This is a genomic window from Bradyrhizobium elkanii WSM2783 (genome assembly GCF_000472865.1).
Taxonomy (GTDB): domain Bacteria; phylum Pseudomonadota; class Alphaproteobacteria; order Rhizobiales; family Xanthobacteraceae; genus Bradyrhizobium; species Bradyrhizobium elkanii_A.
The window spans coordinates 1-112,948 of sequence record NZ_AXAP01000025.1 but is presented as its reverse complement, the minus strand read 5'-3'; the positions used below and the strand labels follow the sequence as shown (position 1 = coordinate 112,948).

108 protein-coding genes and 1 pseudogene are annotated in these 112,948 nt (G+C 63.4%); 46 read left to right on the top strand and 63 right to left on the bottom strand.

Annotated features, from left to right (window positions below; all coding sequences use genetic code 11):
- A partial coding sequence (locus tag YY7_RS62545; protein WP_210164702.1) for a hypothetical protein occupies positions 1 to 245 on the top strand: 245 nt, incomplete at its 5' end.
- Here the strand turns inward: YY7_RS62545 and YY7_RS0122050 are convergent.
- Positions 242 to 637 (bottom strand): hypothetical protein, encoded by a 396-nt coding sequence (locus YY7_RS0122050; protein ID WP_028165130.1) that lies wholly within the window; start codon positions 635 to 637, stop codon positions 242 to 244. The two genes, YY7_RS62545 and YY7_RS0122050, sit on opposite strands and share 4 nt — an antisense overlap.
- A gap of 197 nt (positions 638 to 834) precedes the next feature.
- On the opposite strand from YY7_RS0122050, the gene YY7_RS0122045 reads away from it, so the two are divergent.
- The gene (locus tag YY7_RS0122045; RefSeq protein WP_028165129.1) at positions 835 to 1,158 is read left to right on the top strand and encodes a hypothetical protein; all 324 of its coding nucleotides are present in this window, start codon (positions 835 to 837) and stop codon (positions 1,156 to 1,158) included.
- An 81-nt stretch (positions 1,159 to 1,239) separates the two neighbouring features.
- Here the strand turns inward: YY7_RS0122045 and YY7_RS52390 are convergent, their stop codons facing one another.
- Positions 1,240 to 1,404 carry a Flp family type IVb pilin gene (locus YY7_RS52390; RefSeq protein WP_063623389.1) on the bottom strand — a complete coding sequence of 55 codons (165 nt, stop codon included), beginning with the start codon at positions 1,402 to 1,404 and terminating at the stop codon, positions 1,240 to 1,242.
- A gap of 264 nt (positions 1,405 to 1,668) precedes the next feature.
- Positions 1,669 to 2,475, bottom strand: a complete 807-nt coding sequence (locus YY7_RS0122035) for a response regulator (protein ID WP_028165128.1) — start codon at positions 2,473 to 2,475, stop codon at positions 1,669 to 1,671.
- Positions 2,476 to 2,749: 274 nt separating this feature from the next.
- Here YY7_RS0122035 and YY7_RS0122030 point away from each other — a divergent pair, with 274 nt between their 5' ends.
- Together YY7_RS0122030 and YY7_RS0122025 are read left to right on the top strand one after the other, a co-directional pair.
- Positions 2,750 to 2,962 carry a NepR family anti-sigma factor gene (locus YY7_RS0122030; RefSeq protein WP_028165127.1) on the top strand — a complete coding sequence of 71 codons (213 nt, stop codon included), beginning with the start codon at positions 2,750 to 2,752 and terminating at the stop codon, positions 2,960 to 2,962.
- Positions 2,962 to 3,510 (top strand): sigma-70 family RNA polymerase sigma factor, encoded by a 549-nt coding sequence (locus YY7_RS0122025; RefSeq protein ID WP_027579243.1) that lies wholly within the window; start codon positions 2,962 to 2,964, stop codon positions 3,508 to 3,510. Before YY7_RS0122030 ends, YY7_RS0122025 begins: the two co-directional genes overlap by 1 nt.
- Positions 3,511 to 3,949: 439 nt before the next feature.
- Here the strand turns inward: YY7_RS0122025 and YY7_RS0122020 are convergent, their stop codons facing one another.
- From YY7_RS0122020 to urtA, 15 genes are all read right to left on the bottom strand, one after another.
- On the bottom strand, positions 3,950 to 5,608 hold the full coding sequence (locus tag YY7_RS0122020; RefSeq protein ID WP_028165126.1) for a CHASE domain-containing protein: 1,659 nt from the start codon (positions 5,606 to 5,608) through the stop codon (positions 3,950 to 3,952).
- A 410-nt stretch (positions 5,609 to 6,018) separates the two neighbouring features.
- Positions 6,019 to 6,672 carry an urease accessory protein UreG gene (gene ureG / locus YY7_RS0122015; RefSeq protein WP_028165125.1) on the bottom strand — a complete coding sequence of 218 codons (654 nt, stop codon included), beginning with the start codon at positions 6,670 to 6,672 and terminating at the stop codon, positions 6,019 to 6,021.
- Between the two features lie 183 nt (positions 6,673 to 6,855).
- Positions 6,856 to 7,587, bottom strand: a complete 732-nt coding sequence (locus YY7_RS0122010; protein WP_028165124.1) for an urease accessory protein UreF — start codon at positions 7,585 to 7,587, stop codon at positions 6,856 to 6,858.
- Positions 7,574 to 8,194 (bottom strand): urease accessory protein UreE, encoded by a 621-nt coding sequence (locus tag YY7_RS0122005; RefSeq protein ID WP_028165123.1) that lies wholly within the window; start codon positions 8,192 to 8,194, stop codon positions 7,574 to 7,576. The genes YY7_RS0122010 and YY7_RS0122005 overlap by 14 nt, the downstream gene beginning before the upstream one ends.
- Positions 8,195 to 8,207: 13 nt before the next feature.
- Positions 8,208 to 8,507 (bottom strand): putative quinol monooxygenase, encoded by a 300-nt coding sequence (locus tag YY7_RS0122000; RefSeq protein ID WP_028165122.1) that lies wholly within the window; start codon positions 8,505 to 8,507, stop codon positions 8,208 to 8,210.
- Between the two features lie 48 nt (positions 8,508 to 8,555).
- Positions 8,556 to 10,268, bottom strand: a complete 1,713-nt coding sequence (gene ureC, locus YY7_RS0121995) for an urease subunit alpha (RefSeq protein ID WP_028165121.1) — start codon at positions 10,266 to 10,268, stop codon at positions 8,556 to 8,558.
- Between the two features lie 25 nt (positions 10,269 to 10,293).
- On the bottom strand, positions 10,294 to 10,833 hold the full coding sequence (locus tag YY7_RS0121990; protein WP_028165120.1) for an HD domain-containing protein: 540 nt from the start codon (positions 10,831 to 10,833) through the stop codon (positions 10,294 to 10,296).
- Positions 10,834 to 10,933: 100 nt separating this feature from the next.
- A complete protein-coding gene (locus tag YY7_RS0121985) occupies positions 10,934 to 11,239 on the bottom strand; it encodes an urease subunit beta (protein ID WP_028165119.1) in 306 nt (101 codons plus the stop codon).
- Positions 11,240 to 11,371: 132 nt separating this feature from the next.
- On the bottom strand, positions 11,372 to 11,674 hold the full coding sequence (locus YY7_RS0121980; protein WP_028165118.1) for an urease subunit gamma: 303 nt from the start codon (positions 11,672 to 11,674) through the stop codon (positions 11,372 to 11,374).
- Between the two features lie 27 nt (positions 11,675 to 11,701).
- A complete protein-coding gene (locus YY7_RS0121975; protein ID WP_028165117.1) occupies positions 11,702 to 12,538 on the bottom strand; it encodes an urease accessory protein UreD in 837 nt (278 codons plus the stop codon).
- Positions 12,539 to 12,566: 28 nt separating this feature from the next.
- A complete protein-coding gene (urtE, locus tag YY7_RS0121970) occupies positions 12,567 to 13,262 on the bottom strand; it encodes an urea ABC transporter ATP-binding subunit UrtE (protein ID WP_028165116.1) in 696 nt (231 codons plus the stop codon).
- 3 nt (positions 13,263 to 13,265) lie between these two features.
- Complete coding sequence (gene urtD / locus YY7_RS0121965) at positions 13,266 to 14,027, bottom strand: urea ABC transporter ATP-binding protein UrtD (RefSeq protein ID WP_028165115.1); 762 nt, start codon at positions 14,025 to 14,027, stop codon at positions 13,266 to 13,268.
- The gene (gene urtC / locus YY7_RS0121960; protein WP_028165114.1) at positions 14,024 to 15,199 is read right to left on the bottom strand and encodes an urea ABC transporter permease subunit UrtC; all 1,176 of its coding nucleotides are present in this window, start codon (positions 15,197 to 15,199) and stop codon (positions 14,024 to 14,026) included. Before urtC ends, urtD begins: the two co-directional genes overlap by 4 nt.
- Entirely contained in the window at positions 15,196 to 16,809 is a 1,614-nt protein-coding gene (gene urtB / locus YY7_RS0121955; RefSeq protein WP_028165113.1) for an urea ABC transporter permease subunit UrtB, read from the bottom strand. Before urtB ends, urtC begins: the two co-directional genes overlap by 4 nt.
- A gap of 91 nt (positions 16,810 to 16,900) precedes the next feature.
- On the bottom strand, positions 16,901 to 18,226 hold the full coding sequence (gene urtA / locus YY7_RS0121950; protein ID WP_028165112.1) for an urea ABC transporter substrate-binding protein: 1,326 nt from the start codon (positions 18,224 to 18,226) through the stop codon (positions 16,901 to 16,903).
- A 571-nt stretch (positions 18,227 to 18,797) separates the two neighbouring features.
- Between urtA and YY7_RS0121945 the strand changes: the two genes are divergently transcribed.
- The 3 genes from YY7_RS0121945 to YY7_RS0121935 all read left to right on the top strand — a co-directional run bounded on the left by YY7_RS0121945 (position 18,798) and on the right by YY7_RS0121935 (position 21,017).
- Complete coding sequence (locus tag YY7_RS0121945; protein ID WP_028165111.1) at positions 18,798 to 20,225, top strand: DEAD/DEAH box helicase; 1,428 nt, start codon at positions 18,798 to 18,800, stop codon at positions 20,223 to 20,225.
- 25 nt (positions 20,226 to 20,250) lie between these two features.
- Positions 20,251 to 20,541, top strand: coding sequence for a translation initiation factor IF-1 (gene infA, locus YY7_RS0121940; RefSeq protein ID WP_027579226.1), 291 nt, complete (start codon positions 20,251 to 20,253; stop codon positions 20,539 to 20,541).
- A 263-nt stretch (positions 20,542 to 20,804) separates the two neighbouring features.
- Positions 20,805 to 21,017 (top strand): cold-shock protein, encoded by a 213-nt coding sequence (locus YY7_RS0121935; protein ID WP_028165110.1) that lies wholly within the window; start codon positions 20,805 to 20,807, stop codon positions 21,015 to 21,017.
- Positions 21,018 to 21,103: 86 nt separating this feature from the next.
- Here YY7_RS0121935 and YY7_RS0121930 read toward each other — a convergent pair whose 3' ends face one another.
- The 3 genes from YY7_RS0121930 to YY7_RS0121920 all read right to left on the bottom strand — a co-directional run bounded on the left by YY7_RS0121930 (position 21,104) and on the right by YY7_RS0121920 (position 23,002).
- The gene (locus YY7_RS0121930) at positions 21,104 to 21,742 is read right to left on the bottom strand and encodes a TadE/TadG family type IV pilus assembly protein (RefSeq protein ID WP_245287349.1); all 639 of its coding nucleotides are present in this window, start codon (positions 21,740 to 21,742) and stop codon (positions 21,104 to 21,106) included.
- Positions 21,743 to 21,750: 8 nt separating this feature from the next.
- Positions 21,751 to 22,332, bottom strand: a complete 582-nt coding sequence (locus YY7_RS0121925; RefSeq protein ID WP_028165108.1) for a TadE/TadG family type IV pilus assembly protein — start codon at positions 22,330 to 22,332, stop codon at positions 21,751 to 21,753.
- 157 nt (positions 22,333 to 22,489) lie between these two features.
- Complete coding sequence (locus tag YY7_RS0121920) at positions 22,490 to 23,002, bottom strand: pilus assembly protein N-terminal domain-containing protein (protein WP_028165107.1); 513 nt, start codon at positions 23,000 to 23,002, stop codon at positions 22,490 to 22,492.
- A 443-nt stretch (positions 23,003 to 23,445) separates the two neighbouring features.
- Here YY7_RS0121920 and YY7_RS57485 point away from each other — a divergent pair, with 443 nt between their 5' ends.
- The 9 genes from YY7_RS57485 (at position 23,446) to YY7_RS0121875 (ending at position 32,335) form a co-directional block, all read left to right on the top strand.
- Positions 23,446 to 23,610: a Flp family type IVb pilin gene (locus tag YY7_RS57485; RefSeq protein WP_063623388.1), complete on the top strand. Its 165-nt coding sequence runs from the start codon at positions 23,446 to 23,448 to the stop codon at positions 23,608 to 23,610.
- Between the two features lie 304 nt (positions 23,611 to 23,914).
- Positions 23,915 to 24,439 carry an A24 family peptidase gene (locus tag YY7_RS0121910; protein ID WP_028165106.1) on the top strand — a complete coding sequence of 175 codons (525 nt, stop codon included), beginning with the start codon at positions 23,915 to 23,917 and terminating at the stop codon, positions 24,437 to 24,439.
- A 128-nt stretch (positions 24,440 to 24,567) separates the two neighbouring features.
- A complete protein-coding gene (cpaB, locus tag YY7_RS0121905) occupies positions 24,568 to 25,365 on the top strand; it encodes a Flp pilus assembly protein CpaB (RefSeq protein WP_028165105.1) in 798 nt (265 codons plus the stop codon).
- 41 nt (positions 25,366 to 25,406) lie between these two features.
- Positions 25,407 to 26,858 (top strand): type II and III secretion system protein family protein, encoded by a 1,452-nt coding sequence (locus tag YY7_RS0121900; protein WP_433994518.1) that lies wholly within the window; start codon positions 25,407 to 25,409, stop codon positions 26,856 to 26,858.
- A 9-nt stretch (positions 26,859 to 26,867) separates the two neighbouring features.
- The gene (locus YY7_RS0121895; protein ID WP_080663800.1) at positions 26,868 to 27,617 is read left to right on the top strand and encodes a CpaD family pilus assembly protein; all 750 of its coding nucleotides are present in this window, start codon (positions 26,868 to 26,870) and stop codon (positions 27,615 to 27,617) included.
- Entirely contained in the window at positions 27,614 to 28,879 is a 1,266-nt protein-coding gene (locus YY7_RS0121890; protein WP_028165102.1) for an AAA family ATPase, read from the top strand. The genes YY7_RS0121895 and YY7_RS0121890 overlap by 4 nt, the downstream gene beginning before the upstream one ends.
- A gap of 18 nt (positions 28,880 to 28,897) precedes the next feature.
- Positions 28,898 to 30,361 (top strand): CpaF family protein, encoded by a 1,464-nt coding sequence (locus YY7_RS0121885; protein ID WP_028165101.1) that lies wholly within the window; start codon positions 28,898 to 28,900, stop codon positions 30,359 to 30,361.
- Positions 30,362 to 30,372: 11 nt separating this feature from the next.
- Positions 30,373 to 31,350 carry a type II secretion system F family protein gene (locus YY7_RS0121880; protein ID WP_028165100.1) on the top strand — a complete coding sequence of 326 codons (978 nt, stop codon included), beginning with the start codon at positions 30,373 to 30,375 and terminating at the stop codon, positions 31,348 to 31,350.
- Positions 31,351 to 31,360: 10 nt separating this feature from the next.
- Positions 31,361 to 32,335, top strand: coding sequence for a type II secretion system F family protein (locus YY7_RS0121875; RefSeq protein WP_028165099.1), 975 nt, complete (start codon positions 31,361 to 31,363; stop codon positions 32,333 to 32,335).
- A gap of 159 nt (positions 32,336 to 32,494) precedes the next feature.
- Here YY7_RS0121875 and YY7_RS0121870 read toward each other — a convergent pair whose 3' ends face one another.
- On the bottom strand, positions 32,495 to 33,304 hold the full coding sequence (locus tag YY7_RS0121870; RefSeq protein ID WP_028165098.1) for a tetratricopeptide repeat protein: 810 nt from the start codon (positions 33,302 to 33,304) through the stop codon (positions 32,495 to 32,497).
- A 129-nt stretch (positions 33,305 to 33,433) separates the two neighbouring features.
- Here YY7_RS0121870 and YY7_RS0121865 point away from each other — a divergent pair, with 129 nt between their 5' ends.
- Together YY7_RS0121865 and YY7_RS0121860 are read left to right on the top strand one after the other, a co-directional pair.
- Positions 33,434 to 34,816, top strand: coding sequence for a leucyl aminopeptidase family protein (locus YY7_RS0121865; RefSeq protein WP_028165097.1), 1,383 nt, complete (start codon positions 33,434 to 33,436; stop codon positions 34,814 to 34,816).
- Complete coding sequence (locus tag YY7_RS0121860) at positions 34,809 to 35,651, top strand: NlpC/P60 family protein (protein WP_028165096.1); 843 nt, start codon at positions 34,809 to 34,811, stop codon at positions 35,649 to 35,651. Before YY7_RS0121865 ends, YY7_RS0121860 begins: the two co-directional genes overlap by 8 nt.
- A 266-nt stretch (positions 35,652 to 35,917) precedes the next feature.
- Here the strand turns inward: YY7_RS0121860 and YY7_RS0121855 are convergent, their stop codons facing one another.
- From YY7_RS0121855 to YY7_RS0121830, 6 genes are all read right to left on the bottom strand, one after another.
- Positions 35,918 to 37,543 (bottom strand): ABC transporter ATP-binding protein, encoded by a 1,626-nt coding sequence (locus tag YY7_RS0121855; protein ID WP_028165095.1) that lies wholly within the window; start codon positions 37,541 to 37,543, stop codon positions 35,918 to 35,920.
- Positions 37,544 to 37,553: 10 nt separating this feature from the next.
- Complete coding sequence (locus tag YY7_RS0121850) at positions 37,554 to 38,732, bottom strand: ABC transporter permease (protein ID WP_028165094.1); 1,179 nt, start codon at positions 38,730 to 38,732, stop codon at positions 37,554 to 37,556.
- Positions 38,732 to 39,841 carry a microcin C ABC transporter permease YejB gene (locus tag YY7_RS0121845; RefSeq protein ID WP_028165093.1) on the bottom strand — a complete coding sequence of 370 codons (1,110 nt, stop codon included), beginning with the start codon at positions 39,839 to 39,841 and terminating at the stop codon, positions 38,732 to 38,734. Before YY7_RS0121845 ends, YY7_RS0121850 begins: the two co-directional genes overlap by 1 nt.
- A gap of 3 nt (positions 39,842 to 39,844) precedes the next feature.
- Positions 39,845 to 41,710, bottom strand: coding sequence for an extracellular solute-binding protein (locus YY7_RS0121840; RefSeq protein WP_028165092.1), 1,866 nt, complete (start codon positions 41,708 to 41,710; stop codon positions 39,845 to 39,847).
- Positions 41,711 to 41,724: 14 nt separating this feature from the next.
- Entirely contained in the window at positions 41,725 to 43,533 is a 1,809-nt protein-coding gene (locus YY7_RS0121835) for an extracellular solute-binding protein (RefSeq protein ID WP_433994519.1), read from the bottom strand.
- A gap of 291 nt (positions 43,534 to 43,824) precedes the next feature.
- Positions 43,825 to 44,370, bottom strand: a complete 546-nt coding sequence (locus YY7_RS0121830; protein ID WP_028165090.1) for a c-type cytochrome — start codon at positions 44,368 to 44,370, stop codon at positions 43,825 to 43,827.
- A 202-nt stretch (positions 44,371 to 44,572) separates the two neighbouring features.
- Between YY7_RS0121830 and YY7_RS0121825 the strand changes: the two genes are divergently transcribed.
- Positions 44,573 to 45,313, top strand: a complete 741-nt coding sequence (locus tag YY7_RS0121825; RefSeq protein WP_028165089.1) for a 3-deoxy-manno-octulosonate cytidylyltransferase — start codon at positions 44,573 to 44,575, stop codon at positions 45,311 to 45,313.
- A gap of 21 nt (positions 45,314 to 45,334) precedes the next feature.
- Entirely contained in the window at positions 45,335 to 46,195 is an 861-nt protein-coding gene (locus YY7_RS0121820; protein ID WP_028165088.1) for a prephenate dehydratase, read from the top strand.
- A gap of 160 nt (positions 46,196 to 46,355) precedes the next feature.
- On the opposite strand, the gene YY7_RS0121815 is transcribed toward YY7_RS0121820, so the two are convergent.
- On the bottom strand, positions 46,356 to 47,375 hold the full coding sequence (locus YY7_RS0121815; RefSeq protein WP_028165087.1) for an LLM class flavin-dependent oxidoreductase: 1,020 nt from the start codon (positions 47,373 to 47,375) through the stop codon (positions 46,356 to 46,358).
- A gap of 383 nt (positions 47,376 to 47,758) precedes the next feature.
- Here YY7_RS0121815 and metF point away from each other — a divergent pair, with 383 nt between their 5' ends.
- Positions 47,759 to 48,655 carry a methylenetetrahydrofolate reductase [NAD(P)H] gene (metF, locus tag YY7_RS0121810; RefSeq protein ID WP_028165086.1) on the top strand — a complete coding sequence of 299 codons (897 nt, stop codon included), beginning with the start codon at positions 47,759 to 47,761 and terminating at the stop codon, positions 48,653 to 48,655.
- A gap of 18 nt (positions 48,656 to 48,673) precedes the next feature.
- Positions 48,674 to 52,528 (top strand): methionine synthase, encoded by a 3,855-nt coding sequence (metH, locus tag YY7_RS0121805; protein WP_028165085.1) that lies wholly within the window; start codon positions 48,674 to 48,676, stop codon positions 52,526 to 52,528.
- A gap of 292 nt (positions 52,529 to 52,820) precedes the next feature.
- On the opposite strand, the gene YY7_RS0121800 is transcribed toward metH, so the two are convergent.
- From YY7_RS0121800 to cysG, 12 genes are all read right to left on the bottom strand, one after another.
- Complete coding sequence (locus YY7_RS0121800; RefSeq protein ID WP_028165084.1) at positions 52,821 to 53,609, bottom strand: 3-hydroxybutyrate dehydrogenase; 789 nt, start codon at positions 53,607 to 53,609, stop codon at positions 52,821 to 52,823.
- Positions 53,610 to 53,616: 7 nt separating this feature from the next.
- Positions 53,617 to 54,789: a DUF3734 domain-containing protein gene (locus YY7_RS0121795; RefSeq protein ID WP_028165083.1), complete on the bottom strand. Its 1,173-nt coding sequence runs from the start codon at positions 54,787 to 54,789 to the stop codon at positions 53,617 to 53,619.
- Positions 54,790 to 54,884: 95 nt separating this feature from the next.
- Complete coding sequence (locus tag YY7_RS0121790) at positions 54,885 to 55,382, bottom strand: CAP domain-containing protein (RefSeq protein ID WP_027579266.1); 498 nt, start codon at positions 55,380 to 55,382, stop codon at positions 54,885 to 54,887.
- A 199-nt stretch (positions 55,383 to 55,581) separates the two neighbouring features.
- The gene (locus YY7_RS0121785; RefSeq protein WP_028165082.1) at positions 55,582 to 56,631 is read right to left on the bottom strand and encodes a sulfate/molybdate ABC transporter ATP-binding protein; all 1,050 of its coding nucleotides are present in this window, start codon (positions 56,629 to 56,631) and stop codon (positions 55,582 to 55,584) included.
- A complete protein-coding gene (gene cysW, locus YY7_RS0121780; RefSeq protein ID WP_080663799.1) occupies positions 56,621 to 57,583 on the bottom strand; it encodes a sulfate ABC transporter permease subunit CysW in 963 nt (320 codons plus the stop codon). Before cysW ends, YY7_RS0121785 begins: the two co-directional genes overlap by 11 nt.
- Before the next feature lie 12 nt (positions 57,584 to 57,595).
- Positions 57,596 to 58,432: a sulfate ABC transporter permease subunit CysT gene (gene cysT / locus YY7_RS0121775; RefSeq protein WP_155255268.1), complete on the bottom strand. Its 837-nt coding sequence runs from the start codon at positions 58,430 to 58,432 to the stop codon at positions 57,596 to 57,598.
- A gap of 38 nt (positions 58,433 to 58,470) precedes the next feature.
- Entirely contained in the window at positions 58,471 to 59,472 is a 1,002-nt protein-coding gene (locus YY7_RS0121770; RefSeq protein WP_155255267.1) for a sulfate ABC transporter substrate-binding protein, read from the bottom strand.
- A gap of 109 nt (positions 59,473 to 59,581) precedes the next feature.
- Positions 59,582 to 60,313, bottom strand: a complete 732-nt coding sequence (locus YY7_RS0121765; protein ID WP_028165078.1) for a phosphoadenylyl-sulfate reductase — start codon at positions 60,311 to 60,313, stop codon at positions 59,582 to 59,584.
- Positions 60,310 to 60,825 carry a DUF934 domain-containing protein gene (locus YY7_RS0121760; protein ID WP_028165077.1) on the bottom strand — a complete coding sequence of 172 codons (516 nt, stop codon included), beginning with the start codon at positions 60,823 to 60,825 and terminating at the stop codon, positions 60,310 to 60,312. Before YY7_RS0121760 ends, YY7_RS0121765 begins: the two co-directional genes overlap by 4 nt.
- Positions 60,812 to 62,467, bottom strand: coding sequence for a nitrite/sulfite reductase (locus YY7_RS0121755; RefSeq protein WP_028165076.1), 1,656 nt, complete (start codon positions 62,465 to 62,467; stop codon positions 60,812 to 60,814). The genes YY7_RS0121760 and YY7_RS0121755 overlap by 14 nt, the downstream gene beginning before the upstream one ends.
- A gap of 11 nt (positions 62,468 to 62,478) precedes the next feature.
- Positions 62,479 to 62,796, bottom strand: coding sequence for a DUF2849 domain-containing protein (locus tag YY7_RS0121750; RefSeq protein WP_028165075.1), 318 nt, complete (start codon positions 62,794 to 62,796; stop codon positions 62,479 to 62,481).
- Positions 62,793 to 64,220, bottom strand: coding sequence for a siroheme synthase CysG (cysG, locus tag YY7_RS0121745; protein ID WP_028165074.1), 1,428 nt, complete (start codon positions 64,218 to 64,220; stop codon positions 62,793 to 62,795). Before cysG ends, YY7_RS0121750 begins: the two co-directional genes overlap by 4 nt.
- A 256-nt stretch (positions 64,221 to 64,476) precedes the next feature.
- Between cysG and cysD the strand changes: the two genes are divergently transcribed.
- The 4 genes from cysD (at position 64,477) to YY7_RS0121725 (ending at position 70,065) form a co-directional block, all read left to right on the top strand.
- Positions 64,477 to 65,271 carry a sulfate adenylyltransferase subunit CysD gene (cysD, locus tag YY7_RS0121740; protein WP_027579256.1) on the top strand — a complete coding sequence of 265 codons (795 nt, stop codon included), beginning with the start codon at positions 64,477 to 64,479 and terminating at the stop codon, positions 65,269 to 65,271.
- 23 nt (positions 65,272 to 65,294) lie between these two features.
- On the top strand, positions 65,295 to 67,211 hold the full coding sequence (gene cysC / locus YY7_RS0121735) for an adenylyl-sulfate kinase (RefSeq protein WP_028165073.1): 1,917 nt from the start codon (positions 65,295 to 65,297) through the stop codon (positions 67,209 to 67,211).
- 383 nt (positions 67,212 to 67,594) lie between these two features.
- Positions 67,595 to 69,757, top strand: coding sequence for a malate synthase G (locus tag YY7_RS0121730; RefSeq protein ID WP_028165072.1), 2,163 nt, complete (start codon positions 67,595 to 67,597; stop codon positions 69,755 to 69,757).
- A gap of 107 nt (positions 69,758 to 69,864) precedes the next feature.
- A complete protein-coding gene (locus YY7_RS0121725; protein WP_027579253.1) occupies positions 69,865 to 70,065 on the top strand; it encodes a CsbD family protein in 201 nt (66 codons plus the stop codon).
- A gap of 152 nt (positions 70,066 to 70,217) precedes the next feature.
- On the opposite strand, the gene YY7_RS60515 is transcribed toward YY7_RS0121725, so the two are convergent.
- Positions 70,218 to 70,373, bottom strand: a complete 156-nt coding sequence (locus YY7_RS60515) for a Thivi_2564 family membrane protein (protein WP_130228911.1) — start codon at positions 70,371 to 70,373, stop codon at positions 70,218 to 70,220.
- Between the two features lie 197 nt (positions 70,374 to 70,570).
- Here YY7_RS60515 and YY7_RS0121715 point away from each other — a divergent pair, with 197 nt between their 5' ends.
- Positions 70,571 to 72,664 carry a methyl-accepting chemotaxis protein gene (locus YY7_RS0121715; protein ID WP_028165071.1) on the top strand — a complete coding sequence of 698 codons (2,094 nt, stop codon included), beginning with the start codon at positions 70,571 to 70,573 and terminating at the stop codon, positions 72,662 to 72,664.
- A 6-nt stretch (positions 72,665 to 72,670) separates the two neighbouring features.
- Here the strand turns inward: YY7_RS0121715 and YY7_RS0121710 are convergent, their stop codons facing one another.
- Positions 72,671 to 73,324, bottom strand: coding sequence for a DUF2865 domain-containing protein (locus tag YY7_RS0121710; protein ID WP_155255266.1), 654 nt, complete (start codon positions 73,322 to 73,324; stop codon positions 72,671 to 72,673).
- 7 nt (positions 73,325 to 73,331) lie between these two features.
- Positions 73,332 to 74,123 (bottom strand): L,D-transpeptidase, encoded by a 792-nt coding sequence (locus tag YY7_RS0121705; RefSeq protein ID WP_028165069.1) that lies wholly within the window; start codon positions 74,121 to 74,123, stop codon positions 73,332 to 73,334.
- Positions 74,124 to 74,321: 198 nt separating this feature from the next.
- Between YY7_RS0121705 and YY7_RS0121700 the strand changes: the two genes are divergently transcribed.
- The 3 genes from YY7_RS0121700 (at position 74,322) to YY7_RS0121690 (ending at position 76,333) form a co-directional block, all read left to right on the top strand.
- The gene (locus tag YY7_RS0121700) at positions 74,322 to 75,434 is read left to right on the top strand and encodes an AI-2E family transporter (RefSeq protein ID WP_028165068.1); all 1,113 of its coding nucleotides are present in this window, start codon (positions 74,322 to 74,324) and stop codon (positions 75,432 to 75,434) included.
- A 76-nt stretch (positions 75,435 to 75,510) separates the two neighbouring features.
- A complete protein-coding gene (locus YY7_RS0121695; RefSeq protein WP_028165067.1) occupies positions 75,511 to 75,879 on the top strand; it encodes a DUF883 family protein in 369 nt (122 codons plus the stop codon).
- 16 nt (positions 75,880 to 75,895) lie between these two features.
- On the top strand, positions 75,896 to 76,333 hold the full coding sequence (locus tag YY7_RS0121690; RefSeq protein WP_028165066.1) for a phage holin family protein: 438 nt from the start codon (positions 75,896 to 75,898) through the stop codon (positions 76,331 to 76,333).
- A 546-nt stretch (positions 76,334 to 76,879) separates the two neighbouring features.
- Here YY7_RS0121690 and YY7_RS58320 read toward each other — a convergent pair.
- Positions 76,880 to 77,819 (bottom strand): IS630 family transposase gene (locus YY7_RS58320; protein ID WP_433994517.1). Its coding sequence is split into 2 segments (ribosomal slippage): positions 76,880 to 77,482 and positions 77,484 to 77,819, totalling 939 coding nucleotides; the frame shifts between segments, so codons are not numbered across the junction.
- Positions 77,820 to 77,925: 106 nt separating this feature from the next.
- Between YY7_RS58320 and YY7_RS0121675 the strand changes: the two genes are divergently transcribed.
- Together YY7_RS0121675 and YY7_RS56690 are read left to right on the top strand one after the other, a co-directional pair.
- Positions 77,926 to 78,984 (top strand): alcohol dehydrogenase, encoded by a 1,059-nt coding sequence (locus YY7_RS0121675; RefSeq protein ID WP_028165064.1) that lies wholly within the window; start codon positions 77,926 to 77,928, stop codon positions 78,982 to 78,984.
- 306 nt (positions 78,985 to 79,290) lie between these two features.
- Positions 79,291 to 80,217, top strand: a complete 927-nt coding sequence (locus YY7_RS56690) for a hypothetical protein (protein ID WP_155255264.1) — start codon at positions 79,291 to 79,293, stop codon at positions 80,215 to 80,217.
- Between the two features lie 5 nt (positions 80,218 to 80,222).
- Here the strand turns inward: YY7_RS56690 and gmk are convergent, their stop codons facing one another.
- From gmk to YY7_RS0121625, 9 genes are all read right to left on the bottom strand, one after another.
- A complete protein-coding gene (gene gmk, locus YY7_RS0121665; RefSeq protein WP_028165062.1) occupies positions 80,223 to 80,888 on the bottom strand; it encodes a guanylate kinase in 666 nt (221 codons plus the stop codon).
- Between the two features lie 5 nt (positions 80,889 to 80,893).
- On the bottom strand, positions 80,894 to 81,781 hold the full coding sequence (locus tag YY7_RS0121660) for a YicC/YloC family endoribonuclease (protein ID WP_028165061.1): 888 nt from the start codon (positions 81,779 to 81,781) through the stop codon (positions 80,894 to 80,896).
- Between the two features lie 97 nt (positions 81,782 to 81,878).
- Positions 81,879 to 83,138 carry an endolytic transglycosylase MltG gene (gene mltG / locus YY7_RS0121655; protein WP_028165060.1) on the bottom strand — a complete coding sequence of 420 codons (1,260 nt, stop codon included), beginning with the start codon at positions 83,136 to 83,138 and terminating at the stop codon, positions 81,879 to 81,881.
- A gap of 270 nt (positions 83,139 to 83,408) precedes the next feature.
- On the bottom strand, positions 83,409 to 84,674 hold the full coding sequence (gene fabF / locus YY7_RS0121650; RefSeq protein ID WP_028165059.1) for a beta-ketoacyl-ACP synthase II: 1,266 nt from the start codon (positions 84,672 to 84,674) through the stop codon (positions 83,409 to 83,411).
- A gap of 96 nt (positions 84,675 to 84,770) precedes the next feature.
- Positions 84,771 to 85,010 carry an acyl carrier protein gene (locus YY7_RS0121645; protein ID WP_011441358.1) on the bottom strand — a complete coding sequence of 80 codons (240 nt, stop codon included), beginning with the start codon at positions 85,008 to 85,010 and terminating at the stop codon, positions 84,771 to 84,773.
- 293 nt (positions 85,011 to 85,303) lie between these two features.
- On the bottom strand, positions 85,304 to 86,041 hold the full coding sequence (fabG, locus tag YY7_RS0121640; protein ID WP_028165058.1) for a 3-oxoacyl-[acyl-carrier-protein] reductase: 738 nt from the start codon (positions 86,039 to 86,041) through the stop codon (positions 85,304 to 85,306).
- 99 nt (positions 86,042 to 86,140) lie between these two features.
- Entirely contained in the window at positions 86,141 to 87,094 is a 954-nt protein-coding gene (gene fabD / locus YY7_RS0121635; RefSeq protein ID WP_028165057.1) for an ACP S-malonyltransferase, read from the bottom strand.
- A 141-nt stretch (positions 87,095 to 87,235) separates the two neighbouring features.
- On the bottom strand, positions 87,236 to 88,261 hold the full coding sequence (locus YY7_RS0121630) for a fatty acid desaturase family protein (RefSeq protein ID WP_028165056.1): 1,026 nt from the start codon (positions 88,259 to 88,261) through the stop codon (positions 87,236 to 87,238).
- Entirely contained in the window at positions 88,258 to 88,974 is a 717-nt protein-coding gene (locus tag YY7_RS0121625; protein WP_028165055.1) for a TetR/AcrR family transcriptional regulator C-terminal domain-containing protein, read from the bottom strand. The genes YY7_RS0121630 and YY7_RS0121625 overlap by 4 nt, the downstream gene beginning before the upstream one ends.
- Before the next feature lie 334 nt (positions 88,975 to 89,308).
- Between YY7_RS0121625 and rpsF the strand changes: the two genes are divergently transcribed.
- The 4 genes from rpsF (at position 89,309) to rplI (ending at position 91,768) form a co-directional block, all read left to right on the top strand.
- Positions 89,309 to 89,779, top strand: a complete 471-nt coding sequence (rpsF, locus tag YY7_RS0121620; RefSeq protein WP_028165054.1) for a 30S ribosomal protein S6 — start codon at positions 89,309 to 89,311, stop codon at positions 89,777 to 89,779.
- A gap of 5 nt (positions 89,780 to 89,784) precedes the next feature.
- On the top strand, positions 89,785 to 90,024 hold the full coding sequence (gene rpsR, locus YY7_RS0121615; RefSeq protein ID WP_027583809.1) for a 30S ribosomal protein S18: 240 nt from the start codon (positions 89,785 to 89,787) through the stop codon (positions 90,022 to 90,024).
- 127 nt (positions 90,025 to 90,151) lie between these two features.
- Positions 90,152 to 91,123, top strand: a complete 972-nt coding sequence (locus YY7_RS0121610) for a DUF2232 domain-containing protein (protein ID WP_028165053.1) — start codon at positions 90,152 to 90,154, stop codon at positions 91,121 to 91,123.
- A gap of 42 nt (positions 91,124 to 91,165) precedes the next feature.
- Positions 91,166 to 91,768, top strand: a complete 603-nt coding sequence (gene rplI, locus YY7_RS0121605; protein WP_028165052.1) for a 50S ribosomal protein L9 — start codon at positions 91,166 to 91,168, stop codon at positions 91,766 to 91,768.
- Between the two features lie 37 nt (positions 91,769 to 91,805).
- On the opposite strand, the pseudogene YY7_RS52370 reads toward rplI, so the two are convergent.
- Positions 91,806 to 92,102 (bottom strand): annotated as a pseudogene (locus YY7_RS52370) (PaaI family thioesterase); the annotation flags it as partial.
- Positions 92,103 to 92,112: 10 nt separating this feature from the next.
- Complete coding sequence (locus tag YY7_RS52365; protein ID WP_035690543.1) at positions 92,113 to 92,949, bottom strand: hypothetical protein; 837 nt, start codon at positions 92,947 to 92,949, stop codon at positions 92,113 to 92,115.
- A 253-nt stretch (positions 92,950 to 93,202) separates the two neighbouring features.
- On the opposite strand from YY7_RS52365, the gene YY7_RS0121590 reads away from it, so the two are divergent.
- Entirely contained in the window at positions 93,203 to 94,453 is a 1,251-nt protein-coding gene (locus tag YY7_RS0121590; protein WP_028165051.1) for an SAM-dependent methyltransferase, read from the top strand.
- Positions 94,454 to 94,455: 2 nt separating this feature from the next.
- Here YY7_RS0121590 and YY7_RS52360 read toward each other — a convergent pair whose 3' ends face one another.
- Entirely contained in the window at positions 94,456 to 94,605 is a 150-nt protein-coding gene (locus YY7_RS52360; RefSeq protein ID WP_155255262.1) for a hypothetical protein, read from the bottom strand.
- 174 nt (positions 94,606 to 94,779) lie between these two features.
- Between YY7_RS52360 and YY7_RS64435 the strand changes: the two genes are divergently transcribed.
- From YY7_RS64435 to YY7_RS0121560, 5 genes are all read left to right on the top strand, one after another.
- Entirely contained in the window at positions 94,780 to 94,902 is a 123-nt protein-coding gene (locus tag YY7_RS64435; protein WP_283807015.1) for a hypothetical protein, read from the top strand.
- A gap of 270 nt (positions 94,903 to 95,172) precedes the next feature.
- Entirely contained in the window at positions 95,173 to 96,675 is a 1,503-nt protein-coding gene (locus tag YY7_RS0121575; protein WP_028165050.1) for a replicative DNA helicase, read from the top strand.
- 42 nt (positions 96,676 to 96,717) lie between these two features.
- Positions 96,718 to 97,950: an alanine racemase gene (alr, locus tag YY7_RS0121570; RefSeq protein WP_028165049.1), complete on the top strand. Its 1,233-nt coding sequence runs from the start codon at positions 96,718 to 96,720 to the stop codon at positions 97,948 to 97,950.
- Between the two features lie 33 nt (positions 97,951 to 97,983).
- A complete protein-coding gene (locus YY7_RS0121565) occupies positions 97,984 to 98,754 on the top strand; it encodes an exodeoxyribonuclease III (protein WP_028165048.1) in 771 nt (256 codons plus the stop codon).
- A gap of 974 nt (positions 98,755 to 99,728) precedes the next feature.
- Positions 99,729 to 100,769, top strand: coding sequence for an alpha/beta fold hydrolase (locus tag YY7_RS0121560; protein WP_028165047.1), 1,041 nt, complete (start codon positions 99,729 to 99,731; stop codon positions 100,767 to 100,769).
- Between the two features lie 75 nt (positions 100,770 to 100,844).
- Here the strand turns inward: YY7_RS0121560 and YY7_RS0121555 are convergent, their stop codons facing one another.
- Positions 100,845 to 101,081: a hypothetical protein gene (locus YY7_RS0121555; protein WP_028165046.1), complete on the bottom strand. Its 237-nt coding sequence runs from the start codon at positions 101,079 to 101,081 to the stop codon at positions 100,845 to 100,847.
- Between the two features lie 281 nt (positions 101,082 to 101,362).
- Between YY7_RS0121555 and YY7_RS0121550 the strand changes: the two genes are divergently transcribed.
- On the top strand, positions 101,363 to 102,115 hold the full coding sequence (locus YY7_RS0121550; RefSeq protein WP_028165045.1) for a DUF5131 family protein: 753 nt from the start codon (positions 101,363 to 101,365) through the stop codon (positions 102,113 to 102,115).
- On the opposite strand, the gene YY7_RS0121545 is transcribed toward YY7_RS0121550, so the two are convergent.
- Together YY7_RS0121545 and YY7_RS0121540 are read right to left on the bottom strand one after the other, a co-directional pair.
- Positions 102,070 to 102,987 carry a three-Cys-motif partner protein TcmP gene (locus YY7_RS0121545; protein WP_028165044.1) on the bottom strand — a complete coding sequence of 306 codons (918 nt, stop codon included), beginning with the start codon at positions 102,985 to 102,987 and terminating at the stop codon, positions 102,070 to 102,072. The two genes, YY7_RS0121550 and YY7_RS0121545, sit on opposite strands and share 46 nt — an antisense overlap.
- 287 nt (positions 102,988 to 103,274) lie before the next feature.
- A complete protein-coding gene (locus tag YY7_RS0121540; protein WP_051396832.1) occupies positions 103,275 to 104,279 on the bottom strand; it encodes an alpha/beta fold hydrolase in 1,005 nt (334 codons plus the stop codon).
- A gap of 178 nt (positions 104,280 to 104,457) precedes the next feature.
- Here YY7_RS0121540 and YY7_RS0121535 point away from each other — a divergent pair, with 178 nt between their 5' ends.
- The 3 genes from YY7_RS0121535 (at position 104,458) to YY7_RS0121525 (ending at position 107,107) form a co-directional block, all read left to right on the top strand.
- Positions 104,458 to 105,357, top strand: coding sequence for a LysR family transcriptional regulator (locus YY7_RS0121535; RefSeq protein ID WP_028165042.1), 900 nt, complete (start codon positions 104,458 to 104,460; stop codon positions 105,355 to 105,357).
- An 804-nt stretch (positions 105,358 to 106,161) separates the two neighbouring features.
- Positions 106,162 to 106,632 (top strand): aminoacyl-tRNA deacylase, encoded by a 471-nt coding sequence (locus YY7_RS0121530; protein WP_028165041.1) that lies wholly within the window; start codon positions 106,162 to 106,164, stop codon positions 106,630 to 106,632.
- Positions 106,633 to 106,684: 52 nt separating this feature from the next.
- Positions 106,685 to 107,107, top strand: coding sequence for a CBS domain-containing protein (locus tag YY7_RS0121525; protein WP_028165040.1), 423 nt, complete (start codon positions 106,685 to 106,687; stop codon positions 107,105 to 107,107).
- Between the two features lie 1,154 nt (positions 107,108 to 108,261).
- Here the strand turns inward: YY7_RS0121525 and YY7_RS0121515 are convergent.
- The 3 genes from YY7_RS0121515 to YY7_RS52345 all read right to left on the bottom strand — a co-directional run.
- Positions 108,262 to 109,155: an NAD(P)/FAD-dependent oxidoreductase gene (locus YY7_RS0121515; RefSeq protein WP_028165038.1), complete on the bottom strand. Its 894-nt coding sequence runs from the start codon at positions 109,153 to 109,155 to the stop codon at positions 108,262 to 108,264.
- Between the two features lie 429 nt (positions 109,156 to 109,584).
- A complete protein-coding gene (locus YY7_RS52355; protein ID WP_063623386.1) occupies positions 109,585 to 110,868 on the bottom strand; it encodes an extracellular catalytic domain type 1 short-chain-length polyhydroxyalkanoate depolymerase in 1,284 nt (427 codons plus the stop codon).
- Between the two features lie 1,381 nt (positions 110,869 to 112,249).
- Positions 112,250 to 112,948, bottom strand: a 699-nt coding sequence (locus YY7_RS52345) for a universal stress protein (protein ID WP_210164701.1), incomplete at its 5' end; no start/stop codon positions are given.

Sequence of the window (112,948 nt, the reverse complement as noted above, 5' to 3'; positions counted from 1 at the left end):
CGTCCACCGCATCTCACCGCAACGTTCGTGACGATCGCGACCCGCCCCTCATCCGCCGTGAGACGCGCGGAGTTAAATCACTGATTTGCCCGACGACGAAAGCGGAATGTTTTTCGCGCGAGGGCTGGACGAGGCAAATCAACTTGGAATCGCTGGTGAATTTTTCTCCGCCGTCATTCCGGGGCGATGCGAAGCATGGAGCCCGGAATGACGGATGGAGAGAGAACGAAGAACGATCAGCTTAGGTGACGCAGCGGCCGGGCTGCAGGCGCTTTGCTACTTCGGTCAGCACGCTCACCACGGGCTCGCAGGCGACCGTCATCCTGCGCTCGCCGGATTTGATCAACGCAGGCGGCTTGGGGTGGCTGCGCGCCTCGTCCCTGACGACGGGAACGCGGATCACGACCGAGGTCTCGGCCAGGCTGTCGAGCTTCAGCGAAATGGTTTCGGTTTTGCCGTTGGCTGCCGGAACTGTCGCCCGGTCGGCCTTCGCCGTACGGTTGACGTCATGTTCCGCCTTGGTGGAGGTGATGAGGCTCTGGCCCCCGATGAGATCATGCCCGGAGGCAAATTGCACGGCGCCGAAGGTCAAAGAAACGGCGAGCGCACCTAAAATTCCCTTCAATATCTGTGACATGGCGATTCATCCCTCGCCCCATGGCGATCACGAACACAACTCGAACGAAACGCCCCCGTTCGTATGTCTGCGGATCACTTAACCGTGTTCAAAATTATTTTCGGAATCTCGGAACGTTTTTTCGCGGTCCGCGTCGTTCTGGCAGCCGGTTATTCCCCCTGCCCCATTGACCGGCGATGTAGGGCGCGACCGTGGTGATGCCGGTCGCGCTCTACTTTTTTGTCGGAGTTTTCGTCGGAGTTTTCGAGGGGCAGGCCGGCTTCCCTACCTTCGGCGGTCAGTGCCCCATGGCCCGCTCCTGGAAGCTCCGGGGCCTATTCGATTGCCAACGCGAAGTGGTGACCGTCTCACCCAAGCTGTTGCGGCCGGTGGTGATGGTGTACGTGCCATGCTTCGAAGTCGAAGTGGTCGTGGTGTATCCCAAGCTGTCCCTGCGCGTGCGGGTAACGATTTCTGTATCAGCGTGGGCGGCTCCGGCGCTAAAGACGACAAGCGCCAGCAAGACCATAATACGCATTTGATGACTCCCTAATAGAAAGCCGACCAAAGCTGCCTTTGGCCGGACCTTCCACGTGCACACCCTCTGAGAAAGAGCCGGCGACTTACTTCAGGCCGTCGTCCACCGCTACCAACTTGGTATTGAGATCGGTGCCGATGGCTCGAAGGGTGCCGATGATCACGACGGCAATAAGAGCGGCAATCAGACCGTACTCGATGGCGGTCGCGCCAGACTCGTCCTTAATGAAACGGGAAACAAGGTTACGCACGGCTGGTCTCCTGGGATGGTTGTGTGGCTGAACGCATGCAACCATATGCGGACCGGCCTAAAGGTCGGTGAATCCAAAGCCGCGAACTCTCTTAAGCAGGGTTAACCTGAAGAGATTGCATTCGAAACAAATACTCGTCACGCGCAACCGGCAAGGCGAACAGCATCGCCCAGCACAAAGGTCACATGAAAGGCGGATGTCTCGGTGCAAAAAATCCGGCGCGCCGTGCGGCACGCCGGATCAGTCGACCTAACCAGAGTCAGTTCACGCCGAGGCGGCGCGCGGCGCACGGTTGCGCGAATTGCGCTGGAAGAACAGCGCCTGGCTCGCAACGGCCGAGACCATTGCGGGCTGGAACGGCTTTGAGATCAGGAACGCCGGCTCCGGGCGCTCGCCGGTCAGGAAGCGTTCGGGATAGGCGGTGATGAACACCACCGGCACCTCGAACACGCGCAATAGCTCATTCACCGCGTCCAGCCCCGACGAACCGTCGGCGAGCTGGATGTCGGCGAGGATCAGGCCGGGCTTCTTGTTCTTGGCGAGCGCCACCGCATCCGAATGGGTGCGGGCGACGCCGATGACATTGTGGCCGAGATTTCGCACGAGGCTTTCCAGATCCATCGCGATGAAGGTCTCGTCCTCGATAATCAGGACGTCGGTCGCGATCTCGGCGGCCATCTCACGGCCGGCGGCATCCGTGAGCTTGCGCGTCTCGCCGATATCGATGTTGAGGATGTAGGCCACCTCCTCTTCCGAGAAGCCCTCCAGCGACAGCAGGAGGAAGGCCTGCCGCGGCAGCGGCGTGATGTTGGAAAGCCGGCGCTCCGGCGGCAGCGCCAACGTTGCTACCTCGGCGTTGTCGTTGATCGAGACCGAATTCCAGATCTGGGTGAACAGCCGGAACAGCCCGGCACGCGGACCGTGCGTTTCATCCAGAAGCGCGGGGTCCTGAAGCAGGGCCTCCAGCATGGCCGCGACATAGGCGTCGCCCGACGCCTGGTTTCCGGTCAGCGCGCGGGCGTAGCGCCGCAACAATGGCAAGTGTTCGGCAACGAGCTGCGATCGGGACATTCCCACTCCATCCTTGTGTTCGAGGCAATTGCCTGAAACGCCTTATATCTCTCGGGCCGGCACATCCGGTGGGGCGACCCGCCTTCCCCTTGAGCGTTACGCCCGGACTACGCTTGAGCGCCGATAAAGTTCCACAAAAAGTTCCGGACATTCGGAACTTTCGGGCGAACTTCGAATTAGCGTACGACCGGCAGCAAACGCGGCCAAGACCGAATTTCGAGGAAACTGCTTGGAACACAGGGACTTAACCTCTCGGGGAAACGTGGATCAGATCATGAAGGAAACCAAGAAGCAGGGCGGTCTCAACGCTGAGATCCAATCGAGAATCGGCCACCAGCTTCGCGCCATGTACGATGATGTGGTGCGACAGGGCGTGCCGGACCGCTTTGCGGAGCTTATCCGCAAGCTCGATGACCCCGCGGAGGCCGCCAAGCATTTGGCAGAGACTGACGAGCAGCAAGCAGCAAAAAATGACGGGAGGGACTGATGCCTCTCACCGACCAACTTCGCGACGATATTTTGGCGTCGGTGCCAAGCCTACGCGCGTTCGCGATTTCGCTCTCCGGCAATGGTGACCGCGCCGACGATCTGGTGCAGGAGACCTTGTTGCGCGCAATCGCCAACATCGACTCGTTCCAACCCGGCTCGAACCTGCCGGCCTGGCTGTTCACCATCCTGCGCAACCTGTTCCGCTCCGACTATCGCAAGCGGCGGCGCGAGGTGGAGGACGCCGAGGGCAACTATGCCAAGACTCTGAAGACCCAGCCTGCGCAGAATGCGCATCTGGAGTTCGAGGAGTTTCGCGCCGCACTCGACAAGCTGCCGCAAGACCAGCGTGAAGCTTTGATCCTGGTCGGTGCGTCCGGCTTCTCATACGAGGACGCGGCTGCGATCTGCGGCTGCGCCGTCGGCACCATCAAGAGCCGCGTCAACCGCGCGCGATCGAAATTGAGCGCATTGCTCTATGTCGAAGGCGCGGAAGATTTCGGCCCCGATGACACCGTGCGCGCCGTGATCGGCGGCAACGGCGGCTGATGCTCGCCAGCTCTTGATCGTCATGCGCGGGCTTGACCCGCACATCCATCTCGGAAAAGAGATTTTTCTGAGGGATGCTGGATTGCCGGGTCAAGCCCGGCAATGACGGCGAGAGCAATGCGTAGGATGGGCAAAGCCAACGGGTCGCGCGAACGCGCGCCCGATGACAGGCTCCGCGCGCCCGCCTTCTCTTGCACCGCCCGTGAATGGTGGGCACGCTGCGCTCCTACACACTTACCTACGGATCTATTCCGACGGCGTGCTCCTACTTATCCCCTCACCCTGAGGAGGTCGCCAACGGGTCCGCGCGAAGCGCGGCCCGATGACAGGCTCCGCGACCGTCTCGAAGAGCGAGGCCACCGGCGGGGCCTCATGGTTCGAGATGGTCGCTACGCGGCTCCTCACCAGGAGGGGAAGCAGGGTCGCCACCGGCCTGCAATCAGCGCGCCGGCCGCACCGGTGCGGAAAACTTCTCCGTGCGGTCGCGCTCGTTCATGTCGATGACGGTTTCCATCGGCGCGGTGAGCTCGTAGACGTAGCTGATGTCGGTGAAGTAGCGTTTCGCCGTCCCGCCGAGCGCTTCGGGGGCGACGCGGTCGAGCAGGATCAGGCCGAAATCGGAATCGGGGCGGCGGGTGGCTTCGCTGGTGTTGAACTCCTCCCAGCGGAAATGAAAGATCGCCTCCGCATCCTTGCCGTTGACTTCCCAGTTAGCGACGATGTGCGGATGCTTGCCGACCAGGGACAGGCCCTCGTCGGAATGCGAGGCGAGCTCGAAGAACAACAGCGACAGCGACTGCGCGGCGCGCGCGCTGACCGCGATATCGGGACCGGAGATCGCGATGCGCTCGGCATGAGGGATCGCGCGGGCCTCGAACAGTCCCTTCAGCTTCACGCCCTGCCACTGGCTCTCGCTGAGCAGCGTGACCACGTTCGACATGGCGTGGATGCGGCCGATCAGGAGATCGCGCGCGGCATCGATGTCCGAGCCATGGCGCAATGTGCGCGTGACGATCGACTGGATCACGGCCAGGATGTTCTTGACCCGGTGGTTGAGCTCGTCGATCACAGCGGTCAGCCGCCGCTCGAACCCGATCCTCACCTCGATCTCGCGGCTGAGCCGAAGATTGTTGTAGGCCACATAGCCGAACAGGCCGCAGACGATGCCGGTCAGCGCGAGGCCGATCGCCGCCACGATCGCTGCGGTCTGGTTCGCCCGCGCGGCGGCGGAGGTCTTGGCGTAATAAGCGAGTGACCAATCGCGGCCGCCGAACGTCACCGTCCGGACCATCGACGGCGCCGGCCCATCCGGCCGCACTGCGCGCGAGGTGATGACGCCCTGGTCGTTGGCGACCAGCTCGTCGTTGGAATCGCGCGGGTCCTTCAGCACCACCGAGAACAGCGACATATCGTCATTCGCCAGCATCAACGGCCCGAGCTCATACGAAAATGTGACGAATCCCGCGGGCTCCGAAGCGCCCTGCTGAAACACCGGCGCGGCGAGCGCGACCCCGATCGGCCCATTCTGGCGCAACAGCGGAATCGGATCCGACGCCACGGGCTTGCCGTCCGCCATCGCCTGCGCCAGCATCGGCCCGATCACGGAATGGTGGTCGAAGCTGCGGCCCGGCAGGATGATGGTCTCCGGCGTCCGCGGCTCCAGGTCCATCATCACGTTGACGGGCTTGTCGAGCGCCTTGATGTCGAGGGGCTGGTCGTCGAAGTCGCGGATGGTCGGATTGGGGAAGCCGGCCTTCTTCAGCTCCTGCTCCGCCGCCGGGAGCTCGTCGGGCCTGAGCCGCGCAATCCAGGCGGCAATCACGAAATCGGTCTTGAAGGCATAGATCGAGGAGCGCAGCGGCTGCAGCATGTCTGCCTTCACCACCGACGGCGCGCGAAACAGGCCCGAGGAGACGCGGGCGAGCAATTCGCGCTCGGTGAGCCGGTCCTGCACCAGGCTGGCGTGGACGTCGATCGCCCGCGCCAGCGCGATGCCGTCGAGCGTCAGCTCCTGCTCGTGCACGCGATAGGCCGCGAGACCGGAGAGCAGCACCCCGATCAGCGCAATGAAGGCGATAATGAAGCCCAGCCGGACCACGCTGTTACTCGGAGACTGTGGGTTGGCGGAGATGAACAGCGGACATCTGGCGTCTGCGGGGGCGACAACGATCGGATACGGGGTGAACGCCAACCGCGGCGGAATATGGAGTGGCGAGCATCGGTACGCAACGGAAGGCGGCAATTAACGTGGACGACGGCCGGCGCCGGCTCCAGCTGGCGAAAGCAGCGTCAGAGTTGGCTAATGGGAGTGGCTGGATTTTGTTCCCATTGCGGCAAGGAATATTTCGTCGCACCCGCCGTTTGCAGCTTGCGTGAAAGTAGTGAGCGTAACCCGGACCGCTCGTGGACGTCGACGCAGATGTCCCGGGTTGCGCGTCGCTTCACCCGGGACTACGAGCTCACCGCGTTAAAAATATTAACAAATCGGATATCATATTAACACACGATTCAACCCGCCCTTGCCTTGCCTTTGGCAGAGGCTTTCGGGCGCAGGCCGCCCTTGGCCTCAATGAAGGCGATGATGCGCTCAAGCCCGTCGCTCTTCTTGAGGTTGGTCATGACGAAGGGACGCTCACCGCGCATCCGCTTCGCATCGGTCTCCATCTTCTCAAGCGACGCGCCGACATGAGGAGCGAGGTCGATCTTGTTGATCACCAGCAGGTCGGAACGGGTGATGCCGGGGCCGCCCTTGGATGGGATCTTGTCGCCGGCGGCGACATCGATGACATAGATCGTGAGGTCGGCAAGCTCCGGCGAAAAGGTTGCGGCCAGGTTGTCGCCACCGGACTCGATCAGCACCAGATCGAGGCCAGGAAATTTCGCGCGCATGTCGGCGACCGCCGCCAGATTCATCGAGGCGTCCTCGCGGATCGCGGTGTGCGGACAGCCGCCGGTCTCGACACCGGCGATGCGGTCCGGCGTGAGCGAGCCCGAGCGCACCAGGAACTCGGCGTCCCATTTGGTGTAGATGTCGTTGGTGATCGCGGCGATGTCGTAACGCTCGCGCATCGATTTGCAGAGCAGGTCCATCAGCGCGGTCTTGCCAGATCCGACCGGACCTCCGACGCCGACGCGAAGCGGGCCGTGAGAAGAAGATGTCATGGGAGCGCCTCTATCGTCGTCCCTGCGAAAGCAGGGACCCATAACCACCGGAGTTGATTGTCGAGAAAGGCTGTGGCCCCGACCCGATATAGCCACGAACATTTGTGGTTATGGGTCCCCGCCTTCGCGGGGACGACGGAGAGAGCGGGGACGACGGAGAGGGTCGGGACAACAAAGAGCGCGTCATGACCGGAACAGCCTCGTATATTGCGTCTCGTGGCGCAGGCTGGCGAGATCGGCGCGGAAGGTGGCGCTGCCGAGATCGTCGAGCGACGCGTCGCGCGCGCGGATTGCGGTCGCGCTGACCACGGGTTCGAGAGCGGCGAGCAGGCGCTGGCTATCGGTCTGGCCGAGCGGGATCAGGCGGGCACCGGCGGAGATCCAGTTCGAGACCACCCCATGGAAGAACGCGTGCAGCACCGGCGCAAGCGGAATGTCGTGCGCGGCGCTGACCAGGCCGACCGCGACGGGATAGACGATCGCGCCGTCGCAGGCGGCGATGAACTCGTCGAAGCCGGGCGAGAACCAGGCGGCGCGCGCCGTGTCGATGAAGGCGCGGCCCTGCGTCGTGGTCTCGAGCTGGCGCTCGCGCGAGGGCACGAAGGCGGCGGCCAGCTCGGCGATCTCGCGCAGCTTTGCAAGGTCGCGCACCATGGTCGCCTGATGCGTCCGGGCGAGGAACACGCCATCGCAGAAGCCGGAGCCGTCGCTCAGCATCGCGGCGAGCCAGCCGCGCAGTGAGGCGGCATCCTTGATGTCGCCGGCCTCGACCGCCCATTCGAGGCCGCTGGAATAGGAGAAGGCCCCGACCGGGAACGACGGCGACAGCCAGGTCATCAAACGGTAGAGCGAGGCGGCCTCGCTCTCCGTCATCCCACCCCACGCCTCGCTGCGCGGCAGCTCATTTGTGGTCATGAGCATGGGAGTGGTCGTGATGGTGGTGATGGTCGTGATCGCAATGCTCGTCGTGGTGATGATGATCGTGATCACCGTGATGGTGGTGGTGATCATCATGATCATGATCGTGGCCATGATCATGCGCATGGTCATGGCCGGTGTGGTGATGCGCGGCCGCGTCGCCTTCATGCGCATGGCCGGCATAGGCGCCGCCTTCGGGATCGAACGGCGCCTCGATCTCGATCACGCGTGCACCCAGCCCCTTCACCATCGCCTCGATGACGTGATCGCGCCGGATGCGCAGGCCCTTCTTCATGATCTGCGTCGGCAGATGGCGGTTGCCGAGATGCCAGGCGACGCGGATCAGATGGTGCGGGTCGGCGCCGCGGATCTCCAGAAGCGGCTCGGGCGCGGCCACCACCTCGACCAGCCGGCCGTCCTCCAGGACCAGTGCGTCGCCGCCGCGCAGCGCGATCGCGTTCTCGAGATCGAGCAGGAATTCCAATCCGCGCGTGCCCGTCATCGCCATCCGACGGCGGTGGCGGTCGTCGAAATCGAGCACCACGGTGTCGGCCGCCGGCTCATTCCAGCGGTGTTGCGGCTTGACGGACGTCGCGCGGATCATCTGGCTTTCTCTTTTACCGAACTTCGACCTTCTCAGGCGTGATCACTTCGATCTTCGGCGGGGCCGAGAAGCACTTCACGGCGACGCGGCCAAAGGTCTTCATGTGATCGGCGGTGCGGTGCGGCACCAGCGCCTCGGCATTCTCCCACTGCTCGACGAACACCATCTTGGTCGGATCGGTGACGCTCTCGTGCAGATCATAGGCGATATTGCCGGGCTCCTTCCGCGTCTCCTTGATGCAGGCGGTGGCGGCCGCAATGAATTCGGCGCGCGTTTCAGGCTTAATGGTCAGTGTAGCGACGACGTAGATCACGGAATTTCCTCCCGGCTTTGGTTTCTGGGCGTATTTGCCGGAGAGGTTTTAGAACATGAAATAGCGCTGCGCCAGCGGCAGCACCTCGGCGGGCGCGCAGGTCAGAAGCTCGCCGTCGGCGCGCACCTCATAGGTCTCCGGATCGACCTCGATCCTGGGCGTGGCGTCATTGTGGATCATGCTCTTCTTGGAGATCTTGCCGCGCGTGTTCTGGACCGCATAGAGCTTCTTGCCGATACCAAGCTTGCGCGCCAGCCCGCCGGCGACCGCCGCCTTGGACGTGAAGACCACCGAGGATGCGGTGAGCGATTTTCCGTACGCCGCAAACATCGGCTGGTAATGCACCGGCTGCGGGGTCGGGATCGAGGCGTTGGGGTCGCCCATCGGCGCCGCCACGATCGAGCCGCCCTTGATGATCAGGTCCGGCTTGGCGCCGAAGAACGCCGGCGACCACAGCACAAGGTCGGCGAGCTTGCCCTTCTCGACCGAGCCGATCAGCTTGGAGACGCCGTGCGCGATCGCGGGGTTGATGGTGTATTTGGCGATGTAGCGCTTGACGCGGAAATTGTCGTTGTTGCCCTTCTCCTGCGGCAGCGATCCGCGCTGCTTCTTCATCTTGTCCGCGGTCTGCCAGGTGCGGATGATGACCTCGCCGAGCCGGCCCATGGCCTGCGAATCCGAGGACATCATCGAGAGCGCGCCGAGATCGTGCAGGATATCTTCCGCTGCGATCGTCTCCTTGCGGATGCGGCTTTCGGCAAAGGCGAGATCTTCGGCGATCGAGGGATCGAGGTGGTGGCACACCATCAGCATGTCCAGATGCTCGTCGATGGTGTTGCGCGTAAACGGGCGCGTCGGGTTGGTCGAGGACGGCAGCACGTTCTTCAGCCCGGCGATCTTGATGATATCAGGGGCGTGGCCGCCGCCGGCACCCTCGGTGTGGAAGGCGTGGATGGTGCGGCCCTTGAACGCCTTCACCGTATCCTCGACGAAGCCGGATTCGTTGAGCGTGTCGGTGTGGATCATCACCTGGATATCGTGATCGTCAGCGACCGCAAGACAGTTGTCGATCGCCGCCGGCGTCGTGCCCCAGTCCTCATGCAGCTTCAGCGCGCAGGCGCCGCCCTTGATCATCTCGACCAGCGCCGCCGGCCGCGATGCGTTGCCCTTGCCGGAGATGCCGAGATTGACCGGGAAGGCGTCGAAGGACTGGATCATCCGCCCCATGTGCCAGGGCCCCGGCGTGCAGGTCGTCGCGAAGGTGCCGTGCGAGGGGCCGGTGCCGCCGCCCAGCATCGAGGTGACGCCGCTCATCAATGCATGCTCGATCTGCTGCGGACAGATGAAATGGATGTGGCTGTCGAATCCCCCTGCGGTGAGGATCTTGCCCTCGCCCGCGATCACATCGGTGCCGGGGCCGATGATGATGTCGACATTGGGCTGGATGTCGGGATTGCCGGCCTTGCCCATCGCGGAGATCATGCCTTCCTTGATCGCGACGTCGGCCTTCACGATGCCCCAATGGTCGACGATCAGCGCGTTGGTGATGACGGTATCCGCCGCCCCTTGCGCGCTCGTGACCTGCGACTGCCCCATGCCGTCGCGGATCACCTTGCCGCCGCCGAACTTCACCTCCTCGCCATAGGTGGTGAAATCCTTCTCCACCTCGATGATGAGATCGGTGTCGGCGAGCCGCACACGATCGCCGGTGGTGGGCCCGAACATGTCGGCATAGACGGAACGTTTGATCTTCACGGACACTGTAAGCCCCCTACTTCACTTGCCTTCAAAACGCGCTTTTCGCGGTTTTGGCGGCTTCATCAAATTTGGCATCGAGCATCGGGTTGACGCCCCGACATCCGGCGACGACTTTTTCGGCCCATATGACATAGGCGGCGAGATCTTCGCGCTCGTCTTCGCTCAGGTTCGGCCCGATACGGGCGCGCGTGTTGCTGATCTTGTCCGCGATCTTGATCATCTTGGCGCCGGGCGATTTGTGCGGGGCGTCCTCAATCTGCTTTTGCCGGCGCTGGGTCTTCGACAACGTCATGTCGTCGGTCACCTCGACCACGAGCGCGGCGACGCGCTCGCTAAATTTTGCCGCCAGTTCCTCGCGCGTGGCGTCGGTGTCCTCGACCGTGTCGTGCAGCCAGCCGGCCGCCACCAGTTCGGCGTCGGCGCCATCGGTCGCTGTTGCGAGCAGGTTCGCGACCTCGGCGAGGTGATTGATATAGGGTTCATTGCCACGACCCTTGCGGGCCATGCCCGTGTGGCGATGCGCGGCGAACTCGGCGGCTTCGGAGATGAGGCGGATTGGCTGCGGCATGGCGAAAAACTCCTTTTTGCCTCAACCGCGCCACCGCGCACTCCGTTCCTGCCTTGCGAACGAGGGGACGGCCGGGCGACAGCGAACATGGCGCCAAGGATCACAGCTTGCCCTTCACCTCGCCGCGGAAGCCGTGGATGACGCGTTTGCCTGCGAGGGCGACGAGCTGGACGTCGCGGGTCTGGCCCGGTTCAAAGCGGACCGCGGTGCCGGCGGCGATGTCGAGGCGCATGCCGCGGGCTTTCTTGCGGTCGAATTTGAGGGCCGGGTTGGTCTCGAAGAAATGGTAGTGCGAGCCGACCTGGATCGGGCGGTCACCGGTGTTGGCGACGGTGAGCGTCACGGTCTTGCGGCCGGCATTGAGCTCGATCTCGCCGTCCTGGATGAAGAGTTCGCCGGGAATCATGTGTGCTACCTCGTATCGCTCTGCTGCGTCATGGCCGGGCTTGACCCGGCCATCCACGTCTCACCACTCAGCCCAAAGGCGTGGATGCCCGGGTCGAGCCCGGGCATGACAACGTTGATGGACTTGCGCTCCTCACCGGATCGGCTCGTGCACGGTGACGAGCTTCGTCCCGTCCGGGAACGTCGCCTCCACCTGGATGTCGTGGATCATCTCGGCAATTCCCTCCATCACCTGCGCCCGGGTCAGGACCTGTGCGCCGGCCTGCATCAGGTCGGCGACGGTGCGGCCGTCGCGCGCCCCTTCGACGATGAAGTCGGTGATCAGGGCGATGGCCTCGGGATGGTTCAGCTTGACGCCGCGCTCGAGCCTGCGGCGCGCCACCATGGCGGCCATCGAGACCAGGAGCTTGTCCTTTTCGCGGGGAGACAAATTCATGCGGGCACTCTGATGGTTTTCGAATGATTAGTTGAGCCACAGCCTCGGCAGCGGGACGGCGGAGGCGCGGCCGAGCACCGTCATCATGTCGGCGCGCAGCCTCATCGCATCTTGGGCACAGAAGCGCGCCATTGCAAACCCATTCCAGCAGGAGACGCCGACTTCACCACGGAAGGAATCCTGCGCCTCGCGTATACGCTCCACGACCGCCTCATCTCCGGGCACGATCAGCGCAGTGCCGATCGCGACGCCGCCATTGGCGACAGCTGATAGGGCGAGCTTTTCACCGATATGGCCGTCGAGCCGGATGGTCTCGGCAAACACCAATCTGCCACCGCGGCGCATCCGCCAGCGGTCGACGAATTCGCCATGGCGCATGGTCTCGCCCATGGCCGAGCGGCCGAACACCACGATTTCACACAGCAGCAGCGACGCGCCCTCCGAGAGGTCGATATCGATCCGCCGCGAAATCCGGGCGCGGTCGAACAGGATGGTCTCCTGCGGCAGCCAGGACAGATGCGAACCGGTTGCGGCTCTCAGCGCGATATTGAGCTGGGCGGCGGGTCCGGCCGCACGATAGACTTTCTCGGCGGCGGCTGTCGTCAGCGTCAGCCGCGCGCCCTCACCAGCAGCGATATCGATGTCAAAGCGATCACCGCCGGCAACCCCGCCAGCGGTATTGACGAACACCGCCGACAGCCCCTCGCCCTCCGGCGACGGAAAACGCACCCGCAGCGAGCCGGATTCGTGCAAGTCGCCGCGGCGGGTAACACCATCCTGCAGATGCACACCGAACCGCACCGCGCCGCGAGCACGGTTGGCCGCAAAGGTCGCTGCATCAGCGCGTGCATTCTCGGTGTGCATCCGTCCCCCCGTTGGCCGGTTGCGTCCCTTATAGCGCCATTTGGCGGGAGATTTCAGCGGGATCGAGATTGGAGCGGTCGCAGGCATATTTCACCGCGCCACGGTCCATCACCGCAAAGGAGTCGCCGAGCTCGCAGGCGAAATCGAGATATTGCTCGACCAGCACGATCGCGATGTTGCCGAGATTGCGCAAATAGGAGATGGCGCGGCCGATGTCCTTGATGATCGAGGGTTGGATGCCCTCGGTCGGCTCGTCCAAAAGCAACAGTTTCGGCCGCATCACCAGCGCGCGGCCGATCGCCAGTTGCTGTTGCTGGCCGCCGGAGAGGTCGCCGCCGCGGCGGCCGAGCATCGATTGCAGCACCGGAAACAGCGAGAACACGTCGTCCGGGATGAAGCGGTTCTCGCGCTTGAGCGGACCGAAGCCGGTCTTGAGATTTTCCTCCACCGTCAGCAGCGGAAAGATCTCGCGGCCCTGCGGCACGAAGCCGATGCCGCGCCGCGCGCGCTCATACGGCCTCAAACCGGTGATGTCGCTGCCGTCGAACTCGATAGAGCCCGACGCGATCGGATATTGGCCGACCATCGCGCGAAGCAGCGAGGTCTTGCCGACGCCGTTGCGCCCGAGCACGCAGGTGACCTTGCCGGGTTCGGCCGACAGCGAGACGCCGCGTAGCGCCTGCGCTGCGCCATAGAAAAGGTTGATGTTCTCGACCTTCAACATCGCTCACCTACCCAGATACACTTCGACAACCCGCTCGTTCGACGACACCTGGTCGATGCTCCCCTCCGCCAGCACCGTGCCTTCATGCAGGCAGGTCACCTTGACGCCGAGCTCGCGCACGAAGGTCATGTCGTGCTCGACCACCATGATGGTATGGTCCTTGTTGATCTCCTTGAGCAGCTCCGCGGTCTGGTGAGTCTCGACATCGGTCATTCCGGCAACGGGCTCGTCGACCAATAGCAGCTTCGGATCCTGCGCCAGCAGCATGCCGATCTCCAGCCACTGTTTCTGGCCGTGCGACAGGCTGCCGGCGAGACGGTTGCGCGCGTCGGTCAGACGGATGGTCTCCAGCACTTTCTGGATGCGCTCGGTCTCGGCCCTGCTCTCGCGCCAGAACAGCGTGCCGCGCACGCTGTGGTCGACATTGAGCGCGAGCAGGAGATTGTCCTGCACGGTCTGGCTTTCGAACACCGTCGGCTTCTGGAATTTGCGGCCGATACCGAGCTCGGCGATGCGGGTCTCGTCCAGCCGGGTCAGGTCGGTGACCCCGTCGAACAGCACGGTGCCTTCATCCGGCTTGGTCTTGCCGGTGATGATGTCCATCATCGTGGTCTTGCCGGCGCCGTTCGGGCCGATGATGGCGCGCATCTCGCCGGGCTCGAGCGCGAGCGAGAGGTTGTTGATGGCGTGGAAGCCGTCGAAGGAAACGTGCACGCCATCGAGATAGAGCATCGCGGACGTGGCACGGGTATCCATCACGTTCATTGCGCCTGCTCCGCCGAATTGGGTTCGCTGATGCCGTCCTCGCGCGCGGCGCTTTCCACGGCCGCGACGCGCTGCGCCCTCCATGGCTCCCACCAGGAATTGAAGGTGCCGACGATGCCCTTCGGCAGCAGCAGCGTCACCAGGATGAACAGCGCGCCCAGCATGAACAGCCAGTACGGCGCGAGTGGCCCTGAGGTGAAGAACGTCTTGGCATAGTTGACGACGACGGCGCCAAGCGCAGCGCCGACCAGCGTGCCGCGGCCGCCGACGGCGACCCAGATCACCGCCTCAATTGAATTGCCCGGCGCGAATTCGCTCGGATTGATGATGCCGACCTGCGGCACATAAAGCGCGCCCGCAACGCCGGCCATGCAGGCCGACAGCGTGAACACGAACAGCTTGTAGGATTCGACGCGATAGCCGAGGAAGCGGGTGCGGCTTTCGGCATCGCGCACTGCGATCAAGACCTTGCCGAGCTTCGAGGTCACGATCGCCCGGCAGATCAAAAAGCCGATGATCAGCGCTAGGCAGCTCAGCGCGAACAAAGCGGCGCGGGTGCCGTCGGCCTGGACGTTGAAGCCCAGGATGTCCTTGAAGTCGGTCAGGCCGTTGTTGCCGCCGAAGCCGAAATCATTGCGGAAGAAGGCAAGCAGCAGCGCATAGGTCATCGCCTGGGTGATGATCGAGAGATAGACCCCGGTGACGCGGGAGCGGAAGGCGAGCCAGCCGAAGCAGAAGGCGAGCAGGCCCGGCACCACCAGCACCATCAAGGCGGCGAAGGGGAACATATCGAAGCCGTACCAGTACCAGGGCAGCTTGTCCCAGTTCAGGAACACCATGAAGTCGGGCAGGATCGGATTGCCGTAGACGCCGCGGCTGCCGATCTGGCGCATCAGATACATGCCCATGGCGTAGCCGCCGAGCGCGAAGAAGGCGCCGTGGCCGAGCGAGAGGATGCCGCAATAGCCCCAGATCAAATCGATGGAGAGCGCGAGGATGGCGTAGCAGACATATTTGCCCCACAGCGCGACCAGATAGGTCGGCACCTGCAGGAACGAGCCCTGCGGCAGCAACAGGTTGGACAACGGGACCAGGATGCCGACGGCCGCGACGATCAGGATGAAGGCGGTCGCGGCGCGGTCCAGCGAGCGGGTGAGGATATGCGCGCTCATGCTTCCACCGCCCGCCCTTTCAGCGCGAACAGGCCGCGCGGCCGCTTCTGGATGAACAGGATGATCAGGACCAGGATGGCGATCTTGCCAAGCACGGCACCGGCGACCGGCTCCAGGAACTTGTTGGCGATCCCCAACGTGAAGGCGCCGACCAGCGTGCCCCAGAGATTGCCGACGCCGCCGAACACGACGACCATGAAACTGTCGATGATGTAGCTCTGGCCGAGATTGGGGCTGACATTGTCGATCTGCGACAGTGCGACACCGGCGATGCCGGCAATCCCCGAACCGAGGCCGAAGGTCAGCGCGTCGACGCGCGAGGTGGCAATGCCCATCGAGGCGGCCATGCGGCGGTTCTGGGTCACCGCGCGCATCTCGAGCCCGAGCGCGGTGTAGCCCAGCATCGCGAGCAGGATCACGAACACCGCCAGCGTGAAGCAGAGAATCCAGAGCCGGTTATAGGTGATGGTGATCTGGCCAAGCTCGAACGCGCCGCTCATCCATGAGGGGTTGCCGACCTCGCGGTTGGTCGGGCCGAACATTGTGCGCACCGCCTGCTGCAGCACCAGCGACAGGCCCCATGTCGCCAGCAGCGTTTCCAGCGGACGGCCGTAGAGGAAGCGGATGATGCTGCGCTCGATCGCAACGCCAATCCCGCCCGCGACCAGGAAGGCCAGCGGCACGGCGATCAGGAGTGAATAGTCGAACAGGCCGGGGTAACGCGTGCGAATCACCTCCTGCACCACGAAGGTGGTGTAGGCGCCTATCATCACCATCTCGCCATGCGCCATGTTGATGACGCCCATCACGCCGAAGGTGATGGCAAGCCCGATTGCGGCCAGCAGCAGCACCGAGCCAAGCGAGAGACCATACCAGGCGTTCTGCACCGCCGACCACATCGCAAGATTGCTCTGGATCGAGGAGATCGCGCCGGTGATGGCCTGCGCCACCAGCGGCGGCTGGTCGGAGCCGGCGCTGGTGAGTAGCGCCAGCGCTTCCTGGTCGCCGCGGGCCTTGATGACCGCGACAGCATCGAGCTTGTCGTTATCGGAGGCGTCAGACTTGAACAGGATGATCGCTGCACGGGCCTCGGTGAACGCCTGCTTGGCCGCCTTGTCGGTCTCCTTCGCGAGCGCGCCCTCCACCACGGGAAGCGCGTTCTCGTCATGGCTCTTGAAGACGGATTGCGCGGCAGCGACGCGCTTCGCCGGGTCGGGCGAGAGCAGCGTCAGGCTGCCAAGCGCGGCCTCGACCGTGCGGCGCAGGCGGTTGTTGAGACGGACGGACGCCGCATTGTCCGGCAGCTTGTCGACCACAGCGCCGGTGGCGGCATCGATGATCTTGCCGTCTGCCTGCGTGATGAAGACTTTCTTGCTCTCAGGATCGGCCGACAGCCGCTCCTCCTGGAGCGCCGAGATGATCGGGAAGGCGAGCGGATTGCCCGAGCTTGCGACCGCCTCGATCGCTTCCGCGGTATCGGAAAATTCGTCATTGGCGAACTTGGCGACCGCATCCTCGAACGGGCCCGCGAAGGCGGGCAGCGCGAAGCAAGCAATCAGCAGGACTGAAAGAACGAGCGCGCGAAAACGCTCAAGAAAATAACCAAACACGTGACGACCCCGGCAGGAGTGGTGAGGAGAAGGCGACGAACACCGCCGCCTTCTCCAGTCTCTTGGAAGGTTGTTGAATGAACGGATCAGATCAGGAGCCCTGACCGCCGCACTTGTTGGTCTTGGTGTTCCAGTTGCCGCACTTCTTGCCGACCCAATCGCCGATCAGGTCCCTGGAGCCTTCGAGCTCCTTCGACCAGGCATCGCCCGCGACGAGGCCGGGAGTCTTCCACACCACGTCGAACTGGCCGTTGCCCTTGATCTCGCCGATGAACACCGGCTTGGTGATGTGGTGGTTCGGCAGCATCTTGGAGACACCGCCGGTCAGGTTCGGCGCTTCGATGCCGGGCAGCGCGTCGATCACCTTGTCCGGATCGGTCGACTTCACCTTCTCGACCGCCTTCACCCACATGTTGAAGCCGATGTAGTACGCTTCCATCGGGTCGTTGGTCACGCGCTTCGGATTCTTGGTGTAGGCCTGCCAGTCCTTGATGAACTTCTCGTTGGCGGGCGTCTTGATCGACTCGAAGTAGTTCCAGGCGGCGAGATGGCCGACCAGCGGCTTGGTGTCAATGCCGGCGAGTTCTTCCTCACCGACCGAGAACGCGACCACCGGGATGTCGGTCGCCTTGATACCCTGGTTGCCGAGCTCCTTGTAGAATGGAACGTTGGCGTCGCCGTTGATGGTGGAGACCACCGCCGTCTTCTTGCCGGCCGAGCCGAACTTCTTGATGTCGGCCACGATCGTCTGCCAGTCGCTATGACCGAACGGCGTGTAATTGATCATGATATCTTCCTGCTTGACGCCCTTCGACTTCAAGTAGGCTTCCAGGATCTTGTTGGTGGTGCGCGGATAGACGTAGTCGGTGCCCGCCAGCACCCAGCGCTTCACCTTCTCGTCCTTCATCAGGTAGTCGACCGCGGGGATCGCCTGCTGGTTCGGAGCGGCGCCGGTGTAGAACACGTTGCGCTCGGACTCTTCGCCCTCATACTGCACGGGGTAGAACAGGATGTTGTTCAGCTCCTTGAACACCGGGAGCACGGATTTGCGCGACACCGAGGTCCAGCAGCCGAACACGACCGCGACCTTGTCCTTGGTGATGAGCTCGCGCGCCTTTTCCGCGAACAGCGGCCAGTTCGATGCGGGATCGACGACGACAGCCTCGAGCTTCTTGCCGAGCACGCCGCCTTTCTTGTTCTGCTCGTCGATCAGGAAGAGAATCGTATCCTTCAGCGTGGTCTCGCTGATGGCCATGGTGCCGGAGAGTGAATGCAGGACGCCGACCTTGATGGTGTCGTCGGCCGCTTTGGCCGGAGAAAATGGCGACGACGCCAAGCCCAAAACCAGGCCTGCGGCGGCAGCGAGCCAGCCGCGGCGGCTCAGCCTTGCTATATCGTGAGTAAGCTGTGTGATCATGAAATGTCATCTCCCTGACGCAGGCGTGAACGCATGCGAACGGCCCCACGGCCGCCTGCGACAAAAGGAATCGCAAGAACCATGCCACGGTCGAGGCACCGCTTAAGGCACTGCTGGCGCAGCGCAATTTGGCGTTTCAGGAAGAATGCAGACAACGGCAGCCCAATTATTGGGCGACAAAAATGTATGCCAAAGCGGCAATCAGTTCATTTTTTGAGCAGTTAGACCGAGCTGGCTAAATTTCCGGCAGCCAATTGTGACGCTGTCGCGACATCGGACTGGCCCCTGCAATAGCAACTTCGCTCCCGAGGCCGACCCAATCCGAGGAGAGTTTACCTTGAAAGTGCCGCGTTCATGTTCCATATGACTGCCATGACCCGCGCGAATCGCCGGGTCGGCGCAAGCTTGCGTGTTCTAGGCCGCCTTGGTTCCAACCAGCCTCGGCGGCTTTTGGCTTGCCTTTGATCAGCCAACAGCACCGATGCCCCAAACACGCGGGTATCACTGATGCCCTCACGCGCCCGGCCGACATGGCCGGCGCGCCTGACGTTTTGATGGAAAGACCTCCCTTTTGACCTCCTTTCAGGATTTCGGCCTTGCCGATCCCATCGCCCGCGCGCTTCGGGAAGAGAACTACGTCACCCCCACTCCGATCCAGGCCCAGACCATTCCGCTCGCGCTCGAAGGCCGCGATGTGATCGGCATAGCGCAAACCGGCACCGGCAAGACCGCTTCCTTTGCGCTGCCGATCCTCAACCGGCTGCTGGAGAACCGCACCAAGGTGCAACCGAAGTCATGCCGCGTGCTGGTGCTCTCGCCGACCCGCGAATTGTCGGGGCAGATCCTCGACAGCTTCAATGCCTATGGCCGCCACATCCGCCTCTCTTCCGCGCTCGCGATCGGCGGCGTGCCGATGGGCCGGCAGGTCCGCTCGGTGATGCAGGGAGTTGAAGTCATGGTGGCCACCCCCGGCCGCCTGCTCGACCTCGTGCAGAGCAACGGCCTGAAGCTCAACCAGGTCGAGTTCCTGGTGCTCGATGAAGCCGACCGCATGCTCGACATGGGCTTCATCAACGACATCAGGAAGATCGTCGCCAAGCTGCCGCAGAAGCGACAGACGCTGTTCTTCTCGGCGACGATGCCGAAGGATATCGCCGAGCTCGCCGAAGCGATGCTGCGTGGTCCGGCCCGCGTGGCGGTAACACCGGTGTCCTCGACCGCCGAGCGCGTCACGCAGCGCATCATCCAGGTCGATTTCACCGCCAAGCCCGCCATACTGGCGCAACTGCTGAAGCAGGAACCGGTCAACCGCGCGCTGGTGTTCACCCGCACCAAGCACGGTGCCGACAAGGTGGTGAAGGGGCTGGAGAAGGCCGGCATCGCGGCTAACGCTATACACGGCAACAAGTCGCAGAATCACCGCGAGCGCACGCTGGCGGCATTTCGTTCCGGCGAAATCCGCACCTTGGTCGCGACCGACATCGCCGCGCGCGGCATCGACGTCGACGGCATCAGCCATGTCGTCAATTACGACCTGCCCAACGTGCCGGAGACCTATGTGCACCGCATCGGCCGCACCGCACGCGCCGGCGCCGACGGCGTTGCAATCTCGCTGATCGCGGGCGCAGAGGAGATGGGATACTTGCGCGACATCGAACGGCTGATCCGGGTGGCGCTGCCGCGCGAAGATCGCCGTACACCGGGCAGTCGCGAGCAGGCGCCTGCTCCCGCCGCCCCACATCGGGCGGCTGGACGATCGGCTCAGCGCCCCCATCAGACCAGAGGAAATGAATCACCTCAGGCAGCAAAAGGCCCTCGCCGCCGCCGCCGTCGAGGTGGTAAGAATGGCGCGCCACAGGCGAACCGGGGCGAGTCGCCACGTCCGCCGCAGATCGGCAAGAGCGAGGGTAAGCAGGGCGGCATTCAAGGCGTCGCCTTCTTGCACCGCGAAAGCCGGGCGAAACCGCAGCCCAACCGCAACAACCAAACGCAGCACTAGCCGTCTATCGATTCTGGAGAACCACATGGCTAAGGAAGAGCTGATCCAGTTCGAGGGGCTGGTGACCGAAATCCTCCCCGACGCACGCTATCGCGTGCAACTCGATACCGGACACGAGATTGTCGCCTATACGGCCGGCAAGATGAAGAAGAACCGCATCAAGACGCTGGCCGGCGACCGGGTTACGATTGAAATGTCGCCCTACGACCTCGAGAAGGGGCGGCTGATTTTCCGTCACAAGGATGAACGCCCGAGTTCGCCCGGCGGCCCGCCACGCGGCCAGCCGCCACGGGGCGGCCAGTTCCGCCGCCGCTGACGTGCCCCGAAGCCGTCCGGAATCGCGCACGACGCCCTGATGTCTTGCGCGATCCCTGCGGTTTCCACGTTCGAACGAAATCCGCGCACGTCAGGATTGTTTTAGGCCCGTTTTTCGCATAATATCGGGTTAATCGATTTTCGGCCGGACGACATTAGCCATCCACCGGTATCCCGGTTCGGCGCTGACGACCCTTCCAAAATTCGATCCACCAGCCTGCCACAAGCGGGCTTTGACTTGTCTATCTGAGAAGGGACTATCCCGTGAGCATGGGAACCGTGAAGTGGTTTAACGCAACCAAGGGCTACGGCTTCATTCAGCCCGATGACGGCGGCAACGACGTGTTCGTGCACATCAGCGCTGTCGAGCGCGCTGGCTTGGGCACGCTGCGCGAAGGCCAGAAGATCTCCTACGAGATCGTGTCCGATCGTCGGTCCGGCAAATCCGCCGCCGACAACCTGCGTTCGGCAGGCTGACCGACGACGGGCCTGCGTCCGCAGCGCCCATACGCATCAAGAACACTGAACAAAGAGAAGCCGCGCCGACCGCGCGGCTTCTCGCTTTAAGAAACCGGCGTGCAGCTACTGCTTGGCTTGATGGGCGGCGGATAGTCGACGCAGGGCGACTGTCTCGGGCGGGTGTAGGCTTGGTCTTGCCATGGAATGTCGGTCTTGAGCACGTAACTAGTTAGCGACTTGTATTTGTAACTGACCTCGCTCCAGATCAGCCAGGTATTCGGTATCAATAACCCCGGTGGAACCGGTACCGTATCATTCGGCTTGTGCGGCGAATTCTGAAGCGCGGCTGTCGGCGAGCCGCTCATTGTGACGGTGGCCGACTGGCTCCACTGGATCTTCGCGATGCCATTCTTGTCGATGAATACTTCCGAGACGGTCGCGGTCAGCGGTGTCAAGGAATAAGGCAACAGGATTGCTCCGCTCAGGGCGAAGACATTCTGCATGTCCGTGGTGGTGACGCTGTTCAGCGATTGCGACGTCAGGTCGGATGCCGCGCGCGCCACCAGCGCCAGCTTGCGCTGGATGGCGACGAAGGAGCTGACCTCGACCGTTCCGAAGACCAGCACCAGCATGATGGGCACGATCAGCGCGAACTCGGTCGCTGCCACGCCGCGGCAATCGTTGACGAGATTGCGGACCTGGCGGCGCACGTGCCAGATCGATGAGAGAAACCTCATTTTCATCGTTTCGCTCATGAGCATGTCGTCCCGCCATTTAGGAAGGGCTCGTTCCTGAAGACCGCGATTGCCGACAACAGGCGTTTGCTGCCATTCAGATTGGAGGGGTCGTAGCCGAGCACGTCTCCAAAGTTGAGCATCTTGGTGACGATGACGGGCCACTGATAGAACAACCTGGCCACGACGAAATTGCCGTCTTGGCCAGGACAGTATTTCATATCATCGATGAAGGCGCCGCCCGAACCGATCTGGTTAGGGATTTTGATCACGTTGACCTGCGGGTAACTACGAACGTCGACATAGATGCCCTTGCAGTCGAACATGAAACTGAGCTTGTGGGCGCAGACCGCATTCTTGAAGTCCTGCGGACTGAGCGAGCCGCTTTGCGCCTGTCCGGTCAGGACCAAGCGCGCGGAATCCTGGGTGATCGTCTCGAGCACCTGGCCGGCGAAGAATATCAGCGCCGTCTCGATGATCGCAAACAACAACACGAAGAACACCGGAGCGACGAGGGCGAATTCGACGGCGGTTACGCCGCGACGATCGCGGCGAAACCGGCGCAACAATTTCCGGAAAGAGCCTGGAGGCTGTGGCATCGGAGGAGTCTCGTAGCGGGGTGGTGCCGCAACGATTATCTGAAACAGATTGTCGAAATGTTTCGTCGGATCGCGACAGCACGACCCGTTCCGTTAGGCCGGCGTTAAGCATGGGCGGACAGCGCAAGGCCGCCGCCGACGGCCTCTGCAGGTTTCGTTAGTTGGGGGATGACGGTTTGGGGGCGGTCCCGCCCTGCCCGCTTGCCTGGGTGCTGAGCGAGCCGGCCTGATCGATCGTGGACTTGAAGTAGTTCTCGCCGTCGCCGAGCGTCACGCGGCGCTGGCAGATCGGCATGCAGCTATAGGATTCCCGCTCGATGCCGCGATAGACGGTGACGAGCTGGTCGCTCGGGCCCTGGACCTGGATCTGGCGGTCGACCAGGATCTCGCCGTTGCGGTCCATCGCGATGAAATTGGTGGCGCCGTAGCCCTTGCCCGTGACGACCACGACGCCGCCGGTCTGCAGCGTCACATCGGCGATCATGGGGTTGCCGACCACGATGGTGGCGATGCCGGTCGGGAGCTTGACGAGCTTGGCCTGGTCGACATTGACCTCGATCCGATCAGGATCGGCCGCGGCAAAGCTTGCGGAAGGCCATGCCGCGGCGGCTGCGAGAAGGCTGAAGGCAAGACCCGCCAACGTGCGGACACGCTCTGACTTGAACGACATACTCTACCCCGGGGCATTGACAAGCCGGCAACCGCGATACGCAGCGGAAGCGACACCCGACAAAGCTAAACTGACAACAATTCATGAACGAAGTGCAAAAAGCGCTTCCGCAATTTCATCCGCATTCATTTCCGGAGACGCCTGCCCGGTGAGGATCAATCGCGAGGCGGCACGGACGCGATCGCTGCATTCTTGGCGTGGCGCTCCACAGAGGAGCACGATCGAGTCTCATCCAACCCAGCATATGTGCATTTTACGGATTGTCTTAAGCCCGCGTTGACTCTGCGTCGGAACTGTCAAATTTGGTACGATCTTTCTGCAATCGAATTAACTGCTGCGCAATTGTCGCACCCCTAGGTTCGCGTGCATGGTCACGGTGCTGAGAACGCCGGGGAGACCAAAACGCTAAGTTCGACCAGCCACGTGCACACCAGGAGCAATCTATGAAGAACCTCGTTTCGCGTTTCATTAAGGACGAATCCGGCGCGACCGCCATCGAATACGGCCTGATCGCCGCCCTCATTGCCGTCGTGATCATTGGCACCCTTCGAGTCATCGGCACCGATCTCAACGCCAAGTTGGTCCAAGTGGACAACGGGCTGAAGTAATCGGCTCTTTTCGGCACAAAGGCCCCGGCGATCCGGGGCCTTTGTCTTATTCGTCGAGTTGAACCGCGAAAATATGCGTAGATCAACCGTTCCACGACTTGCGGCGACAAAGGCCTCCTTTCGCGCCGGTCATCTGAACGACGCATCCGCACAGATCGTCTGCGTCGCCCTGGCACTGGCAGTTGTCACGCTCGCCTGGCGCATTGCGGCAGTCTGGTGACGTGCCGGCCTTCGCCGATTATTCATCTCTCGCGGCTAGATTCGAGGCGCCACTCATCCTGACCGCTCGGGCTCGCGTAATCACATGATCCTCGACATTCTTCGCCTGCTGCTGTTTCCCGCACTGATGGCGTTCGCGGCTGCAAGCGACCTTGTCAGCATGACGATTTCAAACCGTGTGTCGCTGGCGCTCGTGGCGGGCTTCGTCGTGCTCGCGCTTGCGAGCGGCATGGGGCTCTATGAGGTGCTTTCGCATGCCGGTGCCGGCGCCGCCGTGCTCGCGGCTGGATTTGCCTGCTTTGCGTTCGGCTGGATTGGCGGCGGGGACGCCAAGGTTGCAGCCGGCGCTGCGCTCTGGTTCGGCTTCGATCATCTCCTGCCCTATCTGCTCTATGCGTCCGTGTTCGGCGGCGCGCTGACGCTGCTGCTGCTCCAGTTCCGACGATGGCCGCTGCCCTACCCGCTGCTGGGCCAGGCCTGGCTGCTGCGGCTGCACGCCAAGGAGACCGGCATTCCCTACGGCATCGCGCTCGCGCTTGGCGCGCTCGTGATCTATCCCGAGACCGGGTGGATGAAGGCGGTCGACTTCGCGCATTTCGTAATGCGTTGAAAGGGCGGAAGTAACTGCCCGTTAAGGCGATTTAGATACGCCTCATTAACCATGCTTTGACGAATAGCTGGTCAACTGCCGATCACGGCGGCGGAACCGTCGCGTCGTCCTGTGGAAAGTGAAGCGTAATGAACACCGCACGCATTGTGGTCTTGGCTATCGCCGGCGTTGCCGGCCTCGCGGCCCTGTATCTGGCGAGCGGAAGCAATAACCAGCCCGCTCCCAAATCCCAGCCGGCGGCGCAACTGCCAACCATCGACATTCTCGTCGCGAAGTCCGACATCGGTCTAGGCCAGTCGGTCAAGGCCGACGATTTGCAGTGGCAGACCTGGCCAGCCTCGAGCGCGAGCGGCTCGTATATGCGGCGCGACGGCAAGGCCGACGCCATGAAGGACGTCATCGGCTCGATTGCCCGCGCCCCCTTCATCGCCGGCGAGCCGATCCGCGAGCAGAAGCTGGTGAAGGCCGATGGCAGCGGCTTCATGGCCGCGATCCTGCCGTCCGGCATGCGCGCGATTTCGACCGAAATCTCGCCGGAGACCGCTGCCGGCGGCTTCATCCTGCCGAACGACCGGGTCGACGTCATTCTCTCCCGGCGCGAGAAGAACCCGGACGGCCAGGGCGCAGACATCGTCAATTCGGAGATCATCCTGAGCAATGTCCGCGTGCTCGCGATCGACCAGGCGCCGAAGGAGAAGGACGGTACCAGCGCGCTGATCGGCAAGACCGTGACGCTCGAGCTCAAGCCCGAACAGGCGGAAACGCTGGCGCGTGCGCGCCAGAGCGGCACGCTGACGCTGGCGCTGCGCAGCATCGCCGACGTCAATATCGTCGAGGCCAACGCCGACAATCAAACACGCCGGCGCGGCCAAAGCATCAACGTCATCCGGTACGGCATCGCCAGCCCGCAAACGGTACAGAAGTGAGCGAAAGGGCGCAGGGAATGAAGGGCTGGGGGAATCGATCGATGATGCGGGCTTTCGTCGTTCGCGCCCTGTCGTTTTCGGCCGCTGTCGCCTTCACACTGAACCCGGCCCTGACGCCGGTGGTGGCGAGCGATTACCGCGTCGCGGCGCCGCCCGCGGCCGACGGTCAAGCCAGTGCGCGCTTCCTGTCGCTCGGGGTCGGCAAATCGGTCGTGATCGACCTGCCGCGCGACATCAAGGACGTGCTGGTGGCCGATCCCAAGATCGCCAATGCCGTGATCCGCTCCTCGCAGCGCGCCTACATCATCGGCGCCGCGGTCGGCCAGACCAACATCGTGTTCTTCGATTCTGCCGGCGCGCAGATCGCCGCCTATGACATCGCCGTTAAACGCGACCTCAATGGGGTACGCGCGGCGCTCCGCCAGGCGCTGCCGCATGCCGACATCCAGATCGACGGCGTCGGCGACGGCGTGGTGCTGACCGGCACGGCCTCGAGCCCGATCGAGGCGCAGCAGGCCGGCGATCTCGCCGCGCGGCTTGCCGGCGGCGCTGAAAAGGTAGTCAATTCGATCGTGGTCCGCGGCCGCGACCAGGTGATGCTCAAGGTCACCGTCGCCGAGGTCGCGCGCAACATCATCAAGCAGCTCGGCATCGACCTCACCGCCAACCTGAACTACGGCACCGCGGTGGTGAGTTTCAGGAACGACAACCCCTTCACCGCCTTTGGTCGCCCGCTGCTGCCCAACAACACGGCGACAACCGCGTTCGGCGCCAGCCCCTCGGTATCGGCAACGCTGCGCGCGATGGAAAGCGCGGGCGTGGTGCGAACGCTGGCCGAGCCGAACCTGACGGCCATTTCCGGCGAGTCGGCCACCTTCATCGCCGGCGGCGAATTCCCGATCCCCGCAGGCTACTCCTGCGACCCCGTCACCCATGTCTGTATCACGCAGATCCAGTTCAAGAAATTCGGCATCTCCTTGAACTTCACTCCGGTCGTGCTGACCGAAGGCCGCATCAGCCTGCGGGTGATGACCGAAGTGTCCGAACTGTCGAACGACAATTCGATCACGCTCTCGCAATCCGTCACCGCCAATCAAGTGAACACGCTGACCATTCCCTCGATCAAGACCCGCCGCGCGGAAACGACCCTGGAAATCCCCTCTGGCGGCGCGATGGCGATGGCCGGCTTGATCCAGGAGCAGACCAAGCAGGCCATCAACGGCTTTCCGGGTCTTGCCCAACTGCCGATTCTCGGCACGCTGTTCCGCAGCCGCGACTTCGTCAACAACCAGACCGAGTTGATGGTGCTGGTGACCCCCTATGTCGTGCGCGCGGTGGCGCAGAAGGACCTGTCGCGACCGGATGACGGCTTTGCCAACGCCTCGGACCCGCAGGCCGACTTCCTCGGCAGCATCAACCGCATCTATGGCGTGCCGGGCCGTACCGAGCCGGGGCGAAATTACCGCGGCACCTACGGCTTCATTACCGACTGAGGCGGGACGATGACACCCAAGCTGACATCCAAACGTTCCGCCGATCGCAGCCGCGCCCTCGCCCGTCTCGGGGTACTGATCGGCATTGCCGTGGCGCTCGGTGCCTGTCGGCACACGGATGATTCGCCGCTCGCGAGCTATCCCGACGATTATCGCCTGCGCCATCCGATCGCAGTCCAGGAAGCCGACCGCTCCATCGTGGTGTTCGCCGGCAGCGGCCGCGGCGGCCTCACCGCCGAACAGCGCGCCGACGTGATGGGGCTGGCGCAGACCTGGCTGCGCGAAGGCACGGGCACGATCAGCATCGACACACCGGTCGGTACGCCGAATGCGCGCGCCGCCGCTGATTCCCTGCGTGAGATCCAGGCGACCTTCGCCGCCGCCGGCGTGCCGCCGCGCGCGGTTGCCGTGCGCCAGTATCACCCCGAGGATCCGCGCCATTTCGCGGCCATCAGGATCAACTATGCACGGATCTCGGCGGTGGCCGGCCCGTGCGGCACCTGGCCGGAGGACCTTGGACCGTCGATCAACAACAAGAGCTATTTCGACAACAAGCCCTATTACAATTTCGGCTGTGCCTACCAGCGCAACCTCGCCGCCATGGTCGACAATCCGAGTGACCTCGTGCAACCGCGCGCGGAGACGCCGCCATACACCGAGCGGCGTGACATCGCCTTCGCGAAATACCGGAAGGGCACCTCGACGACGACGACCTATCCCGAGGCCGACAAGGCCAAGCTGAGCGATGTGGGCAAATGATCAGCTACGCGCGCCAGAATTCCGACACCCAGCCTGACGTCCCGCCGCCGACGGAGGAACATATCGCGCCGGCGCCGCGGGTGTCCGTGCAGGCATTCTGCGACACGGTGGAGACCGCCGCCGCGGTGCAGTCTGCCGGCGAGGACCGCAGGCTCGCCAAGGCGCATCTGAAGATCCAGATGGGCGGCATGGCCGCTGCCATCGAGGCGTATCGCTCGGCGCCGACGCCGAACGTCATCATCCTGGAAACCGGGGCCAATGGCGACATCCTCGGCGGTCTCGACCAACTTGCCGCGGTCTGCGACGCCGGCACGCGCGTGATCGTGATCGGGCGCCTCAACGATGTCGCGCTCTATCGCGAATTGGTGCGCCGCGGCGTCAGCGACTACATGATCGCGCCTGTTGTCGCCATCGACGTGGTGCGCTCGGTCTGCAACCTGTTCTCGGCGCCCGAGGCCAAGGCGGTCGGGCGCATCCTTGCCGTGGTCGGCGCCAAGGGCGGCGTCGGCGCGTCCACGGTGGCGCATAACGTCGCCTGGGCGATCGCGCGCGACCTGGCGCTGGATTCCGTCGTCGCCGATCTCGATCTCGCCTTCGGCACCGCCGGCCTCGACTACAACCAGGATCCGCCGCAGGGCATCGCCGAGGCCGTGTTCTCGCCCGACCGCGTCGACACCGCCTTCATCGACCGGCTGCTGTCGAAATGCACCGATCACTTGAGCCTGCTGGCGGCGCCGGCCACGCTCGACCGCGTCTACGATTTCGGCGCCGAGGCGTTCGATGCGATCTTCGACACGCTTCGCACCACCATGCCCTGCACCGTGCTCGACGTCCCCCACCAATGGTCGGGCTGGACCAAGCGGGCACTGATCGCCGCCGACGACATCCTGGTGGTCGCAGTCCCCGACCTTGCCAACCTTCGCAACACCAAGAACCTGGTTGACCTCTTGAAGGCCTCGCGGCCGAACGACCGCGCGCCGCTCTACTGCCTCAACCAGGTCGGCGTGCCGAAGCGCCCCGAGATCAACGCCGCCGAATTCGCCAAGGCGATCGAGGCCGAGCCGATCGCGACGATTCCGTTCGATCCGCAGATCTTCGGCTCGGCCGCCAATAACGGCCAGATGATCGCGGAGATCTCCGCCAATCATCGCACCATCGAGATGTTCCTTCAGATCGCGCAGCGGCTGACGGGCCGCGGCGAGACCAAGAAAACCAAAGGGTCGTTCCTGTCGCCCCTGCTGGGGAAGCTGCGGGCGAAATAGCCGCTCTGGAGTAGAGTCGTGTTTGGTAAGCGTAGCGCAAATGACAGTGAAGTGCGGGCACTGAGGCCCGCTGCTCACGCGCCGGAACCTTCGGCCGCAGCCACGCCGGCGCGCGAGATGGCGCCTCCGACCATGCCTTCGCCCCCGATCGCCCCGCCCAAGCCGCCGCCGGCGCCGACCGTCGACACGCGTCGGTCCGACACTTACTACCAGGTCAAGGCCACCATCTTCGGCGCGCTGATCGAGGCGATCGATCTCGCCCAGCTCGCCAAGCTCGACGGCGATTCCGCGCGCGAGGAAATTCGCGACATCGTCAACGAGATCATCGCGATCAAGAACATCGTGATGTCGATCGCCGAGCAGGAGGACCTGCTCGACGACATCTGCAACGACGTGCTCGGCTACGGTCCGCTCGAGCCGCTGTTGTCGCGCGACGACATCGCCGACATCATGGTCAACGGCGCCGGCACGGTTTACATCGAGGTCGGCGGCAAGATCCAGCGCACCGGCATCCGCTTCCGTGACAACCAGCAGCTCCTCAACATCTGCCAGCGCATCGTCAGCCAGGTCGGCCGCCGCGTCGACGAATCCTCGCCGATCTGCGACGCGCGCCTCGCCGACGGTTCGCGCGTCAACGCCATCGTGCCGCCGCTCGCGATCGACGGGCCCGCGCTCACCATTCGTAAGTTCAAGAAGGACAAGCTGACGCTGGAGCAGCTCGTCAAGTTCGGCGCGATCACGCCGGAAGGCGCAAGCATCCTGCAGATCATCGGCCGCGTCCGCTGCAACGTCTTGATTTCCGGCGGCACCGGCTCGGGCAAGACCACCCTGCTGAACTGCCTGACCAACTATATCGAGCACGACGAGCGCATCATCACCTGCGAGGACGCCGCCGAGCTGCAACTGCAGCAGCCGCACGTGGTCCGGCTGGAGACCCGGCCGCCCAACATCGAAGGCGAAGGCCAGGTCACGATGCGCGAACTGGTCCGCAACTGCCTGCGTATGCGCCCCGAGCGCATCATCGTCGGCGAGGTCCGCGGACCGGAGGCGTTCGACCTGTTGCAGGCGATGAACACCGGCCACGACGGCTCGATGGGCACGCTGCACGCCAACAACCCGCGCGAGGCGCTGTCGCGCTGCGAATCCATGATCACGATGGGTGGCTTCGCGCTGCCCTCGCGCACCATCCGCGAGATGATCTGCGCCTCGATCGACGTCATCATCCAGGCGGCGCGCCTGCGCGACGGCTCCCGCCGCATCACCCACATCACCGAGGTGATGGGCATGGAAGGCGACACCATCATCACGCAGGACGTCTTCCTGTATGACATCGTCGGCGAAGACGCCAACGGCAAGATCATCGGCCGGCATCGTTCGACCGGCATCGGCCGGCCGAAATTCTGGGAGCGCGCCCGCTACTACAACGAGGAGAATCGCCTGGCCGCCGCGCTCGACGCCGCCGAAGCGCCGCCGCCGGCATAAGGAAGCCGATGATGAACCTGCAATCGCTTGCCCTCGCCTTCCTCGCGGCAACCGCCGTCGGCGGCCTCGGCTGGGTCTTCCTCTATCCTTTGCTGTCGGGGGAGAAGCAGGCGGAAGCGCGCCGCGCCTCCATTGGCCGCTCCGAACCCGCAACCGTTCGGCAGGCCGAACGAACCCAGCGTTCGCGCCGCGAGCAGGTCGAAGGGACCTTGCGCGAGCTCGACGCGCGACGGCAGAAGGAGGCGAAGCTTCCGCTGAGCAAGCGCCTGACCCAGGCCGGCCTCGACTGGACGCCTCAGAAGTACTGGATCATTTCCGCCGTCCTTGCAGCGATCGGCTTTGCGCTCTCCTACGTGATCGGCGGCGGACTGCTCGGCGCAGTAGGCATTGCCTTCGCCGCCGGCTTCGGACTGCCGCGCTGGCTGCTCGGTTACCTGAAAAAGCGCCGTGAGGCAGCGTTCCTCAAGGCGCTCCCCGACGCCGTCGACGTGATCGTGCGCGGCATCAAGGCCGGCCTGCCGTTGTTTGAATCGCTCAAGGTGGTCGCCAGCGACTCGCCTGAACCGCTCAAGAGCGAGTTCAAGGCGATCATCGAGACACAGACCATCGGCATGCCGCTCGGCGATGCCTGCGCCCGCCTTTACGAGAGCATGCCGCTGCCGGAAGCGAACTTCTTCGGCATCGTGGTCTCGATCCAGCAAAAATCCGGCGGCAATCTCTCGGAAGCGCTTGGCAACCTCTCCCGCGTGCTGCGCGACCGCAAGAAGATGAAAGAGAAGATCAAGGCGATGTCGATGGAAGCCAAGGCTTCCGCAAGCATCATCGGCGCACTGCCCCCGACCGTCATGACGCTCGTCTATATCACAGCACCCGATTACATCTCCCTGCTGTGGACCCATCCGACCGGCCAACTGATGCTGGTCGCCTGCGTGCTCTGGATGAGCATCGGCGTCTTCGTGATGAAGAAGATGATTAATTTCGATTTCTGATGGGTGAAGCATGATTGATCTTCTGGCCAGCAAGCTCCACGACGTCAGGTTCATGACCATGCTGCTTGCGGCGATCGCCGTGAGCGCAACCTGCTACTCGCTGATCATGCCGTTGTTCGCCGGCGAGAACCTGCAGAAGCGGATGAAGGCGGTGGCGAGCGAACGCGAGCGCATCCGCCAGCGCGAACGCGAGCGGATGGCCAAATCGGAGAAAGCGTCGCTGCGGCAGGCGCCGAGGCAATTCGTCTCCAAGGTCGTGGAAGACCTCAACCTAAGCAAATGGGTGGCGCAGGAGAGCGCTCGCGACAAGCTCATTATGGCCGGCTATCGCGGCAACGCACCCTACATCACCTTTCTGTTCTTCCGTGCCCTGACGCCGATCGCCATGCTGGTCGGCGCCGTACTGTATGTTTTCGTGATTGCGAAACTGGAGGGCTCGATGCTGATGAATATCGGCATCTGCCTCGGCGCGGCGTATCTCGGATTGCAGGCGCCCATGCTGTTCCTGAAGAACGCCATCACCAAGCGTCAGCTTTCGATCAGGCGCGCTTTCCCCGATGCTCTCGACCTGCTCTTGATCTGCGTCGAGTCCGGCATGTCGGTCGAGGTCGCTTTCAGGAGAGTCGCAACCGAGATCGTCGGGCAATCGGTCGCGCTGTCCGAAGAGTTCACGCTCACCACGGCGGAGCTCTCCTACCTGCAGGACCGCAAGACGGCCTATGAAAACCTCGCCGCCCGCACCGGGCTCGAGAGCGTGAAGTCGGTCTGCCTGGCGCTGCAGCAGTCCGAGCGCTACGGCACGCCGCTCGGCCAGAGCCTGCGCGTGATGGCGCAGGAAAATCGCGATATGCGCATGTCGGAGGCCGAGAAGAAAGCTGCCGCGCTGCCGCCGAAACTGACGGTACCGATGATCCTGTTCTTCCTGCCCTGCCTCTTCATCGTCATTCTCGGACCGAGCTACATCAGGATCACCGAGTTGCACTGAACCGGTTGCGCGCGTCCCCGCGAGAGCATTTTCGAGCGAAGAAGTGGATACCGGTTCGCGTGAAGAAAACGCGTCAAAAAAAGAATCTAGAGCTTCGGTTCTGATTCAATCAGAACCGAAAATGCTCGAGAGAACTGGAGCTGGAACGCCGGAGACGGATCAGTCGTCGCGCGCGACGATCGGCACCGGTTTCGCCGCTGCGGTTCGCGGATTGTCCCGGCCCTTCAGCATGTCGCGGAGGTAGGCGACATTGGCGGCGGCTTCGTCCGCCGGCAGGTCGGCCTTGACGATATTCTCGGCTTCCGCGAACCGGCCCTGCAAGCCGACCACCAGGGCAAAGTTCTGCCGCACCCGGCTGTCGGCCCGGCTGCTGGCATAGGCACGGCGCAGATTCTCTTCCGCCTTGGGCAGGTCGCGGCTCAGCATGTATGACAGGCCGAGATTGGACAGCACGGACGGCTCGTCCGGCGCGAGGCGCAGCGCGCTCGCATAATAGCGGCGCGCCTCGTCATGCCGGCCAAGCCTGTCGAGCGTGGTTCCCTGCACCGACAGGATGCGCCAATCGGGATTGTCGGGTGAGTGCGCGCGGCTCAGCACGTCGAACGCCGCCTGCGCATTGCCGTTGTCGGCAAGCGCCCGGCCGTAGGCTGCGAGCAGTGGCCGGTTGCCGGGATTGGCGATGGTGGCCTGTTCCAGCATCGCGACCGCCTGCGCCCGCTGTCCGGTCGTACGCAGCGCCTGACTGTAACCGATCGCGGCTTCGACATCCTTCGGATTGGCGCGATAGCGCTCGCCATAGAATTCGACGGCGCGGCGCGGGTCATCCGGCGCGGCTGCGGCAGTCCTCGTCCGTGTGGTCAGGGAGCCCGCGACGTCGGAGAGCGTCTGGCAGCCGCCAAGACTTGCCGCCAGCAGCGCCGAAAGGGCAGCCGACGCGAGCGCGCGGGCAAGACTGGACTGTCGACGCATGGCGCTTTAACTCACAATTTCGCGCGAAAAGAACGAGCCGAATGCACCAGCAATAGACTGTTAACCCTAACGTCTGGTTAATTAGGCAGCGCCCCTGCCGTTTGCGCCCCTGCCATTGATGAGAGTCGCATGCCATCCATCTTCGAAACTGCATCCGTGTCGAACGCCATTCCCATCACCTTCGTCACCAAATCGAACTGGGAGCAGATCCGCGAGACGCTTCCCGCGCATGCGCGGCAGTTCGCGCAGGCCAATGGCTTTGCGGCCAGGCCCGGCAAATATCTCGCGCTTCCGGCGCCCGACGGTTCGCTCGCACAGGTGCTGTTCGGACTTGAGGATGAGGCAAGCCGGTCGCGCGATCCATTCCGGCCGGGCAGCCTGCCCGGATTGCTGCCATCAGGCCTCTACCGCTTCGCCAATGCGCCGCACGATACGCGGCTCGCCGCACTCGCCTTTGCGCTCGGCAGCTACCGTTTCGGCCGCTATCGCAAGGCGGAAGCGCCCGATGTGCAGCTGGTGCCGCCGGATGGCGTCGACGCGGCAGACCTGGCGCGCATGGTGGAGGCCGCATGCCTGGCGCGCGACCTCATCAACACGCCCTCGAACGACATGGGGCCGCAAGAGCTGGCGCAGGCGGCGGAGCAGGTCGCGGCGCGGTTCGGCGCCACTTTCAACTGCATCATCGGCGACGAGCTGGTGCGACAGAATTTTCCGCTGATCCACGCCGTCGGCATGGCGTCGAACCGCGCGCCGCGGCTGATCGATTTCACCTGGGGCAACCCCGATCACCCCAAGGTGACGCTGGTCGGCAAGGGCGTCTGCTTCGACACCGGCGGGCTCGATCTGAAACCATCGAGCGGCATGCTCATCATGAAGAAGGACATGGGCGGCGCCGCCAATGTGCTGGCGCTGGCACAGATGGTGATGGATGCGAAGCTCAAGATACGGCTGCGCGTGCTGATCCCCGCGGTCGAGAATGCGGTCGCGGGCAACGCCTTCCGCCCGCTCGACATCTTCACCTCGCGCAAGGGGCTGACGGTTGAGATCGGCAACACCGACGCCGAGGGACGGCTGGTGCTTGCCGACGCGCTGGCGCTCGCCGATGAGGAGAAGCCGGATCTCCTGATCGATTTGGGTACGCTGACCGGCGCCGCGCGCGTGGCGTTGGGGCCGGACCTGCCGCCATTCTATACGCAGGACGATACGCTGGCCGCGGAGGTGGCGGCGCATGCGAGAGCGGAGCATGATCCATTATGGCGCATGCCGCTATGGCCTGCCTACGATGCCTGGCTGGATTCGAAGACCGCCGACATCACCAACGCGCCGTCGGGCACCTTCGCCGGTTCGATCACGTGCGCGCTGTTCCTGCAGCGCTTCGTCGAGCACGCCAAACGCTGGCTGCATGTCGATATCTACGGCTGGACTCCCAGCGCGAAACCGGCGCGGCCCGAGGGCGGCGAATGCCAGGCGGCGCGCGCGATCTACAAACTGTTGAGCCAGCGCTATGGATGATCCGCGCCTGACACCTTCCCGCGGCGACATCGCAGCCAAATATCTCGAAGGCAAGGTGCGCGCTGAGCGCTTCGTTGCGGGCGAGGAGTTCGAGATCGCGCACGCTCTCGCACCGCTCCGCGACGGCCCCCGCTCCGACGCTACGCTGCTGACGCAGGCTCTGAAGGGCGAGCGCGTCACCATCTATGACCGCAACAGCGAGGGATTCGCCTGGGGCCAGCTTGGCAGCGACGGCTATGTCGGCTGGCTGCCCGACGCCGCACTGGCAAAACCTTCCGCCGCGCCGACCCACAAGGTGACGGCGCTGCGGACTTTTGCGTTCCCCGGTCCCTCGATCAAGCTACCGCCGGTCGAGACGCTGTCGCTCGGCGCCAGGCTGAACGTCGCGCGCGAGGACGGCACGTTCGCGGTGACGCGCGAGGGCTGGTATCTGCCGCGCCGCCATGTCGGCAGCATCGACGGGATCGAGGATGATTTCGTCACCGTGGCCGAACGTTTCGTCGGCACGCCCTATCTCTGGGGCGGCAAGAGCAGCCTCGGTATCGATTGCTCCGGCCTGGTGCAGGTCGCGCTGACCGCCGCCGGCACCGGCTGTCCGCGCGACAGCGACATGCAGCAGCAAGGCCTCGGGCGCGAGCTGAGCGCGGCGGAAGCAAAGAAACTGCAACGCGGCGACCTGATCTTCTGGAAGGGCCATGTCGCCATCGTGCGCGATGCGACCACGATCGTGCATGCCAATGCGCATCACATGGCAACCGTGATCGAGCACACCACGGAAGCCATCGCCCGCATCAAGGCCGCCGGCAGCGACGTGGTCGCGATCAAGCGGCTTTAACTCGTAGCCCGGGTGGAGCGCAGCGCAACCCGGGACAGCTGCTTCAAGGTCCCACCGGCGGACCCCGGGTTATGGACTAACGATGGCGCTCCTTCACCTCTCCCATTGGGAGAGGTCGGCGCGCAGCGCCGGGTGAGGGGCTCCGCTCTCTCGAGGGACCTGCCCCCTCACCCGATTTGCTTGCGCAAATCGACCTCGCCCCGCTGGGGAGAGGTGAACCGAGCCCGCGGCTCCCTCAACGCGACTCGAGACAGGCCAGCATGGAGTTACGTCGCCACGGCACCATTGCCTGCCGTCTCCAGGCGGAAGGCGGCGGCGAAGAGGGCGCGGGTGTAGTTGCTCTTCGGGTTCTTGAACAGTTCGGAGGCCGGGCCCTCCTCCTCGACCTTGCCGGATTTCATCACGATCAGATGGCTGGCGAGCGACGCCACCACGCGCAGATCGTGCGAGATGAACATGTAGGTGAGATCGCGCTTGCGCTGCAATTCGCGCAAGAGGTCGACCATCTGCGCCTGGAACAGCATGTCGAGCGCGCTGGTCGGCTCGTCGAGCACCACGAAATTCGGCTCCAGCACCACCGCGCGCGCGATCGAGATGCGCTGGCGCTGGCCGCCGGAAAATTCATGCGGATAGCGGAAGCGCCATTCCGGCTTGAGGCCGACATCCGTCAGTGCCTTGATCACCCGCGCCTCGCGCTCCTCGGCCGACAACTGGCGCTGATGAACGGTCAACCCTTCGGCCACGATGTCGCCGACCGACATGCGCGGGCTCAGCGCGCCGAACGGATCCTGGAACACGATCTGCATGTCGCGGCGGAACGGCCGCATCTGCTTGAAGCGCAGGCCCTGGATGTTGCTTCCCAAGAATACGATCGGCCCATCCGAGGAGATCAATCGCAGCAGCGCGAGACCGAGTGTGGTCTTGCCCGAGCCGGATTCGCCGACCACGCCGAGCGTCTCGCCCTTGCGCACGGCGATGCTGACGCCGTCGACCGCCTTGATATGACCGACAGTCGAGCGCAGCAATCCGCGCTTGATCGGGAACCAGACCTTCAGATTATCCGCCGACATCACCACCGGCTGGTCCGGGCGCGGCGGCGCCGGATCGGGCTTCGGCTCCGCGGCGAGGAGATCGCGGGTGTAAGGATGCTTCGGCGCGGTGAAGACCTGCTCGACCGGACCGTGCTCGACGATCTTGCCGCCATTCATGACGCAGACGGTGTCGGCGATTCGGCGGACGATGCCGAGATCATGGGTGATGAACAGCATGCTCATGCCGAGCCGGGTGCGGATTTCGGCCAGCAGCGCCAGGATCTGCGCCTGCACCGTGACGTCGAGCGCCGTCGTCGGCTCATCCGCGATCAAAAGGTCCGGCTCGTTGGCGAGCGCCATCGCGATCATCACGCGCTGACGCTGGCCGCCGGAAAGCTGATGCGGATAGCTCTGCAGCCGCGTTTCCGGCTCGGGAATGCCAACTTGCGTCAGGAGCTCGATGGTGCGCGCCCGCGCCGCCGCGCCGCGCACACCGCTGTGCAGCGACAGGATCTCGCCGATCTGCGACTCGATGGTGTGCAGCGGATTGAGCGAGGTCATCGGCTCCTGGAAGATGATCGAGATGTCGTTGCCCCGCACCTCGCGCATCTCGCGCTCCGACGCAGTAAGAAGGTCGCGCCCCTTGAATCGGACGCTGCCGGAAGGATGTGACGCGGCCGGATAGGGTAACAGCCTCAGGACCGACAATGCGCTGACGGATTTGCCCGAGCCGGATTCGCCGACCAGCGCGACGCATTCGCCGCGCTTGATCGAGAACGAAACATGGTCGACCGCGATCGACGGGCCGAAGGCGACCGAAAGGTCGCGGACATCGAGCAGCGGCTGGTTGATGGCGTCCATGATGCGGCCTCTACCTGAACGTCTTGCGCGGGTCGAAGGCGTCACGCGCGGCCTCGCCGATGAAGATCAGCAGCGAGAGCATGATCGCGACCGAGAAGAAGCCGGTGAAGCCGAGCCACGGCGCCTGCACATTGGCCTTGCCCTGCGCCAGCAATTCACCGAGCGAAGGCGAGCCCGGCGGCAAGCCAAACCCTAAGAAGTCCAGCGCGGTCAGCGTCATCACCGAGGACGAGACGATGAAGGGCAGGAAGGTCATGGTCGCCACCATCGCGTTCGGCAACAGGTGGCGGAACATGATCACCGCATTGGAGACGCCGAGCGCGCGCGCCGCCTGGATGTACTCGAAATTGCGCCCGCGCAAAAATTCCGCGCGCACCAGGCCGACCAGCGACACCCAGGAGAACAAGAGGAGGATGCCGAGCAGGATGAAGAAGCCCGGTGGCAGCACCGCCGAGATGATCAGCAGCAGATAGAGCGAGGGGATCGCGGTCCAGACCTCGATCAGGCGCTGGAACGTCAGATCGATCCAGCCGCCGAAATAGCCCTGCACGCCGCCGGCGGCGACGCCGATGATCGAGGACAGGATGGTCAGCGTCAGGCCGAACAGCACCGAAATCCGGAAACCATAGATCAGGCGTGCCACCACGTCGCGGCCCTGGTCGTCGGTGCCAAGCCAGTTGTATTCGAGGTCGCGGCAGCCGCTGAGCTGCTTCCTCTCGACCACCTCCTTGCACTGCGCTTCGGTCAGGAGCCAGGTCGGCTTCGACGGCGCCGGCGTCGGCAAATCGAGATTGTGGGTGTCGTAGGAATAGCGGATTGGCGGCCAGATGATGGTGCCGCCCTTGGCCGCGATCTGCTTCTGCAAATAGGGATCGCGGTAATCCGCCGTGGTCTCGAAATCGCCGCCGAACGTCGTCTCCGCGTAATTGAAGAGCACCGGCCAATAGAGCCGGCCGTCATATTTGACCATCAGCGGGCGATCATTGGCGATGAAATTGGCGAACAGCGAGATCACGAACAGCGCGAGGAAGATCCAGAACGACCAGTAGCCCCGGCGGTTGGCCTTGAAGTTCTGCCAGCGGCGCTTGTTGAGCGGTGACGGCTCGAAGGGATGGCGGCTCGGCGGCACCGCTTCGCCGAGTGGCGATTGCGTGGTGGTCTCGACAGGCTGTGGCGCAAGCATCGTCATCAGACTTCCCTCGCCTCGAAATCGATCCTTGGATCGATCCACATGTAAGCGAGATCGGAGATCAGGTTCACGACCAGACCGACCAGCGAAAAGATGAACAGCGTGCCGAACACGACAGGATAGTCGCGGTTCAGCACGCTCTCGAAGCCGAGCAGGCCGAGCCCGTCGAGCGAGAAGATGGTCTCGATCAAAAGCGAGCCGGAGAAGAAGGCGTGGATGAACGCGCTCGGAAAGCCCGCGATCACGATCAGCATCGCATTACGGAAGATGTGGCCGTACAGCACCTGCCGCTCACTGCAGCCCTTCGCGCGCGCGGTCATGACATACTGCTTGCGGATCTCATCCAGGAACGAGTTCTTGGTCAGCAGCGTCATGGTGGCAAACGCCCCGAGCGCCATCGAGATCAAGGGCAGCGTGATGTGCCAGAAATAGTCGATGATTTTCCAGTACCAGGGGAACTGCGACCAGCCGTCCGAGGTCAGCCCGCGCAGCGGGAACAGGTTGAAGAACGAGCCGCCGGCGAACAGGATGATCAGCAGGATCGCAAACAGGAAGCCGGGAATCGCAAAGCCGATGATGACCACCGCCGAAGTCCAAGTGTCGAACCGCGAGCCGTCATGCACGGCCTTGCGGATGCCAAGCGGAATCGAGATCAGGTAGGTCAGCAGCGTCATCCAGATGCCGAGCGACATCGACACCGGCAGCTTCTCCTTGATCAGCTGGATCACGCTGACGTCGCGAAAATAGCTCTTGCCGAAATCGAAGCGAGCGAAGTTCCACACCATCAGCAGGAAGCGCTCGGGCGCCGGCTTGTCGAAGCCGAACTGCTTTTCGAGATTCTTGATGAAGGCCGGATCGAGGCCCTGCGCGCCGCGGTACTTCGAGTTGACGGTGTCCGCCGAAGCGCCGCCCGGCGCGCGCGCGGCAAAATCGCCGCCGGAAGACCCCGAGACTCGCGAGGAGCCGCCGGTATCGGCGCCGGAGAGCTGGGCCAGCACGCGCTCGACCGGGCCGCCCGGCGCGAACTGCACGACCACAAAGGACACGAAGAGGATGCCGAGCAGCGTCGGCACCATCAGGAGAATGCGGCGGGCGATATAGGCGCTCATGTCTTACTTCGCCTGTTCGGCGTTGCCGGCCTTGGCCGGGTCGGCCCACCAGTTATCCGGCGCTCCCACGCCTTGTGCATAGCGCGCCGGCTTCGGCGGATGGGCGAACAGATCCCAATAGGCCACCTTGTGCGTGTTGGCGTACCACTGCGGCACCCAATAGCGCCCGGCGCGGAAGACGCGATCGAAAGCACGGCATGCGGTGGTCAGTTCCGCTCTGCTGTCAGCGGCGATGATCTTCTCGATCAGCGCATCGATCACCGGGCTCGAAATGCCCGCGAGGTTGTTGGAACCCTTGATGTTTGCGGTCTGTGAGGAGAAGAACGGGCGCATGGTATCGCCCGGCGTCGCCGACATCGAGAAGCGCTGGATGGTCATGTCGAAATCAAAATCCTCCAGCCGCGCGCGGTACTGCACGGCATCGATCAGGCGGAAGGTGGCGTCGATGCCGAGCGTAGCGAGGTTCTTGATGTAGGGCCCGTGATGTGGCTGGATCGAGGCTTCGTCATTGAGGAATTCGATGGTGAAGGGCTCGCCGTTCGGCAGCAACCGCTTGCCGTCCTTGACGACACAGCCGGCGTCGCTCAGCAGCTGCGCCGCCTTGCGCAATAGCGCCCTGTCCTGCCCCGAACCATCAGACACCGGCGGCACGAAGGGCTTGCCGAACACCTCGTCCGGCACCTGGCCGCGGAACGGTTCGAGCAATGCCAGCTCTTCCGGCGACGGTGGGCCGGAGACCATCATGTCCGAATTCTGGAACGGCGAATGGGTGCGCGCATAGGCGCCGTACATGATGGTCTTGTTGGTCCACTCGAAATCGAAGGCGTAGATCAGCGCCTCGCGCACACGCGGGTCTTTGAACTTGTCGCGGCGCAAGTTGATGAACCAGCCCTGCGCGCCCGACGGCGTCTCGTCCGGCAACAACTCGCGCTTGACGCGGCCTTCCTTGATGGCTGGGAAATCATAGCGCGTGGCCCAGATGCGCGCGGTGAACTCTTCCCGGTAGAGATAATTCCTGCCCGTGAAACCCTCGAAGGCGACGTCGCGGTCGCGATAGAATTCGTAGCGGACGGTGTCGAAATTGTAGCTGCCGCGGCAGACCGGAAGATCGGCCGCCCACCAGTCCTTGACGCGATCATATTCGATGAAGCGGTTGACCTCGAACCGGCCGACCTTGTACGGCCCCGACCCGAGCGGCGTATCCAGCGTCGATTCATCGAACGCGCGCTTGGCGTAATAGGCCTTCGAGAAGATCGGCAGGGTTGCAACATAAAGCGGCACGTCGCGCGCGCGCTTCGGCGCGAAGCTGACGACGACGGTGGCATCGTCGAGCGCCTCGGCCTTGATGAAGTCGCGGAGCTGAACCAGGATCAGCGGGTGCCCCTTTTCCTTCAACGTGTTCAGCGAGAACGCGACGTCATGAGCGGTCAGCTTCGAGCCATCGTGAAAGCGCGCCTCGGGGCGCATGGTGAAGGTGTAGGTGAGTTTGTCTGGCGAAATCCGCACCGACTTTGCGGCCAGCCCATATATCGCATCGGGCTCGTCACCGGCGCGCGCCATCAGCGCCGTGAACGTCATGTCCATGCCCTGCGCCCCCTCACCCTTGAGGATGTAGGCGTTGAGCGAATTGAACGTGAAATAGGACTGATTGTAGGCGCGGACCGACGGGATCAGCGAGAACGTGCCGCCCTTGGGGGCATTCACGTTGACATAGTCGAAATGGTGGAAGTCGGCGGGATATTTCAAGTCGCCGAACGCCGACATGCCGTGCATGTCGGCGCCATTATCGGCGGCTGCCGGACGAAGCCGCGTCGCGCATAGCGCACCGATACCGAAGCCGAGCGCGTGCCGACGGGTGAATAGCGCCATGCGCGAAAAATCCCTCAAGACCGTTTGCCGAGCCGGTTCGCCCTCTCCGCGTCGTACCACCACAACGAGGGCAGGCCAGAGCGCGCGTATTTCGGCAGTTCCGCATGGCCGAAGCGATCCCAGAGCGCATAGCGCGCGTAGGGATAGCCGAACTGCGGCACCACGTAGAAATTCCAGAGCAGCACCCGGTCCAGCGCCTTGGTCGCGGCGACGAGGCTGGCGCGGTCCTTGGCGAAGATGACCTTCTCGATCAACGCATCCACTGCCGGGTTCTTGATGCCGATGGTATTCTTGGATCCCTGCTGATCCGCGGCCTGCGACCCCCAGAATTCGCGCTGCTCATTGCCGGGCGAGAGCGACTGGCCCCAGAGGTCGGTGATGATGTCGAAATCGAAACTGCGGATGCGGTTCTCGTACTGCACGTCGTCGACGACGCGGATCGAGGTCGTGACGCCGATGCGTTCCAGCGACGGCTTGAAGAACAGCGCGATCCGCTCCGAGGAAGGATCCTGCACCAGGATCTCCACGCTCACCGGCTTGCCCGACGGATCGACCAGCTTGCGCTCGCGCACCTCGAAGCCGGCTTCCTTCAACAGCCTGGTGGCCTCGCGCAAATTGGCGCGCACCGCTTCGGGATTGCCGCCGACCGGGTTCGTGTACGGCGTCGTGAAGACTTCGGGCGGCACCTTGTCACGCACCGTCTCGAGGAGTTCGAGCTCCTGCCCCTGCGGCAAGCCGGAAGAGGCCAATTCGGTACCCTCGAAATAGCTGTTGATGCGCTTGTACTGACCATAGAAGAGCTGCTTGTTCATCTCCTCGAAATCGAACGCAAAGTTGAAGGCGCGCCGGAGGCGGGCGTCTTTGAATTGATCGCGGCGCAGGTTGAGCACGAAGCCCTGCATGCGGCCGGAATCGTTGATCGGAAACTCCTGCTTGACGACGCGTTTCTCGGTCACGGCCGGGAAGTCATACGCGGTCGCCCACTGCTTCGCCGAATTCTCGGTGATCCAGTCCGCCTGGTCGGCCTTGAAAGCTTCGAGCGCGACGACGTTGTCACGGAAGAATTCGAAACGCAGCTCGTCGAAATTGTTCTGGCCGATCTGGACCGGCAACTTGGCGCCCCAATAGTCCTTCACGCGCTCGAGCCGGACCGAGCGGCCGGCGACGAAATCGGCGATCCGGTAAGCGCCCGAGCCGAGCGGCTTCTCCAGCGTGGTCGCGGAAACGTCGCGCTTGCGGCCCTGGCTGTCGGTGCCTTCCCAGTAATGCTTCGGCAGCACCATCAGCTCGCCGACGATGTGCGGCAATTCGCGATTGCCGGGAGCGTCGAAGGTGAATTTGACGTCGCGCTCGCCGCTCTTTTCGGCCTTTACCACGTGCCGGTAGTAGGACGAATAGAACGGGCTCTGCTTCTTCAATGTCTCGAGCGAGAAGATGACATCCTCCGGCGTCACCGGCTTGCCGTCGTGCCAGCGCGCCTCCTTGCGCAGCCGGTAGATCACCCAGCTGTAGTCGTCGGGGTGGGCCGCGCTTTCGGCGAGCAGGCCGTATTCGGTCGCGATCTCGTCCTGCGAGCGCGACATCAGCGTCTCATAGATCATGATCGCGGCCGGTGCGATCGAACCTTTCACGCCCATCACCGCGACGTTGAAGTTGTCGAATGTGCCGAGCGAGATAATCCGCGCGATGCCGCCTTTCGGTGCATCCGGATTGACGTAGTCGAAACGCTGGAAGCCGGCCGGATATTTGATATCGCCGAACAGCGACAGCGCGTGGCGCCACGCTGGCTCGCTGCCTCCCGGGTCCGCCTGCGCGCTCGACATCGCCGGGATGCCGGCTGCCACGCCCATGATGGGGGTCAGCGCGGCCACCGCGCCGGTCTGCAGAAGGTGTCGTCGGGTAATGGCCAAAGGGAGCTTCCTGTCGTGAACCGGGGTTACGCACTAAGTGCGTAATATAGGGCAAGGTTTCGGCGGATTATGTTGCTTTTTCCTCATCTTGGAAGCCTGGGGGCCATCACGTCTGCGGCGAAACGTCCCGCTGACAAAGATGCGACCCATACGGAAACGGCCAGGCAATGCCTGGCCGTTCCGATTGAATCCATGAGGGAAATGCTATTTCTGCGCGGTCGGCAGCGGCTGGGGATGATCCGACAGCGAGTTCAGGTAGGCGATCACGTCTGCGCGCTCGCTGTCCTTTGGAATACCGGCAAAACCCATCGCGGTGCCCGGGATGAAACCCTTCGGGTTGGTGAGGAACTTGTTGAGGTCGTCGAAGGTCCAGGTGCCGCCCTTGGCCTTCATCGCGGCCGAGAAGTTGAACCCGCGTCCCTCGCCCCTCGGCTCGCCGACGATGCCAAAGAGATTCGGGCCAACCCGGTTCGGGCCGCCCTTCTCGAAGGTGTGGCAGGCCGCGCACTTCTTGGCGGCCGCGGCGCCCTTTTCCACAGAAGCGGTCTGCAGCAGTTTCTCGATCGGCTCGGACGATGCGGCGGCTTCCGCCGGTCCGCCCTTACTCTCCTCTTTCACGGCGATCTCGAAACCGGGCTTCTCCAGCGGCTTGGGCGTGAACACCGCCTGCGCGGCAAAGCTCGTCACCAGGATAATGAGGCAGGTGCCGAGAATCGCACCCAGAATCTTGTTGAGTTCGAAGGAGTCCATTTCGGATCAGGCTCCAGGCCGAAAATGTCGACTTCAGGCGGGCCGAACGGCCGCGGGGGTGAGCCTCGGAATCAGCCCTCGTCGCGCCTCCCCCGAGCAGAGTGGAGATATCGGTTTGCCTGCGCTCTGGCAACCCGTATAAACGCGCCGACTTTCGTCCCGTCCCCACTCTGTTTCCTGCCTCCGGCAGGGTTTTGAATAGATGTCCGACCCGCGGAATTTGGTGCTGATTCCCGCCCGCATGGCGGCCACGAGGCTGCCGGGCAAGCCGCTCCTCGACATTGCCGGCCAGCCGATGATCGTGCACGTACTGCGGCGCGCAATCGAAGCCGATATCGGCCGCGTCGCGGTCGCAACCGACACGCCGGAGATTGCCGCGGCGGTCAGGAGCGCCGGTGGGGAGGTGGTGATGACCCGCGCCGATCACCCCTCCGGCTCCGACCGCATCTTTGAGGCCGCGACCACGCTCGATCCTGCCGGCAACGCCGAGATCGTGGTCAACCTGCAGGGCGATTTCCCGACCATCGCGCCCGACACGATCCGGGCCGTGCTGCCGCCGCTCGACGACGGCGCAGTCGATATCGCCACCCTCGCCTCCGAGATCCACACCGAAGAGGAAAGCCTCAATCCGAACGTGGTGAAGGCGGTCGGCTCGCCGATCACGGCAGGGCGGCTGCGCGCGCTCTATTTCACCCGCGCCACCGCGCCGTACGGCGACGGCCCGCGCTACCATCATATCGGCCTCTACGCCTATCGCCGCGCCGCGCTGGAGCGCTTCGTGCGGCTGCCGCCCTCGCCCCTGGAACAGCAGGAGAAACTCGAGCAGCTCCGCGCGCTGGAGGCCGGGATGCGGATCGACGTCACCATTGTCGACACCGTGCCGCGCGGCGTCGACACCCCGGCCGACCTCGAAACCGCCCGGCGCATACTGGCGAAAACCTGAACCGCTGCTAAAACCCCCGCCATGACCAAGAAGCTGAAAATCGCCTTTCAGGGCGAGCCCGGAGCCAATTCCCACATCGCGATCGTCGAGGCCTATCCCGACGCCGAGCCGATGCCGTGCGCGACCTTCGAGGACGCTCTGTCGGCGATTTCCTCGGGCGAAGCCGATCTCGGCATGATCCCGATCGAGAACTCGGTCGCCGGCCGCGTCGCCGACATCCACCATCTGTTGCCGGCCTCGGGCCTGTTCATCGTCGGCGAATGGTTCCTGCCGGTCCGGCATCAGTTGATGGCGGTGAAGGGGACGAAGCTCGGCGACATCAGGAGCGTGGAGAGCCATGTGCACGCGCTTGGCCAGTGCCGGCGCATCATCCGCAAGCTCGGCGTCAGGCCGATCGTCGCCGGCGATACCGCAGGCAGCGCGCGCGACATCTCCGAACGCGGCGACAAGAGCGTCGCCGCCATCGCCTCGCGCCTTGCCGCCGACATCTATGGCCTTGATATCCTCGCCGAGGACATCGAGGACGAAGCCCACAACACCACCCGCTTCGTGGTGCTGGCACGCGAAGCCAAATGGGCCGAGCAGGATTCAGGCCCCCTGGTCACCACATTTGTTTTCCGGGTGCGCAATTTGCCCGCCGCGCTCTACAAGGCGCTCGGCGGCTTTGCCACCAACGGCGTCAACATGACCAAGCTCGAAAGCTACATGGTCGACGGCAATTTCTTCGCGACGCAATTTTATGCCGACGTCGACGGCCATCCGTATGATCGCGGACTGGCCTTTGCGCTGGAAGAGCTGAAATTCTTCTCCCGCGAATTCCGCATCGTGGGCGTCTATCCCGCCCACCCCTTCCGCGCGACGTTCAGCGAAAAAGCGGATTGATCCCGCGAGTGAGGGGCGCACGCCTTTCTCCCAACGTCGTCCCGGGCTTGACCCGGGACCCATAACCACAGGACTCCGTGGTTAGAAGACGCCGGAACTGCTTGCGCGCGTAACAACCGGCATCGGTGGTTATGGGTCCCGGCTCAAGGCCGGGACGACGCTAAGCCGCCTCCTTCTTCCCACGCCCGAACGCATCCGCCAGCAGGCTGTAAGACTTCTTCCGCGCCTCGTGATCGAACACCGCGGAGATGATCATCAGCTCATCGGCCTCGGTCGCCGCGATCAGCGGCTGCAATTTTGCCATCACCGTCGCGGGGCTGCCGACGAAGAAACGCGCGCGGTTCCGCGTGATGGAAGCGCGCTCGGCGTCCGTATAGGGATAGGCCAGCGCCTCCTCGACGCTGGGCAGCGGCAGATACTGGCCGCGGTCCCGGCGCAGGCGGTTGAGGTCCATCGACAGCGCCAGCTTTTCCGCCTCTTCATCGGTCTCGGCCGCCACCGCCGCCACTGCGAGGATCGCATATGGCGTCTGGCGCCAGGGCGACGGCTTGAAATGGGCGCGGTAGTTGATCATCGCATCGACCGCGTCATGGGTCGCGAAATGATGCGCGAAGCCGAAGCCCATGCCGACTTGCGCGGCGAGCTCGGACGAATAGCCGCTGGAGCCGAGCAGCCAGATCGGCGGCAGCGGCGAATCGTCGGGCATCGCCACCACATTGTTGAAGGGGTGGCCGGGCGGGAAATCCCGCGTCTCCCAGAGCGTCAGTTCATGCAGCCGCTCCAGGAAATCGTCGCCCTCGCGGCGGTCGAGCCGGCTCCGCAGCGCATAGGCGGTGGCGCCGTCGGTGCCGGGCGCCCGCCCGAGGCCCAGATCGATGCGACCGGGGAACAGCGCCTCCAGCATCTTGAAGCGCTCGGCGACCACCAGCGGCGCATGGTTGGGCAACATCACGCCGCCGGAGCCGACGCGGATGTTCCTGGTGACGGCAGCGATCTGCCCAATCATCAGATCCGGCGCGGGGCTCGCGACGGAAGCAAGGTTGTGGTGCTCGGCGAGCCAGTACCTGATATAGCCGAGCCCATCGACGTGGCGCGCCAGATCGATGCTGTTGCGCAGCGCTGCGGCGGGCTTTGTGGCTGTGGTGACGACCGAAAGGTCCAGGACGGAAAGCGGGATCATCGCACCAAGCTAGGGCGACACATTGAAACCACAAAGCCCCTCCGCGTGCAGATCAGCTCCGCGACACTCTGAACCTGAAGCCGATCGAGAGTGGGACAAAATATCGTTAATCCGCAATAATTCACCTTTGCCCACACCGGAGGAGGGAACTGACTTTCCCATGAACTACAGAATATGGCTATAATTTCCGGATTTTCGCGATAAGCCGCGAAACTCATACTCTTGCCCATTACGAATTCAGGTTGCCATCGAGAGCCAGCATATTCATCAAAAGTGGGCAAAATCCCATTATCGATGGGCTGTTTGGGCGACCCGCTTTGCCCTATCTTACCTGCTCTACCGCCCAGCCTGTCGCCGATTGTTCCGTGGAGCTTGTGAGAGCCATGACCGAGGTTGCTGCCCCGCCGTTCAGGACTCCCGCCATTTCCTTCGAGTTCTTCCCGCCGAAGACCGAGGAGATGGAGCGGAACCTGTGGGACACGATCAACCGGCTTGCGCCGCTGTCGCCCACCTTCGTCTCGGTGACCTATGGCGCCGGCGGATCGACCCGCGAGCGCACCCATTCGACCATCGCGCGCATCCTGAATGAAACCAGGCTGTTGCCGGCCGCGCATCTGACCTGCGTCAGCGCCTCCCGCGGCGAGATCGACGAGATTGTCGACCGCTATCACGAGGTCGGCGTCCGCCACATCGTGGCGCTGCGCGGCGACCCGCCGGGCGGCATCGGCACGCCCTATTACACGCATCCGGACGGCTACCAGAGCTCGCCGGAGCTGGTCGCCGGCATCAAGAAGCGTCATCCCGATATCGAGGTGTCGGTCTCGGCCTATCCGGAAAAACATCCGGAGAGCGCGACCTTCGACGCCGATATCGACACGCTGAAGGCCAAGGTCGATGCCGGCGCCACCCGCGCGATCACCCAGGTGTTCTTCGACAACGATCTCTACTTCCGCTACCTCGACCGGGTGCGGGCGCGCGGCATCGAGATCCCGATCGTGCCGGGCATCATGCCGATGCACAATTTCAAGCAGGCCCGCAATTTCGTCACCCGCGCCGGCACCACGGTGCCGGACTGGTTTGCCGCGAAATTCGAAGGCCTCGATGACGATGCCGAGACCCGCAAACTGGTGGCAGCTACGGTTGCCGCCGGCCAGGTGCAGAAGCTCGCAAAACACGGCGTCGACACCTTCCATTTCTACACCATGAACCGCGCCGATCTCGTGTTCGCGATCAGCCATCTGCTCGGCATCCGTCCGAACGGCGCCAAGAAAGCTGCTTGAAGAAAGCTGCCTGATCAAATGACCGTACCCGTCTCTTCCAAGCGTACCGCCCTCATCGCCGCCGCGCGCGAGCGCATCCTCGTGCTTGACGGCGCCATGGGCACCATGATCCAGGGCCTGCAATTCGACGAGGCCGCCTTCCGTGGCGAGCGCTTCAAGGATTTCCATCGCGACATCAGGGGCAACAACGACGTCCTGATCCTGACGCAAGCGCAGGCGATCGAGGACATCCACGCCGCCTATCTGCGCGCCGGCGCCGACATCGTCGCGACCAACACCTTCTCCTCGACCTCGATCGCGCAAGCCGACTACGACATGTCGGACCTCGCCTATGAGCTCAACCGCGAGGGCGCCAGGCTCGCGCGCGCCGCCGCCGAGAAGGTCAGTGCCGAGGACGGCAGGCCGCGCTTCGTCGCAGGCGCCCTGGGGCCCACCAACCGCACCGCCTCCATCTCGCCCGACGTCTCCAATCCCGGCTATCGCGCGGTGACGTTCGACGATCTGCGCAAGGCCTATGGCGAGCAGATCAACGGCCTGCTCGACGGCGGCGCCGATCTTCTCCTGGTCGAAACCATCTTCGACACGCTCAATGCCAAGGCCGCGCTGTATGCGATCTCCGAGATTACGGAAGAGCGCGGCATCGATGTGCCCGTGATGATCTCGGGCACCATCACCGACAAGTCCGGCCGCCTGCTCTCGGGACAGTTGCCGGAAGCGTTCTGGAATTCGGTGCGGCATGCCAAGCCGATCACGATCGGCTTCAACTGCGCGCTCGGCGCGGAGGACCTGCGCAGCCACATCGCAGACATCGGCCGCGTCGCCGATACGCTCGTCTGCGCCTATCCGAACGCCGGCCTGCCCAACGAATTCGGGCAGTACGACGAGACGCCGGACTATATGGCGCGGCTGATCGGCGAGTTCGCAGCAGCAGGCCTCGTCAACATCGTCGGCGGCTGCTGCGGCACCACGCCGGACCATATCGCCGCGATTGCCGCGGCGGTTGCGCCGCACAAGCCGCGCATTGTTCCTGAGATCGCGCCGCGTCTCCGGCTGTCAGGCCTCGAGCCGTTCGCGCTGACCGACGCCATTCCTTTCGTGAACATCGGCGAACGCACCAACGTGACGGGATCGGCGCGCTTCCGCAAGCTGATCACCGCGGGCGACTACACGGCCGCGCTGCAGGTGGCGCGTGACCAGGTCGAGAATGGCGCGCAGATCATCGACGTCAACATGGACGAGGGCCTTCTGGATTCCGAGAAGGCGATGGTGACGTTCCTCAACCTCGTCGCCGCCGAGCCCGATATCGCCCGCGTGCCTGTCATGGTCGACTCCTCGAAATTCGCCGTGATCGAGGCCGGGCTGAAATGCATCCAGGGCAAGCCTGTGGTGAACTCGATTTCGATGAAGGAAGGCGAGGAGAAGTTCATCCACGAGGCCACGATCGCCAAGCGTCATGGCGCAGCCGTCGTGGTGATGGCGTTCGACGAGACGGGACAAGCCGACACGTTCGCCCGCAAGACCGAGATCTGCAAGCGCGCTTACAATGTCCTGGTGAACCGGCTCGATTTCCCGGCCGAGGACATCATCTTCGATCCGAACATCTTCGCGATCGCGACCGGGATCGAGGAGCACAACAATTACGGTGTCGATTTCATCGAGGCCACGCGCTGGATCCGCCAGAACCTGCCCGGCGCGCATATTTCCGGCGGCGTCTCCAATCTCTCGTTCTCGTTCCGCGGCAACGAGCCGGTGCGCGAGGCGATGCATTCGGTGTTCCTGTATCACGCCATCAAGGCCGGCATGGACATGGGCATCGTCAATGCCGGGCAGATGATCGTCTATGACGACATCGATCCCGAACTGCGGCAGGTGTGCGAGGACGTCATCCTCAACCGCGATCCCGGCGCTTCCGAGCGACTGCTGGCGCTCGCCGAAAAATTCCGCGGCAAGGAGAGGCAGAGCAAGGAAGCCGATCTCGCCTGGCGCGAATGGCCGGTCGAGAAGCGGCTCAGCCACGCACTGGTGCACGGCATCACCGAATTCATCGAGCAGGATACCGAGGAGGCCCGACAGGCATCTTCCCGTCCGCTCGACGTCATCGAGGGTCCCTTGATGGCCGGCATGAACGTGGTCGGCGATCTCTTCGGCGACGGCAAGATGTTCCTGCCGCAGGTGGTGAAGTCCGCGCGCGTGATGAAGCAGGCAGTCGCCTATCTGATGCCGTTCATGGAGGAGGAAAAGGCACGCAACCTCGCCAATGGCGTGGCCGGCGACGGCCGCAACGCCGCTGGCAAGATCGTGCTCGCCACTGTGAAGGGCGACGTCCACGACATCGGCAAGAACATCGTCGGCATCGTGCTGCAATGTAACAATTTCGAGGTCATCGACCTCGGCGTGATGGTGCCGGCGGCAAAGATCATCGAGACGGCAAAGGCCGAAGGCGCTGATATCATCGGCCTCTCCGGCCTGATCACGCCCTCGCTCGACGAGATGAGCTTTCTTGCCGGCGAGCTGGAGCGCGAGGGCCTGAACCTGCCGCTCCTGATCGGCGGCGCCACCACCAGCCGCGTCCATACCGCCGTGAAGATCGATCCGAACTATCCGGGCGGACCAGTCGTCCACGTCAATGACGCCAGTCGCGCGGTCGGAGTCGCCTCCTCGCTGCTCTCGCCCGAGAAGCGCGAGGCCTATGCCGCCGATATCCGCGCCGAATACGCAAAGATCTCCGCGGCACATTTCCGAGCGCAGCAGGACAAGAAACGGCTGAAGCTTGCGGATGCCCGCGCCAATGGCGTCAAGATCGATTTCGCCAAGACGCCGCCGAAGCAGCCGGCCTTCTTCGGCATCAAGAGCTTCGATGCCTACGATCTGGCGGAACTGGCAAAATACATCGACTGGACGCCGTTCTTCCAGACCTGGGAATTGACCGGGCGCTTCCCGGCCATCCTCGACGATCCGAAGGTCGGCGAGGTCGCGCGCTCGCTCTATGATGATGCGCAGAAGATGCTTGAGCGCATCATCGCGGAGAAATGGTTCACGGCGCGCGCCACCATCGGCTTCTGGCCCGCCAATGCCGAAGGCGACGACATCGCCGTCTATGCCGACGAGACGCGCAAGAAGAAGATCGCGACCTTCCACACGCTGCGCCAGCAGCTCGAGAAGCGCGAAGGCCGCTTCAACGCCGCGCTGTCGGACTTCATCGCGCCAGTATCGTCGGGCGTACCTGACTATATCGGCGGGTTCGTCGTCACCGCGGGCATCGGCGAGGACGCGGTCGCCGACCGCTTCAAGAACGCCAATGACGATTACTCCTCGATCCTGTGCAAGGCGCTGGCCGATCGCCTCGCCGAAGCTTTCGCCGAGCGCATGCACCAGCGCGTGCGCAAGGAATTCTGGGGCTATGCGCCCGACGAGACGTTCTCGTCGGACGAGTTGATCCTGGAGAAATACCAGGGCATCCGCCCGGCGCCCGGCTATCCCGCGCAGCCCGACCACACCGAGAAGCAGACGCTGTTCGCGCTGCTCGACGCCGAGAACACGGCCGGCGTGAAGCTGACGGAGAGCTTTGCGATGTGGCCGGGCTCCTCGGTCTCCGGCCTCTATTTCAGCCATCCCGAAAGCTTCTATTTCGGCGTCGGCAAGATCGAGCGCGACCAGGTCGAGGACTATGCCGCGCGCAAGGACATGACCGTCACCGAGATCGAGCGCTGGCTCGCGCCCGTGCTGAACTACATCCCTTCGCAGGAAGCGAAGCAGCCAACGCCCGCGCCCGCACCCGTCGCCACGCCCGCCAACGACGTCACCTCACACCCACCCGGTTGCACCTGCGCCGTCCATCTCGCCTGGCGCAAGAAAGCCGTCGGCGCGGGTTAGCGCGTTTTCGAGCGAAGTGGACACCGGTTCGCGTGAAGAAGACGCGTCAAAACTAGAATCTAGAGCTCCGGTTCTGATTCCATCAGGACCGAAAATGCTCTAGCCGGCCAGCTGCTCGCAATGACGCGGGGATGGGTTCTGATTCAAATTTCAAACAGCTCTCCGCTGTCATCGTCCGGGTTGACCTGACGATCCAGTATTCCAGAGGCGGTTGTGCTTGAGCCGAGAGGCCGCCGGATACTGTATGCCCCGTCATCGCGGGGCATACAGGTACGCGCCGAACCAAAGGGCCCTACTCCGCGGTCCAGCCGCCATCGATGGAGTAGTTGGAGCCGGTGATCTGCGCGGCGTCGTCGCTGCAGAGGAACAATGCGAGCGAGCCGACCTGGTCGGCGGTGACGAATTCCTTGGTCGGCTGGGCCTCGAGCAGCACGTCCTTGATGACCTGCTCCTTGGTCATGTTGCGCACCTTCATGGTCTCCGGAATCTGGTGCTCGACCAGCGGCGTCCAGACATAGCCGGGGCTGATGCAGTTGCAGGTGATCTTGAAGGTCGCAAGCTCGAGTGCCACCGTCTTGGTGAGGCCCGCGATGCCGTGCTTGGCCGAGACATAGGCCGACTTGAAGGGCGAGGCGACCAGCGAATGCGCGGAGGCGGTATTGATGATGCGGCCCCAGCCGCGCTTCTTCATCCCTGGCACCGCGGCGCGGATGCCATGAAACGCCGACGACAGGTTGATCGCGATGATCGCATCCCACTTCTCGATCGGAAATTCCTCGATCGGAGAGACGAACTGGATGCCGGCATTGTTGACGAGGATGTCGACCGAGCCGAAGGTCTTTTCGCCGAGCGCGATCATTTCCGCGATCTCGGCGGGCTTGGTCATGTCGGCCGGCGAATAGGCGGCCTTGACCTTGAAATCGGTCTCGATGCCGGAGCGCTCGCGCTCGATATCGGCCGGCACGCCCATGCCGTTGATGACGACATTGGCCCCCGCGCTGGCGAATTTACGCGCAATCGCCAATCCGATGCCGCTGGTCGAGCCGGTCACGACAGCGGTCTTGCCTGTCAACGTAGCCATATCTGCTTCACTCCTTCTTTGCGGGGAACGGATCGACGTCCCCCGTGAGATCGTAGGTCACCATGGTTTCCCCGGACTGCGGCCGTTCTAGCCATTCTTTGTGACGCATCGACAAATGAACGTCGCGGACGCCCGCCTCCCAATGCTCGACCATGGCGACATGGGAGAAGTCGTAATCCTTCGACGACGTCTCGTAGTTCTTGCTGCGGTAGATCAGGTGCACCACCGTGACGGTGTTCTCCTTGGAGGCCTGCCGCAGCAATTCAACGGAGGGATCGTTCTTCAGATAATCCGGCAGCTTGCCGATGAGATCACGCACCGCCATGCGCGCATTGTGGATCTGCCTGTTCTTGTCGGTGTTCATGCGCGTGCGGCTGGAAAAGCGGATGTCCTTTTCACGCTCGGCCGCCTCCAATAGCGAATTCGGCAACGGTCCGCGGGCGCTGAACAGATCGACCTGGAAGATCAGGAGATCGCGGCGGGTCTCCTCATCAAGCACGAAGTCGAGCGGGGTGTTGGAGGCGATACCGCCATCCCAATAATGCTCGCCTTCGATCAGGACCGCCGGAAAGCCCGGCGGCAGCGCGCCGGAGGCCATGATGTGCTCGGGGCCGATCTTCTTGCCGAGCTTCTTGAACTCGTAATTGTCGAAATACCTGAAATTGCCGGAGGTCACGCCGACGGCGCCGACCGAAAGCCGGGTCTTGAGGTCGTTGATGCGGTCGAAATCGACCAGCCGCTCCAGCGTCTTCTTCAGGGGCGCGGTGTCGTAATAGCTTTGCGACTGCGAACTGCCCATGGGCCAGAACGGCGCTGGCGGAATCCGCGGCGCAAAGAAGCCAGGCACGCCGAATGTCGCGATGATGGCGGCGCTGGTCTCGTTGAACAAAGTGCGGGCGCGGTCGCCGGGCGCTATCGGATTCCAGGATACCGGACGCGACACCATCTCCCAGAATTCCTTTAAGCGCGGCACCTGCTTGTCCGGCTCGTTGCCGGCGATGATCGCGGCATTGACGGCGCCGATCGAGATTCCGGCAACCCAGTCAGGCTCGAAGCCGGCGCGACAGAGCGCCTGAAATGCTCCGGCCTGATATGAGCCAAGGGCGCCGCCGCCCTGCAGGACCAATACGCGCTGCGCCTGCGCGGGCGTCGTGGCGGGCGGAGGATCTGAAGTATCCATCGTGACCGTCAATCAGTGGTGTATAATGGCGCCCACCGTGGCCGCAGTTCGCGACCGCGTCAATCGGCCTGATCTGGCGTGACGATCACGCAGAGTTAGGTTGACGCGAGAATGAGCGTCCAGAACACCTTGTACTTGGTGTTCGGCGCATAGCTCGCAGCAATGCCCAATTTTGTGACACCGCCCTTGAGCATATTGGCCTTGTGTGGCGGCGAATCGCGCCAGCCGGAAAACGCTTCCGCCAGCGTATGATAGCCAGCGGACACGTTTTCGACCGCCACCGTCGCCGGATAGCCGGAGCCTTCCAGCCGTTTGCCGAGCGGGGCCTTCACGTCATGGTCCATCTTGTTGCGCGCCGCCATGGCCTGCGACTGCTGCTCGGCGAGCTTGACGAGCGCAGGGTCCACCACCACGGCGCCGAGGCCGTTGTTCTGGCGATATTGCGAGATCATGGTCGCGGCGGCCTGGGTGTCCAGGACGGCACCGGGTGCAGCCATGTTGACATACATGGCCGGCTGTTCCGGAAGTGGAGTGTCTGTCGCGCAGCCGCCCAGCACCAGAAGCCCAAAGAGGGCGACGGTCGTCCGTTTCACTGAAAGGATTCCCCCAAGGTTGGTCCGCCGTTGTTGCATACCAACCGTGGCTGAATGGTGAACGGGGGGCGTTTTTTTTGCCGCGGCGACAGCGGTCCGCGAGATCCTGTAGCCCGGATGGAGCGAAGCGTAATCCGGGGCCTTTTCGCGCGTGGATGCGAATCCCGGGTTGCGCTCCGCTTCACCCGGGCTACGGCAGCTATTCGTGAGCCGCGAAAATACGGTAGCGGCGGGGTTCCAGCGAGATGATTTCGCCGGCCTGCAGTTCCCGGTCGCGCGGCGCATCGATCTCGATCACGGTCTTGCCTTCGCTGTCGGCAAGCGCGACCTCGGCACGCTGGATCGGGCCGAAGGAGCGGACGTGGCGCACCGCCCCTTCCAGCGATCCGCTTCCCGCCGGGCCGATCTGCATGTCATGGCGGCGCACGAACAATTTGGAGGCGCCGGGCGCCGCACCATTGGCGGCGACGTTGAGCGGCCGGCCGCCGAGCCGGACCGCGCCGTCGCTGACATCGACCGGCAGCACGATGGATTCGCCGATGAAGCCGTGAACGAAGGCCGTCGCCGGATTGTCATAAACCTCGCCGGGGGTGCCGATCTGCTCGATGCGGCCTTTGTCCATGACGACCACGCGGTTGGCGACCTCGAGCGCCTCTTCCTGGTCATGGGTGACGAAGATCGAGGTGACGTGGATCTCCTGATGCAGCGAGCGCAGCCATTGCCTGAGCTCCTTGCGCACCTTGGCATCGAGCGCGCCGAAGGGCTCGTCGAGCAACAGGATGCGCGGCTCGATCGCGAGCGCACGGGCGAGCGCGATGCGCTGGCGCTGGCCACCGGATAGCTGGCTCGGATAGCGGTCGGACAGCCAGTCGAGCTGCACCAGATCGAGCAGCTCCTTGACGCGGGCGCGGATCGCCTTCTCGTCCTTGCGGATCGCGCGCGGCTGCACGCGGAGGCCAAAGGCGACGTTCTCGAACACCGTCATGTGACGGAACAGCGCATAGTGCTGGAACACGAAGCCGACATGGCGCTCGCTGGCGCCGCGGCCCAGCGCGTCCTCGCCGTCGATCGTGACTTCGCCCGCCTCGGGCCAGTCGAGGCCGGCAATGATCCGCAGCAGCGTGGTCTTGCCGGAGCCGGACGGCCCCAGCAGCGCCAACAGCTCGCCGTCGCCGACCTTCAGGCTGACAGTGTCCAGCGCTGCGAAATCGCCGAACTTCTTTACGATATTCTTGACTTCAATCGTCACTGACAATCTGCCCTTCGTCCAGACGCCGTTCGAGGATCGTCTTCACGACCAGCGTGATCAACGCCAGCATCGCAAGCAGCGACGCGATCGCGAACGACGCCACGAACTGATATTCATTATAAAGGATTTCGACCAGCAGCGGCATGGTATTGGTCTGGCCCCGGATATGGCCCGAGACCACCGACACCGCGCCGAACTCGCCCATCGCGCGCGCGTTACACAGCAGGACGCCGTAGAGCAGGCCCCATTTGATGTTGGGCAAGGTGACGCGGAAGAAGGTCTGCAATCCTGACGCGCCCAGCGAGATCGCGGCTTCCTCCTCCTGCGTGCCCTGCTCCTGCATCAATGGAATCAGCGCGCGCGCGACGAAGGGGAAGGTCACGAAGATGGTGGCGAGCGCAATGCCGGGCACCGCGAACAGGATGTGGATGTTGTGCGCCTGCAGCCAGGTCCCGAAGAAACCCTGTGCACCGAACAAGAGCACGAAGACCAGACCCGAGATCACGGGACTGACCGAGAACGGCAGGTCGATCAGCGTGATCAGAAAAGTCTTGCCGGCGAAATCGAATTTCGAGATCGCCCAGGCCGCGATCACGCCGAAGATCAGGTTGAGGCTGACGGAGATCGCCGCGATCAGAAGCGTCAACTGGATCGCCGAGAGCGCCTCCGGCTCGCTGAGCGCCGCGAAATAGGCCGAGATGCCGCGCGAAAACGCTGACGCGAACACCACGACCAGCGGCAGCACCACGAATACGGTGAGGAAGAGCAGCGCCAGCGCGACGATCAGGAAGCGGATCGGCCGGGGCTCGGTGCGCAGATCCCGCTTCGAGGCCGCCGTGTGCGGGCGCACCCTCTCCCGCTGCGAGGGCGGCGAGGCGACATTGAGGTCGGTCTTCGGGGCATAGGCTCGCAACTGCGTGGTGGAGGAAGCCAGGTTCGATTGCAGCGACATCGATCCGGCCCTCTAGTGAGTGGGAATGCGGGTCTGCGCCCAGCGCTGCAGGCGATTGACCGCGAAGATGATGATGAATGAAGCCAGCAGCATGACCACCGCGATCGCGGTGGCATCCGCATAACGAAATTCGGAGAGCCGGATCACGATCAACAACGGCGCGATTTCGGAGACATTCGGCAGATTGCCGGCGATGAAGATGACCGAGCCATATTCGCCGACGGCGCGGGCGAAGGCGAGCGCAAAGCCGGTCAAGAGCGCCGGGATCAAGCTCGGCAGGATCACGCGAAAGACCGTGTGCCAGCGGTCGGCGCCGAGGCTTGCCGCGGCCTCCTCGATCTCCGGATCGAGATCGATCAGCACAGGCTGTACCGTCCGCACCACGAAGGGAATGCCAATGAAGACCATGGCAAGGAAAATGCCGATCGGCGTGAACGCGACCTTGATGCCCAGCTCGGCAAGCGGCGCACCTAACCAGCCCTTCTGCGCAAAGAGCTGGGTCAGCGCGACGCCGGCAACCGCGGTCGGCAGCGCGAAGGGGATATCGACGATCGCATCGAACAGCCGCCGTCCCGGAAAGCGGTAGCGCACCAGCGCCCAGACGATGACCGTGCCCATCACCAGATTGACGCAAGCCGCGGCAAACGAAAGCCCAAACGAAATCTTCAGCGCGCTCAGGGTGCGGCGGCTGGTGACGATGCCCCAGAACTGATCGAAGCTCAGCTCAAACGTCTTGAGAAAGAGACCGGCGAGCGGAATCAGGACGATAACGGAGAGCCATGTCAGGGTCAGTCCCATGGTGAGACCGAACCCCGGCAAAGTGCTGCGCCGTGCAACCGCTGTGCTCACCTATCCCCCTGCTTCTGCCCCCACGGGCCCCGGCCAGATCAATTCTTGTAGATCTGGTCGAACATGCCGCCCTCGGCGAAGTGCTCCTTCTGCGCCTTGGTCCAACCACCGAAAACGTCGTCAATGGTGAAAAGTTCAACCTTGGCGAAGGATTTCTCGTATTCCTTGGCAATCTCCGGATCGCGCGGACGGTAAGAATTACGCGCGGCGATTTCCTGGCCTTCCCTGGTATACCAATATTTCAGATAGGCCTCGGCGACCGCCTTGGTGCCCTTCTTGTCTGCGATCGCATCGACGACCGCGAGCGGCGGCTCGGCGAGGATCGACAGTGGCGGCGAGACGATCTCGAACTTGTCCTTGCCGAACTCGCGCTGCGCCAGAAACGCCTCGTTTTCCCAGGCAAGCAGCACGTCGCCGACGCCGCGCTCGACAAAGGTAACGGTCGAGCCACGCGCGCCGGTGTCGAGCACCGGTACGTTCTGGTAGAGATCGGCGACGAACTTCTTGGCCTTGTCGGCCGAGCCGAACTTCTTCTGTGCATAGCCCCAGGCGGCGAGATAATTCCAGCGAGCGCCGCCCGAGGTCTTCGGGTTCGGCGTGATGACGGCAACGCCTGGCTTGATCAGATCGTCCCAATCCTTGATGCCTTTGGGATTGCCCTTGCGCACCAGGAACACGATGGTCGAGGTGTAGGGCGCGGCATTCTGCGGCAGGCGCTTCTGCCAGTCCGGCGCGATCAATCCTTTGGCCGCGACGGCGTCGACGTCGTAAGCGAGCGCGAGCGTGACCACATCGGCCTGCAAGCCGTCGATCACCGCGCGCGCCTGTGATCCGGAACCGCCATGCGACTGCTTGATCTCGACGGTCTTGCCGGTCTCCTTCTGATAGGCGGCGGCAAACGCCTTGTTGAAATCGACATACAGCTCACGCGTCGGATCATAGGACACATTAAGCAGCGAGTAGTCGGCAGCGAGGGCCGAACTCGCCCACAGCAAACCCGCGACGAGCGGCAGGATACGACGGACCATCTCTATCTCCATTCAAATCGGATGAAGCAACACCGGAGCACGTGGAACATAACTCACGGCGAAGAGCGCTTTAGTCAACGGAACCGCATTTCATTGTTTGCGGCGTGGCAGGGTCATTGTCCTAAGAAGTCTTCATCGTATGAATGCCGCATTCTGTCTTGGCACGACCACGCCAGCGGCCGGCGCGCGCATCCTCATCGGGCGCGGTGCGGCTGGTGCAGGGCATGCAGCCGACCGACATGTATCCGGAGGCAATCAGCGGATGCGGCGGCAGCTTGCCGTCGCGGTAGATCGCCTCGATCTCTTCGCGTGTCGCGTTGGCGAAGGGATTGAATTTCAGGCGCACGCCGTCTTCCTCGACCACGGGGATGTCGGCGCGGGCGCCGCCCTGAAAGCGCTTGCGTCCGTTTAGCCAGGCGGCGAATGGCGCCAGCGCGCGCGTCAGCGGCTCGACCTTGCGGATGCGGCAGCAGGCGTCGGGATCGGAGAACCAGAGATCGCGCTCGGGATCGTCGCGGTGAAGCGTCTCCTCGAGCGGCTTGATCGAGCGAACATCGGTCAGACCAAGCGTGTCGATCAGCGTGTCGCGATAGGCAAGCGTTTCCGCGAACAGCCACCCGGTATCGAGAAAGATCACGGGGATGGCCGGATCGACGTCGGCCATCACCTTGAGCAGCGCCGCTGATTCCGTGCCGAAGGACGAGACCAGCGCAAGGCGCTCGCGGCCGACCGTCTTCAGCGCGGACTCGATAACCTCGAACGGCGTCGCCGCGCGCAGCACGCGATTGAGCTCCTGCACCGACGGCAGCGCCGACAGCGCCTCGATCGACATCTCTGGCGCCAGCGCGTTCATGGGCTGGCGCTTTCGGAATGACGCAATTGCGTGCGGCGGCTCAGCGCGGTGGTGCGGCCGTCGCCGGTCGGCTGGTAGAATACGGTGTAGCGTTTCACCGTCTCCGCGAAGGCGTCCGCATCCTTTTCCTTCTTCACGTCGAGCGCATCGAAGCCGGCGCGCAGCATGAACACGAACTGGTCGCGCAGCACCTGGCCGGTGGCGCGCAATTCGCCCTGGAAGCGATAGCGCTCACGAAGCAGCCGCGCCTGGCTATAGGCGCGGCCGTCGCGGAACGACGGAAACACCAGCGCGACCGCGGCGAGCCGGTCGAGATAGGGCACGAGCTCGTCGAGATCGCGGTTGTTCGGCCAGACCACGCCGACCTTGCCGGGCCGGCGCAGCAGCGCCTCGGGATCGTCAAGGAAGCGCGCCGCCTGCACCAGGATTGCGCCATCAGCCGGGATCTCGGCGCCGTCGGCGACATGGGCGTAGATGTCGGTTGCGATTTTTCCGTTCTTAACGAGTGGCATAGACCCGCTCCTTGAAAGGTTCGACGCCGAGCCGCTTGACCGTGTCGATGAAGAGTTCATCGGGGGAATAGCGCAGCGCCAGATAGGCCTCGACGATGTCCTCGACCACGTCGGCGACCTCGCCATAGGGCACCGAAGGGCCGATCAGCGTACCGAGCGCGGCGCCCTCGTCGGCGCGGCCGCCGATCGTGATCTGATAAAATTCCTCGCCGTTCTTCTCGACACCGAGGATGCCGATATGGCCGACATGGTGATGGCCGCAGGCGTTGATGCAGCCGGAGATATTGATGTGCAGCCGGCCGATCAGGCCTGCGGTGTCGTGATTGGCAAAACGCCGCGTCAATTCCTGCGCGATCGGGATCGAGCGCGCATTCGCCAGAGAGCAGTAGTCGAGCCCTGGGCAGGCGATGATGTCGGAGACCAGGTTCACGTTCGGCGTCGCGAGCCCGGCCTTGTCGAGCGCCTTCCACAGCGCCGGCAGATCGCGCTTGGCGACATGCGGCAGCGCCAGGTTCTGCTCATGGCCGACGCGGATCTCGCCGAAGGAATAGCGGTCGGCGAGATCGGCGATCACATCCATCTGCTCGGCGGTGGCATCGCCGGGCGGGCCGCCGACCGGCTTCAGCGACAGCGTCACGATCGAATAGCCCTGCACCTTATGCGGAAACACCGAGTTCTTGCGCCAGCGCTCGAACAGAGGATCATGCGCCGCCTGCTTCAGCTCATCGGGCATGTGCGGCAGCTTCTCGTAGGCCGGATAGGAAAAGCGCGAGCGCACTTCCTCGATCGCGCCGTCATCGAGCGTCAGCGCGCTGTCGCGCAATTGCTGCCACTCTTCCTCGACTTCCTTGCCGAACTTCTCGATGCCGAGCTCGTGCACGAGGATCTTGATGCGCGCCTTGTAGATGTTGTCGCGGCGGCCATACTGATTGTAGACGCGCAGGATCGCCTCGACATAGCTCAGGATGTCGCGGCCGTGCACGAACGGCTTGATGGTCTTGGCGATGAACGGCGTGCGGCCCAGCCCGCCGCCGACCAGCACCTCGAAGCCGGTCTCGCCATCGGCGTTCTTGTGCAGCCGCAGGCCGATATCGTGGATCTTGATCGCGGCGCGATCGTGCTCGGAGGCGGTGATCGCGATCTTGAACTTGCGCGGCAGGAACGAGAATTCCGGATGCAGCGTGGTGTGCTGCCGCAGCAGCTCCGACCAGATACGGGGATCCTCGACCTCGCCGGGCGCAACGCCCGCCCACTGGTCGGAGGTGACGTTGCGCATGTTGTTGCCGGAGGTCTGCATGGCGTGGATGCCGACCTCGGCAAGATCGGCGAGCGCGTCCGGCAGCTCGGCGAGCTTGATCCAGTTGAACTGGATGTTCTGCCGCGTCGTGAAATGTCCGTAGCCGCGGTCGTAACGGCGCGCGACATGGGCAAGCGCGCGCAATTGCTTTGTTGACAGCGTGCCATAGGGGATCGCGACGCGGAACATATAGGCGTGAAGCTGCAGGTACACGCCGTTCTGCAATCGCAGAATCTTGAATTCGTCCTCGGTGAGTTCGCCGGAAAGCCGGCGCTTCACCTGGTCGCGGAATTCTTCGACACGTTCGTGAAGGAGCGTGCGATCGAGTTCGTCATATGCGTACATGAGGGAGAACCTTAAGCCGGAACCGGAAGCTCGATGGTGAGGCCTTCCGACCGGATATGTTCGCGGAGATTGCCGGGCGCAATCTCTCCATTGTCCTTGATTGCGACAGGCGCGATGTAGGCACCGATCGCGCCGACGTCATCGGCAACCGCTTCGGCGAGCAGCGCCCGCGCATCGTCGGATGTGCGGACGATGGCGGCATCCGCAAGGCGCGATGACCAGCCATGCTGCGGGGTGCGATAGATCACCACGCCGTCATGAGTGCGGTTGGCGGTCACTACCGAAGGCCCGGTAATTCTGATTTTCTTCTGTTCAAGCGGAGAGGTCATTCGGCAGCTTCCAAAAGTTCCGAGATCACTTGGTTGAGGTTGGCATGGCGCCAGGGCGCAGAGTGGGAGACGACGTCGCCGATGACGAGGATGGCGGGGCCGCCATCGATCTTCTCGACCAGCGACGGCAGATGTTCGAGCGTTCCGACCGCGGCCTTGGCATCGGGCCGCGTCACCCGCGCGAACACGCCGACCGGCGTTTGTGGCGAGCGGCCAGCGGCCAACAGGCCGGCGCGGATCGTCGGCGCGGCGGTCATGCCCATATAGACCACGACGGTCATCTTGTTGTCTGTTAGCGCCGACCAGTCGACATTCTCGGCGTCACGCGCCTTGTGCGCGGTGAGGAAGGTGATGCGCAGCGCCTCGTGGCGGAAGGTCAGCGGCGCCTCGAATTGCGCGGCGGCACCTAAGCCCGCCGTGATGCCGGGGATCACCGAATAGGCGACGCCTGCCTGGCGCAGCGCTTCGATCTCTTCGCCGCCCCGGCCGAAGATGAAGGGATCGCCGCCCTTCAGCCGCACCGCGCGCTGTCCCGATTTCGCAGCCTCGATCATCAGTCTGTTGATCGCATCCTGACCAATGCCGGGCTTGCCGACGCGGCGGCCGACCGGAATGCGCGAGGCGTCGCGGCGCACGCGATCGAGAATCTCTGATGACACCAGTTCGTCATAGAACACGACGTCGGCGTCCTGCAGCGCGCGCAGTGCCTTGATGGTGAGGAGATCCGGATCGCCAGGTCCGGCACCAACCAGCGTCACATGGCCCTTGGCCTTGCCGAGCGCGGTCGCGCCGGCAAAGGCGGAGGGATCGGAAATCTGCTGCAACGCCTTCTCGGCTTCGTCTCTCCGACCGGCCAACACCAGCGCGCCGATCGGACCGTCGACAATGCGCTCCCAGAAGCGGCGACGCAGCGCGAATTCGCCGATGCGCGCATGTATAGATTTGCGGAATTGGCCGATGAAGGATGCGAGATCGCCGATGCGGGCCGGCAGCACCGCCTCGATCCGCTCGCGCACGCGGCGCGCCACCACCGGCGAGGCGCCGCCGGTGCCGACGGCGACCACGACATCGCCGCGATCGACGATCGCCGGGAAGATGAAGGTGGAATGCTCGAGATCGTCCATCACATTGACGGGCAGGCCGACAGCCCTCGCGCGCGCCGCCAGCGCAACACCGACATCGCCGGCGCCCGCGCAGAGCACCGCGATGACGCCGCTGAGATCAGCGGCGAGTGGATCGCCCGTTGCGAGATCGATGCGCGTCGCATCGATCCCGCTCACATCATGATTGCCGTCAGTCGCAAACCAGCGGACGCGCGCGCCGGCGGCCGCGAGCAGACGCAGCTTCGCGCGCACGAGATCGCCCGCGCCGACCAGCAGCACCACGCCCGTTTGCAGATCCAGGAACACCGGCAAGAACCGCATGCGCCACTCGCTTCCCCAACTTATGGGTTGACTGGAATTTTATTCTATATATGTGTCGGCAAGCGCCCGCAAAGAGAAATTTATTTCTTCTCTATTGCAGCGCAACTATAGAATTTTCGCCTCCAAAGGCCAAGGCACAGAGATGCATCTTCTCAACAATGAATCCGGCAAAGCACGCTTGCGCGCTTCTGAGCCCAAAGAGGGAATAAAGGTGCCGCGGAAAATCCTCGTCGAAGAACCCGCGACAGCGCCTTCCATGGATCATCTCGACGAACTCGAGGCGCAAAGCATCTACATTCTGCGCGAGGCGTTCGCGCGGCTGAAGAAGCTCGCGCTGCTGTGGTCGCTCGGCAAGGACTCCAACGTGATGATCTGGCTCGCGCGCAAGGCCTTCTTCGGCCGCGTGCCCTTTCCTGCCATGCATGTCGATACCGGCAAGAAATTTCCGGAGATGTATGCCTTCCGCGATCGCTACGCGAAGGAATGGGATCTCGACCTCCGCGTCGAACCCTGCCCGCCGATCGATAGTGTCGATCCCACGCTGCCGCCCGCGGCGCGCTCCGCTGCACGCAAGACCGAGGGCCTGAAGCTCGCGCTGGTCAAGCACGGCTTTGACGGATTGATCGCCGGCATCCGCCGCGACGAAGAGGCGACGCGCGCCAAGGAGCGCGTGTTCTCGCCGCGTGGCCTGGAGGGCGAATGGGACGTGCGCGACCAGCCGCCGGAGTTCTGGGATCATTTCAACGCCTCCCCGCCGCAGGGCGCGCATTTGCGCATCCACCCGATCCTGCATTGGACCGAAGCCGACATCTGGGCTTACACAAGACGCGAGAACATCCCGATTATCCCGCTTTATCTGGCGAAGGATGGCAAGCGCTATCGTTCGCTTGGCGATGCCGACATCACCTTCCCCGTCGCGTCGACCGCGTCAAACATCGATGAGATCCTGGCCGAGCTCGAAGACACCAAGGTGCCGGAACGCGCGGGCCGCGCACTCGATCACGAGACCGAGGATGCGTTCGAGCGGCTGCGTGTCGCCGGTTATCTCTGAGAAGCGAGCTTAAGGCGTTTTCGATGAACATGGTTCTTCCCAGCGCGATCTCCGCGACACCGAACGGCACCACGCGTCCGCAAGTCCGTATCGTCATCGTCGGCCATGTCGATCATGGCAAATCCACGCTCGTCGGCCGCCTCTTGCACGAGACCGGCAGCTTGCCCGACGGCAAGCTCGAAATGCTGAAGGCCGTCAGCGCGCGGCGCGGCATGCCGTTCGAATGGTCGTTCCTGTTGGATGCGCTGCAGACCGAGCGCGACCAGGGCATCACCATCGACACCACGCAGATCCGCTTCCGCACCCGCTCGCGCGACGTCGTGCTGATCGACGCGCCCGGCCACGCCGAATTCCTCCGCAACATGATCACCGGCGCCTCGCAGGCCGACGGCGCCGTGCTGATCATCGACGCGCTGGAGGGCGTGCGCGACCAGACGCGGCGGCACGGCTATCTGCTGCATCTGCTCGGCATCAAGCAGGTCGCGGTCGTCGTCAACAAGATGGACCGGGTCGATTTCAGCGCCGAGCGATTCAAGGAGATCAGCGACGAGATATCGGCGCACCTGATCGGTCTTGGCGTGAAGCCATCGGCGGTGATCCCGATCTCCGCGCGCGACGGCGATGGCGTCGCCGAGCACACGGCGCGGATCGCCTGGTACAAGGGGCCGAGTGTCGTCGAGGCGCTGGACGAACTGGAGCCGGCACGGCCGGCGGAAACCTTGCCGCTGCGGCTGCCGGTGCAGGCGATCTACAAATTCGACGACCGCCGCATCGTCGCGGGCCGCATCGAATCCGGCAGCCTGAAGGCCGGAGACGAGATCGTGATCATGCCGGCTGGCAAGATCGCCAGGATCAAGACGGTCGAGAGCTGGCCGGTCACGCCGCTTCAAGGGCCGCAAACGGCCGGCCGCTCGGTCGGCATCACGCTCGACCGCGAGTTGTTCATCGAGCGCGGCGACGTCATCGGCCATGTCGGCGCGAGCCCGCGCGACACCCGCCGCATCCATGCCCGGATCTTCTGGCTGCACGACAAGCCATTGTCGAAGGGCGACCAGATCCTGATCCGGCTCGGCACCCGCGAGACCCGCGCCAGCGTGGTCGCGATCGAGAAGGCGGTCGATCCCGGCGCGCTCTCCAACGAGGAAACCAATTCGATCGCGCGCAACCATGTCGGCGAGATCGACATCTCGCTGGCGCAGCCGATTGCGGCCGATCCCTATCATGAAAGCCCGCGCACCGGGCGGCTTGTGATCGAGGTCAATGGCCGGATCGCCGGCGGCGGCCTGGTGCTGTCGGTCGATGCCGGCCAGCGCGCGGTGCCGGTCGACATCGTGCCGGTGGAGTCGGCGTTGCGCGCCGACGAGCGTTCGGCCCGCTATCGTCACGGCGGCGCCGTGCTCTGGTTCACGGGGTTGCCCGGCTCCGGCAAATCGACATTGGCGCTCGCGCTGGAGCGGCGGCTGTTCACCAATGGCGGCTCGCCGATCCTGCTCGACGGCGACACCTTGCGGGCCGGCCTCAACAGCGATCTCGGCTTCTCGCACGCCGATCGCAGCGAAAATATCCGCCGTCTCGCGGAGATCGCCACGCATCTTGCGCGCAACGGCCATATCGCGATCGTCGCCGCGGTCTCGCCCGCAGCCTCCGACCGAGCTGCGGCGCGCCGCATCGCCGACAGCGCGTTCCGCGAGATCTATGTCGCGACGCCCGCCGAAATCTGCGAAAGCCGCGATCCCAAGGGCCATTACGCCAAGGCCCGCGCCGGCGGCTTGCCCTCCTTCACCGGCATCACCAATGATTACGAGCCGCCGGCGGGCAACGAACTGACGATCGATACCTCGCGCCGGACAGTCGCCGACGCCGTCGACGAGATCGAACGGATGCTGGCCCAGACCGGCATCCTGTTCGAGGAAGTCGCCGACCTCGCGGCGAATATTTAGAGCGGGATGCCTTATTGCTTGTATTCGGTGGTGACCACAAACTCCCACCTCTCCCAACGGGAGAGGTCGGCGCGAAGCGCCGGGTGAGGGGTTACGGTCCCTCGTTAGAGCTGCGGCCCCTCATCCGATTTGCTGCGCAAATCGACCTCTCCCCGTCGGGGAGAGGTCGGCACCTGCGACGCGACGCCTACCCATCCCATCGCATCATGTTTTAGGCGGCCTGGCCCGCTCCTTTGGTAGGACACCAAGCCCCGCAGGGGGGCCTTCTCATGGCCGCGGCTTTAGCGTTAAAAGGGCGTTGAACCGCCCGCCTTTTGGCGTGTTTTTTGCTGTTTTCGTTCCGAAAACAGTACGTAGCCGCCATTTCTCTTGGAAAGCCCAACATGACGCGTGTCGAAGCCCACGGATTGAAGATCGCCCCTGTCCTGTTCGATTTCATCGCCAAGGAGGCGACCCCCAACACCGGGATCGCGCCCGACGCCTTCTGGGCCGGGCTTGCCGCCATCATCGCAAAACTGGGGCCGAAAAACCGCGAATTGCTTGCCTTCCGCGACACGCTGCAGGCCAAGATCGACGATTGGCACCGCGCGCACAAGGGCAAGGCGTTCGACATCGACGCCTATACCGCTTTCCTGAAGGAAATCGGCTATCTGCTCCCGGAGCCGCCGACCAGGCAGGTCGAGACCGCCAATGTCGACGAAGAGATCGGCAAGATCTGCGGTCCGCAGCTCGTGGTGCCCCTGACCAATGCGCGCTATGCGCTGAATGCGGCGAATGCGCGCTGGGGCAGCCTCTATGACGCCTTCTACGGCACCGACGCGATCCCGCACGACCCGAGCGAAGCTGGCCGGGGCTACAACAAGGCGCGCGGCGACAAGGTGATCGCGAAGGCCAAAGCGTTCCTGGATTCGGCCGCGCCGCTCGCGACCGGAAGCCACACTGACGTCACCTCCTACAGCGTCAGCGGCGGCAAGCTCGCGGTGAAGCTGAAGAACGGCAGCACCACCGCACTGAAGTCAGCCGCGCAGTTCGCGGGCTATCAGGGCGATGCCGCCGCGCCGAGCTCGGTGCTGCTCGTCAACAACGGCCTGCACATCGACGTCACGATCGACCGCAATCATCCGATCGGCAAGGACGATCCGGCCGGGGTCGCCGACATGATCCTGGAGGCGGCGGTCTCCACCATCCTCGACATGGAAGACAGCGTCGCGGCTGTCGATGCCGAGGACAAGGTGCTGGTCTATCGCAACACGCTTGGTCTGATGACCGGCACGCTATCGGCCGATTTCGAGAAGGGCGGCAAGACGTTGACGCGCTCGCTCAATGCCGACCGCGTCTACAAGACGCCCGACGGCAAGGATCTCACGCTGCACGGCCGCAGCCTGCTTCTGATGCGCAATGTCGGCCATCACATGTTCACCGACGCCGTGCTCGATGCAAAGGGCGAGGAAATCCCGGAAGGGATCCTCGATGCCGCTGTCTCCGGCCTGCTCGCTATCCATGATCTCAAGGGCAAGTCGAAGATCAAGAACAGCCGCACCGGGTCGGTCTATATCGTCAAGCCGAAGATGCACGGCCCCGACGAGATCGCGCTGACCTGCGAATTGTTCGGCGAGGTCGAGAAACTGCTTTCGCTGCCGGAGAACACGCTCAAGGTCGGCATCATGGACGAGGAGCGCCGCACCACCGTCAACCTCAAGGCCTGCATCCAGAATGCGGCCAAGCGCGTGATGTTCATCAACACCGGCTTCCTCGACCGCACCGGCGACGAGATCCACACCTCGATGGAAGCCGGTCCGATGATCCGCAAGAACGACATGAAGGCGCAGCCCTGGATCAAGGCCTATGAGGACTGGAATGTCGACGTCGGCCTGGTCGACGGCCTGCCCGGCCATGCGCAGATCGGCAAGGGCATGTGGGCGGCGCCCGACAAGATGGCCGACATGCTGGCGCAGAAGATCGGCCATCCGCAGGCCGGCGCCACCACCGCCTGGGTGCCCTCGCCGACCGCCGCGACGCTGCACGCGCTGCACTATCACCAGGTCAACGTGATCGCACGCCAGCAGGAGCTGGCCAAGGGCGGCCCGCGCGCGAAACTCTCCGCTATCCTCACCATTCCGGTGTCGCAGTCGAACTGGGCGCCCGATGACGTGAAGCAGGAGATCGACAACAACTGCCAGGGCATCCTGGGCTATGTCGTGCGCTGGATCGACCAGGGCGTCGGCTGCTCCAAGGTGCCTGACATTCACGACGTCGGCCTGATGGAAGACCGCGCCACCTTGCGCATCTCGAGCCAGCATCTGGCGAACTGGCTGCACCAGGGCGTCATCACCAAGGATCAGGTGATGGAGTCGCTGAAGCGCATGGCTGTGGTCGTCGACGGCCAGAACAAGGGCGATCCGCTCTACAGGCCGATGGCGCCCTCCTTCGATGGCGTCGCCTTCAAGGCCGCCTGCGACCTGATCTTCAAGGGCCGCGAGCAGCCGAACGGCTACACCGAATTCATCCTCACTGCCCGCCGCCGCGAAGCGAAGGCGGCCGGCTGATTTGACATCATAAGGCTACACGTCACGATGCCGCACGATTTCAGGGAACCCGTGCGGCATCAAATCCGTTTCAACGCCATCTCAACTGAAGCATCGGAGAGATGGCAATGGATTGGAACCGGATCGAGGGCAACTGGAAGCAGTTCAAGGGCGCCGCCAAGGAGAAGTGGGGCAAGCTCACCGATGACGATCTCAACGTGATCGAAGGCCGCCGCGAGCAGCTCGAAGGCAAGCTGCAGCAGCGCTACGGCTTCGCCAAGGACCAGATCCACAAGGATGTGGACGACTGGTTCCGGAGCCTGCGATAGGGCGTTTCGAGCGAAGTGGAGACCGGTTCGCGTGAAGAAAGCGGGTCAAAACAAGAATCTAGAGCTTCGACTCTGATTCAATCAGAACCGAAGCTCCAGGCTCTCGCCGCAAAAGCCCCGGCCAACGCCGGGGCTTTTTGCTTGGGGCATTCTCAGAACACCGCGATGTATTTCAACAGCGAGATCACACCCAGGATGATGACGACGACACGCGCGATCTGCTTGGCGCGCGCATCAAGCGGCAGCAGGTTGATCAGGTAAAGGACGAGGATAACGACCAGAAACGTGACGAGTATGCTGACGAGCATGCGGCCCCCGGGGACGTCGTGAATGGCGTGTTAGTCTTCTCTTAACTGCCAGATGCCCGCGAGGTTCCGGGTGGGGAACCCGACTTCCCTTGAGAAAAGCTCAGTTATTTCAGCAAGCTCCGTAGATATACGGCAATAGCGCTTCCGGAAATTTTTACCCTTCTTGTTCCAGATGGCGACAGCTTTGGGGGAGCCACATGCTGAATCGCCTTTCTGTATCCGCGTTGCTGAAAATCGTTATCCTGAGCACTGCATTTTGCATCATCGTCGGTTTCTCGCTGAATGCGTGGGATAGCTGGGGCCGGCTGCAGGTGGCGGGCCGGATTTCGACGATTTCCGATGTTTCAGCCAATCTTTTCAAGGCGATGCACAGTCTGCGGACCGATCGTTCTTCCACCAACCGCGTTCTGACCGGCGCGTCTCCGCTGGACAGCGGAATCGAGAAGTACCTCCGCGATCTCCGCGATGCCGAAATGCTGGCGATGGCGAACGGGCTCGCCCGGCTCAAGACCATGGACTTCCCCCAGCGGACCACCCTGGTGCCGGAGTTCGAACGGCAGTTCTCGCTGCTGACGGCCGAGCAGAAAGAATTCTGGCAGGAGATGGCCAAGCCGAAGGAAACGCGCCGCGCCGAACTGGCGAAGGAGTATCAGGCGACGACGCTGGCGCTGCTTGATGTGCTCGACAAATTGTCGGGAACGCTTGCCGCCGATGTCAATCATCAGGACGCCGTGATCGACCAATTGCTCAACATCAAGCAGACCGCCTGGCTGTTGCGCAACACCGCCGGCGAAGCCTCCGTGCTGGTATCGGACGCACTTGGTGCAGGCCGTATCGCGCCGGAAACCCGCCTCCGTTACACCAAATTCGTCGGCGGCATCGATGCCGCCTGGAAGGCGCTCGAGGTGTCAACCTCAGGCATGCAATTGCCGCCGAAGCTTGCGGCCGCGATCCCCGCCTCCAAAACCGCTTATTTCGAGCCGGAGTATCAAAGTCTGCGCGACCGGCTGGTGGCGGCGCTGGCCAATGGCGAGAAGCCCGAGATGACCGCGAACCAGTGGAGCCCGGTCACCGTCGGCCGGATGGGGACGGCGGTGGCGGTCGCTGAAGCAGCGCTCGATGCGGCAAAGGATCACGCCGCAGCCCAATACGCCCTGGCGCAGCGCTCGCTGATTACACAGCTTGCGCTGCTCGCCGGTGCGATCGCGCTCACCGTCGGCGCCATGATCGCGATCGGCCGCCGCGTCATCACGCCGTTGCACAGCATCCGCGATGCCATGCTGAAAGTCGCCTCCGGCAACCTCGACGTCGATAGCGGCTATGGCGGGCGCGAGGACGAGATCGGCGCGCTTGCCGGTGCGCTCGAAACCTTCAAGCAGCAGGCCAAGGACAAGCTTCGCATCGAAGCGCAGGAGCGCGAGCGCAATGCCGGCGCGGCCGCCCGCCAGCAGGCGATCGAGAACTATGTCGGCGAGTTCGAGCACCTGGTGCGCCAGACGCTCGAACAGCTCGGCGATGCCTCCGGCAAGATGCGGGCGACGTCGGCCAACCTTTCCGCCGTGTCGCGCCAGACCAATGCACGGGTCGAGGTCGCCGAAAAGGCGTCCGGCGAGGCGTCGATGAGCGTGGAGACGGTCGCGGCGGCTTCCGAGGAATTGAGCGCCTCGATCAACGACATCAGCCAGCAGGCGGCGCATGCCGCCGGTATCGCCAGCCGCGCGGTCAGCCAGGCCCGCAACACCGACGGGACCGTGCAGGGACTGGCGAAATCCGCCGGCCGCATCGGCGAGGTGATCGGCCTCATCAACACCATCGCGGCGCAGACCAACCTGCTGGCGCTGAACGCCACCATCGAGGCCGCCCGCGCCGGCGAGGCCGGACGCGGCTTCGCCGTGGTTGCCTCCGAGGTCAAGTCGCTGGCGAGCCAGACCGCGAAGGCGACGGAGGAGATTTCCGAGCAGATCGCCGACATCCAGAAGGTCGCGGGCGAGGCCATCGACGCCATCAAGGGCATCGGCAGCATCATCGGCGAGGTCAACGAGGTCGCGACCGCGATTGCCGCCGCGGTGCAGGAACAGGGCGCCGCGACCCAGGAGATCACGCGCAGCACGCAATTCGCCGCCCAGGGCACCAAGAACGTGTCCGAGAACATCACCGGCGTGAAGGCCGATGCGGACTCCGCGGCGGGCGCCGCCGAGGACGTTCGCCTCGCCTCGGAGACGCTGGAGACGCAAAGCCGCGGGCTCGGCGACCAGGTCACCGATTTCCTCGGCAAGATCCGCGCCGCTTAGTTCTGCTTACTCCCGCGCCATGACCGGCACGCGCCCATATTTGGCGCGGATGCGGTCGGGCGCGGGCGAGAACTGCAGCGAGGCGCCGCGCTTGTCGGGACGGCCCGCGACCATCAGGCCGTTCTCGCCGGCGACGATGTCACCCTTGCGCAAGGTGGGATCATCCTCGATCTTGATCTGCGCCAGCCCGCCGGGATCCTTGCCATTGCAGGTGCACCCCGCCACGAGCTCGTTTCGGTAACGGAACGCGTTCGGCAGTTCCGAATAGGCCTTTCCGTCCTCCGTCTCGGCGCTGTCGATGCTGCTGCCATAGACCAGCTTGGTCTCGCTCGCCGGGCAGAAACTATTGCAGCTCTGCGCGCGGCTGGCATTGTCGGAGTCCGGCAGCGGGAAGTAACGTCCGTCACAGGTACGTACGCAAAACGCTCGTCCCCCGATGCTATCGGCGTGGTCATAGCTACGGTCATACGAGCGCGGCCGCCAAACCCGTTGCTGCACGGCGGGCGGGCCGTCCTCGAACGGCGGCCGGATCATCGGAGGCCGGCCGAAGCCGCCGAACAGGAGCGAGAAGAAATCCTGGGCCTGCGCCGCCGGCGCGGCGACGGCAAGCGAGAGCGCCGTCGCGCCGAACATCCATCGCCAACGCGGGATTGGGGCCATCCTCACCTCAATTCACCGACGACACGTTCAGTCGTATCGCCTGTTGGCCCGATGGCAGCGTGGTCGCCGCGGCTTGCGGACGCGGCGCCGCCGGGCGCACGCTGATCGTGGTCCTGGTATCCGAACCGCGGGCCAGCACCGGCGCGTTCTTGGGCAGCACCACGACCTTGGTGCCGACATTGACGCGGCCAAACAGATCGGTGACGTCCTCATTGGTCATCCGGATGCAGCCAGAAGAGACGAACTTACCGATGGTCGAGGGATCGTTGGTGCCGTGGATGCGGTATTCGCTCGAGCCGAGATACATCGCGCGCGCGCCGAGCGGATTGCCGGGACCGCCGGCGATGAACCGCGGCAGATAGGGCTGGCGCTTGATCATCTCGGCCGGCGGATACCAGTCCGGCCATTCCGCCTTGCGGCTGATGCTCTGCACGCCCGACCAGGTGAAGCCTTCGCGGCCGACGCCGACGCCATAGCGGATCGCGCGGCCCTGCCCGAGCACGTAGTAGAGCGCGGTGTTGCCGGTATCGATGATGACCGTGCCTGCCGCCTCGCTGGTCGCGAACGGCACCACCGCGCGGCGCAGCCGCTCCGGCAGCACGCCGGCTTCCGCATCCCTTGCCTCGGGCGTCAACGCCGCATCGGACGGAAACGCGCTCTGCCGGATGGGTGCATAGCCCAGCGACTGGGCACCTGCCGAGGTTGAGAGCGCGATTGGCGTCACCAGCAGGCTGGCGGCGAAGACAAGCGCGTTAGCCGCGCGCGACGATCGGCGGAATAGAGCGGATGACGGTGTCATGTGCTGCCCCATTGGATACGCATCACGCTGATGCTCTACCCCAACCAAACGCGCGCCATCGCTTCGCGGTTCCGGCGCGGCCGTGACAGAGGCGCACCAGTCAAGGACACAAGCGCTCACGATCGCGCGATGGAACCTGACGGCCGGCCCGGAGTTTGCGTCACGATTGATATGCGCCCGTCGCGGGAGAGAACCAGCGTGCATGTCCTTCCCAGTGAGCGTCTCCTGTCCAATGGCGCCGAAGGCACGCCCGCCCCCGATGGCCACGCCGAGCTGCCGCCGGTCATCCGCCGCACCGAACTCGTCGCCCTGTCGCTGGTCGGGCTCCTGATCATCGCCATCGTCGCGGTGCTCTACCTGGCCAAGGCATTCTTTCTGCCGATCACGATGGCCTTTATTGTCGGCACCATGCTGTCGCCGGCGGCGAGCTTCCTCGAGCGCTACCGCGTGCCCCGCGCGGTCGGCGCGGTACTGATCGTCGCCGCCGTCAGCGCGGCCGCCACCTTCATTATCGGATTGATTTCCGCTCCCGCGATCGAGTGGAGCGCGCGGCTGCCGGAGCTCGCAACGGCGCTGAAGGAGAAGATGCACATCTTCGACCGCCCGCTCGGGCTGTGGCAGGAATTGCAGAGCATGATCGGCGGCTCCGAGACGCTCGCCCCGTTGCAGTTGCCGAAGTTCGAATGGGTGCAGCCGACGCTGGAATTCCTGTCGCCGACCTTTGCCGAATTCCTGCTGTTCATCGCCACCCTGATCCTGTTCATCGCAAGCTGGAAGGATCTGCGGCGGGCGCTCGTCATGGCCTTCGGCGACCGCGATTGGCGGCTCCGCACCTTGCGGATCCTCAACGAGATCGAGGGACATCTCGGCAACTACCTGCTCATGGTGACCATGATCAATGTCGGCGTCGGGATCGCGACCGGGCTGATCTGTGCCGTCACCGGCATGCCGAACCCGGCCGGCCTCGGCGCGCTCGCCGCCACGCTGAACTTCATCCCGATCATCGGGCCGGTCGCGATGTTCGTGGTGTTGGTGCTGGTCGGTCTCGTCAGCTTCCCGACCATCAGCGCCGGATTGATCGCGCCGGCCTGCTTTGCGGTGCTGACCTTCCTCGAGGGGCATTTCATCACCCCGACCATCGTCGGCCGAAGACTTGCCCTGAATGCGCTCGCGGTTTTCATCGCGCTGGCGTTCTGGACCTGGCTGTGGGGCCCGATGGGCGCGTTCCTGGCCTCGCCGCTCCTGATCGTCGCGCTGATCCTCAAGGAGCATCTGATGCCGGTCAATTCGCCGCATCTGCCGGAGGAATGAGCCTGAATTCGAGTCGGGAACTTAGTTCCCGGCGCGGCGTTTTGCCAAGAAGCAACATTGGTTCGGGAGCTGTTCGATGTCGGCGACAAGCGATTTCGGATTGAAGAACATGACAGACAAAGCAACCTATGAACGCCTGCAGAAGGATGTCGCCAACGTGAAGGACGACATCGCCGCGCTGACCGACCAGATCACCGAGGCGCTCAACTCCTTCGCCGGCAGCGCCCGAAAGCAGGCACGCCGCGGCTACGACCAGGCACGCGACCGCGCCGAATCCGCGGTCGGCGACGTCTCGGAGCGCGGCAGCGCGATGATGGACGCCGCGCAGGACGCGTACTCCTCGATCGAGGAGACGCTGGAGGACGCCATCACCCAGCGCCCGCTGGCGACCGTCGGCCTGGCGCTCGGCCTCGGCTTCCTGATCGGCATCGCCTGGCGAAGGTAGCGGCGGACGCGTCCCCATGCTGCAGCGACTGGTCAGTGATGTCAGGGAGCAGGCCGGCAACGCCATGCGGCTGACGTCGCTTGCGGTCGTGATCGCCGCAACTGCGCTCATTGCGCTCGGCTTCATCTGTGCAGCATTCTTCGTCTGGGTGCAGCAGACCTATGGGCCGATCTGGGCCTGCCTTGCCTGCGCTGCGCTCTTCGTGGTGGTCGCGCTGATCGCCGCCGCTCTCTACGTCGCACGCAAGCGGCAGATGCGGCTGCGCGCCGAGGAGATGGCCCGCGCGGCACGCCAATCCCTCCTCACCAACCCCGCGACGATCGCAACCGGCCTGCAACTCGTCCGCACCATCGGCGTGAAACGGCTGGTCCCGATTGTGGCAATCGGCGGGCTGGCGCTGGGGCTGATGGCCAGCCGCGGCGCGGCGAGCGATCCACCGCCACCGGACAAGTGACAGGCGTGCCGTTGTCCCGGCGCACGCCGGGACAACGCGGGGTGAGGTCCGGATTCAAATGTCAAACAGCGGAGAGGATGTGAGTCTGCATTCTCGCGGCACGAACTGCCCGAGCTTTGCGTCACTTTCCGCCCTCCTCGAGAGCAGAGGGCGCAGGGAAAGCCGGGTGCCGGTTGCACCCATGGGTCCCGTGCAACAAAAAGCACGGGGGTAGGACCACAGGTTCAACCGAAGCATTCCGGCTTTCCCTGCGCGATGGTGTTACGGCTTACTTCGTACTCTCCCCGGTGACCGGGCTTTCTTGCCACCGTCATCTCTCGCACGAACTGTTCGTGCAAAAAACTTAGCGCCAGCGTCGGGGCGCCAGGACCACACGATTTCGCCGTCCGTGATGCGCGTGCTCGTCAGTCACACGCTTCACGTCCACCGCATCTCACCGCAACGTTCGTGACGATCGCGAGCCGCCCCTCATCCGCCGTGAGACGCGCGGAGTTAAATCACTGATTTGCCCGACGGCGGAAGCGGAATANCTAAAGCGTGATGGCATTAGGTTCGATAACCTGAATTTTCGAGATAGTTCGCGCATTCTTCAGAGGTGAATGCTGGCAAGGCTTCACCGATGGCGGTGCAGACGGTATCGACAGTTCGGGCGGCCGCCTTTCGGAGCAGATGTTTGAGCTTGGCAAAGACCTGTTCGATCGGGTTCAGGTCGGGCGAGTATTTCGGCAGGAAGAACAGTTTGGCGCCGGCAGAGCGAATGAGCTGGCGCACGACCTTGCCCTTGTGGCTGCCGAGATTGTCCATGACCACGATATCGCCGGGGCGAAGGGTGGGCAGGAGAACTTTCTCGACATAGGTCCGAAAGCTCGCGCCATCGATCGGTCCTTCGATGAACCATGGCGCATCGATCCGGTCATGGCGCAAGGCCGCCAGGAAGGTCATGGTCTTCCAGCGGCCATGTGGAACCTTGGCGGGGAGTCTGCGCCCGCGCGGCGCCCATCCCCGCAGGGGAGCCATGTCGGTCCTGGTCCAGGTCTCGTCGATGAAGACCAGCCGTTCAGCTTCGACGCGATCTTGATACTTTGTCCACTGGGCTCGCCGCCGTGCCACGTCGGGACGATCGCGTTCGCCAGCCACCACGCTTTTTTTTGAAGCTGAGCTTCTCGGCGTGCACGAAGTCCCACACCGAGTGGTAGTCGACCTTCAGGCCGCGCCCGGCAAGCTCGGCAACGAGCCCACGTATGGTGAAATCGCCGTCCTTGATCCGTTGCGACAGCCAGACCGCGTGGTCTCCCGAAACCGCTTTCGGCTTGTGACCGCCCATCTGGCCCGGAGCAACGCTGCCGGTCTCATCGACCCGCTGCATCCAACCGATTGCCGTGCTGATCGCAACCCCAAACTGCTTGGCCGCCTGATTGCGGGACATCCCGCCCTCGATCGCGGCCACCACGCGCTTGCGAAGATCCAGAGAGTAAGGCTTGCCCATCCATGCTGGCCTCCTGCCCAGCCAGCATGGTGAATCAGAAACTCACTGATTTGGGAATCCCAAATCGATTCAACTTAACCCCATCCCGCTTTAAGGAGCGAACGCCATGGCGCAAATGGTACGCCAGTCCCTCGTCAAATTTGATGCGCCGTTGTGCGAGACCATCGCCGAGACGCCGAAGCCGCAAGGACGCGAAGTCCTGGTCCGCATCGAGCGTTGCGGGCTCTGCCATTCCGACCTGCACATCCAGGATGGTTACGCCGATCTCGGCGGCGGCAAGAAGCTCGACACCACGCGCGGCATGACCCTGCCCTTCACGCTCGGCCACGAAATCGCAGGTGTCGTTGCGGAAGTCGGCCCCGATGTTCCGACTGACCTGATCGGCAAGAAGAAGGCTGTGTTTCCGTGGATCGGCTGTGGCCAGTGCCGCGACTGCCTGAACGGCGATGAGAACCTCTGCGTCAAGCAGCGTTTCCTGGGCGTGTCCATCGACGGCGGCTTCGCCAGCCATGTCCTGGTGCCCGATGCAAAGTACCTGCTCGACTACGATCCGCTGCCGGTCAATCAGGCGGCGACGCTGATGTGCTCGGGCGTCACTGCCTACGGCGCGCTGAAACGATTGGTGGATCGCCCACGGCAGCGCAACCTGCTACTGATCGGCCTCGGCGGCGTCGGCATGATGGGACTTTCCTTCGCACAGGCGATGTTCAAGCAACCGATATCGGTCGCCGATCTCAGCCCAGCCGCGCGCGAGACGGCGCTACAGAACGGCGCGGCGGTCGCCTACGACCCGGCCGAGCCGGACATCGTCAAGCGCATCCTGAGAGAGACTGAAGGCGGCTTTGACGAAGTGGTCGATTTCGCCGGCAACGAGAAGTCCATGGCGTTCGCAGTCTCCGCGCTGGCGCGCGGCGGCAAGATCGTGGTCTCTGGCCTGATGGGCGGCACTTTCAGCCTGCCGATGGTGCAATGGGTCTACAAGCGCATGACCATCGAGGGCTTCATGGTAGGGACGCTGGCCGAGGGTCAGGAATTGATGGCGCTGGCGCGTGCCGGCAAGATCAAGCCGACGCCGATGCGGGAAGAACCGATGGCCGACGTCCAGAAGTGGATCGACCAGTTGCGCGCCGGCAAGGTCGTCGGACGCATCGTTCTGAAGAATTAGATCACCGGGCGAGGTTGGCAGCGTCGATCCGATCGGCGCTGCCAACGGCATCACCGTGATCAGCAGTGCCGCATTTCAAACCATTCCGGCTCGGGAAGTATTCGGCAGTCTTGTGGCTGCGTCGGCCGCTCGACTGCCTCCAAGCAATAGCTGCCGGGTGGCTTCCCCAGGCCCGGATCTGCCGCAATTGGGGCGGTCGGCAAGCCCAAATTAAGCCCCACCCGCTCCGGATTTGCGGCGCATTGCGACCCAACTTCCTACCGAGAGTTAGGGGTTAAGGGGTAGCCGGTGTTATCGGGGATGTAGATGTCAAAGCGTACCGCCCAATTTATTTCAGCACTTGTTGCTACGATGCTGGCGGGTGCCAGCTTCACCGCCGGAGCAGAAAACAGTACCGAGAGTGCCGACAGCGCCAAGACTGCCGACAGTTGCCTGTCGGCTCCACAGGGGACTGCGCCTGCAGGAAGCCATTGGTATTATCGCCTTGAGCGCTCCACCAAGCGCAAGTGCTGGTATGTCCGCGAAGGGAGCAGCAAGGCGGCGAAGGCCGCGCCTGTACAGCAGGAATCCCCGCCGCCGGCCGAAGCCGCCAACCCGCCCCAGCCGGCGGCCAGCATCAGCTCGTCGGTCGCAGATGCGCGCGCTGAGCTGACCCCACCCCAGGCGGACGCCAAACAGAAGCCCGCCTCCGCCCTCGACAACGCGCCGCCTTCCGTCGGGGCACCCGCCTCCGGCTCGCTGGTTTCGGCACGCTGGCTTGACCAATCGAGCATGGCCGCATCCGGTGGCACCAAGGTCGCCGCCGCCGATAGCGGCGCGAGCCCACAGGAAGAGCCGGCGGCGGCGCCGCAATCCGCGCCGCCGCCGGCGCCCGCGGCAACGACGCATTCGACCGTTGAGAAGCAATCAACCTCGACGCTGTTGTTCATCATGGCAGGCACACTTGCGCTCGCCGGCCTGGTCGGCGGCCTCATCTTCCGGCTCAACCGCACGGGCACGCCACCCTACGAGGTCGATAATGAGTGGCGCGCGCCCTGGGACCGCGATCACGCCGAGCGCGCCCCTCAACTGGCCGCCGAGCACAAGGAGATCCCGCCACGTCCGGTCGAATCGCCGCGAGCGCCTCGCATCGAAGCGGAGCAGCGGGAGCCCGGGCCTGAGCCTTCGTTCGAAGATACGCAGCGAGAGATCAAGGAAATGCTCGCGCGTCTGGCGAAAAGCGCGACCGCTTAACTAGACTACTTCTCGAGCTGGCGCTGCAGGTTGCGCACGAACTCGGTCAGGCCGGTGCGGCGCTCGCGCTTCAGCCGCTCCGCCTTCAGGATGGACTGCACTTCAGCGAAGGCGTGATCGACGTTCTGGTTGATGACGATGTAGTCGTACTCGGCCCAATGGCTGAGTTCGTGGGTGGCGCGATTCATCCGCCCGCGGATCACTTCCGCGGAATCCTGCGCACGGGTGTGCAGGCGCTTCTCGAGATCGGCCGCCGACGGCGGCAGGATGAAGACGCTGACCACGTCGGCGCGCGCCTTCTCGCGCAGTTGCTGGGTGCCCTGCCAGTCGATGTCGAACAGCACGTCCTGTCCGGCCGACAGCGCGGCTTCGACTGGCCGGCGCGGCGTTCCGTAGCGGTTGTCGAACACGGTCGCCCATTCGAGCAACTCGCCCTGAGCGACCATCTTCTCGAATTTCGTCTTTTCGACAAAGAAATAGTCGCGGCCCTCGACCTCGCCCGGCCGCATCGGCCGCGTCGTCGCCGACACCGACATTTTCAGGCCGGGCATCCGCTCGATCAACAGCCGCGACAGCGTCGTCTTGCCGGCGCCTGACGGCGACGACAGCACGAACATCAGCCCGCGCCGCTCGACCCCGTCAAAGCCGTGGGCCTCTCCTTGGGCCACCATTATCCTCACTCCAGATTCTGAACCTGCTCGCGGAACTGCTCGACCACGTTCTTCATCTCGAGCCCGGTATTGGTGAGCTCGATATCGTTCGATTTCGAGCAGCAGGTATTGACCTCGCGATTGAATTCCTGTGCCAGGAAATCCAGCCGGCGTCCGATCGCTCCGCCCTTGCCGATCATCTCACGCGCCTGCGCGACGTGGGACGCGATGCGGTCGAGTTCCTCGCGGATATCGGCCTTGGTCGCGATCAGGATCGCCTCCTGGTTCAGCCGATCCGCATCGAAACGGTCGGAGGTCTCCAGCAGCGCCGCGACCTGTTCGGCAAGTCGCGCGCGGATCGCCTCCGGCTTGCGGCCCGGTGCCGCTTCCGCCTTCCTGGCGAGCTGTTCGATCTCGTCCATCCGCTGGATCAGCACTTGCCCGAGCGCCGTACCCTCGCGGCGGCGCATCTCGACGAGATGGGCCAGCGCCTGCTCGAAGGCCAGCGCGGCGGCCTCTCTTGCCGCCTTGTCCTCGGCCTCGTCGCTTTCAGGTTCGACCACCTCGATCACGCCCTTGATGCCGAGCAATCCGTCAATGCTCGGCGCCACCGCGTCGATCTTCTGCGCCAGTTCGCCCGCGACCTTCACGATCGAGGCCAGGACGTCTTCGTTGATGCGCACCGCCGACACGGCGTTGGCGCGTTTGACATTGAGACTGGCATAGACGGTTCCGCGCGACAGCACTTCGCTCGCGCGCTTCTTCACCACGGCCTCAAGCTCGTCCCAGCCTGGCGGCAGCCGCAGCCGCAAATCAAAGCCCTTGGCATTGACCGACTTCAGTTCCCACTCGAAGGTATAGGGGCCGCTCGCGCCATGGCTTCGGGCAAAACCGGTCATGCTCGATAGGGCCATCGCATAAAACTTTCTGACAAGAGATGTGAGACTCGCTGGAACGCGTGCGACCTTAAGCCGATTTAACCGAAAGTGGAATTACGTTCGCCGCGACGGGCTAACGCTCCACCACAGGCGGCGACGTCGTCGATTGCGCGGCGCCCTGCCGTGCCGGCCTTGCCGGCTTCTTCGAGTTGGCCGGCGGCTTGGGCGGTGTGGTTGCAGTCGGGTTGGTGTCGGGCGGCGCGCTGGCGGCGGGCGGCGGCGGATCGTCTGCAGGCTCAACCGTGTCGTTCTGGATCTGCTTTTCCATCGAACGGAGCTTCGCCACGTTCTTTTGGTGCTGATCGTAGGTCTCGGTGAACGCATGCCCGCCGCTGCCGTCGGCAACGAAGAACAGATCTCGGGTACGCGCCGGATTGGCTGCCGCTTCGAGCGAGGCGCGGCCGGGATTGGCGATCGGGCCCGGCGGCAGGCCGTCGATGACATAGGTGTTGTAGGGCGACGGCTGGGTGATCTCGCTGCGCTTGATCGGCCGCCCCAGCGTTCCCTTGCCGCCGACCAACCCGTAGATGATGGTCGGGTCCGACTGCAGCTTGATCTTCTGCCGCAGACGATTGACGAACACCGCCGAGACGCGGCTGCGCTCATCGGCCCTGCCGGTCTCCTTCTCGACGATCGACGCCAGCGTCACGAGTTGCTCCGGCGTTCTGACCGGAATGTCCGGATTGCGGCGTTCCCAGATTTCCGTCAGCACGCGCTTCTGGGTCTGCTGCATGCGCTGGATCACCTGCTCGCGCGTGGTGCCGCGCGGGAATTTGTAGGTCTCCGGCAACAGCGTACCCTCGCGCGGTATCTCGCGCACCGAACCTGTGAAGATGTCGTTGTCCGACAGCCGTGCCACGATCTGCTCGGAGGTCAGGCCTTCGGGAATGGTAACGGCGTGCTGCACCACCTTGCCTTCCACGATGGTGCCGATGACGTCGCGCAGGCTCGCGCTCTTCTGGAACGAATATTCGCCGGGCTTGAGATCGGAACTCGCCTTCATCGCAAACACGCTGCCGATGAAGACCCAGGGATTGACGTCGATCACACCTTCACGCTGCAGGATGTCGGCGATATCGCGCTTGCCGGCCCGCTGCGGAATGTTGACGATCTTGTCCTCCTGCAGCGGTCCCGACGCTTCCAGGGTCTGCTTTCCGTAGTAATAGGCGATGCCCCCGCCAATCATCAGAAGGATCAGCAGGGTGATGATGGCATTACCGACCACGACGAACGGATTGCGGGCACGGTCCGACCGTTTCGGCGGCGGCGGGACCTGTTCAGGCTCCAGCGCGGCGCGCGGGCTTCGCGGTGAAATGGGCGGCCTCTCACTCATCGATTCGACCTGAATCCTGCCGGTTCAATCGTGGCCTGACAAATCTAAAGTCCTGCCAATACAATCAATACTATACGAGTATGCGCCCGCGCCTAGAAGTCATCGGCGATTGCGGCAAAACGGTGAACTGGCTCCAATCCGCCTGCTGGGACATGACCCGGAAAAGTGGAAACCGGTTTTCCCTCGCGATAAACGCGCAGCGTTTGTGCTGACATCATGCCCAAACAAAGAGGTCAGATCATGATCCGATTCGATCAATCGGATCATGATCTAGTTGATAACACGCTGCAGGATCACGGAAGCGTTAGTGCCTCCGAAGCCGAACGAGTTGGACAACGCCACATTGATCTCGCGCTTGCGCGGCGTGTGCGGCACGAGATCGATCGCCGTCTCCACTGACGGATTGTCGAGATTGATCGTCGGCGGGGCGATGTTGTCGCGAATCGCCAGGATGCTGAAGATCGCCTCGATCGCGCCGGCGGCGCCGAGCAGATGTCCGGTCGACGACTTCGTCGACGACATCGAGACTTTCGACGCCGCATTGCCGAGCAGCCGCTCGACCGCGCCGAGTTCGATCTCGTCGCCAACCAGCGTCGAGGTGCCGTGGGCGTTGATGTAGTCGATATCGGACGGCGTCATGCCGGCACGCTTTAATGCCGCCGACATGCTGCGGAAGCCGCCGTCTCCGTCCGGCGACGGCGAGGTGATGTGATAGGCGTCGCCCGAGAGTCCGTAGCCGACGACCTCCGCATAGATCCTCGCGCCGCGGTTTTTCGCGTGCTCATATTCCTCAAGCACGACGATGCCGGCGCCCTCGCCCATCACGAAGCCGTCGCGGTCCTTGTCGTAAGGACGGGACGCCTTGATCGGCGTCTCGTTGAAACCGGTGGACAGCGCGCGCGCCGCGCAGAAGCCGGCCATGCCGATGCGGCAAATCGGCGATTCGGCACCGCCGGCCACCATCACCTCGGCATCCCCGAGCGCGATCAGCCGAGCAGCGTCGCCGATCGCATGCGCGCCCGTCGAGCAGGCGGTCACGACCGCATGGTTCGGCCCCTTCAGGCCGTGCTCGATCGAGACGTATCCCGACGCCAGATTGATCAGCCGGCCCGGAATGAAGAACGGCGACACCTTGCGCGGACCGCGTTCCTTGAGCAGCACCGCCGTGTCGGCGATGCCCGAGAGGCCGCCGATGCCGGAGCCGATCAAGGTGCCGGTCGCGCACTTGTCCTCTTCGCTCTCCGGATGCCAGCCGGCATCGTCGAGCGCCTGCTTGGCCGCGCACATCGCGAAGATGATGAAGTCATCGACCTTGCGCTGGTCCTTCGGCTCCATCCACTGATCGGGATTGAAGGTGCCCTCGCTGCCATCGCCGCGCGGCACCACGCAGGCAACCTGGCTCGGCAGATCAGAGACATCGAAGGTCTCGATCCTGCGCGCCCCACTGCGGCCGTCAAGGATACGTGCCCAACTGGTGTCGACGCCACAGCCGAGTGGTGTAACCATGCCCAGCCCCGTGACGACAACACGTCTCATGTCAAGAACTCCGTCCTGAAATGCGCGGTCAATAACAAGAAACCGGGGGACCGCCTGACAACGGTCCGTCCGGCTTCGTCGGCACCGCGAAGGGCGTCAGCTTTTCGCGTTCTTCTCGAGAAACTTGGTCGCGTCGCCGACCGTCAGGATCGTCTCCGCGGCGTCGTCGGGAATCTCGCAACCAAATTCTTCTTCGAATGCCATCACGAGCTCGACGGTGTCGAGACTGTCTGCGCCGAGGTCATCGATGAAACTTGCGCCGTCGACCACCTTCTCCGGCTCAACGCCAAGGTGCTCGACTACAATCTTCTTTACCCGCTCGCCAATCTCACTCATCGTTCACCCTCGTGCTTGTTCCATTGGACCCGACCCCCAGACGATACGAGCCATCGTGGTCGTGTAGTTTTCCTGAGCTGTCGCGCATAGTCTTGATTCGGCGGTCGTGGCCGACTAAGTCCCGGCGAACGGCAGGCGTCGCCACGCCAATATACAGGGTTTCAACATCCTGCAATGGCGTTCTTTGCCCATCCGCGGCTGGTTCGGTTATCATAATTCCCTAGTCTTGACTATAAGCCCCGCCCGGTCGCCGGTAGGGCATTCCGCCACGCAAAAACGCTCCGGTAACCCGCTCAAAACATGGCCATTCCGCCATTGACGTGAATCGTCTGTCCGGTCACGTAGGCGGCCTCATTGGAAGCAAGGTAGACGGCTGCGGCGGCGATGTCTTCGGACGTTCCGAGTCGCGCCGCAGGAACCTTTGCCAGGATGGCCTCGCGCTGCTTGTCGTTCAGCGCATCCGTCATCGGCGTCTTGATGAAGCCCGGCGCAATGCAATTGGCGGTCACGCCACGCTTGGCATATTCGGCGCCCAGCGTCTTGATCAGGCCGATGATACCAGCCTTCGACGCGGTGTAGTTGGCCTGGCCGGGATTGCCGGTGACGCCGACGATCGAGGTGATGGCGATGATGCGGCCGAAGCGCTTGCGCATCATCAATTTGGTGGCGGCGCGCGCAAGGCGGAAGGTCGCCGTCAGGTTGATCGCGATCACCTCGTCCCAATCCTCGTCGCGCAACTGCACGAACAGATTGTCGCGCGTGATTCCGGCATTGGCGACGAGGATGTCGACCTGTCCCATGGCGGTCTCTGCCGCGGGCACCAATGCTTCGACTTCGGCAGTGTTGGAGAGATTGCACGGCAGGACGTGAACACGCTCGCCGAGCTTGGCTGCAAACGCATCCAGCACCTCGCGCCGCGTGCCCGAGATCGCAACGGTTGCGCCCTGCGCGTGCAGCGCCTGCGCGATCGCGCCGCCAATGCCACCGGTTGCGCCAGTGACCAGCGCGGTCCTGCCCGTCAAATCAAACATTACTATCTCCTCTCGGCTCTCTTAGAGCACGATCTCCGCGTAAACGCATCGCGTTTGTCGCGAGGGGAAAACCGGCACTCACCATTTCCCGATCATGCTTCAGGCCGAAGCGGCCAATGCATCCTTGGCGGCCGCGATATCACCGGGACCGCCGACGGAAACTCCTACCGCGCCATCGGCGATGCGCTTGACCAGTCCGGTCAGGACCTTGCCGGCGCCGATCTCGAAGAAGCGTGTCACGCCCTTGCCTGCCATATAGGCGACCGACTCGCGCCAGCGCACCGTGCCGGTGACCTGTTCGATCAGCCGGCGGCGTATCTCGTCGGGATCGGTGATGGCGCTCGCCAGCACGTTCGAGACCAGCGGGGCGGTCGGCGCCTTGATGGTGACGCCGGATAACGCCTCGGCCATGGCGTCGGCCGCCGGCTGCATCAACTTGCAGTGGAACGGAGCCGACACCGGCAGCAGCATCGCCCGCTTGGCGCCCTTGCCTTTGGCGATCTCGACCGCGCGATCGACGGCTGCCTTGTCGCCGGAAACCACGACCTGTCCGCCGCCATTGTCATTGGCCGCCTGGCACACTTGGCCCTGGGCGGCTTCCTCGGCGACCGCCATCGCCGCCTCATAGTCGAGGCCGAGCAGCGCGGCCATGGCGCCGACGCCGACGGGCACCGCCTTCTGCATCGCAAGGCCGCGGGTGCGCAACAGGCGCGCGGTATCGCTGACGCTGAGGCTGCCGGCGGCGGCCAGTGCCGAGTACTCGCCGAGCGAATGGCCCGCGACATAGGCCGCGTCGCGACCAACCGAGAAGCCGGCCTCAGTCTCCAGCACGCGCAGCGTCGCGATCGAGACCGCCATCAGCGCCGGCTGGGCATTCTCGGTGAGCTGCAGGGTTTCGGCCGGACCATCCCAGATGATCCCGGTCAGCTTCTCTCCCAGCGCGGCGTCGACCTCGTCGAACACCGCCCGGGCCACCGGAAAGGCATCGGCGAGGGCCTTGCCCATGCCGACGGCCTGCGACCCCTGCCCCGGAAAAGTGAATGCTGCCGTCATGGCGCTCCCAAGCTGTTTGGGCATGATCTCGGGGAAAGGCGGCTTCCGCTCCTTCCGGATCATGCTCTGGACGGGCGCGTAAGACACCGTCCGGGGCCGGGATGTCAAGCCGCGGTGCGGCATTGAAATGGAAACTTCCCCCTAGAACCCGCCGGCCCTCTGGTCCGCGCCGACTTCCCCGCCGGCCCTCGCCCGGCGTGCGTTGCTCGCCAATTGCCCCGGCCGATCCTCTTGGTCCGGCTTCGCGGTCGCCAGCCTCAGCACCGCGAGATAGCCCGGCTGCACCTCCATTTGGCCGGCGTGCCGGCTTTCGCTGAGAATGCGGTGAACCCGCGGCAGGTTGTAGCACGGGACGTAGAACAGCAGGTGATGCTCGAGGTGATAATTCACGTAATAGGGGGCGATGAACAGCCGCTCGAGGAAGCTGGCGTGCGTGGTGCGGGTGTTGCGCAGGGGATCGTGGCTGTCAGGAACGACGGCGTGCTCGGCGATGTTGCGGATGCGCGTGATCACCATCATCCAGGTGAGCAGCGGAACCAGCCACAGCAGTGGATAAGCCCACCACACGCCGGCGGCCGCCAGCGCTGCGAACAGAAGGCCGTTGACGATGAATTGCGGCGCGAGCTTCTTCCAGAAATGCGCGCCGCGCTGCCGCCATGGCCACTGCTTCGGCCCGAGCGCATTGAGCAGTTGCGCCTTGCGCTGCTGATAGCCGGTCTGGCCGGTGATGTCGCGAATGAACTTGCGCCGGTAGCTCATCCTGGTGATCGGAAACGGCGCCGACAGCACGAGATCCGGATCATCCTCCTGCTGCGTCCGCGCGTGATGCTGCAAGTGATAGCGGCGATAGGCCCGCGTCTCCGCAAAGATCGGATAGGCGCAGAACCATTGGCTCAATGTCAGATTGGTCTTCTCGTCCGCGGAAAGGCATCCATGCGCGCCGTCGTGCATCAGGATCGCGAGCCCGAGCTGGCGCGAGCCGATGATCGCGACAGCGAGGAGATATGTCAGCGGATTCGGCCACCACGCCACCAACGCGATCGCGCCTGATATCAGCGCCCAGGCATGTGCGATCAGTGCGACGCCCTTTAAGGTCGAGCGCTGGCGCACGGCGATCAATTGATCCTCGGTCAGGAAGTCGCGGGCGCGGATGCGAAGCGCGGTCATGACGAAGCCTCCTCGTCGCGTGAGGTGGAAGTGGATGTGCTGGGATCGCCGACCAGGCGCAGGCGCCGGTTGTCGCCGCTGGATGTGGCGGTGGCCTGCTCGCCGAGCACGCGCAGCATTTCGCTGCACAGCTCCTCCGCCGAGCGACCCATCGCATAGCCTTCGAGGATGACACCGATCGCAAGCGCCCAGAACCGCCGCGAGGTCGCGGCCGGATCGCGCAGCGTGCGCCAGCCGTGCCGTTCGATCTGCCCCGCATAGGCGCGCAGCCCTTCGCTGTGCAGCCGCTCGATGGTCCGCTCCACCAGCGGTGCGAGATCCTGGCGGCGCCGTGTCAGGGTCAGCGCCTCCGCAAAGAAGGTAACCGAATCGGTTGCCGTCACCGTCTCGACCAGTGCACGCGTGTAGTCCCGCGGCGTCTCCGCCCGCAGCGCAGCCTCTTCCGCGGCACGCGCGACATAGAGCATGTCGCGGCAGGCAGCCTCGACGAAGAGCGCCTCCTTGGTGCGGAAATAGTAGGTGATCTGGCTCGGAAAGGCGTCCGCGGCCGCAGCGATATCGGTGATCGAAGCGCCGGCCAGCCCCTGTTCCCTAAACAGGCGGCTTGCGGCGTCGAGCAGCAGCGAACGCATCTTGCGCCCGGCCGCACGTGTGGCGCGAACGGCATGTTTGGGATCGCCGGCTGGCGATTCGGACGCAGCTTTGGCTGCCATTAGATGCCTCCTCGACTTATTTGTATGATATACAAACAAATAAATCAAGACCGAGCTGGACGAACGGATCCGGTGCAGATAGGCCCGCTACCACGGGCAAAAACTTGGCCGGCAATCTTGCCAAGGCCCGCAAAATCCTTATAAAGCCCGCCATCCGTGGGTCCCGGCCGGGAGCTGAACGGACGGTCTCAGCAATTTCATTCGTTGATTTTGATGTGGCAGGGCCAGTCGGCCCGTCGTCCCGTGCTTCCGCCTTCTGAGCAACATCGAGTCCTTTCCGAAGGTCTCGAAGGGCTTGTCGCCGGGAACCGCGCCAACTTTAGAAAGGACATCCATGCCTCTTTACGAGCATGTTTTTCTCGCGCGCCAAGACGCGAGCACCCAGCAGGTTGACGAACTGACAGCGCAGATGACCGGCATCGTCGAACAGGCCGGCGGCAAGGTCACCAAGACCGAGAATTGGGGCGTGCGCTCCCTCACCTACCGCATGAACAAGAATCGCAAGGCGCATTTCGTGCTGATGAACGTCGACGCGCCGTCTTCCGCGATCAGCGAGATCGAGCGTCAGGAGCGGATCAGCGAAGACGTCATCCGCTATCTCACCGTCCGCGTCGAGGAACTCGAGGAAGGCCCGTCGGCGATGATGCGCAAGGCTGACCGTGACCGTGAGCGCGATGATCGCGGCGGCGGCTTCCGCGGCGACCGCGAGGGTGGCGGCTTCCGTGGCGATCGCGACGGCGGTGGATTCCGCGGCGACCGTGGCCCGCGCCGCCCGCGCGATGAAGAAGCTGCGACCGAGGAGTAAGAATCATGGCCGAAGCCGGTGCCCGCCGTCCGTTTTTCCGTCGCCGCAAGTCCTGCCCGTTCACGGGTCCGAATGCGCCGAAGATCGACTACAAGGATTCCAAGCTGCTGATGCGTTACGTCTCCGAGCGCGGCAAGATCGTGCCGAGCCGCATCACGGCCGTTTCCGCCAAGAAGCAGCGTGAACTCGCCCGCGCCATCAAGCGCGCGCGCTTCCTCGGCCTCTTGCCCTACGTGATTCGCTAATCAATCCGGTCCGCAGCACCTCGCGCGCTGCGGACCATTTGCTCATAAGGCTTCCGGGTCGTCCGGTCGCCGATGGTTGGGGTTCTCAGGCAGGACCTCTAACCGCTCGAAAGGAGCGGGACAGCTGATGATCGCGACGTTGTTCATTGCTATCGCTGCTGGCTGCGCGTCGGCGTTGATGTTCGCCTCGATGATTTCGGGCGCGATGATCTCGCTGTTGCTGTTCTGGCTGGCGCCGCTGCCATTGATGATGGCGGGGCTCGGCTGGGGTCCGCTTACGGCAAGTATTGGCGGGATTGCGGCCGCGCTGGGCCTCGGCGCGATCTTCGGCCTGCCCTATTGCATCACCTTTGTCATCATGGTTGCGCTGCCGGCCTGGTGGCTCGGGTATCTCGCGCTGTTGGGACGCCCGATTGCGGACCCGAGCCCGGGCGGCGTGCCGGCGCCAGGGACCGCCAATCTCGAATGGTATCCGGTCGGCCGTATCCTGCTCTGGATCGCGGGCTTTGCCGTGCTCACCACGATGGCGGCCCTGCTCACGCTGGGGACCGACGCCGCCACCATAGCGGCTGCCATGAAGCGCGGCCTGATGCGGGTTCTGGACTCGCGCATGGTGACGACGAGCGCCGACATGGAACGCGTCGTCGACGCGATGGTGGCGGTCGCACCGCTCGCGGCGGTCATCGTCACGATGATATCGCTGACGATCAATCTCTGGCTGGCGACCTTGATCACGGCGACCTCGGGCCGCCTGCGACGTCCGTGGCCCGACCTGCGGGCGACTGCGCTGCCGGCGATGACATTGGTGGCCTCGTGCGTCGCCATCGCCTTCTGTTTCACCAGCGGCCTGCTCGCCATCCTCGCACAGGTCATAACCACCGCCCTAATGGCGGCGTACGCGCTTACCGGTTTCGCCGTCTTGCACACGGTGACGCAATCACTCAACAGCCGCCCGTTCTGGCTGAGCTGCGCCTATGTCGTTGTCGTGATCTTCACCTGGCCCGTGATCGCGATGGTGGTGCTCGGAATAGCCGATGCGCTGTTCGGATTGCGCCAGCGCTATCTGCGGACCAGGCCGCCCCCGCTCCCTGCATCCTGAACTCGACCGATCAACCCAAACCAAGATTGAAGGAGAAGCAATATGGAAGTCATTCTTTTGGAACGTGTCGCCAAGCTCGGCCAGATGGGCGAAGTCGTGAAGGTGCGCGACGGCTTTGCGCGCAACTTCCTCCTGAAGCGCGGCAAGGCGCTGCGCGCCACCGCCGATAACCGCGCCAAGTACGAAGGCATGAAGGCCGAACTCGAGGCCAACAACCTCAAGGCCAAGTCCGAAGCCGGCAAGGTGGCCGAGAAGATCGACGGCCGCGAGATCGTGATCATTCGCCAGGCTTCCGAAAGCGGTCAGCTATTCGGCTCGGTTTCGGTGCGCGACATCGTCGCGGCGCTGGCGACCGACGGCATCATCGTCAACCGGCCGCAGGTATGGCTGGACTCGCCGATCAAGGTGATCGGCCAGCAGAAGGTGACGATCGCCGTCCACCCCGAGGTCGAGACCAGCATCACCGTCATCGTCGCGCGCAGCGCGGATGAAGCCGAGCGCATCAAGCGCGGTGAGGACATCTCGAGCCGCCAGGAAGACCAGGACGCCGCAGCCGAGGCGCTTGCCGCCGCCGGCGAGTTCTTCGATCCGGAAGCGCAGCAGGAGGAGCCGGTGGAGCCGGCGCCGGCTGCCGAGGAGAAATAAGCCTCCTCATCTACCGCAAGATCAAGCCCGGCCTCGATCAGGCCGGGCTTTCGATTCGGGCTGCCGCCTTCTCATCCTGCATGGCAATGGAAGCGAGCGCGGTCGCGGTGTGTTTCTCTTTGCCGTCAATCACGCAGGACACGTCGGCTGCGACGACGGCGACCTGCCGTCCCGGCTTGATCACCCGCGCGCGGCAGATCAGGCGATTGCCGGATGCCGGCGAGAGCAGGTTCAATTTGTATTTGGCGGTGAGCCCCGTCTGGCCGCGCGTGGTCGCGGCCGCGATCGTCGTTGCGTTGTCGTGGAACAGGCCGTGCTGCTGCAACAGCTCCGGCCCAACGCCGTCACTGCGAAGCTGCAGGAGCCGCAGGCGGGCTTGCGGATGGTTCCGGAGCGCTCGGAGCTGCAGCGGGTGCCGGAGACGCTGGCGTTACCGCTGGAACAGGATCGGACCGCAACGGTGCCGACCCGCTGCCGCTGTTCTCCCTCGACTCGACCTTGGCCGTATCCGGCTTGCTTTCCGAACCGGGCTTGTCTTCCACGGCTGGCTCGGCCTGTCTGGCAGGCTCCTCGCTGGGCTTGCCGCGCTTGCCCAGCTTTTGTTTGGCAGCCGGCTTGGGCTCGGCCCCCTGCTCCGGGCTGGCCGCGTCAGGCGCCGCCTCGCTCGGCTGCTGCTGCCGCTTGGCGTTGCGACCATGCCGCCTGCCCTCGCCTTGTGGATTGAGGCCGTCAACGTCAGGCTTGGCGGCCTGCTGCGCGTCGGGTGTGGGCTCGGACGAACTCCACGGAAACAAGAACCTGCGGCTGGGCCGCTCCGGTTCCGGAGGGCTGGCCGGGCGCGCGGCTTCCTGCTGCTTCGCATCCTTGCCGTGCTTGGTCTGTTCCTGCCGGCCCTGATATCGCGTATCGCTGGCGCCGTTGGAAACGAGATAGGACGCCAGCAGCGAGGCCATGTCGCTGCTCGTGGTGTAGTGCTGGCGCAGGAACCCTGGGAGTGCCGACGCGCTGACGCTCTTGAGCAGGCCGCGCGCCGACTTGTGACAGGCGCTGCAAGTGCCGGCAAAGATCTGCGAGGGGCTCTTGCCGGCCTCCAGATTGGTCGGCTGGGCATGCGCCGAGTTCGCCGCAACGCCCGCGGCAACAAGAATCACCGCCGCGAAAATGAGCGCTCGGCCCGCCATCCCCATTCTCCTGATCGTGGAAACCCCTCCGGCCGTGCTCGATCCGGTAGCGGCGGCTCCTTTTAGCCGAATATCGGGCGAATGGAAGCGCAGTTGTGACGCATCCACTTAATTGTCACATTCGGGAATATCCGCTTTGACTACAACGCAATAGCGCTTCCCCCCGATCACTCCTACAGTGATGTTGACTCACATTGGAACCATCTGTTCCACTGCGCGTCAGGGTAACGGCCGGTCACTCTGTGGTGGTTCCATGGACCGTTTGTTGCGTTATTTCTTGGGGCAGTTCGTTCGCCACGGCGCGCTTTCGGTCACGACCGCAAGCGGGGCGAAGTTCACCTGCGGCGACGGCGCCGGACAGCCGGTCTCGGTGCGGTTCCGGACGGAAGCCGCGGAGCGGTGGGTGTTGCTCGATCCCGAGCTCAGTCTCGGTGAGTCCTACATGGACGGCACGTTCGTCGTCGAGAATGGCTCGATTGTGGATGCGCTTGCGATCCTCATGGATCAGCCGGACATGCTACCGCGCTGGGCCAAGCCGCAATGGCTCCTGCGCTATCTCGGCAGGCACATCTGGCAATTCAATCCGCGGGGACGGTCGAGGCGCAATGTCGCTCACCACTATGACCTCGATGGCCGGCTTTATTCCCTCTTCCTCGACGCCGACAAGCAATATAGCTGCGCCTATTTCGAGACGCCGGATGCGACGCTGGACGACGCCCAGCTCGCCAAGAAGCGCCATCTCGCCGCCAAGCTCCTGGTGCGGCCGGGCCAGCGCGTGCTCGATATCGGTTCCGGCTGGGGTGGGCTTGGCCTCTACCTCGCCGAGATGACTGGTGCCGACGTCACCGGCGTCACGCTCTCCACCGAGCAGCTCCAGGTTTCGAACACCCGGGCGTCGGAGAAGAACCTCTCGCAATCGGCGCGCTTCCTGCTCGAGGACTATCGCGACATCCCCGGCCCGTTCGACCGCATCATCTCGGTCGGCATGTTCGAACATGTCGGTGTCGACTTCTACGAGACCTTTTTCCGCCGCTGCGCCGAGTTGCTGACCGACGACGGCGTGATGGTGCTGCACTCGATCGGCCGGTCCACGGGGCCTGACGTCACCAGCCCCTGGATCGAGAAATACATCTTCCCCGGCGGCTACATCCCGGCACTTTCCGAAGTCATGCCCGCGATCGAGAAGGCCGGGCTTCTGGTCTGCGACATGGAGATCCTCCGCCTGCACTATGCCGAGACCTTGAAGGCATGGCGTGAGCGCTTCATGGCGCGGCGCGAAGAGGCCGTCCGCCTCTATGATGAGCGGTTTGCGCGGATGTGGGAGTTCTATCTTGCGGCTTCGGAAATGTCGTTCCGCAAGCAGAACATGATGAACTTCCAGCTCCAGCTCACCAAGCGGCAGGGCGTCGTGCCGATCACCCGCGACTATATCGGCCAGGAAGAGGCCAAGCTGCGCGGCATCGAGCAGCGCGCGCGGCCGCGGCTGCAACTGGCGGGCGAGTAGGCTCAGTTGCGGAAACTGAAGGACGAGCCGTAACAGGGATACGCCACGGGCGGGCGCGCGAGCTGCGCTTCGACGGCGGCGAGCACCTGCTTGTCGCAGGGAACATTGCGGATTTCCGGGCGCGATGCCCGCTCCATGGCGTCGATCAGCATCGACAGCCACCGCCGGTCGCCCTGTTCCGATTGCCGGATATGAAATCGCTGGCTCATCGCTGTAACTAACCCGAAACCCTCTGGTCCGTTCCCGCCTACCCTGCCGCAACAAAAATCATTCCCATGTGAACTGGTTCACAAAGGTCGACGGGCGGTTTGGGCTAGACCACCGCCATGTCCCACGAGACGTACAGATCCTTGTTCGATCCGCCGCGCGACCTGAAAACCGACTACGCCCTGATCGCTGCGGGCATCGTCGCCGCTTTGGTTGCGTTCGCCTATCTCATCCTCACCTGAGATAGCAGGCCGGTCACGCGCCGTTCCCTTGGATGTTGGTTCGTCCAGGCGGAATTAGGTTCAGCCTGCCCAAAAACATTCCCCACGACTCGCCGCGCGCTCCCGAAATCCGTCAAGCATCGTGCACCGCTGCTACGTGATTCACACTTCGCTTGTGTGAATCGTGAATAAGGCGCATGGGCACTTCCGCTTCGGACAGCGGTGGCGCTTTATCGCCGCCCCTGCTCCGGGAATCCCAATAACGGCGAAATCCGAAGAATAATTCCGTCCATGGCAACTGATTCGAAGGTCCTGAAGCTCGCGCCCGAGCCGGGAGCACCGGCCTATCGCAGCGCACCGCACAATATCGAAGCGGAACAGGGGCTGTTGGGCGCTATCCTGGTCAACAACGACGCCTTCTACCGCGTCTCGGATTTCCTCGAGCCGAAGCACTTCTTCGAGCCGCTCCATCAGACGATCTATGAGACCGCCGGTAGCCTGATCCGGATGGGCAAGGTCGCCACCCCGGTGACACTGAAGACCTTCCTGCCGGCGGATACGGACATCGGCGGCATGACGGTTGCCCAATACCTCGCCCGCCTCGCCGCGGAGGCGACCACGATCATCAACGCCCAGGACTATGGCCGGACCGTCTACGACTTGTCGCTGCGGCGCGACCTGATCCGGATCGGCGAAGACATGGTCAACGTCGCATTCGACGCGCCGGTCGATTTCGCCCCACGCGCCCAGATCGAGGACGCCGAGCGCCAGCTCTACGAGCTCGCCGAGACCGGCCGCTATGACGGCGGCTTCCAGCGCTTCGCCCAGGCGCTGACGATTGCGGTCGACATGGCCGCTAAAGCGTTCCAGCGCGACGGCAAGCTGTCCGGCATCTCCACCGGCCTGCGCGACCTCGACACCAGGATGGGCGGCCTGCAGCCGTCGGACCTCATCATCCTCGCCGGCCGCCCCGGCATGGGCAAGACCTCGCTCGCGACCAACATCGCCTACAACATCGCCAGGGCCTATGAGGGCGAGGTGCAGGCTGACGGCAGCATCAAGGCAATCCACGGCGGCGCGGTCGGCTTCTTCTCCTGCGAAATGTCGGGCGAGCAGCTCGCCACCCGTATTCTCGCCGAGCGCACCGGAATCCCATCGAGCCACATCCGCCGCGGCGGTATCACCGAGATGGATTTCGAGAAGATCCGCGAATGCTCGATCGAGCTGCAGTCCCTGCCCTTCTATGTCGACGAAACCGGCGGCCTGTCGATCTCTCAGCTCACCGCCCGGGCGCGGCGGCTGAAGCGGCAGAAGGGCCTCGACCTCATCGTCATCGACTACATCCAGCTGCTGTCGGGATCGGGCAAGCGCGGCAACGACAACCGCGTCCAGGAAATCACGGAGATCACGACCAACCTGAAGGCGCTGGCCAAGGAATTGAATGTTCCCATCATCGCGCTGTCGCAGCTGTCGCGCCAGGTGGAGAACCGCGACGACAAGCGTCCGCAACTCGCCGACTTGCGTGAATCCGGTTCGATCGAGCAGGACGCCGACGTGGTGATGTTCGTCTACCGCGAGGAATATTACCTCGCCATGAAAGAGCCTCGCCCGGGCACACCGGAACACGAGAAGTGGCAGACCGACATGGGCCTCGCGCATGGCAAGGCCGAAGTCATCATCGGCAAGCAGCGCCACGGCCCGACCGGCACGGTCGAGCTGCACTTCGAAGCCAGCGTGACGCGGTTCGGCGACCTCGCCCATGACGGTCATGTGCCGGATCGGCCTTCTTATTGATGCGCGGTTGAACCATTGCTGCCGCCCGCGTAAAACGGCGCCATGAACGTCGCTTCCGATCCGAAATCGATCCCGCAGGGCGCGCAACTTGCGTCCGACGCAAACCAGCTCGCGGTGCCTCCGACCGCCACCGGCATCCTGACCGTCGATCTCGACGCCATCATCGCCAACTGGCGCAGGCTCGAGAAAGCAGCGGTTCCGGCCGAATGCGGCGCCGTCGTGAAGGCCGACGGCTATGGCTGCGGCGCTGCGCAGGTTTCGCGGGCATTGGCTGGCGCCGGCTGCAAGACGTTCTTCGTCGCCAATATCGAAGAGGCGCGCGCCGTGCGCGAGGCGGTGCCGTCCGCCACCATCTATGCGCTCGGCGGCTTCTTCCAGAGCACCGGCGACAGCTACGCCAAGTTCGACTGCCAGCCCGTGATCGGCGATCTCAACGAACTCGCCGAATGGGACGTGTTCTGCCGTCGCTCCGGCTGGTCGGGCGGCGCCGCTATTCACATCGACACCGGCATGAACCGGCTCGGCTTCACGATCAACGAGGCGCAAGGCATCATCCCGCGCATCAATGCCGGCGATCACGGCATCACGCTGGTGATGAGCCACCTCGTCGCCGCCGAGCAGCTCAACAACCCGATCAATGCGAGGCAGCTTGCGGCCTTCCGCGAGATCGCGAGCCTGTTCACCGGCGTGCCGGCGTCGCTTGCGAATTCCTCCGGCATTTTCCTTAGCCCCCAATTCCAGTTCGATCTGGTGCGGCCGGGAGCCGCGCTCTACGGCGTCAACCCGACGCCCGAGGCCGACAACCCGATGCGGCCGGTGGTCGATCTCAAGGCCCGCATCGTGCAGATCCGCCACATCGATCGCGGCGAGACCGTCGGCTATGGCGGCACCTGGACCGCGCGACGGCCGACGCGATTGGCGGTCGTCTCGGTCGGCTATGCCGACGGCTATTTCCGCGCCGCGAGCTCGAACGACGGCACCCGCGGCGCCGACGTTGTGGTCGCCGGCAAGCGCTGTCCGATCGCCGGCCGCATCTCGATGGACCTGATCGCCGTCGACATCACCGAACTCGACAAGAATGCCGTGCGGCGCGGCCACATGGTCACGCTGATCGGCGAAGGCATCACGGTCGACGAAACAGCGCATCATTTCGGCACCATCGGCTATGAGGTGCTGACCAGCCTCGGACCGCGTTATGCGCGCATCTACAAGGGCGGCAATCCCGCGGAGGAGCCGCCGCCCCCGCCCGCCGACTCCGGCAACGCGCCGACCTGATCGGGTCGGGATGGATCGCGGTCGTCTCGACGCATGAAGATCGCGACCTTCAACATCAATAACATCAACCGCCGCCTGCCGAACCTCTTGCACTGGCTGCGCGCGGCAAAACCCGACGTCGTCAGCCTGCAGGAACTGAAGGCAAGCGATAGCGAGTTTCCGACTGCCGCAATCGAGAAGGCCGGCTATGGCGCGGTGTGGTGCGGGCAGAAGACCTGGAACGGCGTTGCGATCCTCGCGCGAAAAGCCGAGCCGGTGTTGATCCGCACCGCCCTGCCCGGCGATCGCACCGATCACGAGGCGCGCTATATCGAGGCCGCCATCAAGGGCGTCGTCGTCACCAGCCTCTATCTGCCGAACGGCAATCCGCAGCCCGGGCCGAAATTCGACTACAAGCTTGCCTGGTTCAGGCGATTGCGCGCGCATGCCGCGAAGCTTCTCAAAGAGGATGTCCCGGTCGTGCTCGCCGGCGACTACAACGTCGCGCCGACCGAGCTCGACATCTATCCGACGCGCTCCTGGGACAAGGACGCACTGATCCAGCCGAAGAGCCGCGCCGCCTTCAAGGCGCTGGTCGATCAGGGCTGGTGCGACGCGATCCGCACGCTGCATCCGGCAAAGCCGACGTTCACCTTCTGGGACTACAAGCGCAACCGCTGGCCGCGCGATGCGGGGCTGAGACTCGATCATCTGCTGCTCAGTCCTGTGCTGGCGCCGCGTCTGACGAAAGCCGGCGTCGACCGCGACATCAGAGGCGAGGAAGGCGCAAGCGACCACGCGCCGGCGTGGATCGTGCTGCGGTGATCGTGCCGCAAGATGGAGCAAGCCGCGAGATGATGGGTTTCGCTGCGCTCTACCCATCCTACGATTCTCTCACGCCTCGCACCGGCGTCGTCCCCGCGAAGGCGGGGACCCATAACCACAGGGAGCTGTTGTATCGCGAGCAAGTGGTTGCAGCGGAGCACATCACCAAAGCCTGTGGTTATGGGTCCCGGGTCAAGCCCGGGACGACGAGAGGAGAGATCACGATTCAAATTTCAAACAGCAGAGAGGATGTGAGTCGGCATTCTCGCGGCATGAGACGCCCGAGCTTTGTTTCACTTTCCACCCTCTCGAAGCACAGAGGGCGCAGGGAAAGCCGGGTGCTGGTTGCACCCGTGGGTCCCGTGCAACAAAAAGCACGGGGGTAGGACCACAGGTTCAACCGAACATTCCGGCTTTCCCTGCGCGATGGTGTTACGGTTTCCTTCGTGCTCTCCCCGGTGACCGGGCTTTTTTGCCACCGTCACCCGCGGCAGCTCTTGCTGCTCGCGAGCTTAGCGCCAGCGTCGGGGCGCCAGGACCACACGACTTCGCCGTCCGTGATGCGCGTGCTCGTCAGTCACACCCATCTCGTCCACCGCATCCCACCGCAACGTTCGTGACGATCGCGAGCCGCCCCTCATCCGCCGTGAGACGCGCGGAGTTAAATCACTGATTTGCCCGACGGCGGAAGCGGAATATTTTTCGCAGCACGGCTGGACAGACTTTGGGCTGATTTGCCCGTCGGGTTGATTTGTCGCACCGGAAGCATCCACATCGTCATTGCGAGCGAAGCGAAGCAATCCATAGCGCCGCAAGTGGAGACATCGATTGCTTCGCTCCGCTCGCAATGACGGCAGGAGCAGTCGGCCGATCTCCCAATCGATCACAAACAAATCATCGCAAGCCTTCTGGATAGCGTCACAGTGCTGCGTTAGTCCGAGCCCGCCTGACATTCCAATCTGCAGGATTGCCCGATGATCCGTTTTGCCACCCTGTTCGGTCTCGCATTGACCACCGCTGTGAGCCTGAGTTCACCGGCCTCCGCCGCCGACGAGGGACCGGCCTATGGGCCTGAGCTGCAGGGCTTCGAATACCCCTTCCCGGTTGAGCGCTATCGCTTCTCATCGCAGGGCCAGGACCTGGAGATGGCCTATCTCGACGTCAAACCGTCGAACCCGAACGGCCGCGCCGTCGTGATGCTGCATGGAAAGAATTTCTGTGCCGCCACCTGGGAAGGCTCGATCAAGGCGCTGACGGCGGCCGGCTATCGGGTGATCGCGCCCGACCAGATCGGGTTCTGCAAATCCAGCAAGCCCGAGCGCTATCAGTTCACATTCCAGCAGCTCGCGGGCAACACCCGCGCCCTACTGGCGTCACTCGGCATCGAGCATGCGGTGATGATGGGCCATTCGACCGGCGGCATGCTCGCGATGCGCTATGCGCTGATGTATCCGGCGGCCGTCGATCAGCTCGTGCTGGTCGATCCGATCGGGCTGGAGGACTGGGCGGCCAAGGGCGTGCCGTGGCTCAGCCTCGACGGCTGGAACGAGCGCGAGAAGCGCGTCACCGCCGACACCATTCGCGCCTACGAGCGCGCGACTTATTATGCCAACACCTGGGACGCGTCATACGAACCCTGGGTGCAGATGCTGGCCGGCATGTATCGCGGTCCCGGACGCGAGGCGGTGGCATCGAGTTCGGCGCGGCTCTACGACATGATCGCGACCCAGCCGGTGTTCTACGAATTCGAGCGCATCACCGCGCCGGTGCTGCTCCTGATCGGCGACAAGGACACCACCGCAATAGGCAAGGATCTCGCACCGCCGGACATTCGCTCCAAGCTCGGCAATTATCCCGTGCTCGGCAAGGAGGCGGCCAAGCGTTTCCCGCACGCGCAACTGATCGAATTCCCCGACCTCGGCCACGCGCCGCAGATCCAGGCGCCGGCGCGCTTCCACGACGCTGTGCTGGGATGGCTGCAGCATCCGGAGACCGGGGGGATGGTGACGAAGTAGCGGCGAGCGGGATTGGCGCTGGTCAACGAGCCATCGCGCTTCACCGGATGCACCACCCGCGTTCGCGCGAGGTTGTCAGCTCATTATGCGGTTTGGAAGAACGAAGATCACGAAGTAGATAATCGCAAGCAGGACACATACGCCTAGACACTGAATGCCGACCACGGACCAAAACAGCATGGGGTTATCGCGCTTCGCCAGCACCACGCCAACGCGCATTCGGACTTCCACCTGCCGCAAACTGTTGAACAGCTTCCCTGCCTTCCAGGCAAAGCCAACGACCACGATGATGAAAAGGGCGTATGCGTACATTTGTGACCGTCAACGCTTCCTATCAGTAAGTCGTGGGGTGGGTTAGTTAGCCGAACTCACACACTCCGCTGCGTCAACACGTAAAGCCGCAAGGCGTAACCCACCATCCTTAGTGCGGCGCAAGCAAATGGCGGATTGCGCTTCCGCCTTCCGGCTTCAAGTCGTGGGATGCGGCTCAAGTCCGCGGCTCCGATCATGCCGCGATGATTTTTCTAGGAAGACGTTGTCGGCTCGTTTACCATATTGGAGACATTCTCCGGGGATGTCGAGGATGGACCACTATGGCTGAAACATCGATAGAATGGACGGACGCGACGTGGAATCCGGTTGCTGGCTGCACAGTGCTGACGGCGGGCTGCACGAATTGTTACGCGATGCGGATGGCGGCTCGTCTGGAAGCCATGGGCCTCGACAAGTACGCAGGTTTGACACGGAAGAGCGGCGGCCGGGCAAAGTGGACCGGCAAAATCAGGGTTGACTACGGCGCACTTGAAACCCCGCTGACTTGGAAGAAGGCACGGCGGGTATTTGTGAACTCCATGTCGGATCTCTTTCATCCTGAGGTGCCGGTCGAATTCATCGCGGCGGTCTGGAAGACCATGGCGGCGACGCCTCATCACACGTATCAGATCCTGACAAAGCGGCCGCAGCGGATGGCATCCGTCCTTTCCTCAGACAGCTTCACTGTACTCCCGAACGTGTGGCTTGGGACAAGCGTCGAGGACGGTCGCGTCCTGCATCGACTTGATGAGCTGCGGGACGTACCGGCGGCGATCAGATTCGTTTCCTTTGAGCCTCTTATTGGCTCCGTTGCCGGCAGTGACTTGCGGGGAATTCATTGGGCGATCGTCGGCGGCGAGAGCGGGCCGCAGGCCCGGCCGATGGACCCGCATTGGATCGATGAAATCTACGATCTCTGCACGGACGCCGACGCCGCGTTCTTCTTCAAGCAATGGGGCGGCAAGAACAAGAAGGCTAGCGGCCGGACTTATCGTGGTCGGCTGTGGAATAACCTGCCCGAATTGAGAATATGAGATGCGATATCGGTCGCCAGCTTCACTGCTTTGGGGCTGGTGTTCGATACGGCGAAGAAAAGCGAAGCAAGCGGCGCTCCGTTCTTGTGATGCAAACGGATGGGATCGAGGACCGCGCCTTTGAAAGCGGTTTCCAGGCGTTCTTTCACGTAGGCTTCAATTGCATCAACGTCAGTCCGACGAACTGCCTGCGCCTGCGTTTCGAGCAAATCCTTCGGTAAGATTTGGTGTTCGTACCAGCGTTCGCGCCAGTCGGTCGCGCCAAGCACGCGGTCCAAGTTCGCCTGCTTCCCTGCGTCAAGCTTGGCCGGATTGTGCGGTGCGTTTCGGTATAGGCCAGATAACGGAAAGAAATACCAGCAGTCCAGTGCTTTGGTTCTCGCGATAGTCTCAACCGTCTGCCATGCGACTTCCATTCCGTAGGGATCGAGAAAAACCACGCCGCGCGTTCCTCTCATCCCCGGCTTTCTCTGCCGCCAAGCGATCTGCGTGCAAAGCCGTTGCACATGCTTGTTGGCATCGCCTTTCTCTACGGTGATATGCCTGTCGGGATATTCACCGGCTAGCCGCTCAAGTTCAGCAAACCGCGTAGCATCTTCTTCGATCAGCACGATCGAATGCAATGGCGGGTGGATGTCGATCGCGATCCGGGCGCTGCCGGGCGTCGTGACCTCTTGCGGCTCGGCGAATTCCTCGCCGAGCAGCGGCAATGCCGGCCGGACCTCAGTTCGGCTACCGGAGCCGGCGAAGGCGTCGATGTATACGCATTCGAATTGTTGGTTGCGGAGAGCTATAGAGAAGGCCTGTAAGTATTCCTGAAGGCAGCGAAGCTTCTTCGGAGTGTCAGGTCCGCCATAGATGTGCTTTGCCAATTTGTCCCCCAATCCCGCGCACATAAGAGCGCGTAATCGGGCACACGTCTAGCTTGAGGATCCAGAGGTAATCGCGTCTTCTCTCCCAAGGCGGTCGTCGGTTCTTAGCAAGCCGGTAGGCTGGGCTAGTCAAACTCACACTTTGCAGCTTCAACACGCGAAGCCGCAAGGGCGTAACACACCATCCTTGATGCGGCACCAGTGAACGGCGGATTACGCTTTCCGCCTTCGTTCCTCGCGCTCCAGCGCAAAGCTAGTCCGCCCTACGACCCTCTTTTGCAGTCAACTCACGAAGCGATCTTGCGATTGAGGAAATCGCGGATAAGAGGCACCATTTCGTCGGCCTTGTCCTCGAGCGCGAAGTGCCCGGTATCGATCAGATGAAACTCGACCTTCGGCAGGTCGCGCTTGTAGGGGTAGGCACCATCGGCCGGGAAGATCTTGTCGTTCTTGCCCCAGACGATCAGCGTCGGCGGCTGATGCTTGCGGAAATAGGCTTGCACCTGCGGATAGAGCGGCAGGTTGGTGCGGTAGTCGTAGAACAGGTCCATCTGGATCTCGGCGTTGCCGGGTCGGTCGAGCAGGGCCTGGTCATGCACCCAATTGTCGGGCGAAACGCGGGTCACGTCACTGACGCCGTCGGTGTACTGGAACTTGGTGATCTCCGGCGTGACCAGCTTGTAGAGCGCCTTGCGATGTTCCTCCGAGTGATCGGCCCAGTAGGCCTTGATCGGGTCCCAGAACTCTTTCAAACCCTCGTCATAGGCATTGCCATTTTGCACGATGAGCGCCGTGACGCGTTCAGGATGCTTGAGCGCGAGGCGCCAGCCGACGGGCGCGCCGTAATCCATGACGTACATGGCGAAGCTGCGGACATCCAACTGATCAAGCAGCCCGTCGACCAGTTCGCCGAAGCGGTCGAAGGTATAAGCGAACGTGGCCCGATCTGGCATATCGCTCTGCCCGTAGCCCGGATAGTCGGGGGCGATGACGTGATAGCGGTCGGCAAGCTCCGGAATGAGGTTGCGGAACATGTGCGAGGAGGTCGGGAAACCATGCAGCAGCAGCACGATCGGCGCCCCCTTCGGCCCTGCCTCGCGATAGAAGATCTTGATGCCGTCGACCGTCTTGGTGCGGTGGTGCGTGACGATCGGCGCCTTGCCGGCCGGCGTGGCGTTCGCCGCGAACGCGTTCTGTGAAAGGGCTGCGCCGGCGGTCAACAGTGGCAGGCCCAACGAGAAACGCCGGCGGCTCACGGCAACAAGCGTGTCGATCAAACGAGCGTCTTTCATATCAGACTCCGATTGCAGAGTGACTTGTGATGCGGCGACGTGTGCTGCTCGGCAGTCAAGGAGTCATTGGCAACCGGGCCGCAGATCATCGATGGATTGCGGCGTAGCGCATTGTACGACCGCTGGGCAGCCCATATGATTGAGAAGGAGCTTTCGGAAGTTTGGAAAGGGAAGACAAATGGATCGCCTGGAGGCGATGTCAGTGATTGTCGCTGTGGCAGAGACCGGCAGCATCTCGGCGGCATCACGCCGACTCAAGTCGCCTGTGGCAACCATCAGCCGAAAGGTCGCCGAACTCGAAGCTCGCCTCAAGGCGCAACTGTTTCAGCGCACGTCGCGGCGAATGACACTGACCGATGCCGGACGCTCATACATAGACGCCTGCAAGCGCATCATCGAGCAGGTTGAGGATGCCGAGCGAGAGGTGTCGGGCGAGTACCGCATGCCAAAGGGCGAGATGGCGGTGACGGCACCATGGGGCCTTGGCCACGCGCATTTGCTGCCGCATGTGATCGAATTTCTCAACACCTATCCGGACATCTCCCTGCGGCTGATGTTGACCGACAACGTCATCAACGTGACCGATGAGAATATCGATGTCGCGATCCGGCTTGGTCCTCTGCCAGAGAGCAGCATGATTGCGACGCGGATTGGCTCGATCCGGGTCGTCGTTTGCGGCAGCCCCTCATACCTGAAGACGCGCGGGCGGCCGAGAAAGCTGAGCGAGCTGGCCAAGCATGATTGCATCACCATCGATGATCATGCCGCGCCTGCAGCCTGGAGATTTGTGTGCGGCAATCGTCCCAGGGTGGCGCCGATAAGGTCGCGGCTCTGCGTGAACACGTCGGAAGCCGCGGTGCTCGCCGCCATCAATGGCGCCGGCTTGGCGCGGGTCATGTCCTACAAGATGGACACCGCGATGCGCGAGGGAAGGCTTGCGATCGTCCTCGATGAATTCGAGCCGAAACCGCTGCCGGTGCACATCCTCTACCCCCCACGCAAGCCGATGCCGCTCAAGCTGCGCACTTTTCTCGATTGGATGACGCCGCGTCTCAAAGACCGGCTTGCCCTTGCTTGAATATCGACGCATCGGCACCGACTGGCGAGAACTTCAACTGTTCGGTCGCGGCGCCGGGAGCTCAACCCGTTCTCCGACGACGTGGCGCGCCACGCTCGTGCACCGAACGCGGCGATCGCGACCCAGCGGGTGTTCTACGAATTCGACGGCGCGAAGCCCGGGACGACGGGAGGAGAGTTCTGATTCAGATGCCAAACAGCCTCTCCGCTGTCATCGTCCGCCACCGGGTCGGCGCAAAGCGCCGCCCGATGACAGGCTCCGGCGGACGATCCAGCATTCCAGAGCCGGCTGCGTTTAAGTAGAGGGGCCGCCGGTTACTGGATGCCCGCCTCGCGGGCATGACGGCGGAGGAGAGGACTGCGCATTGCGTCCCTCAGTCATTCCGGGGCGATGCGTCAGCATCGAGCCCGGAATCCATTGCGCCGCTTGCGCACGCGGATTGATGGATTCGGGTCTCGCGCGGAACCTGTCACCGGGCCGTGCCTTACACGGACCCGTTGGCGCGCCCTGGAATAACGATGCATGGGCAGCAACAAGTCGTGGGCTAGGTTAGCTGATCCGCGCCACGGCCCAGCCTTATCGGTGTTCCCTACGCTGCGAGGATCGCCTGTTGCACACCAAGACGGAAAGCACACCAACGCCAAAAGTGGAGGCGTTGCATCGCCCCCCGGTCACCGACGAAGAATTGCAGCCGGCGGATGGAAGGAATATGCTCGCCTTATAATGACGCAGCCGCCCATCGTAAGGCGAGGCTCGGAAGACCTTACGGCGGATGGTTTGCCTACCCGCACCGGAGGTCACGTCATGTCCATCGCTCCCACACTGCAAAAATACCTCGCCGCTGAAAACATCCAATACGAGGAGATCCAGCACGAGCCGAGCATGTCGTCCACTCGCACGGCCGAAGCATGCCATATCTCGGGCGACCGTCTTGCCAAAGGCATCGTGCTGCGACGCGACGGCGAATATATCCTCGCCGTCGTGCCGGCATCGCACCACCTCCGCCTGTCGGAGCTGCGGGCGACACTCGGTGATCATGTCGATATGGCGAATGAAGCCGAAATCAATCGACTGTTCCGCGACTGCGCACTCGGCGCCGTTCCGGCCATTGGCAAGTGCTATGGGCTCGATATTATCGTCGACGATAGCATCGAGACGCAGCCGGAAATCTATATGGAAGCCGGCGATCACGAGACCCTGCTTCATCTCACGCATGAGCAGTTTGCGCGCCTGACGGCGAACGCACCGCATGGGCGCTTTAGCGCGCACGACTGAGGATTGGTCGCGCGCATCAAGTGCACCTGAAATCCAGCAATGGAGGTCCGCCATGAAAGTCAAAGACGTGATGCACAAGGGCGTCGACTGGGTCAGCCCCGACACCCCCGTCACCGAACTCGCGAAATTGATGCGGGGGCATGACATCGGCTGCATTCCGATCGGAGAGGACGATCGGCTGATCGGGATGGTGACCGACCGCGATATCGTCTGCAAAGGGCTTGCGAGCAACGACTTCGATGCGCGTCGCGCGACGGCGCGCGATGTCATGACCGAAGGCATCCATTGCTGCCGCGAGGACGATGACCTCGCAAAGGCGATGCATCACATGGAGAAGCTGCAGGTCCGCAGGCTGCCGGTGATCAACAAGGGCAAGCGGATGGTCGGCATCCTCAGTCTCGGCGATGTCAGCCATTCCACGTCTGGCGACAATCTCCTGTCCGAATGCGTCAGGAGCGTCTCGGCTCATCACTGAGGCGTGGCCAGCGTGACAACCGCCAAGCCGCCGCCAAAGGCTGGAGGTGCGGCAGCGTCTTGCTTTGCCCGGGAAGTGGTGCCCGGGGAGGGAACCATACGCAACCACGGACATGACGAACCGCTGTTTGTCCTTAGTATGGCGGCGTGAGTGCGGTGCAGCCTCGCTGCATCGCGAAATTTACAATCGGGGCAGTTATTGGCGGGAAGCCTAGCTCGGGGTTCGCGCGAGCTCCGGTCCACAATCGCGGATTGGGCGGACAAGTTGTGGACCTGTAGCCCAGGGATTTAGCCCCGATTTCTATCGCCCCCCACAGTGGCGAAGTGGCACCATATCGTTGCTTTGACACGTGCAGCGTAGTTGCGGGCCGCCCTGCTCAACGACCGTATGGTACGCCAAGCCTCCGTGGCTTCTAACCAAGCTTTCGCATGCTGGAACCTGGCATAGACCCAAGCAAATGCAGGGATCTTCATTAATTTGTCTCGGGTGAGTCTGAATAGACGCTCTACCAGCACGAGCTTTAACAGCTCGCCCGTGATCAATGTTAAAGCGCTGCTCAGAAACTGCCCCGTCGCGGCTAGATATGCGGCGAGAGGCTTAACAGGTTCCAGAAGAATCACAGGAACTGAAAAGAGTGCGAGCGATGGGTAAGGCGGTAACGATCTGATCCAAGCTCGTAGTCGTCTCAACGGAACGTGGTCAGCGATCCAGTTTGAGATCGGCTTGGCAAGCGCCAAAAACGCCGCATCCACCAGGAAATACACGGCGGCGAAGACGTAAGTAACCGGCCTAAGGATTCTGTTCACAGTCGACCTCTGCGAATCAGACGATCTTCGCAAAGCAAAGTCGGGAACCCTAAAATAGTTTCTTACCAGCAACCGGTTATCCTACCCAGGCCAGAGCTTTTCACGTGTCCTTTCCAATGGAGGCGCCTTCTTCTGCTCGCTCGCGTTCGCATCTTCGTCCTACTGTTTGTTCGACGGGCAGTTCTTTTACCTGCGCGATCGGTCGCCGAAACTGGACCGAGGAAAAATCGCTGGCCCGCTCTTAGGAGTCCCCTTGCCGCTCAGGCTCGGCGTAGCCGTGCTCGGCGGGTCAATGGATGACGGCCGAGACAGCCATCACGATCCGGCAGCGTTTCTAGGCGGTGGCGACTACACGTAGTTCGGTGGCAGTGTATTGTGGATGTGGCATGCCGCTACCGCAGCATGACCCAATGCGACCGATATCTGGTGCAGGTCACTGACGACGTCACCAATTCCGTACAGTCCCTGGACCGTGCTCTGCTGTTTTTGATCCACGATCAGAAACCCTTCCGCCGTATGATCCGCGCCCACCGCAAGTGACAGGGCGGATCGGACCTCACTGCCCATCGCAGGATAGATAACATCGAACCCGACTGAGGTGCCATCGATCAGCCGAGCCGCTAATCGACCATCGACTTTTTTGAGCTGAGCGAGTGGCGCAGTGGTGGCAATTGTTGCCTCCTTCAGCTTCATCGCCAGCCCGTCCTCACGCGCGTCATCGGTCGGAACGAGGACAACATCAGCGGTGAAAGTACGAAGGAAAAGCGCCTTGCTCGCTGCATGCGCAAGCGGGCCGATCACCCCTATCCTTTTCCCGCGCGCCTCGAACGCGTCGCATATCGGACAATAGCGCAGCAGACCTTCCTCTACCGCGCTGGCCCAATCCTTCATCGGAGGCTGTCGATCGACGATACCGGTCGCGAGAACGACTTTCGACACCAGGATATTCGTGCGACCGACCGTGGCAGTAAAGCCGCTGCCGGCTCGCGCAAGTGCCTCGATCTTGCCGTCGATCAGCCGAACACCGAGCGCGGCCACCTGCTCTCTCATGCGCGCAAGCAATTCGGCACCGGAAATTCCGCGTGCGAATCCCGGAAAATTGTGGCTTTTCGGAATCAGTGCCGCCCGAGACTCACCGGAATCGACAACCAGAACCTTTCGCTCGAATCGCGCAAGGTAGATCGCGGACACGAAACCCGCTGGCCCAGCACCGATAACCAAGACCTCAACATCTTCAGGCATCTGCGATTAACCCGTTCGCACCGATGAGGTTCTTACACGCTGGAGAATTGGTTTTCAGGAACGGCCTCAAGCCTGGGCCGTTTACCAACCGCCTGAAGCAGACAGTTGAAGAGGCCTTACCGGCGAACCCCAGCCCGTTCGAGGAGGAGCGTGCCGAGGGCTCGCATGACATCGCCGAGGGATGGCTCAAGAAACAATGGCGCCACAAACAGCCGCCAGGAGTTGTCGCCAACTGACGCTTTCGGTCGCCGAATACACAAACACTTGCGGCGCCTGGATCCAGAGCTGCAGTTCACGAGCGCGACCACAATATCCGGTCTGCCCCGGACAGCCGATATGATGACGGATTCAAACGTTATTCCGCTCAGGGCCAATTGGCGACCACGCCCGACCGGTCAATCCACGACAAGAGCGAGCGCCGACGTCGGATTAACGCGGCACCAGTCCGGCGGCCTTCAGGGCCGCCGTGATGATCGGGCCAGGTGCAACGCGCGGCGGCGTGCCGGGCAGCGGGATGGGAAACTCCGGAACCGGGAGACCTGCGGCTTCAAAGGCCGCCGCGATGATGGTGTTGGGGTCGAGCGGCGGACGCATCTGCTGGGCTCGATCATCAGCAGTTGAGGCGCCGCCTGAACCGTGCGTGCCCTCGGCAGCTGCTGCAGCAATGAGCAGGGCGTGGTCATCAGTTGGCATCTGAATGGTGGCTGACGTCGGCGCGGCACGGGGCATTTCAACCGGAGATTCATGCAAACCCCAGAAGCGAGAGATGTGATGCGTAGAGGAAATTCCCACATCCAGGAAAAATGCACCGGCAAAGCTGCAACTCTCTTCCATCTTCGTCGCGATCGGCACACCGTGGCCCATGCCGCGGATGGAAAACGCCTCGATCAGTGGCTCACCATTTGCGTCGCTCCATACGCGCCGATTGTGGCTCTCGAAGAATTCTTGATGCGAGGGGCTGTCCGAAAGCCCATGCACGCTGGTCCATTGCCGAATAATGTCTTCACCGTTGGACGGCTTCACGATCGGATCGCGGGAGCCATGCCATACCGAGATCTTCGGCCACGGCCCGGAATGTCTGGATGCTGCCCGCACGCGATCGCCAAGCACCTGCGTGGCATGTCCGTGCTCGGTAAACATGGCCTCAAATGCTTGTTGAACGTTGCTGGCGCAGCCATAGGGCAACCCGGCGATGATGGCGCCGCCGGCAATAACCTCTGGATAGGTCGCGAGCATAACGGAAGCCATAGCGCCACCGGCAGAGAGGCCGGTCACGAATACTTTGCCCCGATCGCCCGCAAATCTCGTCAGGGCATGCTCGATCATTTCCCTGATCGAAAGCGCCTCGCCATGACCGCGCGCGATGTCGCCCGGCAAGAACCACGAGAAACAATTCTTCGGATTGTTGGTGGGCTGCTGCTGCGGATAGACGACCGCGAAGCCGAGCCTATCGGCGAGCGATGACCAGCCGGTACCGTGGTCATACTCGGCGGCGGTTTGGGTGCAGCCATGTAGCGCGATGACCACGGGCCGATTGGGCGGAAGGTCCTCAGGCGCGTAGGCAAACATACGGAGATTGCCGGGATTTGCTCCAAACCCGGTCAGTTCTCGCAGCCGTGTCCGGCGACGGGCGGGCGCCCCGCGAATGGACGCCGCGTTCTTTCGGGCCGCCGCAAGAAGACCTTCGAATTTACTGCGAAACTCCTCGCGCATCGGTGCACACCTATACCAATCACAGGAGATTTATTGTGTGCACCGCAACATTGCAGGCGTCGGAAGCAGAGTCAAGACCGCGCCCGCCAGCTCGCCATCCCGAGCAGACTACGAAAGCCTCAGATCGCCGCTTGCGACACGCGGTCGAAGAAATACAGCCGCTCGGGATTCAGCGCGAGGCGAAGCCGGTCGTGGACTTTCGCTTTGACGATCGGCTCCGAGGCAGAACCACGAACAACCCTGCTCGCTGTTGGTGCGACCAGCCGCTTTGATTAGCTTTGACGAAGCCTTCGGGTGTTGGTCGTGCGGTCCACGCTGGCGTAAGCAGGCCAGCCTTGCACGCCCATATTGATCTTGGCATTGATCTTGGCCCAACGGGTCGCGCCAGCAACGGGATGCTTCGCTATGCGCCTAACGCGCTTGATGCGGGCGCGGCACCGGCAGGGAGAAACCAGACGGAAGTGGCCACCTCGTTGGAGAGGCGGCGCCCTCCACCTGATCCGTGAAAGCGTCAGCGAAAATCCGGCTGTTAGTTGTCAGCCGCCGGATCACCACCACCCGCTGTTCCAGCCCACCCCTACGCTCGGGCCAAATCCCACGCTCACGCCCCATCCTGGGCGCGCGCCCCATCCCCACCCCGGGCTCGCGCCCCATCCCCATCCTGGGCCCGCGCCCCATCCCCATCCTGGGCTCGCGCCCCACGCCGGGCCCGCAGACCACGCCGGTCGTGGGCTCCAGGCATAGGCGCCGCGCCATCCCGGCCCCCACGCCCGGCGCGGAGCCCAAGCGTTGGCGCTGCGCCATCCCGGACGCGACACGCGGCGCGGACTCCAAGCGTGGGCGGCACGCCATCGCGGACCCGAGTGCCGGGCGCTGTGGCGCGGGCCGCTGGTCCAGCGCGCGTGCTGGATCCTTGACGTTTGCAAGACGATCTCGTTCGCCTTTGTGATCCGATTTGGCATTGCGGAAGCCGCCGTCGAGGTGAGAGCAACACCACCAAGCGCGGCGAAGGCAACAGCAGCAATTTTCAGTCTCATGGATGATCTCCTTCCTTGAGACTACCGAAACGTGTTGCTCGTTCGGTGGTTGCTAAAAGCGCGAGCAGAAGTTTCGGTTTGAGCTGCGAAGTTCCCCTCAAGAGCTGTCGATCGGCCCGCTGCAGCGCAACAAGGCGATGAAGCTTCAGACGCAACCTTTCGATGAAAGACTTGGATTTCGCAGACTTGGATTTCGATGCGTTTCCTTCACGCGAACCGGCATTCACGTCGCTCGAAAACGCTCTAAAGCGCGATGCGATGAGGATGAATCATCATCGCGCTTCAGGTTATTGTTTGAGCATGATCTTTTCGGAAAACCGCTCCACACTTTTCCGGATCATGCTCTAGTGCGACAACAGTACGGGAATTTCGATCCTCGCGTTGAAGATGTCTCGCGTTGCGCTGCCGAGCATCAGCTCGCGCTCGAATCCATGCGCGAACGCGCCCATCACAAGCAGGTCCGCGCCTGCTTGCTGCGCATGGGCCAGAAGGGTCGCGCCAATGTTCAGAGTCTCACGCTGGATCGTGCTGAATTTGGCATCAACCTGCCACCGCGCCAGATAGCGGCAGAGTGCGTGTCCGGAATGAGGTGTCGGAAACAGCTTGTCGTCAATGACCGATACGACGAGCACCTCACGCGCCTGAGCGAGAAGGGGCAACCCATCGCGCACTGCACGAACCGCCGAGCGTGTTCCGTCCCATGCAACGACAATCCGGTCTTTTGCGACTACAGGAGTGTTTGGTGGCACGAAGACAATTGGACGACCGCTCGCAAACAGGGCGGCCTCGACCAGTTCTTTGCGAGGCGCATCAAGTGGTCCGCGCGCATCGATCACCAGGACGTCGTGCACCTGGGTGCAATGGATCATTCGTTCGCGGAGCGAGAGGGACTGGTTTTCGGCCTGCAGAATGTCACACGATACGTTTGCATCCGTCGCAGCGGACTGAACGAGCTCCGCCGTTCGTGCCACCCGTTCGCTTGACGTTGCTGGCCTGGCGGCAGGACTCCCGACTTGCCGAATGTCCGGTTCAGGCGGCAAGTC

Coding starts and splice junctions, on each gene's coding strand:
- YY7_RS0122050 (WP_028165130.1), bottom strand. CDS start 637: ATGTCACAGATATTGAAGGGAATTTTAGGTGCGCTCGCCGTTTCTTTG.
- YY7_RS0122045 (WP_028165129.1), top strand. CDS start 835: ATGCCGGTCGCGCTCTACTTTTTTGTCGGAGTTTTCGTCGGAGTTTTC.
- YY7_RS0122035 (WP_028165128.1), bottom strand. CDS start 2,475: ATGTCCCGATCGCAGCTCGTTGCCGAACACTTGCCATTGTTGCGGCGC.
- YY7_RS0122030 (WP_028165127.1), top strand. CDS start 2,750: ATGAAGGAAACCAAGAAGCAGGGCGGTCTCAACGCTGAGATCCAATCG.
- YY7_RS0122025 (WP_027579243.1), top strand. CDS start 2,962: ATGCCTCTCACCGACCAACTTCGCGACGATATTTTGGCGTCGGTGCCA.
- ureG (WP_028165125.1), bottom strand. CDS start 6,672: ATGACATCTTCTTCTCACGGCCCGCTTCGCGTCGGCGTCGGAGGTCCG.
- YY7_RS0122010 (WP_028165124.1), bottom strand. CDS start 7,587: ATGACCACAAATGAGCTGCCGCGCAGCGAGGCGTGGGGTGGGATGACG.
- YY7_RS0122005 (WP_028165123.1), bottom strand. CDS start 8,194: ATGATCCGCGCGACGTCCGTCAAGCCGCAACACCGCTGGAATGAGCCG.
- YY7_RS0121990 (WP_028165120.1), bottom strand. CDS start 10,833: ATGCCGCAGCCAATCCGCCTCATCTCCGAAGCCGCCGAGTTCGCCGCG.
- YY7_RS0121985 (WP_028165119.1), bottom strand. CDS start 11,239: ATGATTCCCGGCGAACTCTTCATCCAGGACGGCGAGATCGAGCTCAAT.
- YY7_RS0121980 (WP_028165118.1), bottom strand. CDS start 11,674: ATGAATTTGTCTCCCCGCGAAAAGGACAAGCTCCTGGTCTCGATGGCC.
- YY7_RS0121975 (WP_028165117.1), bottom strand. CDS start 12,538: ATGCACACCGAGAATGCACGCGCTGATGCAGCGACCTTTGCGGCCAAC.
- urtE (WP_028165116.1), bottom strand. CDS start 13,262: ATGTTGAAGGTCGAGAACATCAACCTTTTCTATGGCGCAGCGCAGGCG.
- urtD (WP_028165115.1), bottom strand. CDS start 14,027: ATGAACGTGATGGATACCCGTGCCACGTCCGCGATGCTCTATCTCGAT.
- urtC (WP_028165114.1), bottom strand. CDS start 15,199: ATGAGCGCGCATATCCTCACCCGCTCGCTGGACCGCGCCGCGACCGCC.
- urtA (WP_028165112.1), bottom strand. CDS start 18,226: ATGATCACACAGCTTACTCACGATATAGCAAGGCTGAGCCGCCGCGGC.
- infA (WP_027579226.1), top strand. CDS start 20,251: ATGGCTAAGGAAGAGCTGATCCAGTTCGAGGGGCTGGTGACCGAAATC.
- YY7_RS0121930 (WP_245287349.1), bottom strand. CDS start 21,742: ATGAAAATGAGGTTTCTCTCATCGATCTGGCACGTGCGCCGCCAGGTC.
- YY7_RS0121925 (WP_028165108.1), bottom strand. CDS start 22,332: ATGCCACAGCCTCCAGGCTCTTTCCGGAAATTGTTGCGCCGGTTTCGC.
- YY7_RS0121920 (WP_028165107.1), bottom strand. CDS start 23,002: ATGTCGTTCAAGTCAGAGCGTGTCCGCACGTTGGCGGGTCTTGCCTTC.
- YY7_RS57485 (WP_063623388.1), top strand. CDS start 23,446: ATGAAGAACCTCGTTTCGCGTTTCATTAAGGACGAATCCGGCGCGACC.
- YY7_RS0121910 (WP_028165106.1), top strand. CDS start 23,915: ATGATCCTCGACATTCTTCGCCTGCTGCTGTTTCCCGCACTGATGGCG.
- cpaB (WP_028165105.1), top strand. CDS start 24,568: ATGAACACCGCACGCATTGTGGTCTTGGCTATCGCCGGCGTTGCCGGC.
- YY7_RS0121900 (WP_433994518.1), top strand. CDS start 25,407: ATGATGCGGGCTTTCGTCGTTCGCGCCCTGTCGTTTTCGGCCGCTGTC.
- YY7_RS0121895 (WP_080663800.1), top strand. CDS start 26,868: ATGACACCCAAGCTGACATCCAAACGTTCCGCCGATCGCAGCCGCGCC.
- YY7_RS0121890 (WP_028165102.1), top strand. CDS start 27,614: ATGATCAGCTACGCGCGCCAGAATTCCGACACCCAGCCTGACGTCCCG.
- YY7_RS0121880 (WP_028165100.1), top strand. CDS start 30,373: ATGAACCTGCAATCGCTTGCCCTCGCCTTCCTCGCGGCAACCGCCGTC.
- YY7_RS0121875 (WP_028165099.1), top strand. CDS start 31,361: ATGATTGATCTTCTGGCCAGCAAGCTCCACGACGTCAGGTTCATGACC.
- YY7_RS0121870 (WP_028165098.1), bottom strand. CDS start 33,304: ATGCGTCGACAGTCCAGTCTTGCCCGCGCGCTCGCGTCGGCTGCCCTT.
- YY7_RS0121865 (WP_028165097.1), top strand. CDS start 33,434: ATGCCATCCATCTTCGAAACTGCATCCGTGTCGAACGCCATTCCCATC.
- YY7_RS0121860 (WP_028165096.1), top strand. CDS start 34,809: ATGGATGATCCGCGCCTGACACCTTCCCGCGGCGACATCGCAGCCAAA.
- YY7_RS0121855 (WP_028165095.1), bottom strand. CDS start 37,543: ATGGACGCCATCAACCAGCCGCTGCTCGATGTCCGCGACCTTTCGGTC.
- YY7_RS0121850 (WP_028165094.1), bottom strand. CDS start 38,732: ATGACGATGCTTGCGCCACAGCCTGTCGAGACCACCACGCAATCGCCA.
- YY7_RS0121845 (WP_028165093.1), bottom strand. CDS start 39,841: ATGAGCGCCTATATCGCCCGCCGCATTCTCCTGATGGTGCCGACGCTG.
- YY7_RS0121840 (WP_028165092.1), bottom strand. CDS start 41,710: ATGGCGCTATTCACCCGTCGGCACGCGCTCGGCTTCGGTATCGGTGCG.
- YY7_RS0121835 (WP_433994519.1), bottom strand. CDS start 43,533: ATGTCGAGCGCGCAGGCGGACCCGGGAGGCAGCGAGCCAGCGTGGCGC.
- YY7_RS0121830 (WP_028165090.1), bottom strand. CDS start 44,370: ATGGACTCCTTCGAACTCAACAAGATTCTGGGTGCGATTCTCGGCACC.
- YY7_RS0121825 (WP_028165089.1), top strand. CDS start 44,573: ATGTCCGACCCGCGGAATTTGGTGCTGATTCCCGCCCGCATGGCGGCC.
- YY7_RS0121820 (WP_028165088.1), top strand. CDS start 45,335: ATGACCAAGAAGCTGAAAATCGCCTTTCAGGGCGAGCCCGGAGCCAAT.
- YY7_RS0121815 (WP_028165087.1), bottom strand. CDS start 47,375: ATGATCCCGCTTTCCGTCCTGGACCTTTCGGTCGTCACCACAGCCACA.
- metF (WP_028165086.1), top strand. CDS start 47,759: ATGACCGAGGTTGCTGCCCCGCCGTTCAGGACTCCCGCCATTTCCTTC.
- metH (WP_028165085.1), top strand. CDS start 48,674: ATGACCGTACCCGTCTCTTCCAAGCGTACCGCCCTCATCGCCGCCGCG.
- YY7_RS0121800 (WP_028165084.1), bottom strand. CDS start 53,609: ATGGCTACGTTGACAGGCAAGACCGCTGTCGTGACCGGCTCGACCAGC.
- YY7_RS0121795 (WP_028165083.1), bottom strand. CDS start 54,789: ATGGATACTTCAGATCCTCCGCCCGCCACGACGCCCGCGCAGGCGCAG.
- cysW (WP_080663799.1), bottom strand. CDS start 57,583: ATGTCGCTGCAATCGAACCTGGCTTCCTCCACCACGCAGTTGCGAGCC.
- YY7_RS0121770 (WP_155255267.1), bottom strand. CDS start 59,472: ATGGAGATAGAGATGGTCCGTCGTATCCTGCCGCTCGTCGCGGGTTTG.
- YY7_RS0121765 (WP_028165078.1), bottom strand. CDS start 60,313: ATGAACGCGCTGGCGCCAGAGATGTCGATCGAGGCGCTGTCGGCGCTG.
- YY7_RS0121760 (WP_028165077.1), bottom strand. CDS start 60,825: ATGCCACTCGTTAAGAACGGAAAAATCGCAACCGACATCTACGCCCAT.
- YY7_RS0121755 (WP_028165076.1), bottom strand. CDS start 62,467: ATGTACGCATATGACGAACTCGATCGCACGCTCCTTCACGAACGTGTC.
- YY7_RS0121750 (WP_028165075.1), bottom strand. CDS start 62,796: ATGACCTCTCCGCTTGAACAGAAGAAAATCAGAATTACCGGGCCTTCG.
- cysG (WP_028165074.1), bottom strand. CDS start 64,220: ATGCGGTTCTTGCCGGTGTTCCTGGATCTGCAAACGGGCGTGGTGCTG.
- cysD (WP_027579256.1), top strand. CDS start 64,477: ATGGATCATCTCGACGAACTCGAGGCGCAAAGCATCTACATTCTGCGC.
- cysC (WP_028165073.1), top strand. CDS start 65,295: ATGAACATGGTTCTTCCCAGCGCGATCTCCGCGACACCGAACGGCACC.
- YY7_RS0121730 (WP_028165072.1), top strand. CDS start 67,595: ATGACGCGTGTCGAAGCCCACGGATTGAAGATCGCCCCTGTCCTGTTC.
- YY7_RS0121725 (WP_027579253.1), top strand. CDS start 69,865: ATGGATTGGAACCGGATCGAGGGCAACTGGAAGCAGTTCAAGGGCGCC.
- YY7_RS60515 (WP_130228911.1), bottom strand. CDS start 70,373: ATGCTCGTCAGCATACTCGTCACGTTTCTGGTCGTTATCCTCGTCCTT.
- YY7_RS0121715 (WP_028165071.1), top strand. CDS start 70,571: ATGCTGAATCGCCTTTCTGTATCCGCGTTGCTGAAAATCGTTATCCTG.
- YY7_RS0121710 (WP_155255266.1), bottom strand. CDS start 73,324: ATGGCCCCAATCCCGCGTTGGCGATGGATGTTCGGCGCGACGGCGCTC.
- YY7_RS0121705 (WP_028165069.1), bottom strand. CDS start 74,123: ATGACACCGTCATCCGCTCTATTCCGCCGATCGTCGCGCGCGGCTAAC.
- YY7_RS0121695 (WP_028165067.1), top strand. CDS start 75,511: ATGTCGGCGACAAGCGATTTCGGATTGAAGAACATGACAGACAAAGCA.
- YY7_RS0121690 (WP_028165066.1), top strand. CDS start 75,896: ATGCTGCAGCGACTGGTCAGTGATGTCAGGGAGCAGGCCGGCAACGCC.
- YY7_RS0121675 (WP_028165064.1), top strand. CDS start 77,926: ATGGCGCAAATGGTACGCCAGTCCCTCGTCAAATTTGATGCGCCGTTG.
- YY7_RS56690 (WP_155255264.1), top strand. CDS start 79,291: ATGTCAAAGCGTACCGCCCAATTTATTTCAGCACTTGTTGCTACGATG.
- gmk (WP_028165062.1), bottom strand. CDS start 80,888: ATGGTGGCCCAAGGAGAGGCCCACGGCTTTGACGGGGTCGAGCGGCGC.
- YY7_RS0121660 (WP_028165061.1), bottom strand. CDS start 81,781: ATGGCCCTATCGAGCATGACCGGTTTTGCCCGAAGCCATGGCGCGAGC.
- mltG (WP_028165060.1), bottom strand. CDS start 83,138: ATGAGTGAGAGGCCGCCCATTTCACCGCGAAGCCCGCGCGCCGCGCTG.
- fabF (WP_028165059.1), bottom strand. CDS start 84,674: ATGAGACGTGTTGTCGTCACGGGGCTGGGCATGGTTACACCACTCGGC.
- YY7_RS0121645 (WP_011441358.1), bottom strand. CDS start 85,010: ATGAGTGAGATTGGCGAGCGGGTAAAGAAGATTGTAGTCGAGCACCTT.
- fabG (WP_028165058.1), bottom strand. CDS start 86,041: ATGTTTGATTTGACGGGCAGGACCGCGCTGGTCACTGGCGCAACCGGT.
- fabD (WP_028165057.1), bottom strand. CDS start 87,094: ATGACGGCAGCATTCACTTTTCCGGGGCAGGGGTCGCAGGCCGTCGGC.
- YY7_RS0121630 (WP_028165056.1), bottom strand. CDS start 88,261: ATGACCGCGCTTCGCATCCGCGCCCGCGACTTCCTGACCGAGGATCAA.
- YY7_RS0121625 (WP_028165055.1), bottom strand. CDS start 88,974: ATGGCAGCCAAAGCTGCGTCCGAATCGCCAGCCGGCGATCCCAAACAT.
- rpsF (WP_028165054.1), top strand. CDS start 89,309: ATGCCTCTTTACGAGCATGTTTTTCTCGCGCGCCAAGACGCGAGCACC.
- rpsR (WP_027583809.1), top strand. CDS start 89,785: ATGGCCGAAGCCGGTGCCCGCCGTCCGTTTTTCCGTCGCCGCAAGTCC.
- YY7_RS0121610 (WP_028165053.1), top strand. CDS start 90,152: ATGATCGCGACGTTGTTCATTGCTATCGCTGCTGGCTGCGCGTCGGCG.
- rplI (WP_028165052.1), top strand. CDS start 91,166: ATGGAAGTCATTCTTTTGGAACGTGTCGCCAAGCTCGGCCAGATGGGC.
- YY7_RS52365 (WP_035690543.1), bottom strand. CDS start 92,949: ATGGCGGGCCGAGCGCTCATTTTCGCGGCGGTGATTCTTGTTGCCGCG.
- YY7_RS0121590 (WP_028165051.1), top strand. CDS start 93,203: ATGGACCGTTTGTTGCGTTATTTCTTGGGGCAGTTCGTTCGCCACGGC.
- YY7_RS52360 (WP_155255262.1), bottom strand. CDS start 94,605: ATGCTGATCGACGCCATGGAGCGGGCATCGCGCCCGGAAATCCGCAAT.
- YY7_RS64435 (WP_283807015.1), top strand. CDS start 94,780: ATGTCCCACGAGACGTACAGATCCTTGTTCGATCCGCCGCGCGACCTG.
- YY7_RS0121575 (WP_028165050.1), top strand. CDS start 95,173: ATGGCAACTGATTCGAAGGTCCTGAAGCTCGCGCCCGAGCCGGGAGCA.
- alr (WP_028165049.1), top strand. CDS start 96,718: ATGAACGTCGCTTCCGATCCGAAATCGATCCCGCAGGGCGCGCAACTT.
- YY7_RS0121565 (WP_028165048.1), top strand. CDS start 97,984: ATGAAGATCGCGACCTTCAACATCAATAACATCAACCGCCGCCTGCCG.
- YY7_RS0121560 (WP_028165047.1), top strand. CDS start 99,729: ATGATCCGTTTTGCCACCCTGTTCGGTCTCGCATTGACCACCGCTGTG.
- YY7_RS0121555 (WP_028165046.1), bottom strand. CDS start 101,081: ATGTACGCATACGCCCTTTTCATCATCGTGGTCGTTGGCTTTGCCTGG.
- YY7_RS0121550 (WP_028165045.1), top strand. CDS start 101,363: ATGGCTGAAACATCGATAGAATGGACGGACGCGACGTGGAATCCGGTT.
- YY7_RS0121540 (WP_051396832.1), bottom strand. CDS start 104,279: ATGAAAGACGCTCGTTTGATCGACACGCTTGTTGCCGTGAGCCGCCGG.
- YY7_RS0121535 (WP_028165042.1), top strand. CDS start 104,458: ATGGATCGCCTGGAGGCGATGTCAGTGATTGTCGCTGTGGCAGAGACC.
- YY7_RS0121530 (WP_028165041.1), top strand. CDS start 106,162: ATGTCCATCGCTCCCACACTGCAAAAATACCTCGCCGCTGAAAACATC.
- YY7_RS0121525 (WP_028165040.1), top strand. CDS start 106,685: ATGAAAGTCAAAGACGTGATGCACAAGGGCGTCGACTGGGTCAGCCCC.
- YY7_RS0121515 (WP_028165038.1), bottom strand. CDS start 109,155: ATGCCTGAAGATGTTGAGGTCTTGGTTATCGGTGCTGGGCCAGCGGGT.
- YY7_RS52355 (WP_063623386.1), bottom strand. CDS start 110,868: ATGCGCGAGGAGTTTCGCAGTAAATTCGAAGGTCTTCTTGCGGCGGCC.